100 protein-coding genes (2 of these 100 running past the window's edge) are annotated in these 115,343 nt (G+C 62.5%); 70 read left to right on the top strand and 30 right to left on the bottom strand.

Going from position 1 to position 115,343, the window contains the following annotated elements:
• The 4 genes from LOY35_RS14935 to LOY35_RS14920 all read left to right on the top strand — a co-directional run.
• On the top strand, window positions 1–139 hold the final stretch of the coding sequence (locus LOY35_RS14935) for a p-hydroxycinnamoyl CoA hydratase/lyase (protein WP_024777695.1). It extends 692 nt beyond the left edge of the window; only the last 139 of its 831 coding nucleotides appear in the window; its start codon lies off the left edge, out of view; the stop codon is at window positions 137–139.
• A 107-nt stretch (window positions 140–246) separates the two neighbouring features.
• Entirely contained in the window at window positions 247–1,695 is a 1,449-nt protein-coding gene (locus LOY35_RS14930; protein WP_258624265.1) for an aldehyde dehydrogenase, read from the top strand.
• Between the two features lie 144 nt (window positions 1,696–1,839).
• A complete protein-coding gene (locus tag LOY35_RS14925; RefSeq protein WP_258624263.1) occupies window positions 1,840–3,714 on the top strand; it encodes a feruloyl-CoA synthase in 1,875 nt (624 codons plus the stop codon).
• Between the two features lie 286 nt (window positions 3,715–4,000).
• Window positions 4,001–4,714, top strand: coding sequence for a GntR family transcriptional regulator (locus tag LOY35_RS14920; protein ID WP_258624260.1), 714 nt, complete (start codon window positions 4,001–4,003; stop codon window positions 4,712–4,714).
• Window positions 4,715–4,846: 132 nt separating this feature from the next.
• On the opposite strand, the gene LOY35_RS14915 is transcribed toward LOY35_RS14920, so the two are convergent.
• Together LOY35_RS14915 and LOY35_RS14910 are read right to left on the bottom strand one after the other, a co-directional pair.
• The gene (locus LOY35_RS14915) at window positions 4,847–5,797 is read right to left on the bottom strand and encodes a PDR/VanB family oxidoreductase (protein WP_258624259.1); all 951 of its coding nucleotides are present in this window, start codon (window positions 5,795–5,797) and stop codon (window positions 4,847–4,849) included.
• Complete coding sequence (locus LOY35_RS14910) at window positions 5,794–6,879, bottom strand: aromatic ring-hydroxylating dioxygenase subunit alpha (RefSeq protein WP_258624253.1); 1,086 nt, start codon at window positions 6,877–6,879, stop codon at window positions 5,794–5,796. The genes LOY35_RS14915 and LOY35_RS14910 overlap by 4 nt, the downstream gene beginning before the upstream one ends.
• A 217-nt stretch (window positions 6,880–7,096) precedes the next feature.
• Between LOY35_RS14910 and LOY35_RS14905 the strand changes: the two genes are divergently transcribed.
• The 4 genes from LOY35_RS14905 to LOY35_RS14890 all read left to right on the top strand — a co-directional run bounded on the left by LOY35_RS14905 (window position 7,097) and on the right by LOY35_RS14890 (window position 14,508).
• Complete coding sequence (locus LOY35_RS14905; RefSeq protein WP_047702979.1) at window positions 7,097–7,522, top strand: heme-binding protein; 426 nt, start codon at window positions 7,097–7,099, stop codon at window positions 7,520–7,522.
• Window positions 7,523–7,740: 218 nt separating this feature from the next.
• Window positions 7,741–8,577, top strand: a complete 837-nt coding sequence (locus LOY35_RS14900; protein WP_258624248.1) for an AraC family transcriptional regulator — start codon at window positions 7,741–7,743, stop codon at window positions 8,575–8,577.
• Between the two features lie 54 nt (window positions 8,578–8,631).
• Window positions 8,632–9,234, top strand: a complete 603-nt coding sequence (locus tag LOY35_RS14895) for a LysE family translocator (protein WP_258624238.1) — start codon at window positions 8,632–8,634, stop codon at window positions 9,232–9,234.
• Window positions 9,235–9,387: 153 nt separating this feature from the next.
• Complete coding sequence (locus tag LOY35_RS14890) at window positions 9,388–14,508, top strand: dermonecrotic toxin domain-containing protein (protein ID WP_258624236.1); 5,121 nt, start codon at window positions 9,388–9,390, stop codon at window positions 14,506–14,508.
• Here the strand turns inward: LOY35_RS14890 and LOY35_RS14885 are convergent.
• Window positions 14,477–15,433, bottom strand: a complete 957-nt coding sequence (locus LOY35_RS14885) for a class I SAM-dependent methyltransferase (protein WP_258624224.1) — start codon at window positions 15,431–15,433, stop codon at window positions 14,477–14,479. The two genes, LOY35_RS14890 and LOY35_RS14885, sit on opposite strands and share 32 nt — an antisense overlap.
• 203 nt (window positions 15,434–15,636) lie before the next feature.
• A complete protein-coding gene (locus LOY35_RS14880; RefSeq protein ID WP_258624222.1) occupies window positions 15,637–16,317 on the bottom strand; it encodes a murein L,D-transpeptidase catalytic domain family protein in 681 nt (226 codons plus the stop codon).
• A gap of 176 nt (window positions 16,318–16,493) precedes the next feature.
• Between LOY35_RS14880 and LOY35_RS14875 the strand changes: the two genes are divergently transcribed.
• A complete protein-coding gene (locus LOY35_RS14875) occupies window positions 16,494–18,065 on the top strand; it encodes a murein L,D-transpeptidase (RefSeq protein WP_258624219.1) in 1,572 nt (523 codons plus the stop codon).
• A 1-nt stretch (window position 18,066) separates the two neighbouring features.
• Here LOY35_RS14875 and LOY35_RS14870 read toward each other — a convergent pair whose 3' ends face one another.
• A complete protein-coding gene (locus tag LOY35_RS14870; protein WP_258624216.1) occupies window positions 18,067–18,699 on the bottom strand; it encodes an NAD(P)H-dependent oxidoreductase in 633 nt (210 codons plus the stop codon).
• An 86-nt stretch (window positions 18,700–18,785) separates the two neighbouring features.
• On the opposite strand from LOY35_RS14870, the gene LOY35_RS14865 reads away from it, so the two are divergent.
• From LOY35_RS14865 to LOY35_RS14850, 4 genes are all read left to right on the top strand, one after another.
• Complete coding sequence (locus LOY35_RS14865; RefSeq protein ID WP_258624212.1) at window positions 18,786–19,400, top strand: TetR/AcrR family transcriptional regulator; 615 nt, start codon at window positions 18,786–18,788, stop codon at window positions 19,398–19,400.
• Between the two features lie 532 nt (window positions 19,401–19,932).
• Window positions 19,933–22,494 carry a nitrite reductase large subunit NirB gene (gene nirB / locus LOY35_RS14860; RefSeq protein WP_258624202.1) on the top strand — a complete coding sequence of 854 codons (2,562 nt, stop codon included), beginning with the start codon at window positions 19,933–19,935 and terminating at the stop codon, window positions 22,492–22,494.
• On the top strand, window positions 22,494–22,871 hold the full coding sequence (nirD, locus tag LOY35_RS14855; RefSeq protein ID WP_258624199.1) for a nitrite reductase small subunit NirD: 378 nt from the start codon (window positions 22,494–22,496) through the stop codon (window positions 22,869–22,871). The genes nirB and nirD overlap by 1 nt, the downstream gene beginning before the upstream one ends.
• 213 nt (window positions 22,872–23,084) lie before the next feature.
• Window positions 23,085–23,525, top strand: a complete 441-nt coding sequence (locus LOY35_RS14850; protein ID WP_258624197.1) for a CBS domain-containing protein — start codon at window positions 23,085–23,087, stop codon at window positions 23,523–23,525.
• A gap of 180 nt (window positions 23,526–23,705) precedes the next feature.
• Here the strand turns inward: LOY35_RS14850 and LOY35_RS14845 are convergent, their stop codons facing one another.
• The 4 genes from LOY35_RS14845 to LOY35_RS14830 are packed head-to-tail and all read right to left on the bottom strand — an operon-like array spanning window position 23,706 to window position 28,322.
• Window positions 23,706–24,167 (bottom strand): response regulator, encoded by a 462-nt coding sequence (locus LOY35_RS14845; RefSeq protein ID WP_258624194.1) that lies wholly within the window; start codon window positions 24,165–24,167, stop codon window positions 23,706–23,708.
• On the bottom strand, window positions 24,164–26,476 hold the full coding sequence (locus tag LOY35_RS14840) for an ATP-binding protein (protein WP_258624186.1): 2,313 nt from the start codon (window positions 26,474–26,476) through the stop codon (window positions 24,164–24,166). Before LOY35_RS14840 ends, LOY35_RS14845 begins: the two co-directional genes overlap by 4 nt.
• On the bottom strand, window positions 26,473–27,141 hold the full coding sequence (locus LOY35_RS14835) for a response regulator transcription factor (protein ID WP_258624185.1): 669 nt from the start codon (window positions 27,139–27,141) through the stop codon (window positions 26,473–26,475). Before LOY35_RS14835 ends, LOY35_RS14840 begins: the two co-directional genes overlap by 4 nt.
• Complete coding sequence (locus LOY35_RS14830; protein WP_258624182.1) at window positions 27,138–28,322, bottom strand: sensor histidine kinase; 1,185 nt, start codon at window positions 28,320–28,322, stop codon at window positions 27,138–27,140. Before LOY35_RS14830 ends, LOY35_RS14835 begins: the two co-directional genes overlap by 4 nt.
• 184 nt (window positions 28,323–28,506) lie before the next feature.
• Between LOY35_RS14830 and LOY35_RS14825 the strand changes: the two genes are divergently transcribed.
• The 13 genes from LOY35_RS14825 to LOY35_RS14765 all read left to right on the top strand — a co-directional run bounded on the left by LOY35_RS14825 (window position 28,507) and on the right by LOY35_RS14765 (window position 45,521).
• Window positions 28,507–29,028, top strand: a complete 522-nt coding sequence (locus LOY35_RS14825) for an SgcJ/EcaC family oxidoreductase (RefSeq protein WP_258624178.1) — start codon at window positions 28,507–28,509, stop codon at window positions 29,026–29,028.
• A 334-nt stretch (window positions 29,029–29,362) separates the two neighbouring features.
• Complete coding sequence (locus LOY35_RS14820) at window positions 29,363–29,872, top strand: sigma-70 family RNA polymerase sigma factor (RefSeq protein ID WP_144930453.1); 510 nt, start codon at window positions 29,363–29,365, stop codon at window positions 29,870–29,872.
• Window positions 29,872–30,816, top strand: coding sequence for a FecR domain-containing protein (locus LOY35_RS14815; protein ID WP_258624167.1), 945 nt, complete (start codon window positions 29,872–29,874; stop codon window positions 30,814–30,816). The genes LOY35_RS14820 and LOY35_RS14815 overlap by 1 nt, the downstream gene beginning before the upstream one ends.
• A 67-nt stretch (window positions 30,817–30,883) precedes the next feature.
• Entirely contained in the window at window positions 30,884–33,307 is a 2,424-nt protein-coding gene (locus LOY35_RS14810) for a TonB-dependent receptor (RefSeq protein ID WP_258624165.1), read from the top strand.
• 315 nt (window positions 33,308–33,622) lie between these two features.
• Entirely contained in the window at window positions 33,623–34,999 is a 1,377-nt protein-coding gene (locus LOY35_RS14805) for a diaminobutyrate--2-oxoglutarate transaminase (protein WP_258624164.1), read from the top strand.
• A 171-nt stretch (window positions 35,000–35,170) separates the two neighbouring features.
• Window positions 35,171–36,955, top strand: a complete 1,785-nt coding sequence (locus tag LOY35_RS14800; RefSeq protein ID WP_258624161.1) for an IucA/IucC family siderophore biosynthesis protein — start codon at window positions 35,171–35,173, stop codon at window positions 36,953–36,955.
• On the top strand, window positions 36,948–38,159 hold the full coding sequence (locus LOY35_RS14795; RefSeq protein WP_258624149.1) for a type III PLP-dependent enzyme: 1,212 nt from the start codon (window positions 36,948–36,950) through the stop codon (window positions 38,157–38,159). Before LOY35_RS14800 ends, LOY35_RS14795 begins: the two co-directional genes overlap by 8 nt.
• Window positions 38,156–39,562 carry a DHA2 family efflux MFS transporter permease subunit gene (locus LOY35_RS14790; RefSeq protein WP_258624146.1) on the top strand — a complete coding sequence of 469 codons (1,407 nt, stop codon included), beginning with the start codon at window positions 38,156–38,158 and terminating at the stop codon, window positions 39,560–39,562. Before LOY35_RS14795 ends, LOY35_RS14790 begins: the two co-directional genes overlap by 4 nt.
• A 16-nt stretch (window positions 39,563–39,578) precedes the next feature.
• Window positions 39,579–41,435, top strand: a complete 1,857-nt coding sequence (locus LOY35_RS14785; protein WP_258624140.1) for an IucA/IucC family siderophore biosynthesis protein — start codon at window positions 39,579–39,581, stop codon at window positions 41,433–41,435.
• On the top strand, window positions 41,429–42,211 hold the full coding sequence (locus LOY35_RS14780; protein WP_258624137.1) for an HpcH/HpaI aldolase/citrate lyase family protein: 783 nt from the start codon (window positions 41,429–41,431) through the stop codon (window positions 42,209–42,211). Before LOY35_RS14785 ends, LOY35_RS14780 begins: the two co-directional genes overlap by 7 nt.
• Entirely contained in the window at window positions 42,208–44,091 is a 1,884-nt protein-coding gene (locus LOY35_RS14775) for an IucA/IucC family siderophore biosynthesis protein (protein ID WP_258624123.1), read from the top strand. The genes LOY35_RS14780 and LOY35_RS14775 overlap by 4 nt, the downstream gene beginning before the upstream one ends.
• A gap of 4 nt (window positions 44,092–44,095) precedes the next feature.
• A complete protein-coding gene (locus LOY35_RS14770) occupies window positions 44,096–44,917 on the top strand; it encodes an IucA/IucC family C-terminal-domain containing protein (protein ID WP_258624121.1) in 822 nt (273 codons plus the stop codon).
• The gene (locus tag LOY35_RS14765; RefSeq protein WP_258624120.1) at window positions 44,910–45,521 is read left to right on the top strand and encodes an RraA family protein; all 612 of its coding nucleotides are present in this window, start codon (window positions 44,910–44,912) and stop codon (window positions 45,519–45,521) included. The genes LOY35_RS14770 and LOY35_RS14765 overlap by 8 nt, the downstream gene beginning before the upstream one ends.
• A 3-nt stretch (window positions 45,522–45,524) precedes the next feature.
• Here the strand turns inward: LOY35_RS14765 and LOY35_RS14760 are convergent, their stop codons facing one another.
• Window positions 45,525–45,926 carry a hypothetical protein gene (locus tag LOY35_RS14760; protein ID WP_177329274.1) on the bottom strand — a complete coding sequence of 134 codons (402 nt, stop codon included), beginning with the start codon at window positions 45,924–45,926 and terminating at the stop codon, window positions 45,525–45,527.
• 258 nt (window positions 45,927–46,184) lie between these two features.
• On the opposite strand from LOY35_RS14760, the gene LOY35_RS14755 reads away from it, so the two are divergent.
• Window positions 46,185–47,258: a M42 family peptidase gene (locus tag LOY35_RS14755; protein ID WP_258624113.1), complete on the top strand. Its 1,074-nt coding sequence runs from the start codon at window positions 46,185–46,187 to the stop codon at window positions 47,256–47,258.
• Window positions 47,259–47,705: 447 nt separating this feature from the next.
• On the opposite strand, the gene LOY35_RS14750 is transcribed toward LOY35_RS14755, so the two are convergent.
• Window positions 47,706–48,185, bottom strand: a complete 480-nt coding sequence (locus LOY35_RS14750; RefSeq protein ID WP_144930441.1) for a nuclear transport factor 2 family protein — start codon at window positions 48,183–48,185, stop codon at window positions 47,706–47,708.
• 52 nt (window positions 48,186–48,237) lie between these two features.
• On the bottom strand, window positions 48,238–48,807 hold the full coding sequence (locus LOY35_RS14745) for a TetR/AcrR family transcriptional regulator (protein WP_258624109.1): 570 nt from the start codon (window positions 48,805–48,807) through the stop codon (window positions 48,238–48,240).
• Window positions 48,808–48,999: 192 nt separating this feature from the next.
• Between LOY35_RS14745 and pssA the strand changes: the two genes are divergently transcribed.
• The 8 genes from pssA to LOY35_RS14705 all read left to right on the top strand — a co-directional run bounded on the left by pssA (window position 49,000) and on the right by LOY35_RS14705 (window position 58,487).
• Window positions 49,000–50,343: a CDP-diacylglycerol--serine O-phosphatidyltransferase gene (gene pssA, locus LOY35_RS14740; protein WP_258624108.1), complete on the top strand. Its 1,344-nt coding sequence runs from the start codon at window positions 49,000–49,002 to the stop codon at window positions 50,341–50,343.
• Window positions 50,344–50,354: 11 nt separating this feature from the next.
• Entirely contained in the window at window positions 50,355–51,371 is a 1,017-nt protein-coding gene (locus LOY35_RS14735) for an AraC family transcriptional regulator (protein ID WP_258624094.1), read from the top strand.
• A 212-nt stretch (window positions 51,372–51,583) separates the two neighbouring features.
• On the top strand, window positions 51,584–53,248 hold the full coding sequence (locus LOY35_RS14730) for an AMP-binding protein (protein WP_258624086.1): 1,665 nt from the start codon (window positions 51,584–51,586) through the stop codon (window positions 53,246–53,248).
• Window positions 53,249–53,264: 16 nt separating this feature from the next.
• A complete protein-coding gene (locus LOY35_RS14725; protein ID WP_258624082.1) occupies window positions 53,265–54,026 on the top strand; it encodes an SDR family NAD(P)-dependent oxidoreductase in 762 nt (253 codons plus the stop codon).
• A 13-nt stretch (window positions 54,027–54,039) separates the two neighbouring features.
• On the top strand, window positions 54,040–55,227 hold the full coding sequence (locus LOY35_RS14720) for an acetyl-CoA C-acyltransferase (protein WP_258624080.1): 1,188 nt from the start codon (window positions 54,040–54,042) through the stop codon (window positions 55,225–55,227).
• A 9-nt stretch (window positions 55,228–55,236) separates the two neighbouring features.
• Window positions 55,237–56,364, top strand: coding sequence for an acyl-CoA dehydrogenase (locus LOY35_RS14715; protein WP_145130717.1), 1,128 nt, complete (start codon window positions 55,237–55,239; stop codon window positions 56,362–56,364).
• Between the two features lie 13 nt (window positions 56,365–56,377).
• The gene (locus LOY35_RS14710) at window positions 56,378–57,151 is read left to right on the top strand and encodes an enoyl-CoA hydratase (protein WP_024777310.1); all 774 of its coding nucleotides are present in this window, start codon (window positions 56,378–56,380) and stop codon (window positions 57,149–57,151) included.
• A gap of 556 nt (window positions 57,152–57,707) precedes the next feature.
• Window positions 57,708–58,487, top strand: coding sequence for a DeoR/GlpR family DNA-binding transcription regulator (locus LOY35_RS14705; protein WP_258624069.1), 780 nt, complete (start codon window positions 57,708–57,710; stop codon window positions 58,485–58,487).
• Window positions 58,488–58,662: 175 nt separating this feature from the next.
• Here LOY35_RS14705 and LOY35_RS14700 read toward each other — a convergent pair whose 3' ends face one another.
• Window positions 58,663–59,583, bottom strand: a complete 921-nt coding sequence (locus LOY35_RS14700) for a DMT family transporter (protein ID WP_258624067.1) — start codon at window positions 59,581–59,583, stop codon at window positions 58,663–58,665.
• A 74-nt stretch (window positions 59,584–59,657) separates the two neighbouring features.
• Between LOY35_RS14700 and LOY35_RS14695 the strand changes: the two genes are divergently transcribed.
• A complete protein-coding gene (locus LOY35_RS14695) occupies window positions 59,658–60,512 on the top strand; it encodes a LysR family transcriptional regulator (RefSeq protein ID WP_258624064.1) in 855 nt (284 codons plus the stop codon).
• 10 nt (window positions 60,513–60,522) lie between these two features.
• Here LOY35_RS14695 and LOY35_RS14690 read toward each other — a convergent pair whose 3' ends face one another.
• On the bottom strand, window positions 60,523–62,574 hold the full coding sequence (locus tag LOY35_RS14690; RefSeq protein ID WP_258624051.1) for a methyl-accepting chemotaxis protein: 2,052 nt from the start codon (window positions 62,572–62,574) through the stop codon (window positions 60,523–60,525).
• Between the two features lie 361 nt (window positions 62,575–62,935).
• On the opposite strand from LOY35_RS14690, the gene LOY35_RS14685 reads away from it, so the two are divergent.
• The 4 genes from LOY35_RS14685 (at window position 62,936) to LOY35_RS14670 (ending at window position 68,667) form a co-directional block, all read left to right on the top strand.
• Window positions 62,936–64,384, top strand: a complete 1,449-nt coding sequence (locus LOY35_RS14685) for an APC family permease (RefSeq protein WP_258624048.1) — start codon at window positions 62,936–62,938, stop codon at window positions 64,382–64,384.
• 89 nt (window positions 64,385–64,473) lie between these two features.
• A complete protein-coding gene (locus LOY35_RS14680) occupies window positions 64,474–65,895 on the top strand; it encodes an aldehyde dehydrogenase family protein (protein ID WP_258624045.1) in 1,422 nt (473 codons plus the stop codon).
• Window positions 65,896–65,906: 11 nt separating this feature from the next.
• Complete coding sequence (locus tag LOY35_RS14675) at window positions 65,907–67,256, top strand: aminotransferase class III-fold pyridoxal phosphate-dependent enzyme (RefSeq protein WP_258624042.1); 1,350 nt, start codon at window positions 65,907–65,909, stop codon at window positions 67,254–67,256.
• 85 nt (window positions 67,257–67,341) lie between these two features.
• The gene (locus LOY35_RS14670; RefSeq protein WP_258624038.1) at window positions 67,342–68,667 is read left to right on the top strand and encodes an alginate export family protein; all 1,326 of its coding nucleotides are present in this window, start codon (window positions 67,342–67,344) and stop codon (window positions 68,665–68,667) included.
• Between the two features lie 40 nt (window positions 68,668–68,707).
• On the opposite strand, the gene LOY35_RS14665 is transcribed toward LOY35_RS14670, so the two are convergent.
• Window positions 68,708–69,466 (bottom strand): IclR family transcriptional regulator, encoded by a 759-nt coding sequence (locus LOY35_RS14665; protein WP_258624036.1) that lies wholly within the window; start codon window positions 69,464–69,466, stop codon window positions 68,708–68,710.
• A 272-nt stretch (window positions 69,467–69,738) separates the two neighbouring features.
• Here LOY35_RS14665 and LOY35_RS14660 point away from each other — a divergent pair, with 272 nt between their 5' ends.
• The 15 genes from LOY35_RS14660 to LOY35_RS14590 all read left to right on the top strand — a co-directional run bounded on the left by LOY35_RS14660 (window position 69,739) and on the right by LOY35_RS14590 (window position 85,214).
• Entirely contained in the window at window positions 69,739–71,280 is a 1,542-nt protein-coding gene (locus LOY35_RS14660) for an acetolactate synthase large subunit (protein ID WP_258624033.1), read from the top strand.
• A 10-nt stretch (window positions 71,281–71,290) separates the two neighbouring features.
• Window positions 71,291–72,781: an aldehyde dehydrogenase family protein gene (locus LOY35_RS14655; RefSeq protein ID WP_258624023.1), complete on the top strand. Its 1,491-nt coding sequence runs from the start codon at window positions 71,291–71,293 to the stop codon at window positions 72,779–72,781.
• Window positions 72,782–72,807: 26 nt separating this feature from the next.
• A complete protein-coding gene (locus tag LOY35_RS14650) occupies window positions 72,808–73,602 on the top strand; it encodes an SDR family NAD(P)-dependent oxidoreductase (protein ID WP_258623992.1) in 795 nt (264 codons plus the stop codon).
• Window positions 73,603–73,614: 12 nt separating this feature from the next.
• The gene (locus LOY35_RS14645; protein WP_258623990.1) at window positions 73,615–74,652 is read left to right on the top strand and encodes a VPS10 domain-containing protein; all 1,038 of its coding nucleotides are present in this window, start codon (window positions 73,615–73,617) and stop codon (window positions 74,650–74,652) included.
• Window positions 74,653–74,661: 9 nt separating this feature from the next.
• Window positions 74,662–75,111: a VOC family protein gene (locus LOY35_RS14640; protein WP_041023087.1), complete on the top strand. Its 450-nt coding sequence runs from the start codon at window positions 74,662–74,664 to the stop codon at window positions 75,109–75,111.
• 14 nt (window positions 75,112–75,125) lie between these two features.
• Complete coding sequence (locus LOY35_RS14635) at window positions 75,126–75,728, top strand: amino acid synthesis family protein (protein WP_258623986.1); 603 nt, start codon at window positions 75,126–75,128, stop codon at window positions 75,726–75,728.
• 27 nt (window positions 75,729–75,755) lie between these two features.
• Window positions 75,756–76,622: an alpha/beta fold hydrolase gene (locus LOY35_RS14630; protein ID WP_258623968.1), complete on the top strand. Its 867-nt coding sequence runs from the start codon at window positions 75,756–75,758 to the stop codon at window positions 76,620–76,622.
• Window positions 76,622–78,229: a bifunctional 3-(3-hydroxy-phenyl)propionate/3-hydroxycinnamic acid hydroxylase gene (locus tag LOY35_RS14625; protein ID WP_258623962.1), complete on the top strand. Its 1,608-nt coding sequence runs from the start codon at window positions 76,622–76,624 to the stop codon at window positions 78,227–78,229. Before LOY35_RS14630 ends, LOY35_RS14625 begins: the two co-directional genes overlap by 1 nt.
• A complete protein-coding gene (locus LOY35_RS14620) occupies window positions 78,226–79,005 on the top strand; it encodes a 2-keto-4-pentenoate hydratase (protein ID WP_258623959.1) in 780 nt (259 codons plus the stop codon). Before LOY35_RS14625 ends, LOY35_RS14620 begins: the two co-directional genes overlap by 4 nt.
• Window positions 79,006–79,083: 78 nt before the next feature.
• On the top strand, window positions 79,084–80,022 hold the full coding sequence (locus tag LOY35_RS14615) for a helix-turn-helix domain-containing protein (protein ID WP_258623951.1): 939 nt from the start codon (window positions 79,084–79,086) through the stop codon (window positions 80,020–80,022).
• A 432-nt stretch (window positions 80,023–80,454) separates the two neighbouring features.
• Window positions 80,455–81,123, top strand: coding sequence for a GntR family transcriptional regulator (locus LOY35_RS14610; protein ID WP_258623944.1), 669 nt, complete (start codon window positions 80,455–80,457; stop codon window positions 81,121–81,123).
• A gap of 75 nt (window positions 81,124–81,198) precedes the next feature.
• Window positions 81,199–82,005, top strand: a complete 807-nt coding sequence (locus tag LOY35_RS14605; RefSeq protein ID WP_258623942.1) for an ABC transporter substrate-binding protein — start codon at window positions 81,199–81,201, stop codon at window positions 82,003–82,005.
• Window positions 82,006–82,016: 11 nt separating this feature from the next.
• Entirely contained in the window at window positions 82,017–82,793 is a 777-nt protein-coding gene (locus LOY35_RS14600) for an amino acid ABC transporter permease (RefSeq protein ID WP_258623939.1), read from the top strand.
• A 2-nt stretch (window positions 82,794–82,795) separates the two neighbouring features.
• Complete coding sequence (locus tag LOY35_RS14595) at window positions 82,796–83,575, top strand: amino acid ABC transporter ATP-binding protein (RefSeq protein ID WP_258623937.1); 780 nt, start codon at window positions 82,796–82,798, stop codon at window positions 83,573–83,575.
• A gap of 28 nt (window positions 83,576–83,603) precedes the next feature.
• A complete protein-coding gene (locus LOY35_RS14590; RefSeq protein WP_258623935.1) occupies window positions 83,604–85,214 on the top strand; it encodes a gamma-glutamyltransferase family protein in 1,611 nt (536 codons plus the stop codon).
• A gap of 36 nt (window positions 85,215–85,250) precedes the next feature.
• Here LOY35_RS14590 and LOY35_RS14585 read toward each other — a convergent pair whose 3' ends face one another.
• A complete protein-coding gene (locus tag LOY35_RS14585; protein ID WP_258623932.1) occupies window positions 85,251–86,639 on the bottom strand; it encodes an aldehyde dehydrogenase family protein in 1,389 nt (462 codons plus the stop codon).
• A gap of 283 nt (window positions 86,640–86,922) precedes the next feature.
• On the opposite strand from LOY35_RS14585, the gene LOY35_RS14580 reads away from it, so the two are divergent.
• Complete coding sequence (locus LOY35_RS14580) at window positions 86,923–87,717, top strand: acetoacetate decarboxylase family protein (RefSeq protein ID WP_258623924.1); 795 nt, start codon at window positions 86,923–86,925, stop codon at window positions 87,715–87,717.
• 22 nt (window positions 87,718–87,739) lie between these two features.
• Here LOY35_RS14580 and LOY35_RS14575 read toward each other — a convergent pair whose 3' ends face one another.
• Window positions 87,740–88,414, bottom strand: a complete 675-nt coding sequence (locus LOY35_RS14575) for a TetR/AcrR family transcriptional regulator (RefSeq protein WP_258623919.1) — start codon at window positions 88,412–88,414, stop codon at window positions 87,740–87,742.
• Between the two features lie 314 nt (window positions 88,415–88,728).
• Between LOY35_RS14575 and LOY35_RS14570 the strand changes: the two genes are divergently transcribed.
• From LOY35_RS14570 to LOY35_RS14525, 10 genes are all read left to right on the top strand, one after another.
• Window positions 88,729–90,282 carry a PucR family transcriptional regulator ligand-binding domain-containing protein gene (locus tag LOY35_RS14570; protein WP_258623916.1) on the top strand — a complete coding sequence of 518 codons (1,554 nt, stop codon included), beginning with the start codon at window positions 88,729–88,731 and terminating at the stop codon, window positions 90,280–90,282.
• Window positions 90,283–90,590: 308 nt separating this feature from the next.
• Window positions 90,591–91,376: an acetoacetate decarboxylase family protein gene (locus tag LOY35_RS14565; RefSeq protein ID WP_258623915.1), complete on the top strand. Its 786-nt coding sequence runs from the start codon at window positions 90,591–90,593 to the stop codon at window positions 91,374–91,376.
• Window positions 91,377–91,503: 127 nt separating this feature from the next.
• Window positions 91,504–92,751 (top strand): nitrate/nitrite transporter, encoded by a 1,248-nt coding sequence (locus LOY35_RS14560; protein ID WP_258623907.1) that lies wholly within the window; start codon window positions 91,504–91,506, stop codon window positions 92,749–92,751.
• Window positions 92,752–92,799: 48 nt separating this feature from the next.
• Complete coding sequence (locus LOY35_RS14555) at window positions 92,800–94,254, top strand: aldehyde dehydrogenase (protein ID WP_258623904.1); 1,455 nt, start codon at window positions 92,800–92,802, stop codon at window positions 94,252–94,254.
• Window positions 94,255–94,423: 169 nt separating this feature from the next.
• Window positions 94,424–95,893 (top strand): cytosine permease, encoded by a 1,470-nt coding sequence (locus tag LOY35_RS14550; protein ID WP_258623900.1) that lies wholly within the window; start codon window positions 94,424–94,426, stop codon window positions 95,891–95,893.
• A gap of 48 nt (window positions 95,894–95,941) precedes the next feature.
• On the top strand, window positions 95,942–97,342 hold the full coding sequence (locus LOY35_RS14545) for an APC family permease (protein ID WP_258623896.1): 1,401 nt from the start codon (window positions 95,942–95,944) through the stop codon (window positions 97,340–97,342).
• A 66-nt stretch (window positions 97,343–97,408) separates the two neighbouring features.
• Window positions 97,409–98,173, top strand: coding sequence for an SDR family NAD(P)-dependent oxidoreductase (locus tag LOY35_RS14540; protein ID WP_258623893.1), 765 nt, complete (start codon window positions 97,409–97,411; stop codon window positions 98,171–98,173).
• A 110-nt stretch (window positions 98,174–98,283) separates the two neighbouring features.
• Window positions 98,284–99,669, top strand: coding sequence for an FAD-binding oxidoreductase (locus LOY35_RS14535; protein ID WP_258623889.1), 1,386 nt, complete (start codon window positions 98,284–98,286; stop codon window positions 99,667–99,669).
• Between the two features lie 15 nt (window positions 99,670–99,684).
• Window positions 99,685–100,029 (top strand): cupin domain-containing protein, encoded by a 345-nt coding sequence (locus LOY35_RS14530; RefSeq protein ID WP_258623885.1) that lies wholly within the window; start codon window positions 99,685–99,687, stop codon window positions 100,027–100,029.
• Between the two features lie 209 nt (window positions 100,030–100,238).
• The gene (locus tag LOY35_RS14525) at window positions 100,239–101,276 is read left to right on the top strand and encodes an ABC transporter substrate-binding protein (protein ID WP_258623876.1); all 1,038 of its coding nucleotides are present in this window, start codon (window positions 100,239–100,241) and stop codon (window positions 101,274–101,276) included.
• A 131-nt stretch (window positions 101,277–101,407) separates the two neighbouring features.
• On the opposite strand, the gene LOY35_RS14520 is transcribed toward LOY35_RS14525, so the two are convergent.
• The 13 genes from LOY35_RS14520 to LOY35_RS14460 form a co-directional block, all read right to left on the bottom strand.
• The gene (locus LOY35_RS14520) at window positions 101,408–102,673 is read right to left on the bottom strand and encodes an MFS transporter (protein ID WP_258623875.1); all 1,266 of its coding nucleotides are present in this window, start codon (window positions 102,671–102,673) and stop codon (window positions 101,408–101,410) included.
• Window positions 102,674–102,848: 175 nt separating this feature from the next.
• Window positions 102,849–103,670 carry a DUF4198 domain-containing protein gene (locus LOY35_RS14515; RefSeq protein ID WP_258623872.1) on the bottom strand — a complete coding sequence of 274 codons (822 nt, stop codon included), beginning with the start codon at window positions 103,668–103,670 and terminating at the stop codon, window positions 102,849–102,851.
• An 8-nt stretch (window positions 103,671–103,678) separates the two neighbouring features.
• Window positions 103,679–104,002, bottom strand: a complete 324-nt coding sequence (locus tag LOY35_RS14510; protein WP_258623869.1) for a hypothetical protein — start codon at window positions 104,000–104,002, stop codon at window positions 103,679–103,681.
• A 22-nt stretch (window positions 104,003–104,024) separates the two neighbouring features.
• Complete coding sequence (locus LOY35_RS14505; protein ID WP_258623867.1) at window positions 104,025–105,014, bottom strand: metal ABC transporter substrate-binding protein; 990 nt, start codon at window positions 105,012–105,014, stop codon at window positions 104,025–104,027.
• Window positions 105,011–105,916: a metal ABC transporter permease gene (locus tag LOY35_RS14500; RefSeq protein WP_258623864.1), complete on the bottom strand. Its 906-nt coding sequence runs from the start codon at window positions 105,914–105,916 to the stop codon at window positions 105,011–105,013. The genes LOY35_RS14505 and LOY35_RS14500 overlap by 4 nt, the downstream gene beginning before the upstream one ends.
• On the bottom strand, window positions 105,913–106,593 hold the full coding sequence (locus LOY35_RS14495; protein WP_258623861.1) for a metal ABC transporter ATP-binding protein: 681 nt from the start codon (window positions 106,591–106,593) through the stop codon (window positions 105,913–105,915). The genes LOY35_RS14500 and LOY35_RS14495 overlap by 4 nt, the downstream gene beginning before the upstream one ends.
• Window positions 106,594–106,607: 14 nt before the next feature.
• Window positions 106,608–107,543 carry a metal ABC transporter solute-binding protein, Zn/Mn family gene (locus LOY35_RS14490; RefSeq protein ID WP_258623858.1) on the bottom strand — a complete coding sequence of 312 codons (936 nt, stop codon included), beginning with the start codon at window positions 107,541–107,543 and terminating at the stop codon, window positions 106,608–106,610.
• Window positions 107,540–108,301 carry a DUF6162 family protein gene (locus LOY35_RS14485; protein ID WP_258623856.1) on the bottom strand — a complete coding sequence of 254 codons (762 nt, stop codon included), beginning with the start codon at window positions 108,299–108,301 and terminating at the stop codon, window positions 107,540–107,542. Before LOY35_RS14485 ends, LOY35_RS14490 begins: the two co-directional genes overlap by 4 nt.
• Window positions 108,301–108,789: a DUF2214 family protein gene (locus LOY35_RS14480; RefSeq protein ID WP_258623844.1), complete on the bottom strand. Its 489-nt coding sequence runs from the start codon at window positions 108,787–108,789 to the stop codon at window positions 108,301–108,303. Before LOY35_RS14480 ends, LOY35_RS14485 begins: the two co-directional genes overlap by 1 nt.
• 32 nt (window positions 108,790–108,821) lie before the next feature.
• Entirely contained in the window at window positions 108,822–109,310 is a 489-nt protein-coding gene (locus tag LOY35_RS14475) for a DUF6644 family protein (RefSeq protein WP_258623842.1), read from the bottom strand.
• Between the two features lie 20 nt (window positions 109,311–109,330).
• Window positions 109,331–110,839: an alpha/beta hydrolase domain-containing protein gene (locus LOY35_RS14470; RefSeq protein ID WP_258623839.1), complete on the bottom strand. Its 1,509-nt coding sequence runs from the start codon at window positions 110,837–110,839 to the stop codon at window positions 109,331–109,333.
• A 37-nt stretch (window positions 110,840–110,876) separates the two neighbouring features.
• A complete protein-coding gene (locus tag LOY35_RS14465; RefSeq protein WP_258623836.1) occupies window positions 110,877–111,644 on the bottom strand; it encodes a hypothetical protein in 768 nt (255 codons plus the stop codon).
• A 64-nt stretch (window positions 111,645–111,708) separates the two neighbouring features.
• A complete protein-coding gene (locus tag LOY35_RS14460; RefSeq protein ID WP_258623831.1) occupies window positions 111,709–112,101 on the bottom strand; it encodes a DUF6152 family protein in 393 nt (130 codons plus the stop codon).
• Between the two features lie 232 nt (window positions 112,102–112,333).
• On the opposite strand from LOY35_RS14460, the gene LOY35_RS14455 reads away from it, so the two are divergent.
• The 4 genes in view from LOY35_RS14455 to LOY35_RS14440 are tightly spaced (at most 17 nt apart) and all read left to right on the top strand, a layout consistent with a single transcriptional unit that may run on beyond the window.
• Complete coding sequence (locus LOY35_RS14455; protein WP_258623830.1) at window positions 112,334–113,671, top strand: alginate export family protein; 1,338 nt, start codon at window positions 112,334–112,336, stop codon at window positions 113,669–113,671.
• 17 nt (window positions 113,672–113,688) lie between these two features.
• Window positions 113,689–114,543: a hypothetical protein gene (locus LOY35_RS14450; protein WP_258623829.1), complete on the top strand. Its 855-nt coding sequence runs from the start codon at window positions 113,689–113,691 to the stop codon at window positions 114,541–114,543.
• On the top strand, window positions 114,540–114,914 hold the full coding sequence (locus LOY35_RS14445; RefSeq protein WP_258623828.1) for a DUF6152 family protein: 375 nt from the start codon (window positions 114,540–114,542) through the stop codon (window positions 114,912–114,914). Before LOY35_RS14450 ends, LOY35_RS14445 begins: the two co-directional genes overlap by 4 nt.
• A gap of 5 nt (window positions 114,915–114,919) precedes the next feature.
• A protein-coding gene (locus LOY35_RS14440) for an alpha/beta hydrolase domain-containing protein (RefSeq protein WP_258623824.1) crosses the window boundary here: on the top strand, window positions 114,920–115,343 show its beginning. The gene runs 1,046 nt beyond the window's last position; only the first 424 of its 1,470 coding nucleotides appear in the window; the start codon lies at window positions 114,920–114,922; the stop codon falls past the right edge of the window.

Here is a 115,343-nt window from a genome sequence, read left to right as displayed (position 1 = left end):
GGAGCAGAACGAAGATTACCTGTACGCCAAGCTCGACCAGTCGCGCCTGCTGGACAAAGAGGGCGGTCGCGAGCAGGGGATGAAGCAGTTCCTGGATGACAAGAGCATCAAGCCGGGCCTGCAGGCCTACAAGCGCTGAGGCGAAGGCGCGGCGGGCGGCTCGAAAAGCGCCCGCAGGCTGTTCGCCCAAAGCCCCTGGCGCTACTGTGAATGTGTTCCCGATAAAGACAATAAAGAGGAATCACCATGCTGGACGTGCCCCTGTTGATCGGCGGCCAGTCGTGCCCCGCCCGTGACGGTCGGACTTTCGAGCGTTGCAATCCGGTGACTGGAGAAGTGGTGTCCCGCGTGGCCGCTGCCACGGTGGAAGACGCCGATGCGGCCGTGGCCGCCGCGCAAGCCGCGTTTCCCGCCTGGGCCGCGCTGGCCCCCAACGAACGTCGCACCCGTCTGCTGCGGGCGGCCGAGCAGTTGCAGGCCCGTAGCGCTGAATTCATTGCCGCCGCCGGCGAAACCGGCGCCATGGCCAACTGGTACGGCTTCAATGTGCACCTGGCGGCGAACATGCTGCGTGAAGCCGCCGCCATGACCACTCAGATCAACGGCGAAGTCATTCCTTCGGATGTGCCCGGCAGTTTTGCCATGGCCTTGCGTCAGCCGTGCGGCGTGGTGCTGGGGATTGCGCCGTGGAACGCCCCGGTGATTCTCGCCACCCGCGCGATCGCCATGCCTCTGGCCTGTGGCAACACGGTGGTGCTCAAGGCGTCGGAGATCAGCCCGGCGGTGCACCGGTTGATCGGCCAGGTGCTGCAGGACGCCGGGTTGGGCGATGGCGTGGTCAACGTGATCTGCAATGCGCCTGCGGACGCCCCGGTGATCGTCGAACGACTGATCGCCAACCCGGCGGTGCGCCGCGTCAACTTCACCGGCTCGACCCATGTCGGGCGCATCGTTGGCGAGTTGTCGGCCCGTCATCTCAAGCCGGCGCTGCTGGAGTTAGGCGGCAAGGCGCCGTTTCTGGTGCTAGACGACGCCGACCTGGACGCCGCGGTGGAAGCGGCTGCCTTCGGGGCGTACTTCAACCAGGGGCAGATCTGCATGTCCACCGAGCGCCTGATCGTGGACACGAGCGTAGCCGATGCTTTCGTTTCCCGGCTGAAGGCGAAGATTGCCACCTTGCGTGCCGGTGACCCAGCCAGCGGCGATTCGGTGCTGGGTTCGCTGGTCGACGTCAGTGCGGGCCAGCGCATCAAGGCCATGATCGACGATGCCCTGGCCAAAGGCGCCACGCTGGTGGCGGGCGGTCAACTGGAGGGCAGCATTCTGCAACCGACCCTGCTCGATGGGGTGACGCCGGAGATGCGCCTGTACCGCGAAGAATCCTTTGGTCCGGTGGCGGTGTTGTTGCGCGGCAGCGGTGACGAAGCCTTGCTGCGCCTGGCCAACGATTCCGAATTCGGCCTGTCAGCGGCCATTTTCAGTCGCGACACCAGCCGGGCCCTGGCCCTGGCCCAACGGATCGAGTCGGGCATCTGCCATATCAACGGGCCGACCGTGCATGACGAGGCGCAGATGCCCTTCGGCGGAGTCAAGTCCAGCGGTTACGGCAGTTTTGGCGGCAAGGCGTCCATCGAGCATTTCACCCAGTTGCGTTGGGTGACATTGCAGAACGGTCCCCGGCATTACCCGATCTGATATCCATCGCATTGTGGGCGGCTGAGTCTCGAAAATCGCCGCCCCGGTGCAGGCCAGACATAACAATAACAAGGTCGCAGCCAGACGCTGCCACACTCCACTCGCATCGCGCGACCCGAGTGTGCCTTGGTGGAGGAAATGTACGTGAGTTCCGAGTTCAGATCGTCCTCCCAACCCGGCTCCGGGCGGTATCGCCAGGTGTCGATTGGTCACCCCGCGGTTGAGGTCAGTGAGAAGCAGGGCATCTTGCACATGCGCTCCCTGGAAGCCCTGGCCCCGTTGCCGGCGCGCTTGCTCGACCGCCTGGTGCATTGGGCCCAGGTGCGCCCGCAACAGACCTTTATCGCCGCCCGGCAGAATGGCGGCGACTGGCGTAGGGTCAGCTATGCCGAGATGCTCGACAGCGTCCGCGCCATTGCCCAGGGCCTGCTGGCTTATGGATTGTCGGCCGACAAACCCCTGGCATTGCTTTCAGGCAATGACATCGAACACCTGCAGATGGCCCTCGGCGCGATGTACGCCGGGATTCCCTATTGCCCGGTGTCGCCGGCCTATTCCTTGTTGTCCCAGGATTTTGCCAAGCTGCGGCATGTCTGCGACCTGCTGCAGCCGGGGTTGGTATTCGTCAGCCAGGCGGCGCCGTTCGAGCGTGCGGTCAATGCGGTGTTGCCGGCGAATGTGCCGCTGATCACCGTGAACGGCGAGATGGCGGGGCGCTCCCGCGCAAGCTTCGCCAGCCTGTTGGCGCAACCCGGCGCTGCCGAAGCCGAGCGTGCCTTCGCCGCGACCGGCCCCGACAGCATCGCCAAGTTTCTCTTCACCTCAGGCTCAACCAAACTGCCCAAGGCCGTGGTCACCACCCAGCGCATGCTCTGTGCCAACCAGCAGATGCTGTTGCAGACCTTTCCGGTGTTCGGCGAAGCACCGCCGGTGCTGGTGGACTGGTTGCCGTGGAACCACACCTTTGGCGGCAGTCACAACGTCGGCATCGTGTTGTACAACGGCGGCACGTTCTACCTGGATGACGGCAAGCCCACCGCCCAGGGTTTCGCCGAAACCTTGCGCAACCTCAAGGAGATTTCGCCGACCGCCTACCTGACCGTGCCCAAGGGCTGGGAAGAGCTGGTCAGCGCCCTGGAGCGGGATGGCGAATTGCGCGAGCGCTTCTTCAAGCGCGTCAGCCTGTTCTTCTTCGCCGCCGCCGGCCTGTCGCAGAGCACCTGGGACCGGCTCGACAAAGTCGCCGAACAGCATTGCGGCGAACGCATCCGCATGATGGCCGGGCTGGGGATGACCGAAGCGTCTCCGTCCTGCACCTTCACCACCGGGCCGTTGTCCATGGCTGGTTACATCGGGCTGCCGGCGCCGGGTTGCGAAGTGCGACTGGTGCCGGTGGACGGCAAGTTCGAAGGCCGCTTTCGCGGGCCGCACATCATGCCTGGCTACTGGCGCTCCCCGCAGCAGACGGCCGAGGTGTTTGACGAGGACGGTTTCTATTGCTCGGGCGATGCGATCAAGTTGGCCGATCCGGCTAACCCGCAGTTGGGGTTGATGTTCGATGGGCGGATTGCCGAGGACTTCAAGCTGTCCTCCGGCGTGTTCGTCAGCGTCGGGCCGCTGCGCAACCGTGCGGTGCTGGAAGGCACGCCCTACGTCCAGGACCTGGTGGTGACCGCGCCGGATCGCGAATGCCTGGGCGCCCTGGTGTTCCCGCGGCTTCCCGAGTGCCGACGCTTGTCGGGCCTGCCAGCGGACGCCAGCGATGCCCAGGTACTCGCCAGCGCCCCGGTCCGCCAATGGTTCGCCGACTGGCTGCAACGCCTCAACCACGGCGCCAACGGCAACGCCAGCCGGGTCGAATGGATCGCGCTGCTCGATGAACCGGCGTCCATCGACCGCGGCGAAATCACCGACAAGGGCTCCATCAACCAGCGGGCGGTGTTGCAGTGGCGGGCGGCGAAAGTCGAGGCGCTGTACCGCGGCGAAGACGAGTCGATCCTGCGGGCGACACTCGCTTAAGCACACACGCAAAACCTGTGGGAGCGGGCTTGCTCGCGAAAGCGGTCTATCAGTCGATTCTTCAGTGGCTGATCCATAGCCATCGCGAGCAGGCTCGCTCCCACACTGGTTCTTCAATGCGCACACATTCTGCGTCTGGCCATCATCCCCTGTGGGAGCGAGCCTGCTCGCGAAAGCGGTCTATCAGTCGATTCTTCAGTGGCTGATCCACCGCCATCGCGAGCAAGCTCGCTCCCACGGGGTTTTGCTTTTACTATGGCGGTCTCTTTTGCCTGGAAGTATCCGGATGAGTAAGCCCGGCCAAACGGTGCTGGTTGCGTTGCGCAGAATGATTGCCTCTGGCGAGCTGGCGGCGGGTGAGCGGTTGATGGAAATTCCCACGGCGCAGCGGTTCGGCGTGTCGCGGATGCCGGTGCGCATGGCGTTCAGGACCCTGGAGCAGGAGGGCCTGCTGGTGCGCTTCGGCGGGCGTGGGTTCCAGGTGCGTTCGGTCAGTGCCGAGGACATCGCCGGCGCGGTGGAAGTGCGCGGGGTGCTGGAAGGCCTGGCGGCGCGTCAGACCGCCGAACGAGGCCTGGATGCACAGGCCCGTGCCACCCTCGAACAATGCCTGATACAGGGCGATGGACTGTTCGCCAAGGGCTACGTGACCGAGGAAGACCTGGAGGTCTACCACGACCTCAACATGCGCTTTCACCAGGTGATCGTCGAAGGCAGCCACAACCCGGCCATTGCCGATGCACTGGCCCGCAACGATCATCTGCCGTTCGCCTCAGTCACCGCCCTGGCGGTGGATCGGCAGAACATGGCCGGCGAGTTTCGGCGCTTCAACTATGCCCACATGCAGCACCACTCGGTGTTCGACGCGCTGATCCATCGCCAGGGGGCTCGGGCCGAGGCGATCATGCGCGAACATGCCAACGCCACCTTGCGCTACGCCGAGGTGTTCGGCTCGACCCTGGCGGATGAGCGGATGACGGTGATTTTGCGTTCCGAGTGAATACCCATTGTGGAAACGAGCCTGGTGGAAGCGAGCCTGCTCGCGATAGCGGTGTATCAGTGAAATACCTGTAACTGATACACCGCTATCGCGAGCAGGCTCGCTCCCACAGGGCGCTGTGTTGCCTGGAGACTAGAGGTCCAACACCAACAACGGCGTCTTCGACCTGGAACAGCACGGCGTGAACTGATCGTTGCAAGCCTGCTCGGCTTCGGTCAGGAACATGTCGCGATGTTCCGGCACGCCTTCCAGCACGCGGGTCAGGCAGGTGCCGCAGACGCCTTGTTCGCAGGAGATCGGAATCTCGATGCCGTGGCTTTCCAGCACCTGTACGACGCTGCGGTCCTTGGGGATTTCGAACACCTGGCCGCTGCTGGCCAGCTTCACGGTAAAGCTGCCGTCGGCGCGGGTGTCGGTGGGGGCGGCGGCGAAGTATTCGCGGTGCAGGCAGGTGTCCTGCCACCCTTGGGCCCTGGCGGTGTCCAGCACATGCTGCATGAACCCGCCGGGGCCGCACACATAGAGGTGCACGTCTTCGCTGGGCGCCGCCAGCACCCGGGCGGCATCCAGTGCGGTTTCGGGCGCTTCATCGAAGTGCAGGAACACCCGGTCGGCATACGGGGCCTGGCGCAGGCGCTCGACGAAGGCGGCCCGCTCCAGGGACCGGGCGCAATAATGCAATTCGAACGCCGCGCCGGTCTGCGCCAGGTGCTCGGCCATGGCCAGGATCGGCGTGATGCCGATGCCTCCGGCAAACAGCAAATGGCGTCGGGCTTGGGCGGCGAGGGGAAACAGATTGCGTGGTTCGCTGATGAACAACCGCGCGCCGGGCAGGATCTGCTCATGCAGGCTGCTTGAACCGCCCCGCGAGGCCGGATCCTTGAGCACGCCGATGAGGTAACGATGCCGTTCCTCGGGGTGGTTGCACAACGAATACTGACGAATCACGCCACCCGGCAAATGCACATCGATATGGGCACCGGCCGTGAACGCCGGCAACGGCTGGCCGTCGACAGGGGTCAGCTCGTAGCTGCAGATGTCCAGGGCTTCGTTGTGCCGCGCCGCGACCTGAACCTCGATCATGACCGTTGCTCCACGGGTTGTGGCTGATGGGTGCTGGCAATCAATCCCGCCTGGGCTTCGCGCTCACGGGCAATCCAACGCTCCAGCACCCGGCGTGACTGCACTCCACCGGCATCGATGTTCAGCTTGAGCAGGTTGCGTTGCGGATGGTCCAGCAGGTTGCGCTGCTGGCGTTCGAGCATTTCCAGGTCTTCGCTGAAAATCTTGCCCTGGCCTTCGCGAATGTTCGCGGTCAAGGCTTCGTCCTTCGGCTGGAAATGCCGGGCCATGCCCCAGAAATACCAGATGGACGTCTCGGTTTCCGGCGTAATGAAATCCACCACGATGCTCGATGCCTTGAACTGCGGCGCGGCGTGATAGCCACCGTTGCCGGCATGGGCCACGCCGACTTCGATCATGACATGGCTGGGCGGGGTGAAGCGGCAGATCTGCCAGCGGTCCACCGGCACGTCGTCGGCCAGGTTGTTGCCACGCAGGGCCATGCGCCAGAAGGGCGGGGCCATGATGTTTTCCATGTGCCGGGCGGTGACGACCTCGTCGCCTTCGACCGTGGTCACCGGCGGTGCCTCGTCGATCTCCTTCTGGCCGATGCTCGAGGCATGCACGTAGGTTTCGTGGGTCAGGTCCATCAGGTTGTCGATCATCAGGCGGTAGTCGCACTGGATATGGAACAGGCCGCCGCCATAGGCCCACTCTTCGTTTTCCGCCCATTCCAGAGGATGGATCAGTGCCGGGTCGGCCAACGCCTGGTCGCCGGGCCAGACCCAGATGAACCCATGGCGTTCCTGTACGGCAAAGGTCTTGTTGCAGGGAAAGCCGCGCACCCGTTGGCCGGGCATCTCCACCGTCTTGCCGTCACAGCCCATCACCAGGCCGTGATAGCCACACACCAGGTTGCCGTTTTCGACGTAGCCCAAGGAGAGCGGGGCGCCACGGTGGGGGCAGAAGTCCTCGACGGCAGCGACCTTGCCTTCATGCCCACGGTAGAAAACCATTTTCTCGCCGCAGATCTGGCGGCCCAGCGGCTTCTCGGCGATTTCATCGGGGGTGCAGGCAACGTACCAGGCATTTTTGGGGTACATGACGGGTTCTCCAGGCTGATTTTGTTTTTCTATGGATCCATTAAGTCTCTTAACTAGTTTTGTTGTCAACGGATTATCGATGAATTGAGTGGTATTTAATTTTTAATGGATCCATTGACGCCGTCATCCGACGAGCAGGATTTCGAGCGGGTTGGCTCGAACTGTCGTCAAGGACATACTGCGACACGGATTCTTGCGTGGCACATCGGAGTGATTCATGAAAACCAAGGCAGTCCTTACCGAACAAGACGTCGCACAGCTGCTGGTGGCAGCCAAGGAGCTGGCGCATCAGCGTCAATGGGCCGTGTCGGTCTGTGTGGTGGACGATGGCGGCCATCCGCTTGGTCTGTTGCGGCTGGACGGTGCCTCGCCGTTGTCGTCCTACATCGCCACCGAAAAAGCCCGCACCGCTGCCATGAGCCGGCGTGACAGCAAGTTTTTCGAAGACATGATCAACGAAGGTCGCTATGCCTTTCTCAGTGCGCCCCATCTGCACGGCATGCTCGAAGGCGGTGTGAGCATTCGCCACGACGGCCAGTGCATCGGTGCCATCGGCGTGTCCGGAGTCAAGTCCGAGCAGGACGCCGAACTGGCGCGATTGGCGCTGGAGGCGGTGTTGCCGGCGCTTGTTCCTGATCCTTGATCGGTTGGGGAACTCCGGTGTCCAGTGTGGGAGCGAGCCTGCTCGCGATAGCGTTCTATCCGTCACTGCGGGGTCGACTGATAGGCCGCTATCGCGAGCAGGCTCGCTCCCACAAGGATCTGTGAAGGACCTGCAGAATTTTGCTGCACAAATCTTCCAGACAGTCCTCACCCTGAGCAGTCAACCTGCCCAAGCGGATAAATCAGACAGGGCAATCCATGACCTCGCGCAACTGGATCGATCTCAAGCAGGACGCCTCGTCCGGTATCGAGACCGTGCGCGCGCATTTTGAAGGGCATGCCTACGATCCCCATTGGCATGACGCGTACCTGGTCGGCGTGACCGAGGAGGGCGTGCAACAATTTCATTGCCGCCGCCAACAGCACAACAGCACGCCGGGCAAGGTCTTCCTGCTGGAGCCCGGTGAACTCCACGATGGACATGCGCCCCAGGTCGGCGGTTTCACCTATCGCACCCTGTACCTCGAACCCCACTGGCTGGAGCGAGAGTTGCGCTCGCTGTTCGACGTGGCGCCAGACAACGCGCAGCTGGGGTTCGCTGCCACTCTGGCTGACGATGCACGCTTGGCGAACGCGACGGCCCTGGCGTTCCAGAGCCTGCACGACCAGGAAATCCGCATCGTCCGCCAGACGGCGCTCGACAGCCTGTTGGCCAACCTGACCCAGCACTTGCACTGGAGAGCTCGGATCAATCCCGATCCACGCCTGCCGTTGGTTGCGCAACGGGCCCGGGATTACCTGCATAGTCATTTGAACGAAGACATTGGTCTGGACGATCTGGCACGGGTCACTGGTGTCGATCGCTTCCGCCTGACCCGTGCGTTCAAGGCTGCCTTCGGCCTGGCGCCCCACGCTTATCTGATCCAGTTGCGACTGGCCCGGGCGCGGCGTTTGCTGGCCCGCGGCGAGAGCGCCGTGGCCGTGGCGGCACAGCTCGGGTTTGCCGACCAGAGTCACCTGGGCCGCTGGTTCCAGCGCGCCTATCGCCTGAGCCCGGCGGACTACCGCAAGCGCTGCTCAATTGTTCCAGACTGAGCATCGTTCCATGGAGGAGGATCGGGTCACGATTCTTCACCGAGAAGGTGTTCCATGGACCAGTTACTGCCGTTTGCCTTGTTCGCGTTTGTCGCCTCCATCACCCCGGGCCCGACCAATATCCTGGTGTTGAGCCACAGTTCGCGCTTCGGCCTGCCGACCACCGTCCCGATCATCCTCGGGGCGTGTGCCGCGGCGGCGTTGCTGGTGTTGCTGGTCGGCACGGGGCTGGGGGACGTACTGGCCCGCCACGCGACGATGCAAACGGCGCTGTCCTGGGCCGGCATCGCCTGGCTGAGCTGGATGGCCTGGCAGATCTTCAGCGCGCCGGCCCAGGCCATCGATCCTGACCAACCCGTTGACGGTCCGAGGCTCGGCCTGGTCGGGGCGGCCGGCCTGCAGCTGGTAAACCCGAAGACCTGGATGATGGCGCTGGCGGTGGTCAGCGTGTTTGCCGGCGCCGAAGCCGACCGCACGGTGCGGGTCCTGTGGCTGTCCCTGGCGTTCTTTGCGATCTCTATTCCCTGCATGAGCATCTGGGCTTACCTGGGCCTCGGTGCTGCCAGGTTCTGCCGCTCCGCCGTGGCCATGGGCCGGTTCAACCGGACCATGGCGCTGTTGCTGCTGGCATCGGCGTGGCTGACATTGCTGGTGTGAGGGGAGTGACCTCCATGGCTATCAAGACCCCGCAACCCCTTGCAACGGTTGTGCGGTTTTAAAAAACGGCCATTTCTTGGAGCATCGGGCTCGCGCCGGTTGGGCGCAGGTTACATCTCGATTCCCAATTGCCCCCAAGGATGGAGGTCCACCATGTCTACCCTCGATACCCATGTCGAGTTCATCCAGGCCCGGCTGCCCGCCTGGCTGAAACGGGCCACACGGCCCCAGCAGGAACGCTTCAGGGTGCTTACCCGGCAATTGCAACGCGACAGCGACGCACTGAACGCCTTGCTCGCCGACTTGCCATCGCCCTATGCCTTTACCCTCGACCTGCTCAAGGTGCAGCCGCAGGTCCAAGGCTGGAGCCGGGTGAATGGCGGCGGCAGCGTTGCCGATGCAATACGACGGGCCCGGGTCAGGCGTGGCCCTTTCGTGACCGATCCCTCGCTATCGGTGATCGAAGCGGCCATGGGCAACTATCCTCCCGCGGACGCCGTTGTCGGGGGGGACTTCGATAAGAAAGGCGAGCTGTTCATCCAGGGCAGGACGGGAGAGTTCAACCAGGGGGACACCCCAACGAACCGTGCGCCACTGGACATGACCCCGGCCGGTTTCGCCAGCCTTTGTCGGCAGGTGGACGTTGGTGGGGCATACCGCCAGAGACTCGAACAGCGGTTGCCTCGCATCGCCGGTGAGGTCCCGGTCGTGGCAAAAGCCTACATGGCGTATGCACGCAGCCTGTTGGCCCATGATGCCTACGAGGCCAAGCTGGCTGGACGCCTGGATAGCACCGGAGAGCGATTGCTGGCCCACGCCGGTGTTCAGCTGGAAACGCAGCCCGTGTCGCCCCTGGCCTGCGAGGTCAAGGCGCTGGAGCTGCTGTCCGCGCCGTTGTTCGGCGCTCGGGTGTACTGGGGGCTGGCGGGCGATGCCAAGGGCGTTCGTCCGATCGTCCTGCACATGCCCCACGATACGGTGCCACCGCTCAAGCAGTTTCCAAGTTTGCAGGCGCTGTCGGCGGAGCTGACCGAGCGGGTCCGTAAACGCAGTTATCGCCAGGATCTGTCGCAGTACTTTCCGTTGCGTCTGCAAGCCAGCCTGGGGGCGGCCCTGCACGATCAGGTGGAGTGGACGATCACTGACAACCCCAATCTGTTCCAGGAAATCCACGCACGTATCACCGGTTGGCGCGAGGGCGAGCGGGGTGAGGACGGCAATTCCCGACGCATTCGGATCCCTGTGCCCAAGGTGGCCTGGGGGCTGAATGACGTGCGCGAGAATCATTGGCACGCCGCCTACCATGAGTGGCGGGGTCATGCACTGGGCAACGCCTCGGCGCTGATGGTGTCGACCCGGGATCAGGATTGGCGGGCGCTGCTGGCACGGCTGGAGTACTGGGAGGCTATGGTCGAGCGTTCGCTGATGCTAGCGGCCACCTTCTTCCCGTTCTGCATGCCCATCGGCATGGGGGCCGCGGTGGTCGGTGGGGTGCGCCTGGTGTACGAGATCTTCGAAGGCATCCAGGCGTTCAACGAAGGCCACGCGCAAGAAGGGATCGAGCATATTTTCAATGTGCTGTTCGGGGTCGCCCAAGGTGCCTACCTGGGCTTCGTGGGCGGCGCCATCGAACCCATGCCCATGGCGGACGGCAGTACCCGGCTGTGGAACGGCGACGTCCGCCCCTTCGAAGCACGGCGCCTGCCACCGGTGGAGGCCGAGCAGGACGCCTGGGGTGTCTGGCGGACCGCCGATGAGGCTTGGATACGGATCGAGGATCGTTACTTTGAAGTACAGGGCACGCGGGACAACCTGAGCCTGCGCCTGCCCTCGGGGCACAGGGGTGTCACGCCGCCGTTGGAATGGAGCCGCGCCCGTGGCTGGCAGTGGGCCCATCGCAACCCGTTGCAGCGCGGCAATCTGGAGTTGTTGCGCACGTTCGCCGACACGCCTGCGGAACTGGACAACCCGACGATCCTGACCGTGCAACGCCAGGTCGGCATCAGCGAAGCGCATTTGCGCTACCTGCAAGTCGAGGCGCAGCCGATGCCGGCCATCCTGGCCGATGCCCTGGATGAAGCACGAAACTGGCAATGGGTACGCCACACCATCGACCGTCTGCGCCGTGGCGAAGCACCGCAGGGCGTGCATTTTCGCATCGTCCAGACCCTCGCGGAGTTGCCGGGCTGGCCCGAGGACATGACGTTGCGCTACCACGATGGTGTAAGGCTTTACCCCGTGGGCGACGCGGCCGATACGCGCTCTATCCTGTTAAGCCGGGCGGACCTCGCGCGCGACACCTGGGCCGCTCGCATTCTGGATGGGCTGAGGGTGGATGAACAGACCGCGCTGCTGGGCCAGAACAGCATCGGCTTGCCCCCGCTGGAGCGCAGTCGCTTGCTCGCCGGGCGCTGGGCCGCGCGGTTGGAGCTTGATGCCAGGCGAGTGACCCTGGCCATGGCGCAGCCAATCGCGACCGATCCGCTGGCGGTGCCCTTGATCAGGGCATTCCCGGGGTTGCCTGAGTCCATCGCCAACGAGCTTGTCCGTGACGTATCAGGTCAGGACCGGCAGCGTTTGCTTGACGGGCGGGTGGCGGGAAACCTCGGCAGCCAGGGGGCCGAAGCCTTGCGCGAGCTGCGCCTGAGCCGGGCCCTGCGCGCCCTGGCACGGGGGGAAAGCACGGTCGATCGAGACCGCATTGTCATCAATCTGCTGGCCAATACCCCTTCATTGCAGGGGCGCTTGCACCTGCGCCTGTGGCTGCGCGAGCTGCCGGATCCGATTGAAGTGGGGCAAGGTGGACCGTTCAAAGTCATCCGCCAGGAAGGGGACAGGTATCGTCCCTTCGACGAAGCCGGCGAGGAACTGGGGAGCGCCCTGGATCTGGAAGATGCACTGCTCAGGGCCATGCCGGACGATGCCCGCAGGGCACTGGGCTTGAACATCTGGGAGGCGGACATGCTTCGCCGCCAGTTGCTGGCCCAAGCCCTGGAAGACCGGCAAGCGTTGCGCCCCTACCTGGCGATGCGCAGCCTGGGCCGTCTTGGGTCGCGTCCGCAGTGGTTGAACGGGCACCTGGTCTATCCGCTCAGCGGCCGTGGCCGGCTGCCGCTGCAAGACTGGCGCGGCAGTTTGAGTCAGCGGCTTGAGCGGCTGTTTCCCGCGCACTCGGGGGATGCATTGACGCGGCTGCGGTTTGGCCTGGTCGAGCAGGCCCAGCGCGAGAGCGTTCACTTCAATGACTTGATCAACCGCCTGGAGAACGACTGGACCACCCTGGACCAAGGGTTGCGGCAATGGGAGGAACAGGAAGGATTTCACCATCCCGTCGAGCAGGCGCTGGACCGTGAGGCACTGCTGGCGCAGCGTCGGAGCATCGCCCGGATCATCCGCCGGGCCTGGCAGCGCGCGCCTGATCCGGGGAGGGAGGGCGGTGAGCTGGTGTTGCGGATCGAAAACGTCAGTATCGGTCGGCTGCCTCCGGTGACCGTTCGTTTGGATCACATCGAAACGATGATCCTGACCGACCTGGGGCTGGTGGAGGACCCTTCGGATTTCCTGCGGATGTTTCCCGGCGTCGATTCGCTGAACCTGCGGGACAACCATCTCACCGCCGTCCCTGTTGCAGTGGCGCAGCTACCGGCACTGGTGGATCTGTCGTTGAGTCGCAACCCGCTGCACCTGGACGCGCATGTATTCACGCCTCTGCTGGGGACCGATCCCTATATCCCTTTATGGACGCTGGACCTGTCGGGAATCGGCAGCGCACAGGCGGGTACCAATGCCGATGTGATTGCCGCCATCGGTAGCCTGGCGGGGTTACCGTCCCTGCGCGAAGTCATCTGGACCGACAACCTGAGTTTCACTCCGGAACAGTTGCAGGCCCTGACCACTTCGCTGCCGGACTTGCGCTCGCTGAACCTGGCGCGCTGTGGCCTGCGTCTGGACGAGGAGGGCAGTGCATTCCTGCGCACCGCCACGGCCTTGCAAGAACTGCGCTTGAACGAAAACAGCTGCCGGGACCTGCCTGATCTGCCGGAGCTGGTGAACCTGATGACGCTGGAGTTGAGCCGGACCGGGCTCGATCGGGTGCCCCAGCTCGCATTGTCGGTGTTGACCAGGCACTCCGAAGTGTTCATTTTCGATACGTTCGTTGTCGATCTCAGCGGCAATCGCATCACCAGCATTCAAGATGACCTGCTGCCCGCGCTCGCCCGCTTGAGCGACCAGGACTCCCTTGGGGTCTGGCTCGACGACAACCCGTTGCCCAGTGTCCAGGCCAATGCCCTTCGGGCGATTTTCCCCGAGTCTTTCCGGTACACCGTCGATGATTGGCTGTACATTTCGCCCTCGCTCCAGCGGGCCCTGGAGGTCGCCCGCGATGATCCGGGAATGCGCAGCTTCATCGACTGGTTCTCTACGCTCGTGCGCGATGCCGATAGCGGAACGACTGCCGGATTGTCGTTCAACGTTCGCCAGAGGGCGGCCGCGGTCTTGCAACATTACATGGGCTATCCAGGCGCCTATGACCGCCTGCCGACGTTGATCGGCGACTTCGACCAGCAACTGCGGCAACTGCGCACGCGCCTTCAGGCTCGTATTCTGGACAGGGAGCAGCCGGACCTCCCGGAGCTGGAACTGCACTTCAGAATGTTCCAGTCGGTCATGCGTGCGCGCCTTTCCCGAGACGGCGCGCCGTTTGCGGGTTTCCTCGCGGCACACTTTTCCAATTGGGAGTACGTGCTGATGGAGCGCTTTCCCAACCCCTCGCAACTCGAGGCGCAGATGACCCGGGACGCGTTTATCGGCTGGCTCAGCGATGCCCAGGACACTTACAACGCCAACGATCAAACCCCGAGCCCAGGTGAGATGTTGTGGCGGCCCTACCTGGGATTGATGTCGCCCCAATGGGCTGAAGGACTGGTGGTCTGGGAAGCCCTCGATGACGACCTGGTGGATGCCTTCGGCGGGCCGGTGAATCCATCCCGATGGCCCCAGGCGATGCTGGACAACCTGGTCCACCCGGACCCTGACCTGCCCAGCGCCCTGGAGCCGGTCACGGAAGGCGAGCGAACGGTCTGGCGCCGAATCAGGCTCGAAGCCGTCGCGGATGTGGATTGGGCCGCCGGCCGGCCGGTGACCCTCACCGAGGATCAACTGCGCCGCACCATGGCCATCTACCGTTCGGTCAAGAGCCGGGAAATCGAAGCCTTGGTACGTCGGGTGACCATGGGGCTGGTCAACGCCTGGTGGCCGGTGCTACCGCTTTGAAGACCAGGGCCTTCAGGCCACATTGACTGTCGATGTCGGGAAACTCCGGCGGGTTGGCCAGGCGTTCGCTGAAGGCCAACCCGGGGGCTTCGCGGGTGACGCCATCGATGAGAAAGTCCGGGCCGGTGGCCGGGTCATTGCTGCAGGCCAGGACGGTACCGTCGACGGCCAGCAGTTCCGGCAGCCGACGCAGTACCCGCTGGTAATCCTTGGTCAGCAGGAAACTGCCTTTCTGGAAGGTCGGCGGATCGATGATCACCAGGTCATACGGTCCACTGTTGATCACCTTGCCCCAGGATTTGAACAGGTCATGGCCGAGAAAACTCACCTGGCCCAGGTCATGGCCGTTCAAACGATGGTTGTCGCGGCCCCGGCTCAGGGCCGCGCGGGACATGTCCAGATTCACCACATGCCGGGCACCACCGGCGATCGCCGCCACCGAGAAACCGCAGGTGTAGGCGAACAGGTTAAGCACACGCTTGCCGGCGGCGTTGGCTCGGACCCAGTCACGACCGTAGCGCATGTCGAGGAACAGGCCGTTGTTCTGCTTTTTGCCCAAGTCGATCCGGTACCGCAGACCGCCTTCGGTCAGGGTCCATTCATCGATGGGCTCGCCCACCAGCCATTGGGTCAGGTTTTGCGGCAGATAACGGTGTTGCACCGCTAGGGTATGGGCCTTGCTGTGTCGCCAGGCCGGCGCGGCAGTGATGGCTAGCAGCGTCGACAGCAGGTCGTCCAACTGCGCGGGCGCAGGTTCCTTGAACAAGGACACCAGCAGCACACCCTGGAGCCAGTCGACGGTGATCTGTTCCAGCCCCGGCCAGCAGCGCCCGCGGCCGTGGAACAGGCGACGGGTTTCTTCCGGCACGGACGCCAGGGCGGTCAGTAAGTGGGTCTGCAGGGTTTGAAGGGCTTCAGGGTTCATCAGGCAATGCCGGCGATTCGAAAGGCCGGCATTTTAACCACCCGCTGATCAGGCGCAATCCCTGGGAGCGTTGGGATCTGTGGGAGCACAGCTTGCTCGCGATAGCGACAGACCCGTCAACATCGTTGCTGACTGACTTACCGCAATCGCGAGCAAGCTGTGCTCCCACAGAATCCTCATTGCAGGCTTCTATCCGGTGGGCGTCAGCCCCCACTGGTCGCCAGAATGCTCGCCACCTGCTGCGGCTGGCAGTTGAGATAGGCCGAACGCTTCAGCCAGCCCGGGTCCGGGTACCAGGAAAACATGAATTGCCCGCCCTTGAGCTTGTCGATTACCTGGCGCGCCACCTGGGGGCGCACCGCAGGGCAACCCTGGCTGCGGCCGATACGGCCCTGGCGCAGGCTCCATAACGGGTTCACGTAGTCGGCGGCATGGATCACGATGGCCCGATCACGGGCCTGGTCATTGAAGCCCGGTTCCAGGCCATCCATGCGCAGCGAATAACCATGGGTGCCCTGATAGCTTTCCTGGGTGCGGAACAGCCCCAGGCTGGACTGGTAGCTGCCCAGGCGATTGGAAAATTGCGTGGCGAAATTTTCCCCGGATTTCTGCCCGTGGGCCACCAGGTCGCGCAGCACCAGCTTCTTTTTCTGCAGGTCGAAGATCCACAGGCGCCGGGCCGTGGACGGTTGCGAGTAGTCGATCACTGCCAGGTGCCGGGCCCGGCGAGCGCCGTTGGCAACCGCGCATTGCATGGCGCTCAAGGCACTTTTGAGCGCCAGGGGATTGAGTTCCGGCGCGGCGTGGGCGAGGCTGTTGTAAAGCGTTTGAGAATTCGCCTGCTCAGCCAGCGCCGGAGCGCATACCGCGCCCAGTGCTGCCATGGCCAGGCAGAGTCGGCGAATAAGCGTCAGCGTGGCTGAAAAGAATCCACGCAGGGTTACAGGCTGATGTGTGTTTGCGGCATCCCGTCCGTAATTGTTCGTTTGCATCATGATGGCGGGTCGTACCTGTCGCAAAGTCAACCGTCACGAGACGGCCATGGATTGGAGTAAAGCAGTTGTTCAAAAAGCCCGTATGTTACTTGAGCCTTTTATTGCTCGCTTCGCCATTGGTCGCGACGGCCGGTGACGTTCCGTTTGGCGATCCACTACCTGTACAGGCCACGCTGGCCCGGTTATCGGTGGCTTGCCCGGCGCTGGCGGCGGGTGTCGACTTTCCGGCGATGCTGAGCTTGCAGGCGTTCTACCAGCAAAACGCCGGCCAGGAAGTCTGGTCGGACGACGAACGGTTGATGGCCTTGCGGGTCCAGTTGCAGCAACTGGCCGATGACGGACTGGACCCGGCCCGCTACAGCCTGCCGGCCGACGACACGTCCCTGAGTCCGGACTGTGTCGATATCGCCATCAGCCAGCGCTACTTGCAGGCCTTGTACGAACTGCGTTTCGGCTACTTGCCCCAGGACCGCCTGGAGCCGGTGTGGAGGGCCAGTCCGCTGCCCCAGGACCGCCAGGCGATGATCCTGGCCATTGCCGGGCCGGGTTTGAACAAACTGGCCGCAGCCTTTGACCAAGCCCGTCCGAGCCTGGACCTTTACCGCAACCTGCGTGTGCTCTATGCCCAGCAGCGCCAACAGCCTTTGTCCGAATGGCAAGCGGTGCCCACCGGTGCCCTGTTGCAACCGGACAAGCAGGACGCGCGGGTACCGGCCCTGGCGCGACGGCTGTTCAGCGAAGGCTACCTGAGTGCGCCGCCGGCCGAGGGCGACGAACATTACAGCCCCAGCCTGGTGGAGGCGATGAAGAGTTTCCAGCTGCGGCATTCCCTGCAGGCCGACGGGGTGGTGGGCCCGTGGACCGTCAACGAGCTGAACGTCAGCCCGGCCATGCGCCGCGAGCAGTTGCGGATCAATCTGGAGCGCATGCGCTGGCTGGCCCAGGACTTGGAGCCCGACAGCGTGCTGGTCAACGTCGCGGCGGCCCAGCTGACGGTGTACCAGGGCGGCGCACCGGTCTGGCAAACCCGCACCCAGGTGGGCCGGGCGGAGCGGGAGACGCCGTTGCTCAAATCCCGGGTGACGAGGCTGACCCTCAATCCCACCTGGACCATCCCCCCGACCATCCTCAAGGAAGACAAGCTCCCGGAGATCCGCCGCGATCCTGAGTTCCTCAGTCGCCAGAACCTGAGGATCATCGATCGCGATGGCCTGCCACTGTTGGCCGAGAATATCGACTGGGATCATCCGGGCGATCTGATGCTGCGCCAGGATGCCGGGCCGAAGAATCCGCTGGGCAAACTGGTGATCCGCTTTCCCAACCCGTTTTCCGTGTACCTGCACGACACGCCCAGCCAGGCGCTGTTCAGCAAAGGACCGAGGGCGTTCAGTTCGGGATGCGTACGGATCGAGCAAGTGATGCACCTGCGGGACCTGCTGGTGACCCCGGCCGAACGCCTGCGCACCGAGACCCTGCTGGCCGACGGACAGACCTATGAGTTCAGGCTGGCCAGGCCGATGCCGATTCTGTTGGGGTACTGGACGGTGCAAGCGGACAACCAGGGTCAGGCGATGTATATCCCGGATGTCTATGGACGGGATGTAAAGCTGTCCGCTGCCCACGGTCGAACACTCTGAGTCACGCCGGGGCGGCAGGCGTGTGGAGCGGTAGCGTCTTGTCCACTGTTGTGAACAACCGCTGGCCAATACTGACGGCGGCTTGCAAGTGCAGTTGCGGATCGAGGATCTCCGAGTCGAGCAAACGGTGCGAGCTCAGTACCTGGGCGCCACAATAATCAAAAATGCCATGATCGATTTGCGTGGTCATCGCTTTGCCATAGCCATGACGCAGGAAGGAGTCGGCATCGGCCCCGCCGACCGCCACCAGATGGACGCGCAGGTGCTGCAATTTCTGGATGAACGGCTTGTCGAGGCTGAAATCGAATGCCCAGCCGTTGGAAAAGACTCGGTCGATCCAGCCCTTGAGCAACGCTGGCATCGACCACCAATAAATGGGATAGACCAGTACCAGCGTATCGGCACGCTCGATTCGCGCCTGCTCGGCCAGTACGTCTGGCGGTGGCGAAGCTTCGCGGCGATGGACTGCGTGGTCGGCGAAACTGAAGCGCGGGTCGAAGCCTTCGGCGGCCAGATCGGCTATCTCGAAGGTATGGCTGGGATCGGCATGGGTCAGGCCTTGGCCTATTTTTTCGGCAAGGCTATGGGTCAGGGAACGTGGGTCGTGATGAGCGACAACGATGAGTGCGTGCATGGCGAAACTCCTACTGGTAACAACGGCGGGGAAGCGGCTATGCTTGGTTAAGTTACTTATAGTAAGTTACGGTTGGTAAAGTAAGCATGTCAAGCACTGGTGAAAAATCGTCTGTACCTCGTCGTCGCTTATCCCGGCAGGACCGGCAACGACAGCTGCTGGACGTCGCCTGGCGGCTGGTGCGGGAGGAGGGCAGTGACGCGCTGACCCTGGCCCGACTCGCGGACCAGGGTGGGGTGACCAAACCCATCGTCTATGACCACTTCGTCAGTCGATCCGGGCTGCTGGCGGCGCTTTACCAGGATTTCGATGTCCGCCAGACAGGGCTCATGGACGCGGCCCTTGCAGCGAGCGAACCGACGCTGCAAGGCCGGGCCCAGGTGATCGCCTCTTCCTATGTCGAATGCGTGTTGCAGCAGGGGCGGGAAATTCCCGGCGTGATAGCTGCGCTGACCAGCTCACCAGAGCTGGAAAACATCAAGCGGGAATATGAAGCGATATTTCTCGGCAAATGCCGGACCGTCCTCGAGCCGTTCGCGGGTGCGGGAACGATCACCCAGGCGAGCCTGCGAGCGATGCTGGGGGCAGCAGAGGCGCTGTCCAACGCGGCCGCCACCGGTGAGGTCAGTGCTGACGAAGCGAAGGAAGAGCTTTTTGTGAGTATCGTCGCGATGGTGCAGAGAGCCGCCCGCACTCCTTAAAACTGAGCACCGTAATCGCGAGCAGGCTCGCTCCCACATCGGACTTATGACGGACGCAGCTTCTGTGTTCGTCACCAGACCCTGTGGGAGCGAGCCTGCTCGCGATGAGGCCTGCCTGTTCAACTCTGATCCTGCAAGAAGCACTGCACTTTTATGAAGCCAGCAGCATCGGATCGCACCATGGGAAGGCAGTTGCCCCGGTGCTGCAGATTCTGGATGTCCAGGGTGAGGAGAAGGCCCTCTTCGCGGGCAAGCCCGCCCCCACAAGGGTAGAGCCGGTTGGAGCCTGTGGAATATGAGGGTTGGCACGCTCGCTGCAAGAGAGCCTCCAGGCCCACCGCGAACACAATCGAGTGGGCAGCCCCGTCGGTCAACGAAGATCGAGCGCCAGCAGGCCGGGGGTAACGGTAGATCGGGCGCAGTCGTCGGGTCGATACCGCACAGAACAGGCAAAGACGCCTGGAACCGCAAGGTTTCAGGCGTCTTTTTTTTTGCTTTCAAAATCGTGATGGGCTTTTGTCGGGTGCTTTCTATGAATTCCAACGTTGCTTCCCTGAACAAGCTGCAAACGCTGATCGTGATCGGCAATGGCATGGTCGGCCATCACTGCATCGAGCAGTTGATCGAGCGCGGTGCCCTCAACCATTACCGTCTGCATGTGTTCAGCGAAGAGCCGATGCGTGCCTATGACCGCGTGCACCTGTCCGAGTATTTCTCTGGCCGCGACGCCGAATCCCTGGCCCTTGGCGAGGCCTCGTTGTACCGGACCCCAGGCGTCACGCTGCACTTGGGCGTACCGGTGCTGGAGATCGATCGCCAGACCCGTCAGATCGTCACCGCCGGGGAGCGTATCCACTACGACAAACTGGTGCTCGCCACCGGCTCCTACCCGTTCGTGCCGCCCATCGAAGGCGCAGACGGCGATTCCCGCCTGGTCTATCGCACCCTTGAGGACCTCGACGCGATCCGCGCCGCCGCAACCAATGCCCGCCGTGGTGTGGTAGTTGGCGGCGGCCTGCTGGGCCTGGAAGCGGCCAATGCCCTCAAGACCCTGGGCCTGGAAGCCCATGTGGTGGAATTCGCTCCACGGCTGATGCCGGTGCAACTGGACGAGCAGGGCGGCCTGGCCCTCAAGGCGCGTATCGAAAAGCTCGGCGTCGGCGTGCATCTGTCCAAGGGCACCCAATCCATCAGCGCCGGTGAGCACTACCGCTATCGGATGAACTTCGGCAACGACGACTTCCTGGAAACCGACCTGATCGTGTTTTCCGCCGGTATCCGTGCCCAGGATGCCTTGGCACGCCAGAGCGACCTGCAGATCGGCCCGCGCGGTGGCGTGGTGATCGATGACCAATGCTTGAGCAGCGACCCGGACATCTATGCCATCGGCGAATGCGCAGCCTGGAACGGCAGTATCTTCGGCCTGGTCGCACCGGGCTACCAGATGGCCCGCAGCGTCGCGGCACAACTGAGCGGCGAAAGTGGCGAGCCGTTCACCGGCGCCGACATGTCGACCAAGCTCAAATTGCTCGGCGTCGACGTTGGCTCCATCGGCGATGCCCACGGGCACACGCCGGGCTCGCGCAGCTTCCAGTTCATCGACGAAACCAGCGCCAGTTACCGGCGCCTGGTGGTGGACGCCGACGGCAAGCGTGTCATCGGCGCGGTGCTGGTGGGTGACAACAGCTACTACGACACCTTGCTGCAGTACATGCAGAACGGCATCGCCTTGCCCAAGGATGCTGCCAGCCTGATCCTGCCCACCTCCGAAGGCGCACCGACCCTCGGCCCGGCCGCATTGCCCGCGGCGGCGACCATCTGTTCATGCCACAACGTCACCAAAGGCTCGATCTGCTCGGCCATCGACGGCGGCTGCACGGACCTGGGCCAACTCAAGTGCGACACCAAGGCCGGTACCGGTTGCGGGGGTTGCGCCGCGCTGGTCAAGCAGGTGTTCGAGCATGAACTGGTCGCCCGTGGCGTCAGCGTCGACAAGAGCCTTTGCGAACACTTCGCCTACACCCGCCAGGAGTTGTACGCCCTGGTGCGGGTGGAAGGAATCATCATCTTCGACGAACTGTTGGCCAAGCACGGCCGCGGGCACACCGGTTGCGATTTGTGCAAACCGGCGGTGGGCTCGATCCTGGCCTCGTGCTGGAACCAGCCGATCATGGATCCGTCGCTGGTGCCGTTGCAGGACACCAACGACACCTTCATGGCGAACATGCAGAAAAACGGCACCTATTCGGTGGTGCCGCGCATCGCCGGCGGGGAAATCACCGCCGACAAACTGATTGCTATCGGCGTGGTGGCGAAGAAATACGACCTCTACACCAAGATCACCGGCGGCCAGCGCATCGACCTGTTCGGTGCCCAACTGCACCAGTTACCGGACATCTGGGCCGAGCTGATCGAAGCCGGTTTCGAAACGGGCCATGCCTACGGCAAATCCACCCGCACGGTGAAATCCTGCGTGGGCAGCACCTGGTGCCGTTATGGCGTGCAGGACAGCGTGCAAATGGCCCTGACCCTTGAGGATCGCTACAAGGGCCTGCGCTCGCCCCACAAGCTCAAGTTCGCGGTGTCCGGCTGCACGCGCGAATGCGCCGAGGCCCAGAGCAAAGATGTCGGCGTGATTGCCACGGAAAAGGGCTGGAACCTTTATGTCGCCGGTAACGGTGGCATGCGTCCGCGGCATGCGGAGCTGTTCGCCACCGACCTGGATGACGCGACCCTGATCCGCTACATCGACCGCTTCCTGATGTTCTACATCCGCACCGCCGACAAGTTGCAACGCACGTCGGTCTGGCGGGAAAGCCTGGAGGGCGGCCTGGACTACCTCAAGGACGTGATCATCGACGACAGCCTGGGCCTGGGGGCCGAGCTCGAAGCCCAGATGCAACTGGTGGTCGACCGCTACGAGTGCGAGTGGGCCAACGCCCTCAAGGATCCGGAAAAACTCAAGCGTTTCCGCACGTTCGTCAACGACCAGCGCGGCGATCCGGATGTGCATTTCGTCCGCGAGCGCGGCCAGCGTCGCCCGGTTCACGCCGGTGAACTTCACCTGATTCCCGTCACCGAGGAGGTGCTCTGATGAGCCAGTCAAACGTCGTTCGTATTCCCACCGCCGAAGCCCAGGTGCAATGGCGCCCCCTGTGCAGCCGCGAAGACCTGGTCCCCAACTCCGGCGTGGTTGCCTGGCACGACGGCAGCCAGGTAGCGCTGCTGTACCTGCCCGAACAGCAGGACAAGCCGCTGTACGCCATCGACAACCGCGACCCCAAGTCGGGAGCGAATGTCATCGGTCGCGGGCTGTTGGGCAGCATCAAGGGTGATCTGGTGATTGCCTCGCCGATGTACAAGCAGCATTTCCGCCTGGAAGACGGCCACTGCCTGGAATACCCGGAACAGCGCCTGCGGGTATGGCCGGTGCGGCTCAATGGTGATGTGGTGGAGATTGGTGAGGATTGATCGCACGAAGCACCGCTTTTTTGTGGCGAGAGGATTTATCCCCGCTGGCTTGCGCAGCAACCCCAATAGAGACTGCCCGGGTTCATCTGGCACAAACAAGTGTCAGCTTTTGGGGCTGCTGCGCAACCCAGCGGGGATAAATCCCCTCGCCACAGGGATAGTGTCTGCATCAAATTTTGCTGTTTGCCCTTTATTTGGAGTTGGGGATCGACAATGAAAACCGCCGCTCAACTGGTGAAACTCAAGAGTCTGCAAAACCAGCAGGTCCACAGCATCGCGCCGGAGCAGACGGTGCTCGAAGCCCTGCGGATCATGGCCGAGAAGAACGTCGGCGCGTTGCCGGTGATCGAGGATGGCCAGGTGGTGGGGGTGTTCAGCGAGCGGGACTATGCGCGCAAGATGGTGCTGCACGGGCGCTCCTCGGTAGGGACTTCGGTACGCACGATCATGAGCGTACCGGTGGTCACCGCCGACAGTCAGCAGAGCATCGAACGCTGCATGGAGGTCATGACCGACAGCCACCTGCGGCACTTGCCGGTGCTCGATGGTGGGCAGTTGATCGGCCTGCTGTCGATTGGTGACCTGGTCAAGCAGGCCATTGTCGAGCAAGCGGATCTGATCCGGCAGTTGGAGCATTACATTCGCGGTCATTGATACCGGGCTCGGTATCCCAGGATTGGCCAGTTTGTGGCGAGGGGATTTATCCCCGCTGGGCTGCAACGCAGCCCTGAAACCTGGCAGCTCGGTGTAACAGATAGATCGAGGTTGCAGGTCTTGGGGCTGCGTTGCAGCCCAGCGGGGATAAATCCCCTCGCCACAAGTAATACTTATTTTTCAATCGATCGTCGGCCGATGCTGGCGCAGCAACTCGATCTGCTGCTCAGGAATCAACTCGCGCAAGGCCTTGTAGAGCGCCCGGGTTTCCAGCAGGTTCCAGATGCGCAGCATGGTTTCCAGCGCATCCAGCGGTTTGCTGATGAAATCCCGGGCACCGAGGGCCAGGGCCCGCAGGCGGGTGTCCCGGGTGGCGTCGGCGGTCAGTACCAGGATCGGCAGGTAGTCGTTGGCCGGGATGCGCCGGTTGAGTTGTTCCAGCACGGCGAAACCGTCGAACGCCGGCATGTGCAGGTCGAGGATGACCAGGTCCGGCTCGAAGCTGTTGAACAGATCCAGGGTGCGCAGGGGCTCGGTGCTGCTCAGCACGTTGTGCAGCCCTTCGCGGGCCAGCAGTTGTTCCATCAGGTCCAGGTTGGGGCGCTGGTCGTCGATGATCAGGATGCGCAAGTCACGATTCATGCAGGCTCCGGTAGATAACGTTCGAGGTGGGCCAGGAAGGCCTGGATATGGATGGGTTTGGTCAGGATCGCGGTGGCGCCCGCATCCTGAAGGGCCCGACGGGTCAGGTCGCTGGCATCGGCCGTGATCATCAACACCGGGGTGGACGCGGTGGCCGGGGACTGGCGCAAGCGACGCAAGACTTCCAGGCCAGCGAGGTCCGGCAGGGTCACATCCAGCAGGATCAGTTGTGGCGCATGCTGGCGCGCCAGGTCCAGGCCCATCTGGCCCTGCATGCTCGACAGCAGCTGGATGCCGGGACGGCGCTGCATCAGGGTTTCGATCAACGCCAGGCTCGAGAGGTTGTCCTCGATGCACAAGACCCTGCCGTGGTATTCAACGGGCGTGCGGGTGACCGTCAGGGCTGCGATAGGCGGCAAATGCGTGGTGACGACCTGAGCACCCGGCAACTGCAAGGTGAAACAGCAACCCTGGTCCGGCAGGCTGTGCACCTGGAGAGTGCCCTGCATCATCTCCAGCAGGCTCTTGCTCAGGGACAGGCCGAGGCCGGTGCCTTCGACCTGGGGATCGGCGCCCAAGCGTTCGAACGGCTTGAACAACTGGTCCAACTGCTCCGGGGCAATGCCGCGTCCGGTATCGCTCACGGCAATGGCCACCCGTTTGTCCAGGACGGTCACTTCAATGCGTACTTCACCCTCGGGCCGGTTGTATTTGATGGCGTTGGAAAGCAGGTTGAGCAGCACCTGGACCAGTCGCTGACGGTCAGCCAGCACACCGCTGCCCTCGGGCAGCGGCGGCAGTTCGACCAGGCGAATGCCGGCGTCGGCAGCCATGGGTGAAACCAGCGTCAGGGCTTCGTGCAGCACGGTCGCCAGGGCGATGGGCTCGATGTTCAGCGGCAAGCGGCCAGCCTCGATCCGGGCAATGTCCAGCACTTCGTTGATCAACGCCAGCAAGTGCTGGCCGGCGCGCAGGATGTGGCTGACCTGGGGACGCTGGCCGGCCGTGGAATCCATGTCCAGCAGCTGCGCGAAGCCGAGGATGGCATTCAATGGCGTGCGCAGTTCGTGGCTCATGCGCGAGAGAAATTCGCTCTTGGCCCGGCTGGCACTTTCCGCTTCTTCGCGGGCGGTGCTCAGGGCGATCTCGGCGGCGCGCCGGTCGGTGATATCGCGGGTGATCTTGGAGAAACCGCGCAGGGCGCCGGTACTGTCGTATTGAGCGGTGATGACCACGCTGGCCCAGAAGCGGCTGCCGTCCTTGCGACAACGCCAGCCTTCTTCCATGTAATGCCCGTCGCGGGTGGCTTCGCGCAGGGCCATCTCCGGGTGTGCCGGGCACTCTTCGGCCAGGTAGAACAGGGAAAAATGCTGGCCGATGATCTCCTGCTCGGTGTAACCCTTGATCCGTTCGGCGCCGGCGTTCCAGGTGATCACATGACCCTTGGCGTCCAGGGCGAAGATGCCGTAGTCCCTCACGCCATCGATGATCAGCCGCAGGCGCTCTTCGTTGTCGCGCAGGGCTCGCTCGCGTTCTGCCAGCAATTGTCCGGCTTCCACCAGGCGGGTGCCCAACTGGCCGATTTCATCCTGTTCCGGCGGTTGCGGCCGCAAGGGTTGGCCCAACGCCAGGCGCTGGGCATTGCCTTGTACCTGCTGCACCCGGGCGACGATGCCCTTGGACAAAAACAGCACCGCGACAATCGCACCGAACAACCCGCACACCGCGGCGAGCAGCGTGGCGAACAGCAAGCGCATGCGGGTGGCGGAGGCGGCGGCGCTGCGCTCGGCGAGCAGGGCTTCCTCGCGGATGCGCATGGCATTGATCTGTTCGCGCAACACGTCCAGCACCTGCTTGTTCTTGATCAGCAGCGCCGTGATGGCTTCGGTGTCGACGCCCCTGCCGCTACGCAGTTCCACCAACCCGCTGAGTTTCTCGTCGATCAGCGGGGTGATGGTCTGGAGGTGTTCACGGACCCTGGTGTCGCGGATGTTGCGGTCCAGCCGTTGCAATGCAGCCTCGATCAATAGCGTGGCCTGTTCATAGCTGGGCAAAAAGTCTTCGCGCCGGGTCAGCAGGTAGCCACGCACGCTGGCCGCCGCTTCTGCCAGCAGGGTATGTACCGTCTGGATATCGCCCTGCACGCGCAACACCCGGCGAACATCTTCTTCGGCCCGGGCGGTCTGGCGCTCGGTGATGTAGATCAGCACCAGTGACAGCAGCAGCACCACCAGCGGCAGGGAAATCACCACCAAAGCCTTGCCCCGCAGCGGCAAGTCGACCCAGCGGCGGGTCGTCAGGAGCCTCATGGCCATTGTCCGGCGGGTTGCGCCACCAGCCCCAAGGCAATGCCTCGCACGGCGGCCTGGGTCCGGTCGGCGGCCCCCAGCTTGCCAATGACCCGTTCCACATGGGCCTTGGCCGTACCGGAGGCGATGCCAAGCTTTTCACCGATTTCACGGTTGCTGAAGCCGCCCGCCACCAGCCCCAGCACTTGGCGTTCCCGCGCGGTCAAGGCCTGGAGCGGTGCTGCGGCACCGGCGCCACGTTCGGTCATGCGTCGCAACAGGCGGGCACTGACCGAACTGTTCAATGCTTCCTCGCCCCGGGCGACCCGTTTGAGTGCGTCCAGCACCTCATCGCGGCTGGCGTCCTTGAGCAGATAACCGACGGCGCCTGCGCCGATGGCCGCCTCCAGGTGGTCGGGGCTGTCGTCCATGGTGAAGATCACCACTTTGATGCCCGGTTGACGCTGCTGCAGGATGCGCGCCGCGCCCAGGCCGTTGAGCACCGGCATGCGGATGTCGAGAATGGCGATGTCCGGTTGCAGTCGTTCGCACAGGTCGAGGGCTTCCTGGCCATCGCGGGCCTGGCCGACGACCTCGAACCCGGTGCTACCGGCCAGCAGGGCGATGAACCCGGCGCGGGTGACTTCGTGATCGTCGGCCAACAGCAGCCTTAAAGGAGAGGTCATGGATGTGCTCCGTGGAGAGGCAGTGGCGCGCTGGCCAGCAATCGAGTGCCGCCGCCGGGCTGGCTGAGACACGTCAGGTGGCCTCCCAGTAGGATGGCCCGCTCCTGCATGGCAGCCAGACCGAGGTGGCGGGTGCCGTTGGTTTCGATGGGCTGCTCCAGGGCAAAGCCACGGCCATCGTCCTCCACCCGCAGGACGGCCTGGCCGTCGCTGATGGAGAGTCCCAGGCCCACATGGCCGGCCCGGGCGTGCTTGAGAATGTTGTTGATGCCTTCCTGGGCGATGCGGAACAGAGCGATTTCGGTATTGCCCGGCAGGCGCGCGCTGCTGTGTTCGAGCCAGTCCACCGTCAAGCCGGCTTCGCGCAGGCGATCGGCTTCCTTGTCGACGGCTTTGTACAGGCCGAAATCATCCAGCACATGGGGGCGCAGACCGCCGATCAGTTGCCGGCCTTCACCGACACAGCCCTGGGCCAACGCCAGGATGGTTTGCAATTCGTTCGCCAGGTCGGGCGGCAACGCCGGGCAGCGTCCGGCGAACCCCTGCAGGCGCTGATGCAGGCCGGCCAGGTTCTGCGCCAGGCCGTCGTGCAAGTCATACGCCACGCGCTTGCGTTCGTCTTCCTGGGCCGTGAACAACCGGTGGACCAGTTCGGACATGGTGCGCTCGCGTGCCTGGAGTGCTTCAAGCAGCCGATGGTTCTCCAGGTGCGCGGCCAGCAGGGTCGCCAGCAGTTGCAGGGATTCGATGTCTTCGTGGTCGGGCGCGCTGATGACCACGCTGTTGCCCAGCAACAACACGCCGAACGCCGTCCCGTCTGCGGCCCGCAGCGGCACCCGCAGGACCTGGGGCAGGGGGCGGTCGGGGTATTCGAGCCATTGCGGTCCGGGCAACGGCGAATCAGCGAGGCTGGCGAGCCAGTCGAGGCGCTCGCCGCTGCCATGGCAGGCGAGGGCGCTTGCCGGCTGATCAGGCGTCCATTCCAAGAGCAAGCCATGATCCATAGCGACGAACGCGCAGGCCCTTTGCACGACGCGCTGGCGCATCTGTGCCAAGGGCAGGCGGGTCAGTTCGTGGCCGGTGCCCAACAACAGGCCCAGGCGCGCGGCGCGGCTTTGCGACTGACGATACTGGCTGCGGATGGCCAGGGCGCTGCCGGGATCATGGGGTGGGCTTTGCATGGGAGCTCCAGCGTGAAGGGACCGGTCCGGTCGTGACGTTCGTATTAGAGCGTGTCATCGGTTCCGGGCCTATCTGCCGATCGGCATAGTCGATTGGCGCCGGTTGGCCGATGGCGGATGCCGGTGCGAACGGCAAAGTGGGGTCATTGAAACCGACGCTATTAATACCGAAAGGAACGCCACGATGAAAATGAAAACCCTCGCCCTCGCCACCTTTTTTGTACTGACCACGCCTTTTGTCCATGCCGCCGATGCCACGCCCTTCGTGTATCGCACCGTGGCCGAACAACCCAAGAACGTAGATGACCGGGAGATCGCTGGACTGTTCGACCACTGGAACAAGACGCTGCTGACCGGCAGTGCCGCAGCGATGACCAGCCTCTACGCGCCGGACGCGATTCTGCAACCGACCCTTTCCAACAAGGTGCGTACCACGCCGGCGCAGATCCAGGATTATTTCGAACACTTCCTGGCGGGCAAGCCGGTCGGCCAGATCAACTACCGGGAAATCCGCCACCTGGGTCCCGATGCGGCGATGGACAGTGGGGTCTACACCTTCACCCTGACCAATGCCGATGGCAGCAAGAAGGACGTGCAGGCGCGCTACACCTACCTCTATGAGCGCCTGAACGGACAGTGGAAGATCATCAACCACCACTCATCGGCCATGCCGGAAGTGCCGAAAGCCCTGCACGCCAGTCACTGATACCTCTCGTCAGCCGAGCGCCCTTGATCCCAAGGGCGCTTTTGTTTGTGCAGCAGAAGATTCCCTGTGGGAGCAACTGTCTTACCTTGCCGCCCATCACCGCCATCGCGAGCAGGCTCGCTCCCACAGGGGATTGGCGGTCAAACGCGGAAAGTGGGTTCACCGGGAACAATGTGGGAGCGAGCCTGCTCGCGATAGCGGTGGCCCAGCTTGCATCACAACCCTCGGTTTCCGCGCATTTACACATTTCGCCGCATAAAGGACTTGGATTAGCTTGTGAACATTAATTAGAATCAGTCTCATTTAAGACATTCCATGCCCAGGGCTTCTTGACATGTTTGATGCAGCTACGCCGACGGAGCACTCCCTACATGCGTTGTACCGTGATCATGGCGGCTGGCTGGAAGGCTGGCTGAGACGGCGCATGGGCAATGCCTGGGATGCGGCGGATCTGCGCCAGGATACCTTCCTGCGGGTACTCTCCAGCGCCCAACCCCTGGCGGACCTGCACGAGCCACGGGCCTATCTGCTCACGGTGGGCAAGCGGCTGCTGAGTAATTTCTATACCCGGCGCAACCTGGAACAGGCTTACCTCGATGCGCTGGCAAGCCTGCCCGAAGAGTGCGTACCGTCGCCGGAGCAACGCTGGCTGCTGCTGGAAACCCTGCACGCCCTGGACGAGTTGCTCGATGGCCTGCCGCCCCAGGTGCGACGGGCTTTTTTGTGGAGCCAGCTCGAAGGCCTGGGCTACCGGGAAATCGCCGAGCGCATGCAGGTGTCCGAACGCACCGTCAAGCGCTACATGGCCCAAGCCTATGAGCATTGCCTGCTGGTGGACTTTTGATGCGTCCGGCCCCGTCGTCCGAGGCTCGTGAGGTCGCCCGGGCGGCTGCCCGCTGGTTGACCCTGATGGAGTTCGGCGGCAACGAGTTCGACTCCGCCGGCCTGCAACGCTGGCGCGACAGCAGCGCTCACCACGAAGCGGCCTGGCAGAAAGCCCAGCGGCTGCGTCAGCGCTTCGCCGGGGTGCCGCCTTCGCTGGGCATGGCGACCCTGGATCGTCCATCCTTGCCCCGGCGTGCCGTACTCAAGCGCGCATTGGGCGTCGTCGCGCTGGTTCCGACAGCCTGGATGCTGGGTCGCACGTTGCCATTGGACGCCTGGCGCGCCGACCTGCACACCGCCACCGGCGAACAGCGGCGCTGGTCGCTGGTCGATGGCAGCCTCTTGCAATTGAACACCGACAGTGCCGTGAACCTTGACCTCAAGGCCCGGCGCCTGGTGCTGGTACAAGGCGAAATGGCCCTGAAAGTCAGCGGCGTCACGCCGTTGGCTGTCCAGGCGCCCTATGGCCTGATTACCGTGAGTCGAGGCGAAGTCTGCGTGCGCCTGGGTGAACGAGGCTGCCAGGTGTCGGTGGTCAGCGGTTCGGCGCAGTTGCAACCGTTGCACGGGCCTGTGCTATCGCTGGAGGAGGGCCAACAGGCCAGCCTTCACGCTGCAGGTGCAGGGCCGGTGACCAGGGTCGACCTGACGCAACCGGGCTGGCGCGACGGGGTGCTTGTGGCGCAGAACCAGTCGTTGGGGGACTTTCTCCGTGAGCTGGGTCGCTATCGCCCGGGTGTGCTGCGCTGGGACGAGGCCCTGGAATCGCTTCGGGTAACCGGCAGTTTCCGCCTGGAAAACACCGACAAAGTCCTTGCTTTGCTCTCGGCCAGCTTGCCGCTCGACGTGCAGATGCGCACCCGTTATTGGGTCACCTTGTCGCTTCGCAAAAATATCGCCTGATGCCTGTCCCCTTTTTTTGTCTCGCTTGTCATTCAAGGCAAGTGAACAAAAACGAGAGCGCCTTCCAATGTCCGCAGTAGTACCTTTGCATGTTCGCCCCGCCCTTGCCGGCTGGCGTCCACTGTTGAATCTGGGCCTCATGCTGAGCCTGAGCGCCAGCCCGTTCTTCATCTCATCCAGCCAGGCCGAAGAAGCGGCCCGGCGCAGCTTCCAGGTTCCGGCCGGCAGCCTCAGCGCGGCACTGACCCGCTTCGCCGGGCAGGCGGGTGTCAACCTGTCGGTGGACCCGGCCCTGGTGAGCGGTCGCAACAGCGCCGGCCTTTCGGGGGAGTATGGCGTGGAGGAGGGCTTTGCCCGGTTGTTGCAAGGCTCCGGCCTGCAGTTGCAACCGGTGGGCGAACAGGCCTACATCCTGGCCCCGGCACCGGAGGGCGGCAGCCTGCAACTGGCGCCCACCTCGATTCTCGGCGCCGCTGGCTCGGAGGAGGGCGAGGCGTATGCCGGCGGCCAGGTCGCACGTCGTGGCTCCCAGGGCTTGCTGGGCTCGCGTGACTTCATGGAAACGCCGTTCAGCATGACCACCTACACCAGCGAGGCGGTCAAGAACCAACAGGCCCGGACCCTGGGCGACCTGGTCAACAGCGACCCCTCGGTGCGTGCGACCAACCCGGCGGGTGGCCGGTATGAGCAGTTCACCATTCGCGGCTTCAGCCTGTTCAACAGCGATGTGGCCTACAACGGCCTCTACGGCATCCTGCCGACCTATACGATCGACATGGAAATGGCCGAGCGCGTCGACATCCTCAAGGGACCGAGCCAGCTCATCAACGGTATTTCACCGCGAGGCAGCGTGGGGGGCGGGATCAATGTGGTGCCCAAGCATGCCACCGACAAGCCCATCACCTCGTTCACCGGCAGCTACGCGTCCAACAACCAGCTTGGTGGTGCCGTGGATGTCGGCCGACGCTTTGGTGAGGACAACAAGTTCGGCATTCGCTTCAACGGTGTGAAGCAGTCCGGTGACACCGAATGGGACCACCAGAGCGTGGACCGCGAGATGGCCGTGGTTGGCCTGGATTTTCGCGGTGAACGGCTGCGTGTCTCCACGGACATCGGCCACACCGAGCGCGATACCGATGCGCCGCAGGAACGTGTGCAGGTTGCCGCCGCCGCGCCGGTTCCCCATGCCAGCGATGTGCGCAGCAACTATGCCCAGCCCTGGAGCAAGGCACGCACCAAGGACACCTTCGGCATGGTGAACGCCGAATACGATGTCAGCGACTCGACGATGCTGTATGGCGGTGTCGGTGCGCGTGAGAGTCATCATGATTTTCTTCGGCATAACGTTTCGATTATCAATGATGCTGGCGATTTCACTGTTTCCCCCCGTGATTTCTCTCGGGATGAAAGTGTCCGTACAGCCAATGTCGGGGTTCGCAACTGGTTCCACACAGGGCCGGTAAGTCATGAGGTCAACCTGGCCGCGAGCTATTTCTACATGGATTTCACCAACGGCGGTGCGCGCTATGCCAACGGCAGCAGCAACCTGTATGACCCGGTGAAAACCACGACGCCAAGCACCCCTACGCGCAAGGATGACAAGGTCTACACCGAAAACCACTTCAGTGGCGTAGCGCTGTCTGACACCCTGGGGTTTTTCGATGACCGTCTGCTGCTGACCCTCGGCGCCCGCTGGCAGCGGGTGGAAGTGGATGACTGGACCGCGGGCGTCAAAGGTGCAACTGCCTATGACGAGGAAAAAGTATCTCCATCAGGCGGCATCCTGTTCAAGGCCACCGACAAACTGTCGCTGTATGCCAACTACATGGAGGGCCTGAGCCAAGGCAAGATCGCGCCGTCAACCTCGATCAATGAGGACGAGATTTTCCCGCCGTTCATCAGTCGCCAGGTTGAGGTAGGAGCCAAGTACGACGCCGGTCCGTTCGCCTTGACTGCCGCTCTGTTCCGGATCAAGCAGCCGGCCTACGCGACCGACGCCACGACACGCGTGTTCGGCCCCAACGGTAAGCGTGAAAACACCGGCGTGGAATTGAGCGTATTCGGTGAACCCCTCAAAGGCACCCGACTGCTCGGTGGCGTGATGTACATCGACAGCGAGCTGACCAACACCACTGGCGGCACTTACGATGGCAACCGTGCGCCGGCCACGCCGAGATACAACGTCAACCTGGGCGCCGAATGGGATGTGCCAACTGTGCAGGGCTTGACCCTGACCAGCCGCGGCATCTATTCCAGTTCGCAGTACCTGGACCAGTCCAACACCAAGGAAATCGATTCCTGGGTACGCTTCGACGTCGGTGCACGCTACGGCTTCAAGGTCGATGAAAAGAACATCACCCTGCGTGCCAACATCGAGAACGTGGCGGACAAGCGCTATTGGAGTTCGGCCGGGGCCTCGGATGACAGTGAGCCGGGCCTGACGCTGTCGACGCCGCGCACCTACCTTCTGTCAGCTACCGTAGATTTCTGACACCGCTGTGCAGCTCCATGGAGGGAGCTGTTTTTCTATTGTTATATATCGTTTTGATATTAATATTAATCTGCAATTATCGGGGGCCTGTCATTCGATATAAAAGCTGATTAAACGGCTTTCGGTACTGATATTAAAGTGCCTTTCTCCAATATGTTTATTCCTCAATACTCCAATTCACTTCGGTGAATTACTCCTGCGCGTTATTCAAATAGCAAATCGAATCCGAAAACTTCCCAATTTATTGAAATTAAATATTGCACTCGTCAGCGAATGAGAATAATTTGCATATAGGCTTAATCAGGATTGATTCTCATGTTGAATGACAGCGTCGTACGCACCGATTCTTTGCAGAAGGACAATGCACATTATCTGCGCCGCCAGAGCCAGTTCGAATCCAATGTTCGCAGTTACCCGCGCAAGTTGCCCCTGGCCATTGCCAAGGCCCATGGCGTATGGGTGACGGACGTGGAGGGCAAGACCTACCTTGATTGTCTGGCGGGGGCCGGGACTTTGGCATTGGGCCATAACCACCCCGACATCATGGACAGCATCGATTACTTCATATCTTCGGGCATGCCGATGCACACCCTGGACCTCACCACGCCGCAGAAGGATGCCTTCAGTGAAAAGCTGTTGAGCCTGCTGCCAGGACAGGGGCGTGACTACTGCCTGCAATTCTGCGGGCCGTCCGGGGCGGATGCGGTAGAGGCGGCGCTCAAGCTGGCCAAGACGTTCACCGGGCGCAGCAACATCATCAGCTTCAGTGGCGGCTATCACGGCATGACCCATGGCGCGTTGTCGGTAACGGGCAACACCGGGCCGAAAGACGCCGTGGCATCCTTGATGCCGGGCGTGCAATTCATGCCGTATCCCCATGAATATCGCTGCCCGCTGGGCATCGGCGGCGAAGCCGGGATCGAAGCACTGGGCTATTATTTCGCCCAGTTCATCGAGGACGTGGAAAGCGGCGTGTCGCTGCCGGCGGCCGTGATCCTCGAGGCGGTGCAGGGCGAGGGCGGAGTCAACTGCGCTCCGCCGCAATGGTTGCGCCGTATCCGCGAGGTCACCCAGCGGCACGGCATCCTGCTGATCATCGATGAAGTCCAGGCGGGCTTTGGTCGCACCGGCAAGATGTTCGCGTTCGAGCACGCCGGGATCGAGCCGGACATCATCGTCATGTCCAAGGCCGTGGGCGGTGGATTGCCGTTGGCCGTGCTCGGCCTCAAGCGAGAGTTCGATGCGTGGCAGCCGGGCGCCCACACCGGGACATTCCGGGGCAACCAGATGGCCATGGCCACGGGCCTGGCAACGCTCAACGCCCTGCAGCAACAGGATTTGCCCGCCCAGGCCGAACGGCGTGGCGCCTGGCTCAAGACCCGGCTGGTAGAACTGCAGCAGCGTTATCCGGCCCTTGGCCAGGTGCGAGGTCGCGGGTTGATGCTCGGCATCGAGATCGTCGATGAGCGCCAGGCCCCTGATCGCCTGAACAGCTATCCGGGCGACCCGACCTTGGCCGTGGCCATCCAGAAACACTGTTTCGACCACGGGCTGTTGCTGGAACGGGGAGGACGGCAGGGCAACGTGATCCGCTTGTTGCCGCCGTTGATCATCGATGACGAGCAATGTGCGCTGGTAATGGAACGATTTGAACAAGCGTTGCAGGCTGCACTTTCACAAGAACGTCATTAAACAATCTTTCGATATATACGTGGCGATATAAGTCATATCGGTCACTTGATAAACAGCGCTAAACAATTTTCCCGAAGTTGGGGAAGGCGGGCACCTATTGTCCTGGCGCTGAATAAACGAACTTGCCCAGACATGAAGTCATCCGTAACCCGCAGGTTGCGAGGAGTAACTATGCAATATCCCGATCGTACTGCTTTATCCCACCGCGTCAGCGAACTGGCGAGTACTCGCGCCTTGCTCAATTGTTTGATCAAGGAATTCGCATTACCGGAAAACTGCCTGGATTATCACTGGCCCCAGGATATGCGTGGCATTGCACCCGGAAGTTACCTCGAAGGGCTGCAATCGAAGGGGATTCCCCTGGCCATCAGCCTGCCCAACGGCCAGCAGTTCTTCGTGCTGGTGGATCGTCGCGACCGTCTCGGTAGCCATCGCTACCTGTCCGATGTGTATGCGCGGCAGGGCGATACGTCGTGGAGCAACCTGCCATTCCCCGAGTTCGTCGCGCAACTGCTCGGCGCCTGTGAGCACATGACCCGCGCCAGCAACGACGAGTTGCTCGAACAGGTGTTGCAAAGCCAGTCCCTGACCGCCGCCATCGTCGCCCACAACATCGACGGTGAGGGTCCGGCGCCGCTGAGCAGCTACCTCGCCAGCGAGCAGGGGCTGTGGTTTGGTCATCCGAATCATCCGGCGCCCAAGGCGCGGCTCTGGCCGGCCCACCTGGCCCAGGAAACCTATGCCCCGGAGTTCCAGGCGCGTACGGCACTGCACCTGTTCGAGGTCCCGCGCGAAGGGCTGCGGATCTCCGCCAACGGGCTGACCGAAGAACAAGTGCTGGCTGGCTTCGCCGACCAGAGTCGTGCCCGGCCGGGACGGGCGATCATTTGCCTGCACCCGGTCCAGGCACAGCTGTTCGTGCAGGACCGACGGGTGCAGCAGCAATTGGAACTGGGCGAATTGCGGGACCTGGGTACCACCGGAGCACTGGCCAGCCCGACGGCCTCCATGCGCACCTGGTACATCGAAGGGCATGACTATTTCATCAAGGGCTCGCTAAACGTGCGCATTACCAACTGCGTGCGCAAGAACGCCTGGTATGAGCTGGAAAGCACCTTGATCATCGACCAGTTGTTCCAGCGTTTGCAGCAGACCCAGCCGCAGACCCTGGGCGGCCTGTCCTCCGTGGCCGAGCCGGGCTCCTTGAGCTGGGCGCCCGAGCACGCGAGCGAAGCCGACAGCCACTGGTTCCGTGAGCAGACCGGCGCGATCCTGCGCGAGAACTTCTGCCGTCGCGGCGGCGCGGACGTGAGCATCATGGCCGGCACGCTGTTTGCCCGGGATATCCATTCCCAGCCGCTGGTCCATGAATTCCTGCAAGGTTTCAACGGCCAGGCACTGGATGACGAACAACTGCTCGACTGGTTCGACCGCTACCAGGCGCTGCTGCTGCGTCCCGTGCTGGCGCTGTTTTTCAACCACGGCGTGGTGATGGAACCGCACCTGCAGAACAGTGTGCTGATCCACGACGACGGCCAGCCACAGCAATTGCTGCTGCGGGACTTCGAAGGGGTCAAGCTGACTGAGGAACTGGGAATGTCCGGTATTGAGGTCGGCCTGCATCCTCGCGTGCGCCAGTCGCTGGTCTACAGCCGTGAACAGGGCTGGAGTCGCATCAGTTATTGCCTGCTGATCAACAACCTCTCCGAAGCGGTGCTGGCCCTGAGCTGGGAACGTCCGCACCTGGCTCCGTTGATGTGGGAACGGGTGACGCGTCAACTGCGCAGCATTCGTCAGGAGCTGGTACGGCCGGCGCCGGAACTGGATGCGTTGATCGCCGGCGAATCGATTCCCTGCAAGACCAATCTGAAGGTGCGCCTGGCCGCCAAGGCCGATCGTCAGGCCGGTTACGTCAGCCTGCGTTCGCCTTGGGGCGAGGAGGTGCGTTATGCGTGACCTGCCCGAAACGGTGATGGCCGCCATCGAGGCGGCCCGGCGCAACAGCGAAGACCCGCTGGCGCTGTTTGTCTATGACCTTGAGGCGCTGACCCGGCATGTCAGCGAAGTCATGGCCGCGCTGCCTGCCGGTGTGGAGCTGTATTACGCGATCAAGGCCAACAGCGAGGCGCCGATGCTCGCGGCCCTGGCCCCGCTGGTCAGTGGTTTCGAGATTTCCTCCGGCGGTGAGATCGAACGGGTCGTGGCGTGTCCGACGCGCAAGCCCTACGTGTTTTCCGGCCCGGGCAAACTCGATTCGGACCTGCGGGCTGCCCTGGAGAACCGGGTCGAGGCGATCCACCTGGAAAGCCTCAATGAAATCGACCGCCTGCAACGTCTCGCGCAGCAGGCCGGTCGTGTCCAGCCGGTATTCATCCGCATCAACCCGCAGTTGCCGTCGACCCTGTCGAGCAAACTGGCGATGGCCGGCACCGCGACGCCTTTCGGTATCGATGAAGCGGAACTGCCGGAAGCCGTGCGGCGGGTGCAGGCGTTCAGTCACCTGAGCCTCAAGGGTTTCCACGTGCATGCGATGTCCCATCAGAACTCGGTGGAACGTCATGAGCAACTGTTGGACTTCTACCTGCAACGCTGGACTGAATGGAAAGCGCTGGCGACCGGGGATGAGCAACCGACCCACTTGAATGTCGGCGGCGGCATCGGGGTCGACTACCTGAGCGGACAGCGCTTCGATTGGCAGCGTCTTTGCCGGCACCTGCGCAAGTCCCTCGCACAGCATGAGCAGCCGCCGGTGGTGCGTTTCGAACCGGGTCGTTTCATCAGCGCATTCTGTGGTTACTACGTGATCGAAGTGCTGGACACCAAGACCAGCCACGGCGAGCACTTCCTGGTCTGTCGGGGTGGCACCCACCAGTTCCGCCTGCCGGCGGCGCAGAGTCACGATCACCCGGTCATCCACCTGCCACGTCGACGCAAGCCGCAGCCGGACACCGCGCAGACCTGGACCGTGGTCGGCCAGTTGTGCACGCCCAAAGATGTATTGAGCCGCGGTCGCCGGTTGCAGGGGGCCGAGGTGGGAGACCTGTTGGTGCTGCCCATGGCCGGCGCCTATGGCTACAACATTTCCCACGCGGACTTCCTGTGCCATCCGCGTCCGCAGCAACAGTTCGTCAGTGCCACGACGCCTGGAGCACGGTTGTGACAGTGCCGCGTCACTGGGTGGTGATCAACGTCATGTTGGGCACGCTCACGGTCAGCCTCAACAACAGCTCGCTGAACCCGGCGTTGCCGGCGTTCATGGAGGCGTTTGCCATCGGGCCGCTGATGGCGACCTGGATCGTCGCGGGCTTCATGACCGCCATGGGCATGACCATGCCGTTGACCAGCTTCCTGAGCCAGCGCCTCGGCCGCAAGCGCTTGTACCTGTGGGGCGTGGCGTTGTTCATCGGTGGTTCGCTGATGGGCGCGATGGCTGACTCGATAGTGCTGGTGATTGCGGCGCGGGTGGTCCAGGGGATCGCCAGCGGGCTGATGATCCCGTTGTCCCTGGCGATCATTTTCTCGGTGTATGCCAAGGACGAGCGGGGGCGGGTGACGGGGCTGTGGAGCGCCGTGGTCATGCTCGCCCCGGCGGTGGGACCGTTGTGCGGAAGCCTGCTGCTGGAGTGGTTCAGCTGGCGCTCGCTGTTCCTGATGAACGTGCCCATCGGGCTGGTGGCGCTGATCCTGGGGTTGGGCGTATTGCCGGCTTCCGAACCGCCGGAGCGCAAACCGTTCGATTTCGCCGGGTATCTGCTGATCGCCTCGGGCATCGGCTTGCTGATGGTCGCCACCAGTCGCCTGCACCACGCCGACGGCCTGCTGGATCCGCTCAACCTGGCCATGCTGACGGCGGGCGTGCTGTGCCTGATCGCCTTCGTGCGCGTCGAGTTGAGCTGTCCGGAGCCGCTGCTCAACCTGCGGATATTCAACCTGCGCGGCTACCGCCTGAGCGTGATCATCGCCGTGGTGCAGTCGGTGGGCATGTTCGAGTGCCTGGTGCTGGTGCCGCTGCTGGTGCAGATGGTGCTGGGCCACAGCGCGATCTGGACCGGCCTGGCCCTGCTGTGCACTGCCGGGTTCGCCAGCCTGTTCGGCCAGATGGGCGGCAAGCTGCTCGACCGGTACGGACCACGGGCGGTGGTGTCGGCGGGCATGTTGCTGACCGGTGCGTCGACCCTGGCCCTGGGCATGCTCGGTCCCCAGGCCAGCCTCGCCACGGTGTTCGTCTTGATGATGGTACGCGGCGCCGGGCTGGGGCTTTCCTACATGCCGGTGACCACCGCCGGGCTCAACGCCTTGCCGGAACCGATGGTCACTCAGGGCGCCGCCATGAACAACATCTCCCGGCGCCTCGTGTCGTCGCTGGCCATCGTGATCGCCTCGCTCTGGCTGGAAATGCGCCTGGGCGCCGAGGCGGGGTCGGCGCTGCGAGCCTCGGGCGCTGTCAGCGAAGTGTTCATCGCCACCGGCGCGCTGATCCTGTTGGCCTTGCCCTGCGCCTGGCGCTTCCCCATGCCGGAACGGGCGGCCCCGGCGCCGTCCGTGGCCCTCGAACAACGTTAATCGATAAGGAATTCCCATGACGATTTTTGAACAAGCCCCGCAATCCACCGCCCCAGGCGCCTGGCTGGCGGGCACCGATACCGATGTCCGGGTAAAAGTCCAACAGCGGGTGGTCGGCCAACTGCTGCAAACCCTGTTGTATGAAGACGTGCTGGCGTACCAGTGTGAGCCGCTTGCGAACGGCCGGTATCGTTTCATCGTGCAAGGTACCGATGCCGCGCAACAACCGGTGCAATACCACTGCAACGGCCTGCGCAGCAGCAGTTTCGAGCTGATCCGCCTGGATCACGCCAGCCTTGAGCGCGTCGATGCCGCAGGCCACTCCCAGGCACCTGACCTGCACCAGGCGCTGGCCGAACTGCTCGGCGAGTTCGAGGGCAGCGCCCACCTGCCACGTTTCATCCAGGAACTGGAACAGACCCAGCTCAAGGACCTGCAATCGCGCAGCCAAGGCTACCGTGCGCCGCGTGCCGCCCATCGACTGGATGTGGATGCGCTGGAACAGCACTTCATGGACGCCCACAGCTACCACCCATGCTACAAGTCGCGGATCGGCTTCACCCTGCATGACAACACCCGCTACGGGCCGGAGTTCGCCAGCCCCATCGCCATCGTCTGGCTGGCCGTAGCCAAGTCCTGCGGGGCGATGAACCATTCCAGCAAAATGGATTTCGACGCATTCATTCGCCAGGAAGCCGGGGAGAAGCGCCTGCAACAGCTGGCCGCGATTCTCGAAAGCCGCGCTCAGGCGCCGGACGATTACTGGGTGATTCCCGTCCATCCGTGGCAGTGGGAAAACACCATCGTCCCGACGTTCTACCCCGAGCTGCTCAGCGGCGAACTGATCTACCTGGGAACCTCGCAGGATCGGTACAAGGCCCAGCAATCGATCCGCACCCTGGCCAACGCCAGCTCGCCCGAACGCCCTTATGTAAAGCTGGCGATGAGCATGACCAACACCTCCAGCACGCGCATCCTGGCGCGGCATACGGTGATGAACGGCCCGATCATCACCGACTGGCTGCAACAGCTGATCGCCACCGACAGCACCGCCCGCGCCCTGGACTTCGTCATCCTCGGCGAGGTGGCCGGGGTCAGCTTCAGCTACGATCACCTGCCGGCCACCCGTGCGCCTCAAGCCTATGGCACCCTCGGCGCGATCTGGCGGGAAAGCATCCACGGCTATCTCAAGGCCGATGAGCAAGCGGTGCCGTTCAACGGCCTGAGCCACGTGGAAAACCGCTACGGCCAGGGCGAGCAGCTGCCGTTCATCGATGCCTGGATCGCCCAGTACGGTTTGCAGGCCTGGACTCAGCGATTGCTGGAAGTCACGGTGCCGCCGATCATCCACATGCTCTACGCCGAAGGCATCGGCATGGAATCCCACGGCCAGAACATCGTGCTGATCACCCGGGACGGTTGGCCGCAACGCATCGCCCTCAAGGATTTCCACGACGGCGTGCGCTACTCCCCGGCGCACCTGGCCCGGCCTAAATTGTGCCCGACCCTGGTGCCGTTGCCCGCCAGCCACGCAAAGCTGAACCGCAACTCGTTCATCATTACCGATGACGTGAATGCGGTGCGGGATTTCTCCTGCGACTGTTTCTTCTTCATTTGCCTGGCGGAAATGGCGATTTTCCTCCGCCAGCACTATCAGCTGGATGAAACCCGCTTCTGGCAGATGACCGCCGACGTCATCACTGCTTACCAGGCTGCGCACCCGCAGCACCGCGAGCGCTTCGGGCTGTTCGACGTATTCGCGCCTTCCTATGAAGTGGAAGAACTGACCAAGCGTCGCCTGCTGGGCGACGGGGAGCGGCGCTTCAAGTCGGTGCCCAATCCGCTGCACGCCTTCAGGCCGCAGTCATGCTGAGGACCAATCAGCTGAAGCTCAAGATCGGTGCGGGGCAGGCCGCCTACGGGCTGATCAGTTCGATTCCGTCGGCCATGGCGATCGAGCTGATCGCCGAGGCGGGCTACGACTTCGTGATCATCGACATGGAGCATGTGCTGATCAACCCGGAAACCGTCGAGCACATGATCCGCATGGCCGAAGCCTACGCCATCACGCCCTTGGTGCGGGTGTCGGACCTGAATCCGAAAACCCTGTTGCGCCTGCTCGACGGCGGCGCCCAGGGCATCGTGCTGCCGATGATCGAGAGCCCGGAGCAACTGACCGATGCGATTGCCGCGTGCAAGTACCACCCGTTGGGGCGGCGCAGCCTGAATGCCGGGCGCCCCGGTTCGTTTGGCAAACACAGCCTGGCCGAATACGTGGGGCTGGCCAACGAGCAAATCATGGTGGTGGCGATGATCGAAAGCGCCGAAGGCGCACGGCGTGCGGCGGACATCGCGACGGTGCCCGGCCTGGACATGATCCTCGAAGGCGCGGCGGACCTGTCCCAGTCCCTCGGCACGCCCTGGCGGATCGACACGCCGGCGGTGCAACAGGCCTTGCTGGACACCTGGCAGGCGGCCCGCGAAGCCGGCGTTCCCTATTGCGCCATTCCCCGTCAACCCGACGACCATGCCCGCTGGCGTGCCCGAGGGGTGAACACCTTTGTACTGGGCGACGAACGCGGTATCGCGTTCCGCGCTCTCCAGGGCCGTTTGGCCACACTTTCTTCAGAAGGACATGAATCAAGATGACTCGCCTGACCTTACACGCCCTGGCCCACGCCGCCGATATCGTCATGCAGGATCTGGTGGATTGCCTGTTGGCCGAACAGTTCTTCGGCAGCGAGCCGTTGCCCCTGGTCGACGTCGGTGTCTGGCGGCAGGCTCATCCGAAGGCGCCGGCGCTCGCCGGGCTGACCCCGCAACAGCGTATCTGGGATTGGTGCTACGACCCGACCGAACAGCGCTCCATCAGCATTGCCCTGCGTGCGGGCATCACCCAACAGTGGGAAAAAGTGCCGGGCACCCCGGTGCTGGCGCGCCAGGAAGAGCAGTGGACGGTGCTTTCGCCGGACGACTTCATGAAGCGGGTGTTCGGCTCGATGGCCGAGCGTTTCAAGGACAACGATAAAGGCCTGTCGCTGTTTCTCGATGTGCTGCACACCAGCGTCAAGCAGACGGCGTTGTCCCTGTCACATGCAGTGGATGACCGTGAGTTGATGACCCAGGATCCGGCGACGTTTTTCCGCACCATGGAACAGTGGGCCTCGCTGCGCGACCGTCCCTATCACCCGTTGGCCAAGGCCAAGCAAGGGCTCGACGACGAGGAATACCTGCGTTACCAGGCCGAGTTCGCCCGCCCGGTGGCCTTGAACTGGGTGGCGGTGGACCGCACGCTGTTGCAATGCGGCGATGGCGTCGGGGATCTCGCGCAGTGCTATCCGGCACGTTATCTGTTGCCTGAGCCTCTGCAGGCCCGGCTCGCCGGGGAAATGCAGGCTCGCGGCCTGGCGGACAGCCATATCGCGCTGCCGGTCCACCCGTGGCAGTGGGAACATGTGCTCGACAAACAGTTGGGGGAGGTTTTCGCCAAAGGCGATTGCCGGCGCTTGAGCTTCAATGAGGGCGATTTCTTCGCCACCTCGTCGCTGCGTTCCATGACGCCGTGCTTCGACAGTGCCGACTACCTCAAGCTGCCGATGGCCATCCACTCCCTGGGCGCATCGCGCTATTTGCCAGCGGTGAAGATGATCAACGGCGGCCTGAGCGAAGCCTTGCTCCACGAGGTATTGGACAAGGACGCGACCCTGCGCCAGTCGCTGCACCTTTGCGACGAGAGCAAGTGGTGGGCGTTCATGCCACCCGAGGCCACGTTGTTCGACGAGGCACCACGGCACCTGTCGGCCATGGTCCGGGGCTACCCGAGCGCGTTACTCAATGACGCCGACACCCGCCTGCTACCCATGGCCGCTCTGGGCACGCCGCTGCCGGGCAGCAACCGTCACTTCTTCGATGACTGGATGCAGTATCGCAACCTGCCGGCGGACGCCGAGTCGGTCATGACCCTGTTCCGTGAACTGGCCCGCAGCTTCTTCGACATCAACCTGCGCATGTTCCGCCTCGGCATGCTGGGGGAAGTCCACGGTCAGAACGCGGTACTGGTATGGAAGGACGGCCATGCCGAAGGCCTGCTGTTGCGCGACCACGATTCGCTGCGGATCTTCGTGCCGTGGCTGGAGCGCAATGGTATGGCGGACCCGGTGTACCGCATCAAGAAAGGCCACGCCAACACGCTGTACCACGAGCGTCCTGAAGATCTGCTGTTCTGGCTGCAGACCCTGGGCATCCAGGTCAACATGCGGGCGATCATGGACACCCTGGCGCAGGTCTACTCGATGCCGGTGACTGGCTTGTGGCAGGCCCTGCGGGACGTGCTGGACGAACTGATCGAGACCATCGACTTCGACGCCGAGGCCCGGGCGATGCTCAAGGCGCAACTGTTCGACGCGCCCAACTGGCCGCAGAAACTATTGCTCACGCCCATGATCGAGCGGGCCGGCGGCCCGGGCAGCATGCCGTTCGGCAAGGGCGAGGTGGTCAACCCGTTCCGCCGGCTGTCGCTGGAGGCCTGAGGGCATGGCGATCAGTCGCGTGCTCAGGATTGAACCGGTGTCCGCCGACGGAGCCTGCCGGTTTACGGCCGACGAGTGGGCCGTGCTCAGCGGCCCATTGCGGCTGAAACCGGCAGGGGAGCGCGATTCGTCGCGTTCCCTGGCGGCCCATGAGCTGTTGAATGGCGGTGTGTGCCTGCGGCTGCTGGACGAGTTGACGCCGATCCTCGGTTCGCCGTCCCGTGCAATCACCGCCTCGCTGTTGAGCAAGCGAATTTCGTTCCTCGCCACCAACCCCTGTCTGTATGCGCTCTCGGCCTGCGACAAGGGGCTGCGGATGTCCCTGGACAACAGCGTCATCGAATACGGTCACGACGCGGGGCGCTGGACCTCGTCGATGCCGCTGCTGGACCCGCAGCCGCAGGCCTATGCCACCGGCGACCGGGAGGCCTGGCGCGAAGCGTTGGTCGGCAACCTGTTTGCCGGGCTGCTCAAGCCGTTGTGGGATCTGTTCGCCCAGGTCAGCGGCATCTCCCGACGCATCCTCTGGGAAAACACGGCGGTGCGGGTCTATTCGCTGTATGAAAAACGCATGGACAGCCTGCAGGAGCCGTCCGCGCGCCGGCGCATCGACGCCGATTTCGATTGGCTGCTGAACCAGGCCGATCCTGGGCTATTCGGCCTGGATTACAACCCGTTGCAGCATTTTCGCCGAGCCCCCATGCCCCTGGCCGATGGCGGCTGTCGACGGTTGCGGCGCACCTGCTGTTTCTATTACCGGGCGAGCAACCCGGTCGAATACTGTTCGGCCTGCCCGTTGCTGCGAAAGAGAACAAGACATGAATGATTCAATCGCGTCAGCGGCGGTCACCGACTCGCTGTTGGCACAGTACCGGGGGATCGCTTCGTCCACCCTTGGGCATTTCACCGACAGCGGATACCTGCGGGGCATCCGCCCGTTGTTCGATAACCTGCGCATGCTCGGCAAGGTGGTCACGGTCAGGCTGTTCACGCCTGACGGCAGTGTCTTGCGCGAAGCCTTGTTGCTTAGCGAGCCGGGGGATGTGCTGGTGGTGGAATGCGTGGGGGACGCCGACTGTGCCTGCTGGGGAGAGCTGCGCACCCTGGCCGGGCTGATCAAAGGCCTGGCCGGCGTGGTGGTGTGCGGCGCGGTGACCGACGTGGCCGCCTTGCGGGAGCATCGCCTGCCGGTGTTCAGTCGCGGTGTCAGCGCTTTCACCACCCGTAGCCTTGGGCTTGGCGGCGAGGTCAATCAGCCGATCCGGGTGTCAGGGGTCGCCGTACATCCAGGCGACATTGCCATCGGTGATGACGATGGTGTGTTCATCCTCGGGGTGCAACAGGCCATCGATCTGCTGCCCAAGCTGCTGGCGAAAGAGCAGGCGGATCGGCTGAAGAGAACCGAGTTCCTGCAACGGATCCGGCGCTGAGCGTCAGGCGTCGCGGAACAAGTCGTGGGCGTCCAGCAGGCGCCAGGCGATTTCCGGGCGTTTTTCCAGGCCGCGGCGAATGGCAGCCGGGATCGATTGGCGAATTTTGCGACACAGGCCCGGTTGCTCCTGAAACTCGATGGCGATGCCGCGCATGGTCCGGACTTCGTTGTAGCCCGGCTCGATGGTCAGGCGGATGCCGAGGTTTTCGTACAGCCGCTGCTGCAACCGTTCGAGTTCGGCCAGGTCCTGGATGTTTTCCAGTCGTTCGAGCAGGCGCTTTTCTTCCTGGCGATTCAGGCAAAGGATGCGCAGGTCGCTGCCCGCGGTTTCCAGCAAGGCCTCGCGCCCGCAGTCGCAGACGCCGGGCGGGCAGGGGGGACGGATCGGAATCGACGCGGTCATGGGCTCCACAAGTCTGGGGTACGACGAAGCCACCGTTGAGTCCATCGGCGGCCCAGGCAATGTGATGCCTGGCGATAGTGCGGTCAACCCTGTCATATGGCCGCCGGTCTGTCACCCGGCATGGTCCGCTCGTCTGTTTATCCGCCGATCCGATCAAATTTTCCAGGGCGAGCACCCTCAAGACAGACAGGACGTTGCGGTCCGCTCCGTCATCGTATCGCGACGGTCCTCATGGCAAGCATAAGGAGAGTCCGATCGATGCAAGCGAACCTGTCTACATTACCGTTGCTGGAAGAGTTACTGATGGCCCGCGGACCGGGCGGGCAGGAAGACGAAGTCCGGCAAGTCTGCCTGCGAGAGCTGGAGCCCCATTGCGACAAGACCTGGGTCGACCCGGCCGGCAACGTCATCGGGCTGATCAAGGGCGCGGCCGGCGGAAGCGGCACCGAAACTCCGGTCAGGGTCATGGCTCATCTGGACGAAATCGCCATGCTGGTCAAACGCGTGGAACCCGATGGCACGTTGCGGGTGGTGGCTTTGGGGGGCGCCAACCCGATCAACTTCGGTGTATGCCCGGTGGACATATTGGGCGATCGGGATTTCATCCCTGGCGTGTTGTCGTTCGGCTCCATGCACAGCACGGCGCAAACCCATCAGGGGGCGGATGTCCTGTCCGGGAATGTGCATTGGGAAGACGTCCATGTGATCACCCGTTGTTCACGGGAACAACTGCACAGGCACGGTGTACGCCCGGGCACGCGGGTGGTGTTGAGCCAGCACTGGCGTCGGCCGTTTCGGGTGGGCGATGCGATTGCCGCGCATTTCCTTGATGACCGTGCGCCAATGGTTGCGACCCTCCAGGCCGCCGCGCTGTTGGCCGAGCGCCGGGCGGAACTGGTCGGTGAGGTGTATTTCGTCTTCACCACCCAGGAAGAGGAATCCAACGCCGGAGCGCTGTACGCCGCCGCCCACCTGCCGGGCGAGGTGACCGTTGCCGTCGAGATCGGGCCGGTGGTGCCGGAATACGGAACCCGGTTGAGCGTCAACCCGATCATCAATACGGGAGACGAAAAAGGCTGCTACAGCCGCAAGGTCGTCGACCAGCTCTACCGCGCCGGCAAAAGCATCGACCTGGAGCCGCAATTTGCGCTGCTTGTGGACTTTGCCAGCGATGCCAGTGCGGTCATGGGCAGCGGGGTGTCGGCCATGGGAGGTTGTATCGCCATACCCACCGAGAATACCCATGGGTATGAGCTGATCCTGGAAGGCAGCATCGAAGCCTGCGCGGGGACATTGCTGGAATTCCTGCTCAATCGGGCTGAAGGTGAGTAACGCTAAAGCCCTGTGATCGCTGAACCCTGTGGGAGCGAGCCTGCTCGCGATGACGGCGGCACATCGACACTGAAGCAAGCAGGCCCACCGCTATCGCGAGCAGGCTCGCTCCCACATGGGGCCAGGGTACCAGCGGGATTTGAGTTTGATCGGTAGAACTCCTGTGGGAGCGAGCCTGCTCGCGATGACGGCGGCACATTCGACACTGAAGCAAGCAGGCCCACCGCTATCGCGAGCAGGCTCGCTCCCACATGGGGGGCTAGGGTGTTGGCGGAAGTTGTGTCTACCATCGATCCTCTGTGGGAGCGAGCCTGCTCGCGATGGCGGCGGCACATTCGACACTGAAGCAAGCAGGCCCACCGCTATCGCGAGCAGGCTCGCTCCCACATGAGGCCAAGGTGCCGGCAGGGTTCGAGTTCCACCGCCGGTCCCTCAAGAGTGTTGTGTCTACAACCCCAGCTCAGACAACCCAGGATGATCGTCCGGCCGACGCCCCAGGGGCCAATGGTATTTGCGTTCACTTTCCTTGATCGGCAGGTCGTTGATGCAGGCGTAGCGGTTGGACATCAGGCCCTGTTCGTCGAACTCCCAGTTCTCATTGCCATAGGAACGGAACCAGTTGCCCGAATCGTCGTGCCATTCGTAGGCATAACGCACGGCGATGCGGTTGTCGGTGAACGCCCAGAGTTCCTTGATCAGCCGGTAATCCAGCTCCTTGGCCCATTTGCGGGTCAGGAAGGCCTTGGCTTCTTCGCGGTTATGGACGAATTCGGCGCGGTTGCGCCATTGGGTGTCCAGGGTATAGGCCAGGGACACTCGCTGTGGGTCGCGAGAGTTCCAGCCATCCTCGGCCAGGCGAACTTTCTCGATGGCCGATTCACGGGTGAAAGGCGGCAGGGGCGGACGAACTTCAGCAGGGGACGACATGGCAAATCTCCAGTGATGAATCAAGTTTCACGATGTTCAGCGGATGAGCTTTTTATTTCTTTTCAACCAACAACACGTTCAACATGGCCTGGGCGTGATCGGCGGCAGTGTGGTCGCCCATGATCAGTGCAACAGTAATGGCGCCATCGATCAGAATAAGTAACTGTCGGGCCAGGGCCTCGGGATCTTCGACGCCTTGTTCAATACATAAACGGGTGACGTAATCGAGCAACTTCTGTTTATGCAGCTTCGCCAATTGGCGGACCGGGTCCTGTGGGTCCCCGGTTTCACCACTGGTATTGATGAACGCACAGCCGCGGAAGCCGTCGCTGTCAAACCAGCCCTTGAGCACGGCGAACAGGTTGTATAGCCGTGCGGTCGGGGTAGGGGCCTTGTCGACCTCGGTGCTGAACCAGTGCATCCAGCGCTCGTCCCGCCGCTTGAGGGCAGCCAGGATCAGGTCGTCCTTGTTGGCGAAATAGCGGTAGACACTTTTCCTGGAGACGCCGGCGGTTTTCACCAGAAGATCCATGCCGGTGGCCGCAATGCCACTTTTATAGATCAGTTTTTCGGCGACATCGAGGATGATGTCTCGTGTGTCGTTGCTGATGATTTCGTTCATGGCGCAAACAGTAGAACGATCGTTCTCCTTGGTCAAATGTTTTTTCTGCGACTGCACTTTTGAAATCCTGGCTCGCTGGCGATGGGCTTCGCCATCGCAATCGCGAGCAAGCTGTGCTCCCACTAGAGTCCCAAACCCATCCGCCATGGTGTAAGCTCAGCGGCTCTTCGGAATCGACCTTTTGCGAGCCCTATGCCGTCGCTTTTCAAACGCTCCCTGCTGCCCAAGCTGCGCAGCTTTGCACTGACCGCCGATGCCGTGACCATCCTCGATGGCGCAGCCGAGTTCCGCCGTTGCCTGCTGGAGAAAATCGCCCAGGCCACCCAGCGCATCTACATCGTCGCCCTGTATCTGCAACAAGACGAAGCCGGCCAGGAAATCCTCGATGCCCTGCATGCCGCCAAAGCGGCGCGTCCGGAACTGGACGTGGTCGTGGTGGTGGACTGGTTGCGGGCCCAACGCGGGCTGATCGGCGCCAAGAAGCAGCCGGGCAACTCGGCGTGGTACCAGGAGCAAACGCGCAGCCATGCCAGCGAGGTGCCGATCTACGGCGTGCCGGTGCAAACCCGCGAACTGTTCGGCGTGCTGCACTTGAAAGGTTTCGTGATCGACGATTGCGTGCTTTACAGCGGCGCCAGCCTGAACAACGTCTACCTGCACAAGTTCGACAAGTACCGCTACGACCGCTATCACTTGCTGCAGAACACAGCGCTGGCCGACTCGATGCACCACCTGGTGCAGCATGGCCTGATCACCTCCAAGGCCGTGCATCGCCTGGACCTGCCGAACCTGCCCAGCACCCGCAGTTTGCGCAAGGACATTGGCGACCTGCGCAGCCGGCTCAAGTACGCCGCCTATGACACCACGGCCGGCAGCCTCGACAAGAGCGGCCTGTCGGTGAGCCCGTTGCTGGGCGTCGGCAAGAACAACCCGCTGAGCCGGGCGATCGGCGAACTGATCGCCAGCAGTCGCCAGCAACTGACCATTTGTACGCCGTACTTCAACCTGCCCCTGGCGGTGACCCGGGAGCTCAACCGCGCCCTGGCCCGTGGGGTCAGGATCGACATCATTGTCGGCGACAAAACCGCCAACGACTTCTTCATCCCGCCGAGCGAACCGTTCAAGATCATCGCGGCGCTGCCTTACCTGTATGAAATCAGCCTGCGTCGCTTCGCCAAGCGGCATCAGCGCTACATCGACAGCGGCCAGTTGAACCTGCACTTGTGGCGTGACGGCGACAACAGCTATCACCTCAAGGGCATGTGGGTCGACGAGCGCTACACCTTGCTGACCGGCAACAATCTCAACCCGCGGGCGTTCCGCCTGGACCTGGAGAACGCCCTGTTGCTGGACGACCCCAAGGGTGAGTTGCTGGAACCGCGTAAGGCCGAGCTCGAGCAGATCTACCGGCATACCCGCCGAATCGAACGCTACCTGGACCTGGAAGCGTTGCCGGACTACCCGGCGGCGGTGGCCAAGTTCCTGAAAAGGGTCAGCCGGGTGCGGATCGAGCGGCTGCTTTACCGGATCCTGTGAACACCGGCGCCATGGCCGAAAAAGACACCATCTCCATCCAGTTGGTGCGTGAGGCGCTGCTGCAAAGCTGCGCCCCAGGCCCGGCAACCGATGAAGTGCTGAGCAAGGTCGGCATCGCTCCCGCATGGCTCGACAATCCCCAGGCACGGGTACCGGCCGCTGCCTATGCGCGGCTCTGGCGCTTGCTCGCAAGGCGCCTTGACGATGAGTTCTTCGGCATGGACCCGCGCAAGCTCAAGTCCGGCAGCCTGGCCTTCCTTTGCCAGTGCGCCATGGCGCAGCCGACACTGGCGGCCGGCCTGACGGCGGGGCTGGGGTTCCTGTCGCTGATGCTCGAACAGTTGCCGGCCCAGTGGGTGCGCCAGCAGAGCCTGGCGGAAATCGTCCTGCTGGAAGACGATCAGGAGCCACGGCGGGCCTTTACCTACTTCACCTACTGGATGATCGTCCATGGCGTGGCCTGCTGGCTGGCAGGACGGCGGATCCCCATCCTGTCCGTCGAGCTGCGCTGCCCGGCGCCGGATTTCTGCGACGACTACCGGGTGATGTTTTCCCAGAATCTGCGCTTCGAGCGCCCCCGTACCCGGATGATCTTCGCCGCCGAGTACCTGGACCTGCCCATCCGCCGCAGCGCCGAGGAGTTCAAGCGGTTCCTGGCCCGGGCTCCGGCCAACATCCTGGTCAAATACCGCGACCCGCAAAGCCTCGCCAGCCGGATCCGGCACGACCTGCGTCAACTGCCTGCCGAGCAATGGCCGGAAACCGAAGCCCTGGCCCAACAGTTGTGTGTGTCGGCATCGACCCTGCGCCGGCGCCTGGCGGAAGAAGGGCAGACCTACCAGGGGCTCAAGGACAGCGTGCGCAAGGAGTTGGCGATCACCTGGCTCGCCGAACCTTCCATCAGTTTCGTCGAGATTGCTTCGCGCCTGGGATTTGCCGATGCCAGCTCGTTCTACAAGGCGTTCCGCAAGTGGTCCGGTTCCAATCCGGGGCATTACCGCAGCCTGATTCTCAACGACCCCGGCTGAGCACAACCGCGACGATAGATCGCAGGCTTCGCCAGCGCCTACAGGAAGCGCCGTTAGCGGTTTGCTTCCACACCACAATCTTCGCTCCAAACCATGGCCAAACCAGTCAGCCAACTTGATAGCTTTGACCATTGCCGCCCAAGCTCTTCGGCGCGAGTATTCCCCTGTTCACGGTTCCCCCAACCAATAAAAAGTACAGAGGGATTCTGGTCATGCGCGATTATCTGTCCGCCACGTCGCAGTTCGATTACCTGCACACCGTCAATACCGCACTGCACGGTTCGCTCGAGGCGCTGAACGCCTGTGTCGAGTGTTGCGACCGGCATGCGTTGCCGGGGCGTATCGCGTTGTTCTGGGAAGGCCGTGACGGCAGCGACGCGACCTGGACCTACCGTGACCTGCAAGACGACGCCGCGCGCTTCGCCAATTTCCTGCTGGCCCAGGGCGTGGGCAAGGGCGACAAGGTCGCCGGCCTGCTGCCCCGCACCGCGGGGCTGCTGATCGTGGTGCTTGCCACCTGGCGCATCGGCGCCGTGTATCAGCCATTGTTCACCGCGTTCGGGCCCAAGGCCATCGAGCACCGTCTCGGCAGCTCCGGCGCCCGCATCGTCGTCACCGACAGCGTCAACCGGCCGAAGCTCAACGAAGTGAGCGGTTGTCCCACCGTGGTCACCGTCGGCGGCGAACAAGGCCGGGGAATCGTGCGGGGCGACTTCAGTTTCTGGGCTGAAGTGGCAAACCACTCCAATCAATGCGAGCCGGTCATGCTCACCGGCGAAGACCCGTTCCTGCTGATGTTCACGTCCGGCACCACCGGGCCGGCCAAGGCGTTGGCCGTACCGCTCAAGGCCATCGTCGCGTTCCAGAGTTACACCCGTGACGCGGTGGATTTGCGTCCCGAAGATGCCTTCTGGAACCTCGCCGATCCAGGCTGGGCCTACGGTATTTACTTCGGCGTGACCGGACCCTTGGCGATGGGCCATCCCATCACCTTCTACGATGGTCCCTTCACCCTGGAAAGCACCTGCCGGGTCATCAACAAATATGGCATCACCAACCTCACGGGTTCGCCCACCGCCTATCGGCTGCTGATTGCCGGAGGCGAGCAGTTCGCCTGTTCGATCAAGGGCCGGCTGCGCATCGTCAGCAGTGCCGGCGAGCCGCTGAACCCGGAAGTGATCCGCTGGTTCGCCGATAACCTGGGCGTGGTGATCCACGACCATTACGGCCAGACCGAACTGGGCATGGTGCTGTGCAACCACCACGGGCTTGAGCATCCGGTGCACCTGGGGGCGGCCGGTTTTGCCTCGCCGGGCCACCGCATCGTGGTGCTGGATGAGAACCACCAGGAACTGGGCGTCGGCCAGCCGGGCATTCTTGCCGTCGACCGCAGCCAGTCGCCAATGTGCTGGTTCGCCGGTTACGCGGGTGGGCCGACCAAGGCGTTCGTTGGCAATTATTACCTGAGCGGTGACACCGTCGAACTGAACCCGGACGGCAGCATCAGTTTCGTCGGTCGCAGTGACGACGTGATCACCACCTCGGGCTACCGCGTCGGTCCCTTCGACGTGGAAAGCGCCTTGATCGAACACCCGGCCGTGGTGGAAGCCGCCGTGGTCGGCAAACCCGACCCGGAGCGTACCGAGCTGGTGAAGGCCTTCGTCGTGCTCAGTGCCCAGTACCGTGCCGCGCCGGAGCTGGCCGAAGAACTGCGCCAGCACGTGCGCAAGCGCCTGGCGGCCCATGCGTATCCCCGTGAAATCGAATTTGTCAGCGACTTGCCGAAAACCCCAAGCGGTAAGTTGCAGCGCTTTATCTTGCGCAACCAGGAAATCGCCAAAGCCCAAGAAGCGGTGGCGCAGAACGTTTCAGCTTGAATCCAAGGAAACCATGATGCAGATCGACAACAAGATATTCCTCGTCAGCGGCGGTGCGTCCGGCCTCGGTGCGGCCACCGGTGAGCTGCTGGTCAAGGCCGGCGCCAAGGTGATGCTGGTGGACCTCAATGCTGAAGCCGTGGCCACCCAGGCGCAGAAGCTCGGCTGCCGGAGCGTGGTCGCGGACATCAGCAACGAGGCGGCGGCCGAAGCGGCGGTCAAGGCCACCGTCGAGGCATTCGGCGGGCTGAATGGCCTGGTGAACTGTGCCGGCATCGTGCGTGGCGAAAAGATCCTCGGCAAGAACGGCCCTCATGGGCTCGCCAGCTTCAGCCAGGTGATCAACGTCAACCTGATCGGCAGCTTCAACCTGCTGCGCCTGGCCGCTGCGGCCATCGCTGAAACCGAGGCCGATGCCGACGGCGAGCGCGGTGTGATCATCAACACCGCGTCGGTGGCAGCTTTCGATGGCCAGATCGGCCAGGCAGCCTATGCGGCGTCCAAGGGCGCGATTGCCAGCCTGACCTTGCCGGCCGCCCGGGAACTGGCGCGTTTCGGCATCCGCGTGATGACCATTGCCCCGGGGATTTTCGAAACGCCGATGATGGCCGGCATGACCCCGGAAGTCCGCGATTCCCTGGCCGCCGGTGTGCCGTTCCCGCCGCGCCTGGGCAAACCGGCCGAGTACGCGGCGCTGGTCAGGCATATCATTGAAAACAGCATGCTCAATGGCGAGGTGATCCGTCTCGACGGTGCCTTGCGCATGGCAGCGAAGTAAGGAGGATTTTGTCATGACCCACGATCCGATTGTCATCGTCAGCGCCGTCCGCACCCCCATGGGCGGTTTCCAGGGCGAACTCAAGAGCCTCAGCGCCTCGCAACTGGGGGCGGCCGCCATCAAGGCAGCGGTCGAACGCGCCGGTATCGCACCGGGTGCGGTGGAGGAAGTGCTGTTCGGTTGCGTGCTCGCCGCCGGCCAGGGCCAGGCCCCGGCGCGGCAGGCGGCGCTGGGTGCCGGGCTCGACAAATCGACCCGTTGCACCACCCTGAACAAAATGTGCGGTTCGGGCATGGAGGCGACGATGCTCGCCCATGACATGCTCGTGGCCGGCAGTGCCGAGGTAGTGGTGGCCGGTGGCATGGAAAGCATGTCCAACGCCCCGTATCTGCTCGATCGCGCCCGCAGCGGCTTGCGCATGGGCCACGGCAAGGTCCTGGACCACATGTTCCTCGACGGCCTGGAAGATGCCTACGACAAGGGCCGTCTGATGGGCACTTTTGCCGAAGATTGCGCCGAAGCCAATGGTTTCAGCCGTGAAGCCCAGGACGCCTTCGCCATTGCGTCCACCACCCGCGCCCAGCAGGCGATCAAGGACGGCAGCTTCGATGCCGAGATCGTGCCGCTGCAGGTCATGGTCGGCAAGGAACAGGTCACGGTGAGCCACGACGAACAGCCGCCCAAGGCGCGGATCGACAAGATCGCATCCCTCAAGCCGGCGTTCCGCGAAGGCGGTACGGTGACGGCGGCCAACGCCAGCTCGATCTCCGACGGTGCCGCGGCGCTGGTACTGATGCGCCAGAGCCAGGCGACGCAGCGCGGCCTGAAGCCCCTGGCGGTGATTCACGGTCACGCGGCGTTTGCCGATACCCCGAGCCTTTTCCCGACTGCACCGATTGGCGCAGTGAAGAAACTGATGCAAAAGACCGGCTGGTCGCTGGACGAAGTCGATCTGTTCGAGGTCAACGAAGCGTTTGCCGTGGTCGGGCTGGTGACCATGGGCAAGCTGGAGATTCCCCACGACAAGGTCAACATCCACGGCGGCGCTTGCGCGCTGGGCCACCCGATTGGTGCTTCCGGGGCGCGGATCCTGGTGACGCTGCTCTCGGCCCTGCGCCAGAAAGGCCTCAAGCGCGGTGTCGCAGCGATTTGTATCGGCGGCGGTGAAGCCACGGCCATGGCCGTTGAATGCCTGTATTAAGGAATCACCATGCTCCCGACTGAAGAACAGACACAAATCAGCGACGTGGCCCGGCAGTTCGCCCAGGAACGCTTGAAGCCGTTCGCCGCCGAGTGGGACCGCGAGCACCGCTTTCCCAGGGAAGCCATCGGCGAAATGGCCGAGCTGGGTTTCTTCGGCATGCTCGTGCCGGAGCAATGGGGCGGTTGCGACACCGGCTACCTGACCTACGCCATGGCCCTGGAAGAAATCGCCGCCGGCGACGGGGCGTGCTCGACCATCATGAGTGTGCACAATTCGGTGGGCTGCGTGCCGATCCTCAAGTTCGGCAGCGACGAACAGAAGGCCCGGTTTCTCACGCCCCTGGCCAGCGGCGCGATGCTCGGCGCCTTTGCCCTGACTGAGCCCCAGGCCGGCTCGGACGCTAGCAGCCTCAAGACCCGGGCGCGACTGGACGGCGATCACTACGTGCTCAACGGTAGCAAGCAGTTCATCACCTCCGGGCAGAACGCTGGGGTGGTGATCGTGTTCGCGGTGACCGACCCGAGTGCGGGCAAGCGTGGCATCAGCGCGTTCATCGTGCCCACCGACTCACCGGGCTACAGCGTGGCGCGGGTCGAGGACAAACTCGGCCAGCATGCTTCCGATACCTGCCAGATCCTGTTCGAAGATGTGAAGGTGCCGGTTGCCAATCGGCTGGGGGAGGAGGGTGAAGGCTACAGGATCGCCCTGGCGAACCTGGAAGGCGGGCGGGTCGGCATCGCGGCGCAATCGGTCGGCATGGCACGGGCGGCATTCGAGGCGGCCCGGGACTATGCCCGCGAACGCCAGAGCTTCGGCAAGCCGATCATCGAGCACCAGGCCGTGGCGTTCCGCCTGGCGGACATGGCGACCCAGATCGCCGTGGCGCGGCAGATGGTGCATTACGCCGCCGCACTGCGGGATAACGGCCAGCCTGCTTTGGTAGAGGCCTCCATGGCCAAGCTGTTCGCCTCGGAAATGGCCGAAAAAGTCTGCTCCATGGCGTTGCAAACCCTGGGCGGATACGGTTATCTCAACGACTTCCCGCTGGAACGCATCTACCGCGACGTGCGGGTCTGCCAGATCTACGAAGGCACCAGCGACATTCAGCGCATGGTCATTTCGCGCAATCTTTGAACAGGAGTCCCGCATGAGCTACGAAACGATTTTGTTGGAAATCAAGGACCGCGTCGGCCTGATCACCCTCAACCGTCCCCAGGCGCTGAACGCCTTGAACGCGCAGATCGTCAGCGAGTTGAACCACGCGCTGGACAGCCTGGAAGCGGATCCGAAGATCGGCTGCATCGTGCTGACCGGCTCGAAGAAAGCCTTCGCCGCCGGGGCCGACATCAAGGAAATGGCCGAGCTGACCTATCCGCAGATCTACCTCGACGACCTGTTCAGCGACAGCGACCGCGTGGCCAACCGCCGCAAGCCGATCATCGCGGCGGTGAACGGCTTCGCCCTGGGTGGCGGCTGTGAACTGGCCCTGATGTGCGATTTCATCCTGGCGGGCGACAACGCCAAGTTCGGCCAGCCGGAAATCAACCTCGGCGTCCTGCCGGGCATGGGCGGTACCCAGCGCCTGACCCGTGCGGTGGGCAAGGCCAAGGCCATGGAAATGTGCCTGACCGGGCGTTTTATCGACGCCGTGGAGGCGGAACGTTGCGGCATCGTGGCGCGGATCGTACCGGCCGATGAGTTGCTGGATGACGCCCTGAAAACCGCTGCACTGATCGCCTCCAAGTCGGTGCCGATCAGCATGATGGTCAAGGAAAGCGTCAACCGTGCGTTTGAAGTGAGCCTGTCCGAAGGCGTGCGTTTCGAACGACGGGTGTTCCATGCGGCATTCGCGACCCAGGATCAGAAAGAAGGCATGGCAGCCTTCGTGGCCAAGCGGCCCGCGGAGTTCCAGGATAAGTAGGCGGCGCCCTCCCTGACGCTATCGCGAGCAGGCTCGCTCCCACCTTGGATTTGCGGTGTACGCCACAAAACCTGTGGGAGCGAGCCTGCTCGCGATGGCGGCGGAACATTCAACATCCCTGTGACAGACACACCGCTTTCGCGAGCAAGCCCGCTCCCACACTGGATTTGCGCTGTACGCCACAGAACCCTGTGGGAGCGAGCCTGCTCGCGATGGCGGCGGCACATTCAACATCCCTGTGACAGACACACCGCTTTCGCGAGCAAGCCCGCGCCCACAACGGCAGCTCTGGGTCAGAAGATAAATTTGAGTAACGCGATGACCACGATCAGGCCGATCAGGAAAATGATGCCAACGGTACTGCCAAGAAATTTCAACATGGGAAGTGCTCTCATCGGATGGACTTAATGGTCTAGACCCCTGGTGCGAGAGCTCGTTTCGATTATTTTTCGGCGACGTCCGCCCATCCCGAATCATCGGTTTGACGATCCTGCGCATACGCGGCATGCTTGCTCGATCATGAGCATTGATGCTCGTTTATGCAGGTTATAAACCCATGGGTTCATCGAACGACGTATTCCCCGGCGAACGCCAACAATTGATCAGTGAACGCCTTGCACGCTATGGCCGTGTGATTGCGGCCGATCTGGCCAGTGAACTGAATGTCTCCGAGCACTCGATCCGACGCGACCTGGGCGCGTTGGCGGCGGCAGGCTTATGCAAACGCGTCTACGGCGGCGCGATCCTGCTACCCGCGGCTGAACGGCCGATAGATGTTCGCGTCAGGCAGGACGCTACGCGCAAGAACAGTCTCGGCCAGACCGCCGCCGCGTTGCTGAGTACCGGGCAGCACGTCTTCATCGATGCCGGATCCACCAATCTGGCGATTGCCTGCGCCATTGATCCCCAACTCCAGTTCACCGTCACGACCAACTCGCCGCTGATTGCCGTGCAACTGATGAAGTTGCCTCGCGCCGAGGTCATTGTGTTGGGCGGACGCTTGAACCCTGTTGCGGGTGGCGCAATCGGGCTGGCCGCGGCACAGCAGCTACGGCAGTTCAGTTTCGATCTGTGCTTTCTCGGCGCTTGCGCCATCGACCCGGATAACGGCATCACGGCCTTCGGCCTGGACGACGCCGAGTTCAAGCGCGCGGTGGTGGCGGCGAGCGGCCAGGTGGTCGTGGCGGTGACCAACGAAAAACTCTCCAGCGTCGCGCATTATCAGGTGGCCGGCTGTGACGAAGTTGCCGCCCTGGTGGTGGAACACGACGCGCCGCGGGAGCGCCTGGAGCCGTTTTTCAACCGGATCTCCAACGTCGTCACGGCCGCTCGTTAAGTCGCCGGCTGCCGGGCTTGCCCCAATGCCAGTCAGTTGAGGCGCAAACGGCGCAAAACCTGTGGGAGCAAAGCTTGCTCGCGATAGCGACAGACCCGTCAACATTGTTGCTGACTGACTTACCGCAATCGCGAGCAAGCTTTACTCCCACAGGTTGTGGCTTAACTGACTGGCATTAGGCTTGCCGGGCCTCGACGCGAACGACCATCCAGATACCCGCTCCAGACACCAGCATCCCCAATGCCATCGGCCATGACAGCGGTTCGTTGAACATGGCCCAGGCCCAAAGCATCGTGACTGGCGGACTGAGGTAAAGGATGCTGGCGACGCGGGTGGCGGTTGCGCGGCGCAGACAGAGCCAGTAAAGCCCGTAGCCGCCCATCGTGGACAAGGCCACCGTCCAGAGCACGCTAAGGACGAAGCCGGTGCTGGGTATTGGAGCCAGGCTACCCGATAGGCCTTCAAGAAGAGCGAATACCACCCCCGAAACGCAGCATTGCAGCCAAAGATTGGGCATCAGGCCCAGGGATTCGGACGCCGGCAGATACTTTTGCCACAGGGTCGCGACAGCCAGAGAAAGCATGCCCAACAAGGGCAGGGCGTAGGCCCACCCTGGCGCGTGTCCCCAGGTGAGCGCGCCATGAGTGGCCAGCGCCGCGCCGGACAGGCCGATGATCAGGCCTGCCCAGACCTGCCAGGCCAGTCGCTGTCCGAGCACGCAGGCAGCCAGCAGCGCCAGACCCATCGGCAGCAGGTCGGCGAACAGCGCGGCGAGGCCAGCCGGCACGCCCAGGGCAATACCTTGGGTGATACCGGCGAGATAGCCCCCCATGGCCAGCAGCCCGATGCCGGCGTTCTTCAGCAGCACTGCCGCCGGTGCCCGTCGTAACTGCTGAGCAACGAAGGGAAACAGTACCAGGGTGATCACGACGCAGCGCCAGAACACCACCAGCAACGCAGGAGCGTAATCGATGGAAAAGCGCGCCCCGACAAAACCGGAACTCCACGTCACGATCAACGCGGCTTCCAGTAAGGGCAGCGGAATCATCCAGTACCAGGCTGAACGGGGTGAGGCAGGGCATGGGATTGCTTTCATGACGCCACGCTACAAAAACGGCGTAATCTGATAAATCAAAATGTATTGCAGCAGTCCTTCATAAAAGGTGAATCATGGCGGCCGTACTCGATATCGAGCTGATTCGTACATTCCACGCCGTCGCGCGTATCGGCAAATTCAGCGCCGCGGCCGAACACCTGCATAAGAGCCCGGCGGCGGTGAGTGTGCACATACAGCGGCTGGAAGCGGTCGCCGGGGGGCGCCTGCTCAACCGCGACAATCAATCGGTTTCGTTGACGGCGCTGGGCAAGCGCCTGCTCACGTCGACCACGGAACTGCTGAGCGCCCATGACCGGGTGCTGGCCGATCTGCAGGGCAACCGTCTGGCGGGGCGCATCAGCCTGGGGGTGCCGGACGAGTACGCCAACCATGTCATCCGCGACATTCTGCCGACGTTCGTCGCGGCTTGGCCGAACGTGGTGCTGGAGCTCAAGACCGCCCCCAGTTATGCGCTACGGGACTTGGTGGAGCGTGGAAAACTCCAGGCGGCAGTCGTCACCTTGCCAAAGGGACCGCCCGACGCGCAGGGGCAAATTCTGGTACCGACCGCGCCCGTCTGGGTCGGGCCGATCAACAGGATGCTGGCTTCATCGCAACCGCTCCCCCTGGCCGTGCACGCGGCGCAATGCCCTTATCGACAAGCCATGCTCGAATCGCTCCGGCACAGCGGCCACAAGGTGCGCATCGTGTTGGAAAGTCCGTCCAACCAGGCCGTCAAGGCGTGCGTCGAGGCCGGGTTGGCGATCAGCCTGATCGATCGCGCCCGTGTGACGGAGAAGATGCAGATACTCGCGGGCCTGCCGGTCATTCCCGAGCACGAGGTGGTGTTCATGCGCTCGCGCAGCGGCGAAGCCGATGAAGCGGTGGCCCTGCTGGGCCAGGCCATGGGGCAGCTGTTTCGGCTCTAGCGATTACCGCTCAGGTGCGGAAGTGCCCCACCCGTTGCTGCTGATGGTTCGCCATCTCATAGAGCTGGAGGCTGGCTTGCGACGCGTCCTGCATCCGGCTGGTCAATGTTTCGCTGATCGTGCGGATATCGCTGACGCGATGGCTGATGTCTTCGACCACGGAGCTTTGTTCCAGGGCCGCGCTGGCGATCTGCTGGTTCATTTGTTCGATCACTTCCACGGCATCGCTGATATGTTGCAGCGCCACCTGGGTCTGTTCGACCTGAACCACGCTGCCCCTGGCCAGTTCACGGCTGAGCTGAGTGTTGTGCACCACCTCCTGGCTAAGCTGTTGCAACGCTTCGATCACCCTGCGGATGTGTTCGACGGAGTTCTGGGTATTGCTGGCCAAATGTCGGACTTCGTCCGCCACCACTGCAAAGCCGCGTCCCTGTTCGCCGGCCCTGGCCGCTTCAATCGCCGCATTGAGAGCCAGCAGGTTGGTCTGCTGGGCGATGGCGCAGATCACGTCCAGCACCTGATTGATCTGCTGGCTGTTGTCGGCCAGGGTCTGTACTTGGCCGAGGGTGGTTTCGAGGCTTTGGTCAAGGGTGCCGATGCTGCTCACGGCATTGGCAAACAATGCCTGGCCTGACCGGCTGGCACTTTCGGCGCGAGTGGCGGCATCCGCTGCCTGATGGGAGTGACGGGCGACTTCCTGGGCGCTGGCGCTCATCTCATGCAGGGCGGTCGCCGCCAGTTCGACATCCCGGTACTGCTTGGACATGCCCGTGCTCACTTCCTGGGCCACTTGCGAGGACGTGTCGGCGGTGTTGCGGGTGTCTTGGGAGGCTTGCTGGATATCGCGAATGATGGGTTGCAGCTTGGCGAGGAAGCGGTTGAACCCATTGGCCAGTTGGCCCAGCTCGTCGCTGCGGTCGTCGGGCAGGCGCCGGGTGAGGTCGCCGTCGCCTTCGACGATGGCGTTGAGCATCTCGGCGACGCTCAGCAGCGGGCGGGTCACGCCGTAGGCGGTCAGCCAGATGAGTGACAAGCCCAGCCCGCCGGCCAGCAGGCCCAGGCCGAGATTGACCCAGTTGGCGTATTGCTGCCTTTCATCCAACTGGGCTTGCATCTGCAACGCTGGCGCCTGCACCAGCGCCTCGGGAACGCGTATCTGCAACTGCCAGGGGGCGCCGTTCGCGACGGTCTGCACGCTCTGGTGCACGTCGACGGAGGTGTCCGACACGCTGCCGCTGTGGCCGGCAAGCTGGCCCGATGGGGACAGGATGCTGATTTCGCTATGGCCTGGATACAAGTCATCGGCCAAGGTGGCGGCGAGTTTCTGCAGGGTGTCGAGGCTGATGTCCATGCCCACGACGCCGATGGCCTGTCCCTTGTCCATCAGCGGCACCGAAATACTGCTCATGAGGGTTTTCCGGCCCTCGACTTCGACCTCGTAGGGTTCCGTCACGCAGGTGCGCCGCTCGGTCTGTGGGCAGAAGTACCAGGCGTTCCCCGGTTCGCTGCCCGGCGGGGCATTGTTGGCAACGATCTGGGCTTCGCTGAGCACTTCCTGGACCAGTTGCCCCGGCTGGCTTTGCGACCAATACAAGGCAAAGCGACCTCTTTCGTTTCCGGCCAGGTTTCGCTGGCCGGAGAAACCGGCATCGTCCCCGGCCAGTGCGTCGGGCAACAACACGACGTACAGCCCGAGGATTTTTTCACGCTTGAGCAGGGCCTGGCGGGTGGCGCCGATCAACGCCTGGCGCAATTGTGTGGCGGTCAATCGTCCATCCAGGGTCTGGGCCCGCAGTTGAAGAACCTCTTGGCTGAATCCTTCCCCATACAACGCTGTTTCGTTGAAAAAACGCTCAACCCGCTGGCCGTGGGCGAGGGCCTGGGCCTGCAGGCGTTCCAGGGCTGACTGGCCCAGCAGCAGACTGCTCTGGTGCTTCAACAACTTTGCACTTTGCTGGTTCTGGTAAAGGGAAGCGCCGGTCAATGCGCCGACGACGGCCAGGAGAGACAGCCCACTCAAGAGTGTGATCCGCCACTGAATACTGAGACGCGCGAAGAACATGCCGGGACTTCCTGCTGGAGGCTTCAGACCGCACGCAGCCAAGGCCTGGGTTGGCGTTGGAAAGGCGCGTCCCACCTGATTGTTATTGTGGGGTGCCCGGACTTGGTTCAAGGGCGGGCGAGGTCATCTTGCCGGACGCAATGTCCGCGCCGTTAGCCCGAATCGGCAGCCACTGCCGGGTGCCGGACATCGCGGGCGCCCCACTTTGGGGCGTGGCTCCCGATGCTGCCGATTTGGGATAGCGAACGGTTTTGGCGAGGGCATAGGATCGAATCCGGCAACACACAACAAGCCTGTGCGCAGCGGTGAGTCTGGCGTGCCCCGATCTGCAACAGCGGCCTCATACAATAAGGTTAAAAAAATGAGCGTATCTTTTCCGGTCAGCAACTCGACAGAGTTGAAGCGAGGCGCCCTGGGCGTCGGCTTCATCATTTTCTTCGTGATATCGGCGGCAAGCCCACTGAGCGTCATCGCCGGAGGCTTCCCCATCGGCATCATGCTGGGAAACGGTGCCGGTACGCCGGCCCTGTTGATCCTGGCCCTGCTGGTATTGCTGGCGTTCTCGGCGGGATACACCGCCATGTCCCGACATATGACCAACGCGGGCGGCTTCTACGCCTTTACTTCCCGTGGCCTGGGCGGCCTGGCGGGCGGCGCGGCGGGGGTGTTGGCAATGTTCGCCTACAACATCCTTCAGGTCGGTCTGTACGGCATGTTCGGCGGCGTCGTCAGCGGCACGATGGCCAGCGTCTTCAACCTCGACTTGCCGTGGTGGTGCTATTCGCTGCTGGCCATGGCGAGCGTGGCGATTCTCGGCTATCGCAAGATTGACCTCTCTGCGCGGGTGCTCTCGGTGGTGGTCATCGCCGAGTACCTGGCCATCCTGATCCTGGATTTCGCCATCCTCAGGACCGGCGGTGACAGCGGCATCAATCTCGATTCGTTCGACCGCAGCCATGTGTTCAGCGGCACGCCGTCCATTGGCCTGCTGTTCTGTTTCGCCGCTTTCATCGGCTTCGAAGCCACCACCATTTATGGTGAAGAAGCCCGCGATCCGCACCGCACCATTCCGATTGCCACCTACAGCTCGGTGCTGTTGATCGGCGGGTTCTATGCCTTGTCGGTGTGGGCCATGGTAGTGGGCGTGGGGGCGGACAAGATCGTCCCGACGTTGCAGGCATTGCAGGACCCGACCACGTTCATCTATGGCATGTCCGATCATTTTGTCGGTCCGCACCTGACCCAGGTCATCCGCATCCTGTTCATGGTCAGCATCTACGCCGGGCTGTTGGCGTTCCACAACGCCGCGGCCCGCTATTTCTACGCCATCGGCCGTGACGGGCTGCTGCATCGCCAATTGGGCACGACTCACCGCGTCCACCAGAGCCCGCACATGGGCTCGGCGCTGCAAAGCCTGATTGCCGCCGTGGTGGTGCTGATTTTCGCCGCGCTGGATGCCGACCCGATCCTTCAGTTGTTCGCTTGGTTCTCCAACCTGGCGACGTTGTGCGTGATCCTGCTGATGGCGCTGACCTCGGCGGCGGTGGTGGTCTACTTCCGGCGCCACCCGGAACTGAAGCTCGGCGTCTGGCGCGGGCGGATCCTGCCGGTGTTTTCCTGCCTGGCTTTACTGATGGTCCTGGCGCTCGCCGTGATTCATTTCGATGTGCTGACCGGGGCCAGCACGCTGCTGTCCTACACCCTCTGCGCCATCATCCCGGTCGCGCTGATCGTCGGTGTGTGCCTGGCGGCCCGGCTGCGCAGGATTTCCCCCGAGCGGTTCATGGCGCTGGGTAGCCACAAGCTTTAGTGGCCTCACGCGGCACTGTTCAATTCTCACGAAAAATACCGGTCCGCGTGGTACGGGACGGCCCGTCCGCGCGTGAAAGGGAGGTACTGATGCACGATTATCAAATGCTCATCAACGGGGTTGCGGTCAGCGGTGAAAAGGGTGACTTCGATGTCATCAACCCGGCCACCGGCAGCGCCTTCGCCCGATGCCCCGCCGGCTCCCTGGCCCAGTTGGACCTGGCGGTCGACGCGGCGCAGGCGGCTTTCAGCGAGTGGCGCCACAGCACCCACGAAGACCGACGGGAACGCTTGCTGGGCATCGCCGCGGACATCGAAGCGCAAGCCGAGGCGTTGGCCCGGTTGATTGTTCAGGAGCAGGGCAAGCCGCTGGCTCTGGCGTTTTTCGAAGTCATGGGGGCGGTTGCCTGGACGCGATACACCGCCGAACAGCAGATCCCGGTGGAACAGGTGGAAGAAACCCCGACCCAGCGTATCGAGCTGCACCGCAAGCCGTTGGGGGTGGTGGCGTCGATCACGCCTTGGAACTGGCCGTTCATGATCGCCATCTGGCACATCATGCCGGCGCTGCGGGCCGGCAATTGCGTGATCAGCAAACCGTCCAGCCTCACGCCCTTGAGCACCCTGAGCCTGGTGCACATCATCGCCCGCCATGTGCCCAAGGGGGTGATCAACGTCGTGACCGGAGAGCAGGGTTTCGGCAGCGCGATCACCTCCCATGCCGGCATCCACAAGATCGTCTTCACCGGCTCGACCGCCACCGGCCAGAGCGTGATGCGTGGCGCCGCGAGCAACCTCAAGCGCCTGACGCTGGAGTTGGGGGGCAATGACGCCGCCATCGTGTTGCCCGGCACCTCGGTGGAAGCCGTGGCCGAGGACATTTTCCAGGCGGCCTTCCTGAACATGGGCCAGACCTGTGCCGCCCTCAAGCGCCTGTACATCCACGAATCCCAGTACGAGGCCTTGGCCGACGCGCTGGTGCGGATCGCTGCGCGTCAGGTGGTGGGTGACGGCCTGGAGCCCGGGGTCACCTTCGGACCGGTACAGAACCTCGAACAACTGGAGCTGGTCGAGGCGCTGGTGGCCGATGCCCGTGCCCATGGCGGCCGGGTGTTGTGCGGCGGTGCGCGGCTGGACCGGCCGGGTTTTTTCTATCCGCCGACCCTGGTGGCCGATGTCACGGACGGGCACCGCCTGGTCGACGAAGAACAGTTCGGTCCGGTGCTGCCGCTGATTGCCTATCAGGACGTCGAGGACGTGCTGCGCCGCGCCAATGCCAGCGACATGGGCTTGGGGGGCTCGGTGTGGGGCAGCGATCTCGCCCAGGCCCAAGCCTTGGGCAGTCGCCTGGAAAGCGGTGTGGCCTGGGTCAACTGCCACGCGCAGATCCAGCCGAATACGCCTTTTGGTGGCAGCAAGATGTCCGGATTCGGCGTCGAGTTCGGCCTTGAAGGGTTGCTGGAGTTCACCGGCCAGCAACTGCTGTTTGTACGCACCCGTGAAACTGAGTGAGGACTTGAATCATGTACGAGAAATACAAGACAGCGCAGAAGAAGTTCTGGCACCCGATGAGTTCCGCGGCACCGGCCCAGCGTTCGAAAACCCTGATCATCGCCAAGGGTGACGGCAACTACATCACCGACATCGACGGCCAGCGCATGCTCGACGGCGTCGGCGGTTTGTGGAACGTCAACGTGGGCCACAATCGGGCGTCGGTGAAAGCGGCCATTGCCGCGCAGCTGGACGAACTGGCGTATTACCAGACGTTCGACGGTATCGCCCATCCACGGGTGTTCGACCTGGCCGAGCGGCTGATCTCGATGTTTGCCCAGGAAAACATGGCCCGCGTGCTGTTCAGCGCTGGCGGTTCGGACGCGGTGGAGACCGCATTGAAAATGGCCCGCCAGTACTGGATCGCCAGCGGCGAGCCGGGGCGTACCCGCTTCCTGTCATTGCGCAACGGCTACCACGGCGTGCACATGGGCGGTACCTCGGTGGGCGGTAACGGTGTCTATCACTACAACCACGGGCAATTGCTCGCGGGCTGCCATTTGCTCGATACGCCATGGCTGTATCGCAACCCCTGGGATTGCCGCGATCCGGAAGAACTGACCGCCCACTGCATCCGTCAGTTGGAAGACCAGATCGCACTGTTGGGGGCGCAAACCATCGCTGCGCTGATCGCCGAACCGGTGCAGGGGGCGGGTGGCGTCATCGTACCGCCGGCGAACTACTGGAAGAGATTGCGCGAGGTCTGCGACCGCCACGGCATCCTGTTGATCGCCGATGAAGTGGTGACGGGGTTCGGCCGCACGGGCTGCATGTTGGGCAGTCGTGGCTGGGACGTCGCGCCGGACGTCCTGTGCCTGGCCAAGGGCATCACCGCCGGTTACATCCCGATGGGCGCCACGGTGTTCAACCAGCGGATCGCCGATGCCATCGAGAACGGGCCGGGGTTCAGCAGTGTGATCATGCACGGCTACACCTACAGCGGGCACCCGACCGCGTGTGCCGCAGCCCTGGCGGTGCTGGATATTGTCGAGGCCGAGGATCTGCCGGGCAACGCCGGGAAAATCGGTACCCGGTTGCTGGAGCACTTGCAGCCGCTGGCCGAACGCTACGCGGTGGTCGGCGAAGTGCGTGGCAAGGGCCTGATGATCGCCCTGGACCTGGTGACGGACAAGGCCACTCGCGAGCCCCTCGATCCGGCGACCGGCCTCGCCACGCGGATTGCCGATGAAGCCCGCCGTGGCGGCGTGCTGGTGCGCCCGATCGGCAACAAGATCGTCCTGTCACCGCCCCTGACCCTCACGTCCGAAGAGGCCGGGGTGATCGTCCAGGCCCTCGATAACGCCCTGGCCACCTGCCGCTGACCGCGTAAGCCGGCGCAGCCTGCTGCGCCGGCTTCACGAATAATCAAGACAGCCTTTGAAAGGCGCACCACAAGGAGCTTCAGCCATGCGGTATCCATCGCGTATCGAGTTTTTCAGCAGCGGCCTCGCCTGCACGTTGGCGTTCTGCACCGTGGGCCCGGCCCAGGCCTATGAGTTGTACGCCGACGCAGACAGTCACCTCAACGCCGACGTGCTGGCGGTGTTCGGCCATTTCAACAGCCGCAAGAACTACGACGGCACGTCGGGCGGGTCTACCTGGCGGGAAGGTTTCATCAAGTATGGCGTGAGTGGCGACCAGGCCTTGGCCGGCCGTGGCACCGCCTACGGCGCATTCAGCCTGGTCAGTTCCGCGACCTGGGGCGACGGTGACGCGGCGGGGAACAGCCTGGGAACCGAACGGACCACGAAAATCGAAGACGCTTACCTGGGCTGGCGTTCCGCCGATCTGTTCCCGCTGTTGGGCCAGGACGGCGTCGACATCTCCGGCGGACGCCAGGTGGTCAAGCTGGGCAGGGGCTTCCTGATCAACGACGACGGGCCGAACCTGGGCAAGGGACCCGCCGATGGCCGCCTGAACCGTGGTGGCGCCTATTACCTGGCGGCCCGGCACGCTTTCGACCAAACCGCCGTGGTGCGCCTGGGCGGGCAGGACGGTGTGCATGGCAGTGTGGCGTGGCTCAAGTCCGACAACCGCGCCCAGGCCGAAACCGAACTGGCCGCCGGTACCCTGGACTACACCGCCAAGGCCGGAACCTTGGGGCTGACCTGGGTCCATGGCATTGACGTGAGTGACCGCTGGGCCAGTGATTTCCAGAAGCAACGCAAAGGCATGAATGTCTACAGCATCCGTGGCGAGGGTGACGCAGGGATCGAGAACGCCAGCCTGGCGTTTGAATACGCCTGGCAAGACAAGGACGCCGGTCCCGAGAAAGCCTGGTACGCCGAGGCCGGATACACCTTTGCCGACGTGACCTGGTCACCGAAACTGACGTACCGCTACTCGCGCTACTCGCAAAAATGGGACTCGCTGTTTACCGGTCAGAGCACCGGCTACGGGACCTGGTTCCAGGGCGAGGTGGCCGGCAACTACGCCGGGCCATTCAACAGCAACACCGCCATCCATCACATCGGCCTGAAGGCCACGCCATTGGAAAACCTGACCCTCGGCGCGTTGTTCTTCGATTTCAACACGGTGCGCAAAAGCAATGCGTTGAACCTCGATGCCCGGGAGCTGGACTTCTATGCCGAGTGGGCCGTCAACCCGCACCTGATCATCACCCCGCTCGTAGGTCTCTACAAACCGGACCGGGACTCGACCACAGGCGGCAATCAAGCCACAGGCAATGGCACCAACCTGTACAGCCAGGTGAGCGTGGCCGTTCCGTTCTGAGCATGGGCTGCGGCCATGGAGTGCGCCGCAGCGTCAGGCTCTAGTCCTGGAGGGGGGCGGGTGGGTTGTGCATTTTTTCAGCAATGCGCCGGGTGGTCTCCATCACCATCTCAACCACCGTTTCCTGGCGCAGCAGCTTGAAGCTCTGGGTGCTGCCGACCGCGGAAAGGCTGCCCACCACCTCGTCGATCCCCGGATTGAAGATCGGCGCCGCGATACCGGTCAGTCCCTCGTTGAGTTCGTCGTGGGTCAGGCAGTAACCGTCCTTGCGGATCTTTTTTGCCGCCTTGGAAAAGCTCGCCCAGTCGTAGGGGTTGTCCGGGTCGTTGGCCATGTGCTCGTCGTACAGGCGTTGCAGGCGCCGGCTCTTCTGGAAGGCGATCAGGACCTTGGACTGCGCACCGCGGAAAAACGGCAGCGGTTGCCCGCGGCCGAATGCAAATTGGTAAGTGTCGGTGGGCTCGGCGATGTAGGTGTTGATGATGTGTCCGTCGTAGAAAACGCTGGCGAACACCGCCAGGCCGGTTTCTTCCGACAGCTCGTGCATCAGCTCGCGACCGGCCACGAGGATCGGGTCGTACTGCCGCATCATCCAGTCCAGCTCGATGATCCGTGGCCCGAGGCCGTAGCTGCCGGCATCCACCCGGCTCAGCAGACCGGCGTCGCACAGGTCCTTGACGTAGCGGTACACGGTCGCCCGCGAGAGGCCCATGTGCTCGGCGATGGTGTCGGGATCGATCTTCAACCGTTGCGGGCCGAACAGGTCCAGGACACTCAACATTTTACTCAGACTGCTCATTTGGCTCCTAAGGGGAAAGGGCGCGTGGCTGGCCGTTCGGTGAGCACTATAGGTAGACGCGCCTGGGATGGAAAGCCTGCTCACCGGCTGACGGATGCGCTGCCACGTTACTCCAGGGCTTGAGAAATGCAAGCGGATTTATCAGTTTGCAGGGCTTATAAGCCGTCACAAATCTCAATATACGAGCTTTATGAAAATAAAATGCTTGTTATGTTGGTTTTGATGTGTGATAAATCTCAGCCATTGCAAACGCTCGAACAAGAGGGCTGGAAATGAATGGCGCGCAATTGATAGTGAAGGCGGCGGTGGCGAGCGGTATCGAGTACTGCTTCGCCAACCCCGGAACGACCGAAATTCCCCTGGTGGCCGCCATGGCCAGCGCGCCGGCCCTCAAGCCGGTCCTGTCCCTGTTCGAAGGTGTGTGCACCGGCGCCGCGGACGGTTACGGCCGGATTGCCGGCAAGCCGGCGATGACCCTGACGCACCTGGGGCCTGGCTTTGCCAACGGCATTGCCAACCTGCACAACGCCCGTCGCGCCAACACTCCGATCGTCAATGTCATCGGCGATCACGCTTCATGGCACGTCAACTACGATCCACCGCTGGCGAGCGATATCCAGGCATTGGCCGGGAGCGTCTCCGGCTGGGTGCGTACATCGCGCACGGCCTCTGGCATCGGCGAGGATCTGCAGGAGGCCGTGCGGTCCGCCTGGCAAGCCAAGGGCCAGATCGCCAGCCTGATCCTGCCGATGGATCTGCAAGCCAACGAAGTGGCACGGGAAACTGCCTTCACCACCTTGCACGCGCCGGTTCGGCGGTTTGCCGGTGACCGGATCGAAGCCATCGCCCAGGCACTGCGCAATGGCCAGCGCCTGGTGTTCATCGTCGGCGACCAGGGCTTGTCGGTCGCCGGTCTTGAAGCGGCGGGGCGCCTGGCACAGCTGCCCGGTGTGCACTTGTTCGCCGAAACCTTCCCGCGTTTGAGCTATCGCGGCGGTGGCCTGCCGGACCTGGACCGCTTGCCCTATTTCCCCGAAGTGGCCATTGGCGTCCTGGACCAGTACGACGCGGTGGTGTGTGCCGGCATTCCAGAGCCGATCAGTTACTTCGGCTACGAAGGTATTCCTTCTCGCCTGGCAGAACGCGATCGCCTGCTCTACCTGGCAGACGTCGGGGATGACGTGGCCGGTGCGCTTACCGCGTTGGCCGACGCTCTGGAAGCACCGGCTTTCGTGCCGACGCCGATGGGTGTCGAGTTGCCGCCCGCCAACGCCGAATTGACCCCACAGTCGATAGGCCAGGTGTTGGCCGCTTCGCTGCCGGACGACTGCATTGTCTCGGTAGAGGGTGGCACCTGCGGCTACCCGTTTTTCACCGCGTCGGCCCGTGCCGCGCGACATCGGGTGTTGACCAATACGGGCGGCGCCATCGGCCAGGGCATTCCGGTGGGGTTCGGCGCGGCGCTGGCCGAGCGGGGCAACCGGGTGTTCTGCCTGCAATCGGACGGCAGTGCCCAGTACACCATTCAAACCTTGTGGAGCATCGCCCGGGAACAATTGCCGGTGGTGATCCTGATCGCCGCCAACCATCGCTACGCGATCCTGCAGAACGAATTGCGCCGGTTTGGCGTGACCGACCTCGGCCCCGAAGCGCTGAGCCTGACCGTGCTCGACCGTCCTCGTATCGATTGGAAGGCCCTGGCCAAGGGCTACGGCCTGGCGGCGAGCACAGTGCACACCAATGCCGAATTGCAACGCGCCTTGGCCAACGCTGCCGCCGATGGCGGTCCTTGCCTGATTGAAATGGCGCTGTGAAGGAGGGGATATGAGCCAGATCCAATTGTTGCCTGCCGTCGAGAAGTTCCTGTCGCAACCCGGCCGCCTGTTCATTGGCGGCACCTGGCAGGACGCCGCCAGCGGTCGCCGGTTTGCCGTGGAGAACCCGGCGAGCGAAAGCAGCGTGGCTGAAGTCGCGGAAGGGGGCGAGCGGGATGTCGACGCAGCCGTCGCGGCGGCCCGCGCAGCCTTCACCGGGCCGTGGGCGCAGCATTCGCCGGCCCAGCGCGGCCTGTTGCTGTTCCGCCTGGCGGAATTGCTGGATCAGCACCGCGAGGAGCTGGCCCAGTTGATCACGCTGGAGAACGGCAAGCCGATTGCCAATGCCCGCGGTGAAGCGGCCAGCGCCGCCAACATCATTCGCTATTTTGCCGGTTGGCCGACCAAGATCGAGGGCAGTACGCATCCGGTGTCGCCCGCCAGCGGCGCACCGATGCTCAATTACACCGTGCGTGAGCCCGTGGGCGTCTGCGCACTGATTGTGCCGTGGAACTTCCCGTTGACCATGTGCGTGTGGAAGCTCGGCCCGGTGCTGGCGACCGGTTGCGTCGCGGTGCTGAAACCGGCTGAACAGACGCCCCTGGTTGCGATTCGCCTGGTGCAGTTGATCGAAGCCGCAGGCTTCCCGGCCGGAGTGGTCAACCTGATCACCGGGCTTGGCGCCCATACCGGCGCGCCGTTGGCCGGGCACCCGGACGTGGACAAGATCGCCTTTACCGGTTCGACCCAGGTCGGCCGGCTGATCGCTCAAGCAGCCACCGGAAACATGAAAAAAGTCTCCCTGGAACTGGGGGGCAAGTCGCCGAATATTATCTTGCCGGACGCCGATATCGTGCGTGCCGCCAAGGGCGCCGCCGATGGGATTTTCTACAACCAGGGACAGGTCTGCACCGCCGGTTCGCGTCTGTATGTGCACGCCAGCGTCCTCGACCAGGTCCTGGAAGAACTCCAGCGCCACGCCGCCGCCCATGTATTGGGCCCTGGGCTGGATCCGGCCAGCAGCATGGGGCCGCTGGTGTCGGCCCGCCAATTGGGCTCGGTCCGTGGTTATCTGCAACGGGGCCAGGAAGAAGGCGCTGAGCTGATCTGCGGCGGCGACCGTCCGGCCCACTTGGAGCGCGGCCACTTCATCCAGCCCAGCGTGTTCCTTGACCGCGCCGAGCGGGCCTGCGTCGCCCGTGAGGAAATCTTCGGCCCAGTGCTGACCGTCATGAGCTGGACCGAGATCGATGAGCTGGTCCTGCGGGCCAACGACTCACCCTACGGCCTGGCGGCCGGTCTCTGGACCCGGGACTTGCGCTCCGCCCACCGCGTCGCCGCGCAACTGAAGGCCGGTTCGGTGTGGATCAACTGCTGGAACGTCGTCGACCCGGCCTCGCCATTCGGTGGCTACAAACAGTCCGGATGGGGACGGGAAATGAGTAAGAACGTGATCGATGCCTACACCGAAACCAAAAGTGTCTTCGTCGATCTCGCCTGAGCCGAACAATCACAAGAGGAACTGCTATGGATCTGGAATTACAAGGCCGCGTGGCCATCGTCACCGGTGGTGGCATGGGCATCGGCAAGGAAGTCGCACGCTTTCTGTCCCAGGAAGGTTGCAAGGTGGTGATCTGCGCGCGGCGCATGGAATACCTCGAACAAGCTGCCGAGGAAATCACCGCTGAGACCGGCAACGAAGTGCTGCCGCTGTTCTGTGACACCAACCAGATGTCGGCCGTGTCCGACATGGTGAACGCCGCCCACAAGCACTTCGGCCGTATCGACATCCTGGTCAACGGTGCCGCGGCGCCGTCCGGCGTGGTGCGCAATGACATCGAACATGCGGGCGACGACGAGCTGCTTTCGGACCTCAACACCAAGGTCATCGGCTATTTCCGGTGCGCCAAGGCCGTGACCCCGCACATGAAGGCGGGCGGCTTCGGTCGCATCATCAACATCGGCGGCCTGACCGGTCGTGGCAGCAAGGTCCTCTCGGGGATGCGCAACCTGGCCATCGCCCACATGACCAAGACGCTCTCCGACCAACTCGGCCCAGCCGGCATCACCGTCAACCTGATCCACCCCGGTGTGGTGGACACCCCGCACATCCAGGAGCTGTACGAGCGCGAAGGGATCAAGCAGGGCAAGACGCCGGGGCAGGTCGAGCAGGGCTACATCGACGCAACGCCGATCCGACGCACCCTGGCGCCCATAGAAATGGGCTGGCTGATCGGCTTCCTGGCATCGCCCAAGGCCGGCGCCGTGACGGGCGAGTCCATCGGCATCGATGGCGGCCTGACACGTGGCATCTTCATTTGAGGAGCAGCAGCAATGAGTAACGGAACCCTTTTGGTCGCTACCGTCGGGCAGGCGGTGATCCGCAGCGCCGACGACGGCCGCACCTGGCACCGCCTGGGCCTGGGGCAGGACCTTGAGTTCGATGCAATCACCCGATCCCTGAGCGTCCATCCCGGTACGCCTGAGGTGATTTATGCCGGCACCGACGTCGGCCTGTGCGTCAGCCACGACACCGGCGGTCACTGGCAACGGGTGGACTCGCCGTTCAACGGCGAGACCGTGTGGAAGGTCGCCGTGGATCCGGCGGATGCCCAGCGTATTTTCGTCGGTACGGGCGCGCCTTCCCGCGCCGTGCTCTGGCGCACCCTTGACGGTGGCCAGAGCTGGGACCGCGCCCCGGTGGAGATCCCGGAGTTCTGCGAGGGTGTCAGCCGGCCGCGCTTGCTGGCGTTCGCCTATGACCCTACGGATCGCAACCAGCTCTGGTTCGGCCTGGAAGAGGGCGGTCTGTTCCACAGCCGCGATGGCGGCGATAGCTGGACCCGCCTCGACGACCGGCTGTTGTGGGATTTCAACTCGGACGTCCACAACATCCTGGTGCTGCCCAACCACGGCCAGAAAGTCATCGTGGTGGTGTGCGTCAACGCGGTCTATCGCAGCCTCGATGAAGGACAGACCTGGACCGGCATCGTTGCCCGCGAAACCTTCGGCTTGTACTACGTTCGCGCCATGAACGCACCGCTGGGTAGCGAGAACACGCTCTACCTGAGCATTTCCGACGGCACGCCCGGCACCACCAGCAAGGTGCTGGTCTCCCGCGATGCGGCGGTCAGTTGGGAGGTGTTGCCCCTGCCGCAGCAACCCAATTCGTGCGTCTGGGCGATTGCCTGCAACCCGGCTGACCCGCGCCAGATCGTCGCCGGCACCAAGTACGGGCACCTGTTCACTTCCGAGAACGGCGGTGACGGCTGGCAGAAGCAGTGGCGTGAGTTCAGTGAAATCGCTGATGTGCTCTGGACACCGGCGGTGGCGCAGATCAAGTCCGGGCACCAATCCATCATCAAGAACTGAGGTATCGCGATGAAAGTCGAGGTCGTTCGTACCCACCTGTCGCTGTTCGTACGCGACCCGGAAACGTCGGCACGCTGGTACGCCGATGTCCTGGGCATGCACGAAAGCGCCCGGGGGGACAGCTGGATCATGATGGCGTTCGGTGCCAAGCACCACGACATCGCGTTACTCCGTGCCGAGCCGGGTGCCCATCAGGGCGGCCTGGGATTACAGCACTACGGGCTGGAGATCGCCGGTGACATGACCACGCTGCGACAGCTATACGGCATGTTGCTCGGCAAGGGGATCGAAGTGGTGAAAATCACCGATCACGAAATCGGCCATGGCGTGTACTTCAACGATCCCGACGGCAACCGCATGGAATTCTTCCTCGAGACCGAACACGACGACGCGCGCGGCAAGGCCCGTTTCAGGGCCGCCGGAGCGCCCAGCCGCAAGTTTGATCTCGACCCACTTTGAAAGAGCATCGATCCATGAAAACCGCGAATTTTGCTACTTACCACATCCGCAAATGGTACAGCTTCGTCGAAGAAACCCTGGCCAATGAAAGCGGCCAGTTGGCCGATGGCGAACCGTTGTTCAAATATGCCATCGGCGCCGTGATCGCCAACCCCTACGCCGGGCGCTACAGCGAAAGCCTGGCCGAGTTGATAGAGCCGTCGCCCTTGCTGGGCCAGGAGTTCGGTCGGCGCATCCAGGCACTGGCGGGCGAGCATGAGATCGTCAGCTACGGCAAGGCCTGCCTGGTCGGCAGCCAGGGCGAGTATGAGCATGGCAATGCACTGCTGACCAATCCGGCGGCGGATCCGATTCGTGTCGCCCTGGGCGGCGGCAAGTCCTGGGTACCGTCCACCGGCAAGCGTGGCGGCCCAGGCGTGACCATCGACGTGCCGCTGGCCCACAAGGATGCGCTGTACGTGCGTTCGCATTACGACAGCATTTCGCTTTCGTTTGGCGACGGCCCTTCGGCTGACGAACTGGTCATCATCTGGGCCTTCGCCACCCGTGGGCGTTTGCATGCGCGTCTGGGCGGTCTCCAGGCCGCGGACGTCAAGGGTAACGACGGCTTGTATTAAGGGGCGTTGACCGTGGGAACCGAACGAATGTCCGCAAACAGCCATTTCTTCAGCAATCGAACGAGGTTGCGCCTGCACTGTCTGTCCTGGGGTAGCCCGGCAGGCATCCCGGTGGTGTTGCTCCATGGGTTGCGATCCTACGCCCAGACCTGGCAGTCCCTGGCCGATGCCCTGGGTGAACCCTATTGTTGCTATGCCCTGGACCAGCGCGGCCGCGGGCACAGCGACTGGGCGCCTGCCGACAGCTACCGGACCGAGGCCTATGTCAGCGATCTGGAGGACCTGGTGGCGCACCTGGGCTTGCAGCGGTTCGTCCTGGTGGGCCATTCCCTCGGTGGCACCAACGCGCTGGAGTATGCCCGGCTCAACCCCGGGCGGCTCCAGGCACTGGTGATCGAGGACATCGGTCCCGGGTCTTCCATCAGCGGCGACGGTGCCGAGCGCATTCGCCGGGAAATGAGCGAAACGCCCCTGTGTTTTCCCGACTGGGAAAGTGCCGCTCAATTCTGGCAGAAGGCGCGTCCGGGGTTGTCCCAGGAGGCGCTGGCATCCAGATTGGCGTATTCCATGAAGGAAACCCTCGACGGCATCAAATGGCGCCACGACCAGCAAGGCATTGCCCAGGCACGCCTGAGTATCACGCCGACGGACCTGTGGCCGGCGGTGCGGGCGCTGGATTGCCCGACGCTGTTCATCCGGGGCGGGCGTTCCGACTTTCTTCCGGCGGCGACCCTGGAAGCCATGAAAGCCGCCAATCCGCTGGTGCACACCACGGAGATCGCCGACGCGAGTCATTACGTCCATGATGACCAGGGTAAAACCTTCAACCGTGTCGTCAGGGACTACTTGCACGGCCAACACCTACAACCACAACAACGAAGCGGTGAAGCGTGATGAAGCAGGACAAAACCCAGGTGGTCATCGTGGGCGGTGGCCCGAACGGGATCACCGCCGCGCATTACATGGGCCTGTACGGTATCGATTGTGTCGTCCTCGAACTGGCGGACGGCATCCTGCCGTACCCCCGTGCGGTGGGCATGGATGATGAAGCGCTGCGTGTGTTGCAGGGCATCGACATCGCCGAGCTGGCCAGCCGGGACATGATCTGCAACGTCCCCCTGCGTTACTACAACGCCCGGGGCGTGTGCTTTGCCGAAGTCAAACCGAGCACCGCCCACTATGGCTGGCCGATGCGCAACATTTTCATGCAGCAGTTGCTGGAAGGAACGTTGCGCGAGCACCTGGGCCGACACCCCGGTGTCGAGCTGCGCCAGGGGCATGAAATGCTCGACCTGGAGCAAGACGCTCAAGGGGTGACGTTGCAAGTGCGCGACGCCCAGGGCGAGCTGTACCAGCTGCACGCGCAATATGTGATTGGCGCGGATGGCGGGCGTTCCAGCGTGCGCAAGAAACTCGGCATCGAATTGCTGGGCCTGACCCATCCGCGCAAATGGGTGGTGGTCGATACCGCCAACGACACCCTGGACGCCCCGTATACGGCCTTGCATGCCGATCCTCAACGGCCCTTCGTCTGCATCTACTTGCCGTACCAGCAACGCCGCTGGGAGTTCATGCTGCTGGAGGGCGAAGATGAAAACACGATGTGCGAGGAAGCAACCATCCGTGGCTTGATCCGCGGGCACATCGGCAATGCCGCCGATGACCTGGAGATCATCCGCATACGCGCCTACACCCATAACTCCCGGGTCGCGGCGCGGTTTGTCGAAGGGCGCGTGGCCCTGGTGGGCGATGCGGCGCACATTTCCCCGCCGTGGGCCGGGCAGGGGCTCAACTCGGGCCTGCGGGACGTGGTGAACATCGCCTGGAAAATCGCCGCCATCATCCAGGGACGCGCCTCGGCCTCGATACTTGCCAGCTACGACCAGGAGCGCCGCGGGCATGCCACCGACCTCATCGCCCTGGCTGACAACATGGGCGCCGTATTGGGGCTGACCAATCCGCTGATGGCGGGTGTGCGGGACTGGTTGTTCCAGGCCGTCAACAGCGTCGACAACCTGCGTTCGCATTTGCTGGAATTCAAGTTCAAACCCAAGGCCACCATTACCAAGGGTCTGGTGCATCACGAACGCGCGGAACTGCACGAGGATGACCTCGTAGGGCAGTTGTTCATCCAGCCGACCGTCGAAGATGAGCAAGGCCAGCGCCGCCGTCTGGACGAAGTGCTGGGCCATTCCTATGCGGTGCTGGGCTATCGGGTCAATCCGAACGAGCCGCTCAGCGAAGAAACCCGTGCCTACTGGGCGCGCTGGAATACCCGTTTCATTCAGGTCAACCGTTCCCGCAGCGGCAAGGGGCGTAACCAGCCGTTGTCCGCGAGCCAGGCGATCTGCGTCGAAGACGTCGACAACCGCTTGGGAGAATGGTTTGCCAAGGTGCGGGATTGCGTCGTGGTGGTGCGGCCGGACCGCTTTGTCGCCGCGATTACCACGCCGGAGCGACTGGAAGGCGTACTGCGCAAACTGGCGGAGCAACTTTCATGAAGCCATGGGATGAACTGCTGGGCCAGCTCCACCAGGCCACGTTGACGGCACGGGCGCTGCCACCGCTGGACCCACAGGCGTTCGACTTGCCGACAGGCTACGCCCTGCAGCGCGAAGCGTTGCGCCAGCGTCAAGCCCGCGGCGAGCAGCTGAACGGATGGAAGGTGGCCTTTGCCGGTAGCGCCGCGCAGAAGCGGATGGGTATCGAGGAACCTCTGCTGGGTGCGCTGACCGACGCCATGGTCGTCGAACCCGGCAGTTCGGTGGACCTGACGAGCCTGATCCAGCCCAAACTGGAAATTGAGCTGGCGTGCTTCCTGGGGCGCACCCTGGAGCCCGGTGATCACAGCGATGAGGCAATCCTGGCCTGTGTCTGCGCGGTTGCCCCGGCCTTCGAGATCGCCGATTGTCGATGGCAGGGCTGGAACTTCGGCGTCGGGGCATTCCTGGCCGATAACGCGGCGGCGGCGTTGTACTGCGTCGGCCCGCGTATTGAACTCGAGTCGGGTCGGATGCCCCCCGTGAGCTATTGCCTGGAGCGAGACGGGGTGGCCTGCGGTAACGGTGACACCCAAGCGCGGGAGGATACGCCACAGGTCAATCTCTGCTGGCTGATCCGGCGATTGCTGGCGGACGGGCAGCGCCTTGAAGCGGGGCAGGTCGTACTGTCGGGCGCGTTGCTGCCGCCCATGGACATCCAGCCCGCCGAGTACCGCTTGCATATGCTTGGCACGGAACTGGCTTTGGTTTTCCGCGCCGACGCAGGCGCCCCGTAGAACCTGTCGCTGTCATGGATGATCGAGCACCTTATGAACGGCCGGTAGAACAATGCCGGCCACCGAGGAACACTGATCATGCTCGCCGAAGTCCGTACCTTCAATGATCCTCAACAGCACGCCGGTTCGATCCTGGGCTGGCAGCAGGTCTATGACCAACTCGGCCGTGGATGCCTGTCCAGCGAACTGCAGCACATTTGCGCCGAGCGTTTCCAGATCTTCCAGGAAGTGCTGGATAAACGTGTGGTGCAGCGCGGCTGCGCGCCAAAGGGACGGCTGTGCATTGCCATGTCGCTGGGCAATGCACCGGTGGTCCAGGGGCATCAGGTCGACGCGCACAACGTCGTGCTGCTGCGCGATGGGGAAGACTTTGTCCTGCATGCTCCGGAAGGGACGCGGTTCTTCGCGATCAACGTCGACATGGTGCGTTTCGCCAAGCTGGCGGCCTATGAGCTGCCGGACGACCAGCTCAAACGCTTGAAAAGCGTGTCCCAGGTCAGCGTGGATGAGACGGTTCTGCTGCGTGTACAACAAAGGATCCATCCGCTGTTTCGCCGTCTACTGGAGCAGCCCGACGCGATCACTCCAGCCTCGGAAAAAATGCTCGAGGACGTCCTGCTCAATGCCTTCCTCGACCTGTTCAGCCACGCCTCGGACGAAGTACGGGGGCGGCGCGGCAATTTTGCCGTCAGTGCCTATCTGGTCAAGCGTTGCCAGGAGCTGGTAGGGGACAGCGGCGATACCTCCCTGAGCATCCTCGATCTTTGCGAGCAACTGCGGGTCAGTCGCAGGACCCTGCAGAACAGTTTCCAGGCTGTGACCGGGATGCGTCCGGTCGAGTACCTGCGCAATCTGCGGCTCAATGCGGTGCGACGGCGCTTGATCACGACCCGGGCAACCGCGCAGAACGTCGGCGAGATCGCCGTGGCCATGGGCTTCTTTCACCTGAGCCACTTCGCGACGCATTACCGGGAACTGTTCGGCGAATCGCCTTCGGAAACACCCAGGGCCAAATAATGCTGTTCACTTAAGAAAAGCGATGAACCTGTGGCGAGGGGATTCATCCCCGCTGGGCTGCAAAGCAGCCCTAACATAGGCGACTCAATCCGCCTGACACACCGAGTAGCAGTGCTTTGGGGCTGCTTTGCAGCCCAGCGGGGATGAATCCCCTCGCCACAGGTTCATCGCTTGAACAGCGTTACAGGAGCCACAGGTTGATAGCCCGGCGATGTTACCGGGCTACTGCTTTGCACATTAATGGGCGCCTCCTGGGCCAATAAGTAGCACATCCGCACCGGCCAGCCGTGAGACTGGATTAACTGTCGGGCCAACCTCGCAATTCTTTCCCCTTCACATCAATCACTTGCATATCCGTCAACTGTATTGGCACGCATTCTGCTATTTTTGAATCCATGGATAATTGGATACAAAAATACAAGGGGTGCGACCATGCAGTTTGCTCCGTCTTACACTGAACGTCCCCCGGTCACCGCCGAGGAAGAGGCCTACAACTTCCTGCTGGAAGCCATTTGTGGTGGACGATTTCATAAAGGCGATCGGCTGATCGCCGAGGACATCGCCAGTGAGATCGGCATGAGCCGGATGCCGGTGCGCGAGGCGTTCCGTCGCCTGGATGCCCAGGGCCTGGTCACGCTGCGGCCCAATCGCGGAGCCGTTGTCAGCGGCCTGGACATCGACGAACTGCAAGAAGTGTTCGAGATGCGCAGCGCCCTCGAAGGCCTGGCGGTCCGGGTCGCGGTGGGGCGCATTGGCGATCGTCAGTTGGCTGCCCTGGAACGTCTGCTGGACGCGATGGACGACTACCGCGACGAAAGCGCCGAGTGGGTCAGCCGTCATCGGGCCTTTCACGAATACCTGTGCAGCCTCAGCGGTCGTCCCCGGCTGTTGAAGCAGATCAGTGCCCTTTATTCCCTGGTGGAGGCGCCCATGCGCCTGTGGTTGCAGCACGTGGAAAAACCCATGAGCGCGCGCCAGGAACACGTGGTGATCCTCGAAGCGATCCGCGCCGGTGACGCCGACAAGGCCGAGGCGGTGGTCCGCGCGCACATCGAAGGCACCATCCCTGAATTGATCGAGTTCCTGCAAGCGAAAAAATAAACAGAACAGGCATGAGCCTGCCCGTGTTTTGACGTTGAGTACTGCCCGTTACCCACTGAACTGGAGTGTCTGGTCATGTATAAGCCTCGCGTGTTGATAGCCGCAATATCCTTGGGATTCTGTGCACAGTGGGCATCTGCCGCCCCCGTGGTGCCGGAGCGCTTGATGAAGGTCGACAAACTCGTCTATTGCTCGGGCATGGATTCCCCGCCGTTGGTGTCCTTCGATGAGGCACAGAAACCCAAGGGACTGACCATCGACCTCGGCCTGGAAATCGCCAAGCGCCTGGACAACAAGAAAGTGGAATGGCGGGTCGTGCCGTTCTCCGGGTTGCTCCCCGCATTATTGGCCAAACAGTGCGACATGATCGTCGACCAGCTGTTCGACAAACCCGAACGCCGGGAAGTGATCGACATCGTCAACTACATGTACTCCAGCCAGGCGGTCGTGGTGCCCAAGGGCAATCCCAAGGCCATCAAGACGCTGCCGGATCTTTCCGCGCACAAGGTGGCGGTGCTCAACGGCTCCACCATCAAGACCCTGCTCGACGCCGAGAATGAAAAGCTGGCCAAGGCCGGCAAACCGCCGATGAAGCTAGTGGTCTACAACACCGATACCGATGCGTTCCAGGCGCTGCGCATCAGCCAGGTCGATGCCTATGGCACCACTGTGGAAACCGCCGGCTATTACGCCGCGATGGCCCCCGACCTGTTCGAGGAAGGGGTGCCGGCCTTCAGCCGGATTCTCACCGGCATCGGCATTCGCAAGGACGATCCGCAACTGAGCGCGGCGGTGCAGCAGGTGATCAGCGACATGCGCGGCGACGGCAGCTACAGCCAGTTGCTCAATAAATGGCATGTCGCCGGCGACACTCTCGATTGAGGTAAGCGTTGATGAATTTCAATTGGGATGTGTTCTGGCAGTACCTGCTGCAGCCCAGTGGGGTCTACCTCACCGGGCTTTGGCTGACCTGCCTGATCAGCGTGCTGGCGATGTTGCTGGGCTGCGCCCTGGGCCTGGCGGCGGCGCTCTTGCGGCTGTCGAAGAATCCGTTGCTGCACATGCCGGTGCGCTTCTATGTGTGGCTGATGCGCGGCACGCCATTGCTGGTGCAGATTGTCTTTCTCTACACCGCGCTGGCCGCCGGCGGGATCTTCCGCTTCGAGGACATCGACCTGTTCGGCCTGGTGATTCCCGGCAATATCCAGGCGGCGATCATTGCCCTGGGCCTCAACGAAGGCGCCTACATGGCGGAGATCATCCGCGCCGGCATCGGTGCGGTCGACAAGGGCCAGTATGAGGCCGGGCGGTCTTTGGGCATGACGTTCGCAAGGCTGATGCGTCGCATCATTCTGCCCCAGGCGTTCCGGGTGATCGTGCCGCCGCTGGGCAACGAGTTCAACGTGATGCTCAAGAACACCACGCTGGTCAGCGTGATCGGCGTACAGGAACTGCTGCTCAGCACTCAGATGGTGACGTCGGCGACGTTCCGGGTGTTCGAGCTGTACCTGGTGGTGGCGATCTACTTCCTGCTGCTGACGACCCTCTGGGGCTTCTTCCAGCGCTGGCTGGAAGCCCGCTTCGGTCAATCGGATCGCCCGTCTTCGCCGCCTCCCGCGGCCACGCGGATGTTCGGCCGCAGCACCCTGAAATTGCTGAGGGAACGTTAACCATGGCGCACAAAAGTGAAGAACTGATCATCGAAGCGCTGGACGTTCACAAGTCCTTCGGCGACCTGCAGATCCTCAAGGGCATTTCCCTGCAGGTTCGCCGTGGCGAGGTGGTGGTGCTGATCGGCGCCTCAGGGTCCGGCAAGACGACGTTCATCCGTTGCATCAACCTGCTGGAAGACATCCAGGGCGGGCGCATCCGCGTCAATGGCCAGGCCATGGGTTACCGGGAACGGGCCGATGGCAGCCTGGTGCGCGATTCGGAGCGCAACATCGCTCGCCAGCGGCGGGACATCGGCATGGTGTTCCAACGCTTCAACCTGTTCCCCCACATGACCGCCCTGGAGAACATCATCGAGGCGCCGATCCAGGTCCTCGGGATACCGCGTGCCGCCGCGCTGGAACAGGCCCGCAGCCTGCTCGCACGGGTCGGCCTGGCGGACAAGGCCAGCCATTATCCCTCCATGCTCTCCGGCGGACAGCAACAGCGCGTGGCGATAGCCCGGGCGTTGGCGATGAAGCCTCAGGCGATGCTGTTCGACGAGCCCACCAGCGCCCTCGACCCGGAAACCGTGGGTGAGGTGCTGGAGGTGATGAAGGAACTGGCGGAAGAGGGCATGACCATGGTGGTGGTGACCCACGAAATGGGTTTTGCCCGGGAAGTGGCCGACCGTGTGGTGGTCCTGGACCAGGGCGAGCTCATCGAGCAAGGCCCGCCGGAGCAGATTTTCAGCCACCCCAGCCACCCACGTACCCGGGCCTTCCTCAGTCGCGTGCTCTGACTCATTTTGTCTGTGAAGAGAGTTTGTCATGTTGAAATTTTCTGCTCACGAGTACCCGTATCCGTCGCAACGCCAGAGCGTCTTTGCCCGGCGCGGCATGGTCGCTGCCTCTCAACCCCTGGCCGCACAGGCGGGTATCGAGATCATGCAAAAGGGCGGCAACGCCATCGATGCCGCCATCGCCACGGCGGCGGCGCTGACCGTGGTGGAGCCTACCGGCTGCGGTATCGGCGGTGATGCCTTCGCCTTGGTCTGGTGCAAGGGCCAGTTGCACGGCCTCAATGGCAACGGGCATGCCCCGGCGGCCCTGAGCGTCGAAGCGGTGCAGGCTGCCGGCCATGAACGGATGCCGATCTACGGCTGGACGCCGGTGACGGTGCCCGGTTGTCCATCGGCCTGGGCCGAGCTGTCACAACGCTTCGGCAAGCTGCCTTTTGCCGACCTGCTGCAACCGGCGATCAGCCTGGCGCGGGGTGGTTTTGCCGTGTCGCCGGTGGTTGCCCATCAATGGCAGATCGCCTTGAAGGAGTTCACGCCCCAACGCGACCCGGTGCTGGAGGCCTGGTTCGATACCTTCCTGATCGAAGGGCGTGCGCCGCGGGCAGGGGAGATCTTCCGCAACCCGGCCCAGGCCCGCACCCTCGAAGAACTCGCCGCTACCCGCTGCGAAAGTCTCTATCGCGGCGCCCTGGCCGAGCGCCTGGATGCCCATTCCCGCGCCACCGGCGGCTACCTGCGCAGCACCGACCTCAAGGATTATCGCGCCCAGTGGGTGGAGCCGATCCACGTCAACTACCGAGGCGTTGATGTCTGGGAAATCCCGCCGAGCGGGCAAGGCCTGGTGGCCTTGATGGCCCTGAACATCCTCGAGGGCTTCAGCTTCGATCACCGCGACAGCCAACAGACCTGGCATCACCAACTGGAAGCGATGAAGCTGGCCTACAGCGACGGCCTGCACTACATCACCGATCCACGGCACATGCGCGTGGCAGTGGCCGACCTGCTGAGCGACGCATACAGTGCCCGGCGCCGTGAACAGATCGGCGAACAGGCCCTGCCGCCCGCGCCCGGCGACCCCCACGCCAGCGGCACGGTGTACCTGGCGACCGCCGACGAAGAAGGCAACATGGTTTCGTTCATCCAGAGCAACTACCACGGTTTCGGCTCAGGTGTGGTATTGCCCCACAGCGGGATTGCCCTGCAGAACCGCGGGCAGGAATTCAGCCTCGACCCGACGCACGCCAACTGCCTCGCGCCGGGCAAAAAGACCTTCCACACCATCATCCCCGGCTTCCTCACCCAGAACGGCCAGGCCCTCGGTCCCTTCGGCGTCATGGGCGGCTACATGCAGCCCCAGGGACACGTGCAGATGGTCATGAACCTGGTGGACTTCGGCCTGAACCCCCAGGCGGCCCTGGATGCGCCGCGCTGGCAATGGCTGGGCGGGATGAAGGTCGGCATCGAGCACGGCGCGTCACCGGACCTGGTCAACGCCCTGGCGCGCCGCGGCCATGAGGTACAGGTCAGCAGCGACCTGACCGACTATGGTCGCGGGCAGATCATCCTCCGCGATCCGCTCAGTGGCGTGCTGTGCGGCGGGACCGAACCCCGGGCGGATTCGCATATTGCGGTCTGGTGATCGCCTCCGTTCCTTGGCGGCGGACCTGGAAGCGTATCAGCGGCGATCCAGCCAGACCGTTTGGGCGTTACAGAACTCTCTGAGCCCAAAGTGAGAGAGCTCCCGTCCGAAGCCGCTTTTCTTGACGCCGCCGATGGGGACGCGGGGATCGGTGGCGACGTATCCATTGATAAAGACGCCGCCCGTGATCATGCGTGCGGCAAACTGCCTGGCCTTTTCGACGTCAGCGGTCCAGATGCTACCCGCCAGGCCGAACTCACTGTCGTTTGCCAGTTCAAGCGCGTGTTCCGCGTTCCTGGCAACGATCAGTGAGGCGACCGGGCCAAACAGTTCCTCCACGAACGAGGTCATCCCGGGGCGGACGTCCGCCAGAATCGTCGGCTCGTAGTAATTGCCGATCCCTTCTGTTTTTTTACCACCCAACAGCAGCTTCGCGCCTTGGGCGACGGTTGCCTTGACCTGCTCGTCCAGCTCGTCCCGCAGATCGGCACGGGCCATAGGGCCAATGTAAGTGCTGCTTTCAAGCGGATCCCCGAGCTTGAGCGCAGCGACTGCATCAACGAACTTGCTCTCGAATGCTTCAGCCACGCTTTGTTCTACGATGATGCGTTTGGCGGCAATGCACACCTGACCGCTGTTTTGAAAGCGTCCGACCACGGCGGCTTTCACGGCCTCATCAATATCCGCATCAGCCAGGACCACGAACGGGTCGGACCCGCCCAGTTCCAGGACGCATTTTTTCAGCGCCGCGCCGGCTTGCGCAGCAATGGCCGAACCTGCACGGACGCTGCCAGTGACAGCCACCGTAGCGATGCGTGGGTCTTCGATGGCCCTGGATACCGTCGACGGCGTCACGTTGATGACTTCAAAGACTCCGTCGGGCAACCCGGCATCCCGCCAGGCTTGTTGCAGCCTGTAAGCGCAGCCCATGACATTGGGCGCATGCTTGAGGACATACGGGTTGCCGGACAGGATGATCGGCACCGCGCCCCTCATCACCTGCCAGAACGGGAAGTTCCAGGGCATGACCGCAAGGACGGCCCCGAGGGGTCGGTAAGCGACATAGGCTTTATTGTCCTCGACCAATGTAGGCTCAGGCTCCAACATTCGTGGCCCATGCAGGGCGTACCATTCACATAACGCGGCGCATTTTTCTACCTCTGCACGCCCTTGAACAACAGGTTTGCCCATTTCGTTCGCAGCCAGCTGAGCCATCCCTTCAGCCTGGGTGCGGAGCTGCGAGGCGAGGTTGAGCAAGACTCCGGCCCTGACCTCTACCTCAACGTTCCGCCATTTCTCAAAGCCAGCTTGTACGCGAACCAGGGTCGCCTCCATTTCGCTGACAGACTCATAGGGAAAACGACCGATCTGTTCGCCGTTGGCCGGGTTGATGGAGAGGGCAGCGTCAGAGCTATCGAAGGTCATCGTGAGGTCTCGGAAAGAAATTGTGGAGGCGCATGAGCAGGCTCTTTTATGGCAATCGCCAGTATCGATGGATTCATGTTGTTTTCAATCAGACCCATGTACGGATGTACCAGAGGGGGTTGTTCGAAGTTATGAATGACGTCGGTGCGTGTCGCATCGTACAAAAGCCTATTGGCATTGTTTTCGATCGTACAATTGCTGCTAGTACAGCATGCAGCTCATTTTCGGAGCAGCCTGATATATGCATTGCGGCTCACCGTACGGTAAAAACAAGGGGAATGTGATGAGTTATGTTTGGACTCGACAGCAGTTGGACGAATACCGGAGCTATTACGATAATATCCGTACGCACCACAGTTACAGTTATGTCAATTATTCCATCACCGCTGAGTTCGTGCGGAGCGTGCTTCCTCCGTGCCTGGATGTTTGCGAGAAACCGATAGTCTCGGTCGGGTTCCTGTCGTTCATGGAGTGGGTGAATGGCGTACCGAATCGCATGGGTCGCGACCGTGCCGCCATTATTGGCGTCAATGCCGAATATAAAGGCGTCGAAGGCAGTTACTATTTGACCGTTCTCGAAACAGAGGAAGTCAACATCGTCACCGGGCGTGAGTTCTGGGGGATGCCAAAAAAGCAGGGGACGATTGATTACTTTGAAGACGGCGACAACTTTCATGGCATCGCCGGCAGGAAGAATCATGACTTGATCCAGCTCAACGCATGCTTGGGAGAAGAGCAGGGCGGCATGAGTGAAATGCCCGAGTATTATTTTGACCTGCGCTGCGGTTATGAAGTGAATGCACGCTCAATCCGCAACCCCGAACTGGTGATCTTCAAGAATTCCACGTTGATCAAGCGCTTCCGTCCGATCACTCGCTCGCAACTGCAGCTCACCGGCTCGCCATTTGACACCGGCGTAGGTACGGTGCCGGTTGGAGATTTTATAGAGGGTGGCCATCTCGGCGGGGAGACGTCCTACATTGTCGAGCAGGTGGTGGATCTGTCGAAGGATGGCGTTGATTATGCGCCCTATCTGATGGGGCGACTGTACGACGACTGGCCGGATGTCCGTCGATAAGGGCAGCGATAACACCCGGCATCTACACCTCGTCTGTGAGTAGCATCGGGCGAGGTGGATTCATCAGCGTGTTGCTCCAGAGTGCTATCGAGGTATCGAGCATCTGTGCCCGGATCTCAGGGGTGAGGCTGGGTTGCCATTGGTAAAAGAAGTTACCCTCAATCATCGTTGCGATGAGCCCGCTGTAGGTTTCGATAGCCTCCGAATTCAGTTGGGGATTGATCTCACGGACGAGGTACCTCAGGCCTGTCAGAAAATACTCATACTGCTCGATCATGACCTCCTTGATGCGTTCATCCTGGGTCGCCAGTGCGCCCATCTGGAAAAACAACCTGCCCGTGTAATGATCCAGGGTCGCCGCCACATTTTCCCGAATCGCCAGGGCCAGCTTTTCCATAGGTGGCGTATGGCTGTCGGTGTAGATCTCCTGGAAGCGGAACACAAAAGACTCAAGTTTGGCCTTGATCATCTGCAAGCAAAGATTTTCGGTATTCCCGCAGTAATGCTGCAGGGTGCTCAGGCTGATGCCCATTTCCTTCGCCACCTTGCGGGCGGAAAATTCCGCGTAGCCGTCACGGATGAACACTTGCGCCGCTGCATCATTTATTTCTTCGATCTTTCTCGACCTTTTCTGTGTGCGGCCATATTTGACCTGGCCCCCTATCTCTTGGTCTTCGGTGGCAGTAGGCGAGGGCATATCTGATCCTATCCAGTCATCCATTTATCCCCGCTAGCCTACCTAGCCCACGGGGTGAGGCAAGCACATTCATGGTATGAATCTAAAATTAGGTCATACGACCTATATTGATGCTTTTCTACACAGCAATGGTCTATGATCTGGGTACATCTGACTCATCAAGGAAGTGCTCGCCAGCCTCTGCGGCTCACGATTGCCGCTGGCCGTGCGTCCATCAGCGCCATCGTTATTCATGGCAAGGTTATTGCCTTGGAAGACTTTCACCGGACCCGGCCGCCGGGCCGAGCCCTATCATTCATTTCGATGTACTGACCATGCCCCTGACCTTGAACGATCTGATCCTGACGCCTGAACTGCGCACCCGTGTCATATGCGGTGCGCAGCGGTGTGACGAAGCAGTGAGCTGGGCACACGTCTGCGAGCTCGCCGACCCATCCGAATGGCTGGGGAAGGGGGATTTGCTGATGACCACGGGCATTGGTATTCCGGCGGATCCAGGCGAGCAGCGGCTGTATGTCGAGCGCCTGCACGTCGGTGGGCTGGCAGGGCTGATGATTGGTGACAACATGCAGGCCCCAGCGGATATTGACGAACTGTTCGCGGCGGCCAAGGCGTTGGGTTTTCCGGTGTTGATGACCGAGTATGGTGTTCCGTTTTCAGCCGTTACCAAGGCGGTGGTGAATGCCTACAAACAGCTGGAGAACGATCGGCGCAACGCCATCACCCACGTGTATGAGACCGCCCGCATCAGCATCCAGGGCTTGGGGCTGCCGGGACTGCTGAAGCGCCTGGAGGTCGACGTAGGAGCGGTGCTGCATCTGGTCGACCCACGCTCCTTGGACCCGTGGATGGCCGGATTGGCTGAGCTTCCTGCGCTCCATCGCGAGGCCATACTTCAACGTCCGAGAGCCGCCCACGGCACACCCATTGTCCAGCGGTGCGCGGTGGCGGACGGAGAGACCGTGCTGGTGTCCGTGCCTTCTCACCGCGGTTGCCTGCTGGCTGCCCACAGTGCGCAAGCGCTGGACTACGGTCTGCTGCATCACATCGTTGCCGTTATCGGAATTGAACTCGAACGACTCCGGGTCGACCGGGAAACCAAGTTGCGCCAAGGGAGCGAACTGATCGACGACCTCCTGCACAAGCGTGTGTTGCCTCGACAGGCAGAGGAACGGTTAGCAGCGTGTGGCGCGGATGTTTCACACTTGAGGCTCGCAGTCGCCCGTTTGGGCGCGCTGTCGATCGAGGAGATTGACGAGGCGCTGGTGCGGCATGGCATCGACCTCATATTAAGGGTGCAGGGCGAGGAGGTTCTTGCGCTGTTCTGGACTGATGAAACCGTCCGCGATTTTCAGTCCAATCTGTTGATCAAAGTGGGCGTGAGCGATTTCCTTGAACATGTGGACGATTGTGCGAATGCGCTGCGCGAAGCGCGCCTGGCGTTGGCCCATACCACCAAGAATAGCCCGCTCAGTTTCTACTCGGACACTGGGGTGAATTCTCCTTGGCTGCCACAAAGCCTGCATGATGCAACCGAGGCGTTTCGCCGGGTCCTGGGGCCGTTGACGGATTATGACGCCGCTCAAGGCGCCCAACTGTTGCACACCCTGCGTACGTTTCTGGAAAACAACCGATCCTGGATAAATACCGCTAACAAGCTGCATATACATAAACAAACATTGGTCTATCGAGTGCGCAGGATCGAGGAGATTACCGCCAGGTCTTTGGATTCGACCGATGACGTCGCCATATTATGGTTTGCGCTCAAGTCGGCGGATATCGCTGGCATTTCAAATCCATGCGCCGCGAGTACCGAGAAGGAAGCCCATGTCCGCAAGTTACCCTCGGAAGTGACTGGCCCAAGATGAGTGAGTGTTTGTCTTGCAGATATCTTTATGCCGGCAGCGGGTAGGCTGTCGCGTACTTGTTGTAATGCCAGTCCCTGAATAATAATTCCTGCGCTTTAATCGGCGGATATATCGCTGTTCGTAACAAATGACATGGGTGCGCTCGCGCCAACGTTGAAGCCTATACGATCATACAGCTGCTTTTTGCATTTTATTATGTTCGCACCATTGTTGGCGCGCTGATCGCTGAGCAATTCTAGTTACAGGGTTCGGGCTTGGGTCGTGAGTCCCGGACGCTATAACCAGACCATTGCACAAGGATAATAATCATGGGCTTTGTTAAAACTCCTGAAGAAGTAAAGGAAATCCAGGCTTTGCTGTCCAAGGGCCGCTTTACAGTAGAATCCGTTTCTATCGAATTCGAAACCACGTTTGAATTCTTGCGCTCAGTGCTCCCGCCATGCTTCGAACTCCCGGAAAAACCGATTGCAATTGCCAACGTCTCTCGCTGGCAGAGCGCCCTGTGCGGCGAGTTCGATTGTGGCGTCATCTACCTGAATTGCCGTTACAAGGAATTCACCGGCACCACCATGCTGACCCTCTTCGTCAGCGGTGACATGCCGGTCACGATCGGGCGCGAGATGTGGGGCGAGGGTAAAAAGCTGGCCTCGTCGCAATTGTATTTCGATGGCAAGGATGCCTACGGTTATACCGAGCGCAACGGTGTGCGGCTGATTGAAATCAGTGCTGAGTTCGGCCCGGACCTGGGGCCACTCGATACCAGCAACTACGACTTTGAAATCAAGGCTCAACCTCACGTCACCGGTATCGGCTTGCAGAACGACGTCGTTCTCAACTGCATGAAGACCGAAGAATCCTATCGGGTTACCCGTGTCGGCAAAGGCACGCTCAAACTGACAGGCTCCACCATGGACCCTCTGGACACCATCCCGGTGATTTCCGTCGGTGAAGCATTCTATGCCGAAGGCGCCTCTTCCTGGACCGTGCCCTGGTTTGATGAATTGCCAAACCGTGATGCGTACGTGCCGTACATCTACGGCCAGAAGTACGACGATTTCCGTTTCTTTGCAAAGCCAAAACGGTTCGCTGAGTAAGACGTTATTCAGCGCTTCTCATAATAAAAAGCGAAGGACAGCAAGACGCTCAAGTGATCCTTTGGGGCTGTGTCCCAAGGGATTGGAGTTTGAGTGCCTGCAGCCCCTTCAGATAATGGAGAAAACCATGTCCCGCTACAGTCCCGTTAATGATCAGGGAAAATGGCTGGCACTGTGCTTGTGCTTCCTGGCCACCGTTGCCATTTTCATACCTTATGTCGGTTATTCAACCCAGATCGTCACCATGATGACCGATCTGAACATGACTTATACGATGGTGGGGACGCTGGCTTCGGCTTCTGCAGTGGCCGGCGGGATCATCCTTCCATTTGCCGGCATTCTGGTCGACCGCTGGGGTGCCAAGAAGATCACCGTTCTGGGTCTGTTCATTTCCGCAATCGGGCAAGTCGCCTTCGCCTACGTTCCTTCATTCGAAGCGATGTTGATGTCCCGCATCTTTCTCGGTGCCGGCATTCCACTCTTGTTCATCGGGCCTTACACCCTCGCGCTGCGCTGGTTCGAGCAGTCCGGCAAAACCGGCGTGGCCATGGGCGCCATGCTGGCAACGGACGGGATAGGCACACTGCTCGCTCTCTATGCCTATTCCCATGTGCTGAATGCCTATGGATGGCGTGACGGTTCTGCCCTGGGGGCCATTGCGCTGGTGGTGACAATGCTCGTCAGCCTGTTCTTCCTGAAAGAACCCAGGCATTTCGCGACACCTGCGACTCAGGCCGAGGTCGGCAAGTCATCTGTCATCCGAGACTTCATGGCGGCCCTGACTCACCGCAACGTGCTGGTTGCCGCGGTATTTCTGGTGGGCGTCTGGGGTTCCTACGCGGTGGCCATCTATTGGGTCCCCACCATCCTCATGGAAGAAAACGGCTGGAGCGAGAGCGATGCCGGCCTGATCGGTGCCCTGTATCCACTGGTGGGCATGATTTGCGCGGTGACGTTCGGCTTGATGTCCGACCGGCTGGGTCGGCGCAAACCCCTGATGCTGATTTCCGGCGTGGGCATGACCGTAGCCTTCTTCGGCTGCGCTGCGGCGCTGTCGATGAAAAATTACCCCTTGCTCGCCGCCATGCTGCCCATCTCCGGCTTGTTCGCTTATGGCGGTATCCCGTTGGCCTACTGCCTTGCCGCCGACTCGGTGGGCATCAAGCTGGCTGCCACCGCCAACGGCATCATCATGAGCCTGGGCTTTTTGCTCGGTGGCGTCGTGTACCCGATGGCCCTGGGGGTGATCAAGGACGTAACGGGGCAATACACCGACGGCTTCATCGCCGCATCCGTGTCGCTGGTCGTATTGAACATCATGACCATCCTGTTCGCCCGTGAACATGTGGCCACTGCGCGCCCCGCGTATTCGTAAATCGACATTCAAGTGCAATAAAACTTAGAAAAGAAGCAGGAGTTGAAGATGAACATTTATTACGATGGCAAATTTGTAAAAAGCCAAGGCGCCGCCATTCAAGTAGAGAATCCGGCGACGGAGGAGATATTTGCCGAAGTCGCCGAGGCAACCACCGGCGAACTGGATGCCGTCGTTGCTTCTGCCAAGTCTGCACAACGCAAATGGGCTCGCATAGGGGCGGGCGAACGCGCCGAACTGCTGCACACCTGCGCGATTCGCCTCAGGGAACATGCACCGGAGCTGGCGCGCCTGCTCACCCAGGAAAGTGGCAAGCCCTTGCGTGAAAGCCTCGATGAGGTCGAGTGGAGTGTCGATGCCTACCGTCATCTGGCCGAGGTTGCCCGTACCCAAGGTGGGCAGGTTGTCCAGCCGAACATGGCGGGCCAGATGAACCTGGTATTGCGTGAGCCGCTGGGCGTCATCGTCAGCATCCTGCCATTCAACTTCCCGGTTCTGCTGATGACGTGGCAGGTGGCGGCGGCGTTGGCGGCAGGCAACACCTGCATTATCAAGCCTTCCGAAGTCACGCCGATGACTGCGTTGCTGTTGGCGAAGATCTTCGACCATTTGCCACCCGGCATTTTCAACGTCGTGACCTGCGGCGCCAAGGGCTCTGCCTACCTGGTTTCCCACCCTGACACGCACATGATCGCATTCACCGGTTCGGTGCCAACCGGTCAGAAAATCATGCAGGGCGCTACCGAGCGGATGAAGCCACTGCTGCTGGAGTTGGGCAGCTCCGATCCGTTCATCGTCCTGGATGATGCCGATTTCGATATGGCCGTGCAGGCCGCTACGTTTGCGGCGTTCCTGAACTGCGGCCAGGTGTGCACGGGCTCCGAGCGCTTCTTCATCCATGAAAAAATCTACGATGACTTCATGGAGGCACTCGTCCAGTCGGTTTCCAGGCTGCGCATTGGTGATCCACTGGGTGATGTGGACATTGGTCCGCTGATCAACAAGGCCGCGCTCAATGGCGTCGAAGGCGGTCTGGCTCATCTCCAGAGTCTGGGCGCGAGAATTCGCCATGGCGGCAAGCGCGTCGATTTCCCACGGGGCCATTTCTTCCAGCCAACGATTGTTGAAATCACCGACCCGAACAAGCAGCAGCCGCGCCATGAACTGTTCGGGCCGCAGGCGACGTTCTGCAGGATCCGTTCGCTGGATGACGCCATCGAGCACGCCAACAACAGCGATTTTGGTCTGGGTTCGAGCATCTTCACGTCCAGCCTGGAGTCGGCGATGCGTGCTGCCACCGAAATCGACAGCGGCCACGTATGGATCAACGATCCGTTGAAGGACAACGTTGCCGCGCCATTCGGCGGCAAGAAAATGTCGGGGTTGGGCCGAGAGCTTGGCCTGGATGGCATCAATGCCTTCACGGACGTGAAACACGTGCATATGCAGTTCAAGCCAAGCGTGCAGGGTTGGTGGTTTCCGTACACCCGCCCGGACATCTGAGTCAGCCACGTTTCATTAGTGCTGTGCGGTGAGAGGAGGGTATCGAAGCCTTCCTTCCCTGCGCACGGGAGCTGCGCTGTTCCTGACGTCTAGCGCAACTCCCTTCCCGCGTGAACTCACACGAACAACAAGAACTTTATGCGCAAGCAAATCGTGGAGCGTTGGCATCATGAACAAGAATATCGGGACTGAGCGTGCGACCGGCCTTGAAAGCCGCGCGACGCTGGTGGAGTCAAGATCCATCGATTATGTACCCTTGAGTGAGCGGCACGGTCGCCTGGGAGATCAGGCCACCATCTGGTTCGCCGGCAGTGCCCAGCTACTCAGCCTGGCAACCGGCGCCATCGGAATTGCCCTTGGACTCAACCTGGCCTGGACCTTGATCGGCCTGGCCCTGGGGACCTTCCTTGGCACGCTGCCTGTCGCCGCGCATGCGAGCCAGGGTCCGCACCTGGGGCTGCCGCAGATGGTGCAGACCCGACCTCAATTCGGTCGCTATGGCGCATTGTTCATATGGCTCGTGGCGGTGTTGGTCTATTGGGGCTACATCGTCTTGAACGTGAACCTGATGGGCGCCACGGCGGAACAATTGAGTTTGAGCTCAGCGACTACCGGCGGCGTTGTATTGGGTCTGGTATCGATTGCAGTAGCGATCTTCGGCTACAACCTGCTGCACGTGGGGCAACGCTACACGACCTTTGTCCTGGTCGTGGTGTTGCTGATCTACGTTGCGGGGCTTTTGTACGGTGGTCATCTTCCAGATGGCTTGTTCAGCCTGGCCGGCAGCTTCCAGTTCACTCCCTTTCTGATGGTCACCTCTGCCGCGTTGGCCTATCAACTGTCATGGGCGTTCTTTGTCTCTGACTATTCGCGCTACATGCCGCCCACCACCAGTCATCGATCCATTATTGCCTACACCGGCCTGGGCGCCGGGCTGGGTGTGTTCGGCATGGAAGCGGTCGGTGCCATGAGCGCCGCGTTGTATCCGAAAGAAGCCATTACCTTGGGTTTGCAGCTATCGGGCGATCTGGTCTATCCCGGCTTTGGTGCCGTCGTGCTGACGGTCGGTGGTATTGCACTGCTGATCTTCAATGGCATGTGCGCCTACGGAGGGGCGCTGACGTTGATCACTGCATTGGACAGTGTGCTGCCGACGTCTCCCAGCAGAGCGCTGAGAATCAAGGCCATTGCGCTGATCGGGGTGACTGCGACATTAGTCGGGGTCCTGCTGCCCGCAGACTTCCTGAATACCACCTTCTATACGGTCCTGGCGGTGTTGGCCTATCTGATGGCGCCCTGGACGGCGATCAACCTGGTGGACTATTTCATCGTCCGGAAAGGCCGCTACTCGGTCAGGGAAATCTTCAACGTGCGGGGCATCTACGGAAAGTGGAACTGGCGGGGCATCGCCGCTTATGTCCTGTCCTTCCTGGCGATGATTCCGTTCATGTATCTGTCGTTCTACCAAGGCCCCATCGCCCGATATTTCGGTGGTGTCGACTACGCCTTTTTCGTCGGCATTCCTGTCGGCGCGATGCTCTATTGGCTGTTCTGTTTGAACCTAGACCTGAAGACAGAGTTTGAAGTGATCAGCACCGCCGACGACAACCTTGACCGCGATGCCGCTCCGATCGTTTAGCCACACAGCGGGCATCAGCCCAGGCGTTCACCTGACGGGACAATAATAATGACTCAGGCAGATACTTCATTCGGCACTGGCGACCCCGTCATCGGGGAGAGCCTGCCCGGCGCTGAACAGAAGGTATCGTTAACCCGCGTGACCCTCCTGGGACTCTCCGGACAACAGCTGGGACCAAGCGCCGCTATCGCGGCGGGATCGATGCCGTTGTATGCGGGCAACGCCTCATGGCTGGCGATGGCGCTCGCGTTGCTGGCCGCACTTTGCATGACGGCAGCGGTGAACGTGTTCGCCCGCAAATACGTAGTGACCGGCTCGCTGTTGTCTTATGTGGGGATCTCTCTGGGACGGTTACCCCAACGCGTGGTTGCGGCATCCTATCTGGTGGGATTCCTGATGGTCTGTGCGGCGCTGTCCGCTTGCTTCGTGACGTTCAGCAGCAGTTTCCTGCATAGCGTCGGCGTGACGTTTGCGCTGTCAGGCTGGTTCCAGGCCGCGACGGCCATCCTCATTTCCATCCTGGCCGGCATCTTGACCTGGCGGGGGCTGGACGCTTCGATTTCGATCACGGCCTGGTTGTCGTTTCTCCCGGTGCCGCTGCTCGCCATCGTGACCGTCATGGCTGCGTCGAAAACCGGAATAGACCTGCAAGCGCAGCTGACTTTGCAGGGAACATCCCTGTCGAGCCTGGCCGAGGGAACCATTGTTGCATTGGCCTATTTCGTGGGCTGCGATGCGCTGTCAGCGCTCGCGGCCGAAACGGACAACCCGAAAAAGAATGTACCGCTGCTGCTGCGCAACGTGTTGCTGATCACCGGGCTGGCATTCGTCGCCATCCTGGTTCTGAGTGCGCCCTTGATGGGGCAAAACCTTGAAGCGTTGGGTAACGGTCAGTCACCCACGCAGATCCTGGCCACGGCCGCCGGCATAGAGTTCCTGCAACTGCCCATCGATTTCCTGTTGGGCGCCGCTACGTTCGCAAGCCTCGTGGCCTTCATGAACTACGGCAGCCGGGTGTTCGCGACGGCATCGGTCGACCGCTTCATCCCGCAGATTTTCTCCAGGATCCATCCCCGGTTCGGTTCACCTACCGGTTCAACGGTGCTGATGACGCTGGCAGCTGCCTGCATTCCTGTCGCCTTGCAGCTTCTGGCTGCAACGCCGCCGCTGCAATCGACCGCCTATTTGTCGACCCTCTATTCGCTGTTCTGGATTGCGCCCTACGTGCTGCTCGGCTTTGGCGCCATCAGGGAAATCAGGATCGACGGTCAATCCAGGCCAGGTACGGTCGTTGCCATCGGGCTGGGTGTCGCGGTGTTCATCGCATTGCTGATCTACAACTTCGCGGCCAATCCCGGCGGCGTGTTTGGCGCACTGCCTTACATCATGGTGCTGTTGACCGTCATGGCCTTTCTCGGCTTCACCGTGGTGGACGCCGTCAGAAAGTAGGTCTGCAGCGCCGGTGAGGTCTCTCACGTAACGCCTGGAGCCGCTGTTGGTTTCGAGGAGATGACGATGAACAATTTTATTGCAGCTGTTCTGGTCACCGGCGCTGGTTCAGGAATCGGCCAAGCCACCGCTGCCGAGTTCGCGCGCCAAGGTTATTACGTGGTGGGTTGTGATATTTCCGAGGCAGGTCTGGCTGGCACGGCAGCGCTGATAGGGGCTGAAAAAATCCAGGGCCAGGTTGTGGATGTACGCGATGAAGCGCAGGTACGCAGCGCGTTCGAACTCGTCGCAAAGCACGGCATTCCCTTGCATGCAGTCGCCGCCTGCGCAGGTGTTGCGCGCACGGGGTTGGTGCATGACCTGGAGCAGGAAGGATGGGACTTCACCCTTGGCATCAATCTCACTGGAGTCTGGCTGACGGCGAAGTACGCGATGCCGATTTTCCTTGAACAGCGAAAGGGCGCCTTTGTTGCGGTCGGCTCGGATGCTTCGGTGCGGGGGGCTTCCGGGTATGCGGCTTACTGTGCCTCCAAACATGGCGTGCTGGGCCTGGTGCGGTGTCTGGCCCTGGACTACGGCTCATACGGCATTCGTTCGAACCTGGTGTGCCCGGGGTTCGTCCAGACACCGATGATGGGCAGTTTATTTGCCGAGGCTGAAGACCCGGTGGCCGAGATGCAGGCTTATGCGAAAGAGGTGCCGTTGGGCCGCTTTGCGCTGCCGTCGGAAGTGGCAAAGGCAATTTTCCACTTGGCTTCGGACGAGGCGTCGTACACCAATGGTGCGCTTTACGCCATTGATGGTGGCGCCACAGCGGGGCATTTGGGGTGAGTCATATCTTTGTATGAGCCAGCTCATACATTTGAATTGAATAGACGATTGTTTCCGCCTGTTCGAGGGCTGAATGTAGTTGTATCAATCGCTGTTAATGGAATTCGTAAATGAAACGTTCCTTATGGTTGGAGGAAATTGCCTCCGAGCTGACTCCGCTGACTGCCTTGGAGGGCAATCTGTCCGTGGATGTAGCCATCGTCGGCGGTGGCTTCGTTGGACTATGGACAGCCTTGCAGTTGCTGGAAAAAGATTCGGCCTGCCGGATTGCGATCATCGAACAGGATATCTGTGGTGGTGGCGCTTCTGGTCGCAATGGCGGTTTCGTCATGTCCTGGTGGCCAAAGATCAGTTCGCTGTCGGCCCAGTGTGGCAAGGATGAGGCGGTGCGCCTGGCGCGCGCCTCGGCGGCGGCCATCGGTGAGATCGAGGCGTTCTGCGCGGCCCATGGGATCGACGCTCATTTTCGTCGCGCCGGTTGGTTGTGGACGGCCACCAGCGATGCTCAGCGGGGGGCGTGGAACGATGTCCTGCAGACCTGCCAACGACTTGGCGAAGCGGTGTACATGCCGTTGTCCAATCGCGAAGTCGCCCGTCGAACCGGCTCACCGATGCATCTGGAAGGTGTGCTGGAGATCAGCAACGCCACCGTGCAACCGGCGCGCTTGGTGCGCGGCCTGCGCCGTGTGGCGTTGGAGAAGGGCATCAAGATCTTCGAGAACACCCCCATGATTGGCCTGGAGCGTGGCAAGCCTGCCGTGTTGCAGGTGCCGAAGGGGCGGATTGCTGCGCAGAGTGTCGTGCTGGCCAACAACGCGTGGGCGGCGGCGATCCCGGAGCTGCGGCGCACGGTCTTGCCGGTGACCAGCACAATTGTCGCTACCGCGCCGATTCCCGATCGCCTGGAGTCGATTGGCTGGACAGGCGGCGAGGCCATCACCGATTCGCAACTGATGGTCGACTACTACCGCACCACCCAGGACGGGCGAATCGCGTTCGGCAAGGGCACCGGGATGATCAGCTATGGGAGCCGGGTGGATGCCAGTTACGACGACAATCCGCAACTCAGCCAGGACACCGAGCAGGATTTCCGGCGCACTTATCCGCACCTCAGTGACGTACCGGTTACGCATGCGTGGTGCGGTCCCATCGACCGGACGTTCGATAGCCTTCCGGTGTTTGGTCACTTGGAGGGCGCACCGAACATCGTGTACGGCATTGGCTGGAGCGGCAATGGCGTTGGGCCGAGCCGTCTGGGCGGCCGTATTCTCGCCAGCCTGGCGCTGGGGCTGGATGACGAATGGAGCCATTGCGGGTTGGTCGGGCGCAAGCCGAAGCTGTTTCCGCCGGAGCCATTTCGATATGTCGGTGGGTTGATGGTGCGCGGTGCGGTGCAGCGCAAGGAAGCGGCCGAAGCGGACAATCGCAGCCCTGCCTGGCTGGACCGTGCACTCGCCGGCCTGGCGCCGGCGGGATTGGAAGACAAGAACCTATAAACCAAGGAGACCGTTATGCCGCAACCGATTGTGTTGGCGAGTATCGCCGATCTTGCCCTGCCTGCCGCTGTCCCGGTACGCGAACCCATCGACAGCCCCGTGGCGAGCACCGCCACCCATGCCGTGGAGGGACCGGACGCCCTGCTGACCGGTGTCTGGGAGTGTTCACCGGGACGCTGGCGCCGCCAGGTGCTGGCGCGTGAGTTCAGTCATTTCGTTGCCGGTCACTGTGTTTTCATTCCGGACGAAGGCGAGCCCATCGAGCTGCGGGCCGGCGATGCGGTGTTGTTTCCGGCGAACTGTCACGGCGTATGGGACATCCGCGAAACCGTGCGCAAGAGTTTCCTGATCATGCCGTGAGGCCGGCAACTGGGATGCCTTCATCCGTTTGGTGGAGGCTCTTGTACGGACGTATGAGCGTTGGCGTTCAAATCATTGTTCAGCCTAATTGTCGGGCACTGCCCAGGTCTTCAAAACTGGACATCGGCGTACCGGGTCAGCGACCAGGCTCGCACCCGGCGCTGCCTCCTTGCGTGGGAGGCTTTCCAGGCTCATCGGAGACAATAACAATGCAGAAAATCCTGAGTACCACACTCATACTTGCCCTGGGCTGTGCTGCCGCCATACAAGCGCATGCCGACCTGACCGTTGTGTCCCACGGTGGTGCCAACAAGGTCGCGCAGGTCAAGGCGTTCTACGAGCCTTACATGCAGAAGACCGGCAGCCGTATCGTCGTCGATGAATTCAACGGTGAAATGGCGAAAATAAAGGTGCAGGTCGATACCGGCAGCGTCTCCTGGGATGTTGTCGAGATGGAAATGCCCGAGCTGGCTCGCGCTTGTGACCAGGGCATGCTGGAGGAAATCGGCACTCAGCCGGAGATCGCCAAACTCGTCCCCGACCTTCTGGAAGGTGCTGTGCAACCGTGTGGGGTGGGCTTCTTCGTGTGGTCGACAGTGCTCGCCTATAACGCCGACAAGCTCAAGACAGCACCGACCGGCTGGGTGGATTTCTGGGATACCGAAAAATTTCCCGGCAAGCGTGGCTTGCGCAAGGGCGCCATGTACACCCTGGAGTTCGCCTTGATGGCTGACGGTGTCGCCCCCCAGGATGTCTACAAAGTGCTCGGCACCCGAGAAGGGCAGGATCGCGCCTTCCATAAACTCGACCAGTTGAAGCCGAACATTCAATGGTGGGAAGCAGGCGCTCAGCCGCCGCAATACCTGGCATCCGGCGATGTCGTGATGAGCTCGGCCTACAATGGTCGCATCGCAGCGGTGCAGAACGAGAGCAGTCTGCGCGTGGTCTGGAATGGCGGTATCTACGACATGGATGCCTTTGCCATTCCCAAAGGCGCGACCAACGCCCAGGAGGGCCTGCGCTTTATCCAGTTCATCTTGCAGACCGACGCGCAAAAAGCCTACGCCCAACAGATCGCCTACGGGCCGGTGAACCGCGCCGCCGTGCCGCTGGTGGATGCCGCCCGCCGTAGCAACATGCCCACCGACGAGACCAACCTGGCCAGGCAAGTGGCAATGGATGCGACGTTCTGGGCCGACCATGGCGATCAGCTGGAGCAACGTTTCAACGCCTGGGCGGCCAAGTAGCAAGGGCCGCTCCAGTTCTTCACCGAACGGTGCTGCCCTGTGTATCAACGGAGGAGGGGAGCGCTGGTTTCTTGAGCCGCCTCCCCGATTCATCCCTGTCACCGAAGAGCGCGCAACGATACCACCTGGATTCAGTTGGCGGCAGCAGGAGAGGTTTTTGTCGCCGGAAAACCCTTCATGACCGTCGAGTAATGCCGGGTCTCCGGCATCGCCAGCAACAGCAGCAAGAACGCCGCCCCGGCGACCGCCGCCAGGGTTACGAAGGCCGCATCGTAACCGGCGCTGTGGACCACCAGTCCCGCCAGGCCAGGGCTGAGTGCCGCACCCAAGCCGAATACGGCGGACAAGGCCCCCAAGCTGACATTGAAACGCCCGGTGCCTTGGGTCAGGTCCTTGACCACCACCGGAAACAGCGCGCCGAAGATACCCGCGCCGACGCCGTCGAGTAACTGCACTGCCACCAGCCAGTAGGGGTCGTTGGAGACCACGTACAGGAGCCCGCGCAGGGGCAGGATCAGGAAGCCGGCCAGCAGCAGCGGCTTGCGTCCCCATTGGTCGGCCTTGGCGCCGACCAGGATCGCCATCGGTACCATCACCAACTGGGCGGCGACGATACAAGCGGAGGTAAGCGGCGTGGCCATCTGCAAATTGACCAGCGCCAGCTTCTGGCTGACCAGCGGCAGCATGGCGGCGTTTGCCAGGTGAAACAGTGCGCAGCACACCGCGAACAAGCGCAGGGGCCGGTTGCTCAACAACACGCTTAGCCCGGATGGATGCCCATGGCCGCCGGCCGACGCCGGGGTAAAGCCGCGGGCCACGTCATGATCGATGGCGTTGGCCGAGACCAAGCTGGCGGCAACAATGCTGCCCACCGTCATCACCGCCATCAGAAAGAACACCGCCACCGGCCCGAACAGATAAGCGAAACCGCCGGCCAGCAACGCCGAGCAAGCATTGCCGGCGTGGTTGAAGGTCTCGTTGCGCCCGGTGCGGCGGGTGAAGGCTTGTGGACCGGTGATGCCCAGGGAAATGGCGGCGATGGCCGGGGCGAACACGGAGCCGGCGATGGCGCCGACGGTCTGGGTCAGAGCGACCAGGGTGAAAGAGCTCAGCCATGGCAGCAGCAGGCAACTGCCGGTCACCAGCAATGCCGCGACAATGACCAGTGTCCGTTTCGCCTGTGTGCGGTCGATCAGCGCGCCCGCCGGGGCCTGGGCCAGCAGCGCAGCGACACCGGCCAGGGTCATCACCAGGCCGATACTGGCCGGGTCCCACTTGTGCACCGCCAGCAGATAGATCGCCAGATAGGGACCCAGGCCGTCACGCACGTCGGCGAGGAAGAAATTAAGGCTATCCAGCGACAGCTCGTTGCGACGGTTCTTGACGGAAGTATCCAAGTGCGCAGTCTCGATAGGGCAGGAAGACCTGGGGCATTGTGTCAGCTCCCAGCCCTTTCGCGATGAATTCCTGCCCGCTCTTTGCCCGGGATTACAGGGACGTGAGAAGCCTTCAGCCGTCAGGGGCGACTTTTTTCCGGTCGAACTAAGATCGATGCCATGAAACCGGCTGTCGTCATTTCATGTCCCTGGCCTGCACCCACAACACGGCGTCCTGGGACAGGGGTTTACCCTTGTGGGTTTTCGTTGCGCCGATGTCGAGTGCCGCGATGCCCCACCAGCCGGCGCGGGGCAGGCCGATGGTCACGACACCTTCGGCATCGGCGTAGGTGCTCAGCACGTTGAAGGACGGTTGCGGGGCGGTGACATAGGCTTGTTGGCCAAAGGCGTTGTTCTCGAAGTCGATGGCGTGGTTGAGGTATTCGATTTCGACCCTGGCTTGCGGGACGGGCTTGCCATCGGCCAGCACTCGGGCGCGGAACACGCCGCCCGTCCAGTTCGCATAAGGCTTGCTCAAGGGCTGGATCTCCACCGACAAGCCCTGGGGCTCTGCCCATTGGCCGGGCACGCCGCCGACGTTGACGATCAGCTTGGTGAACTGCTGGATGTACAGGTCTTCCTCGGCTTCCAGGTAGGGCTCGGGTTCGAGCACGAAGACATGGTCGCCCATCGAACGCATCAGCTCCCGTGGAATCGTCGCGCGGTAGGCGGCCGCGCGGTTATCGCGGGTGTGCCATTCGATGGGGCGCAGGTACTTGAGCAGGTCGGCTTTCTCCCCGCCCAGCGAACTGGTGTGGCTGAAAATGCGCGGCTCACCCATGGCCATGGTGGGGCCGCCGGCGAAGGGGTGGGTGAAGACGACCGCGAACTCCAGTTGTTCCCCGCGCTGCAATGCCGCTTCCTCGACATAGAGCATCTGGAAATGCGCCTGTGCAACGCCGGTCATGCAGATGGAAGCAGCAGCAAGGGTCTGGAGCAGTGTTTTCTTATTCGTCATGGTCGGTTTCACTTTGAAATGTCGGAGGACTGGATCGTGACGTCATGGCCGTCGCCGCCGAGGAACAGCACCGAGTAGCTTCCGCTCGGAGGTTGGAACCGGTAGGTGTTGTCCTGGCCTACGGTGCCTTCTAGTAGCACCTTGTCGCTCATGTCCCGGACATGGATTTTCCGGCCGGCGGCCGTGCTGCCGTCGGTGAATCCCGCCTCGCACTTCACCCAGTCGTCGCTGTCGATGTAACAGTCGAAAACGGGCGCATGGGCGAAGGCCGCCTGACAGAACAGAACGGCAGCGGCCATCGATAGCCGAAGCACTGAACAGGGCAGTTTCATAAGGTCTCCACGGTCGGCTTGATCATTGGGGAGGCGAACGCTCGTCGCCGTGCTTGTTGTCGTTGCCGGCCCCGGTGAAGGCCGCCAGCAGTGCATCCAGGTTCGAGCGCAGGAGCGCCTCGTACCCGTTGGCCGCGTCGGCGAACAGGCCCGGGTTGCCCGCGTCCAGTATCAGCAACCGAGCGCCGCCGTCTTCGATGGCCTTGGCGATCCTGGCGTCCGGTGCCCATTTGTGGACGACCACGTGGATGTCACGCTCGCGCAGGTATCGGGTCAGCGCGGCACGGTCGGCGTCGCTCCAGTCGACGTCCTGCCGGACAAACCAGCCATCGACAAAGATGTCGAACTCGCCGAACAGGTAGATGAATTCGTTGGCCAGCGACAGCACCCGCGGATCCGGCAGCTCCATCAGCCGGGCACCGTATGCCGCCTTGAGCTGGCGCAATCGGCCCTCCAGCGCGGCGAGGTTGCGGGTGATCCGAGGCGCATCGGCGGGGGCCAGGCGCACCAGGTCGGCGGTGATCAGCGCTGACATGCGCATGGCGTTGATGGGACCGAGCCAGGCATAGGGCGACGGGCCGACACCGACATCACGCGGGCCGACCCAGGGCACGTCGTTCGCTGGCGCACGGACCACCGCCACGCCGGGTTTGATCGGGTCCCAGGAGCGCGAGGCATCGATCTCGATAATCCGCAGGTTGTGGCGACGGGCCGCCGCAAACAGTGGATCTGCATGCCAGAGGCTGCTCAGGGTGACCACCGCGTCGGCTTGCTGGAACACCTTGGCGTCCAGGCGCGACAGCGCATTGGCCTGGCTTTCCATGGGCACGGCAGCGTCTGGTGGAATACGCACCACCTCGATGCTCGTACCCTCGCTGAGCGCCGCGGTGAGCGCATGCACACCCGGCAGCGCGACCAGCACCCGAGGGCCGGCGAGGGCATTGAGCTGGCTGCCCAGCAGCAGTGCCAGCACCCCAAGCCAGGATCGACGTGACAGGCTGAGCCGCTTCATACGCTGGCACCCCTGAATCGGGACGTGGAGGCGCGGATGACGGCGGTCGCGACGAACACCAGGGCGGCGACGATCACGATGGCGCCGCCGGTGGGCACGGGGATCTGGTATTGCATCGGTGCCAGGATGCCAACCACGCAGGCAAACGTTGCAATCAGGATGGCAAGGGTGACCAGCCCCGGGAGAGAACGACTGACATTGCGCGCGGCGGCCGCCGGTATCAGCAAAAGGGCTTCGACCAGCACGGCGCCGATGATCTTCAGGCACGCGACCGTCACCAGAGTAACCAGCACGACGAACAGGTATTCGACGACACGCACCGGCACGCCGCGGGCATGCGCCAGGCTCGGATTGAGGCTGGCCAGTAGAATGCTGTTGTACAGCGGCAACCCGACCAGGGCACAGGTCGCCGTCACGACCAGCAGCACGTTCATGTCGGTGTGGTCCACCGCCAGGATGGAGCCGAACAACACGCTTTCCATCACATGGGTGTTGATTTTCGCCGACACGAACAACAGCAACGAGGCGCCGACCGCCAGCGAGATCGACAGGAACACGCCGATCAGCGTGTCGTTGGACAGGGTGGTGCGGTGCTGGGTGTACTTCAGCGTCAGGGCGAACAACACGCAGAAGCCGAACATCGACAGGTAGGGGGAGGTGTAGGATTCACCGATCAGCACGCCAATGGCCACGCCGGTCATCGCTGCATTGCCCACCGCCTGGCTGAAGAAGGCCATGCGCTTGATCATCACCATGGAACCCAACACACCCAGCAACGGCCCGATAAGTAGCGCGCAGAGCAGCGCATTGATCACGAACTCGTATTCGAACGGCTGCGGCAGCAGGTGACTCGCGGCGAGCGCCTGGAGTTGGTCGCGGATGAACGTGTAGAAGGTGTTCATCGGCTGCTCTCCAGATGCTGGGCGACCTGATGGGGCGGGCCATCGAATATCACCCGCTGGTTGATGCCGGTGACCGATTGCGCAATGCGCCTGACTTGGCCCAGGTCATGGTTGATCCAGAGGATGGTGACGCCGCTCTTGTGCAGCTCGGCCACCAGCGCTTCCACCAGCAGAATGCCCGCTTCGTCGATGCCGGCGGTCGGTTCGTCGAGGATCAGCAGCCACGGCACCGGGGTGATCGCCTGGGCCAGCAGCACACGCTGGCGTTCGCCACCGGACAGGCTGCCAAAGGGCTTGTCGCCCATTCCGGCGACGCCGGTACGCTCCAGGGCTCCGGCAGTGGCCGCCCGGGTGGAGCGGGCCGAACCCAGGAACGCCGGTCGGCGTTGACCGAGCAGGGCCATGACATCGTTGACGGTCATCGGCACGTTGCGGTCGAAATCCAGCAACTGCGGGACATACCCCAACGGTTTGGTGAGCCCGCCTTCAAAGCGGATGGCCCCCGAGTGCGGCATTTGTCCCAGCAGTGCGCGCACCAGGGAGGTCTTGCCACCGCCGTTCGGACCGACCAGGCAATGGAGGGCGCCGGCCTCGATCCGGAAGCTCACGGCGTCGAGCACTCGCGTACCGCCCAGTTGCAGTGAAACGTTATCGAACACCACGGCGGGTCCGCGCATCGCTGGTTCCTCCTTCATTGTTGTTGTGTGAACTCAACGGCTTCGGCCAGGGTTTCGAGGTTCTCGCTCATCGCCACCTCGAATTCGTCGGCGCTGTAGCTGCTGCCGGTGATATGGGACAGGGCGAAGACCCTGACGCCGGTCGCCGCCTCGATAGGTTTGGCCAGGTCGATGGAAAAGTACTTCTCGGCAAACAACACACGCACGTTGGCTTTCTTGATCGCGTCGATGGTATTGGCCAGCTGCCGCGCAGTCGGCGCAACGCCGTGACGCGGCTCGATGACGGCACTCACGAACAGGCCGAACTCCTGCATCAGGTAGTCGTAGCCGGCGTGTGTGCTGGCGCACCGGAACGAAGACAAGTCGAGGTTGGCAAAGCGCGTCATGAAGCGTGCCCGCAGCGCACGGATACGCCCGGCGTACGCCAGGGCGTTGTGTCGATAGATCGCCGCGTTGTCCGGGTCCAGTTCGCCCAAGCGGCGGGCGATCTCGAACACCTGTTGTATCGCCGCGGTGGTGGAGACGAAGGTATGCGGGTTGACCACCTTGGCACCGCCCTGGTCGCCGCCGATGGGAATGAGGGCAACCGTGGCATTGGCCTGGATGATCGGCAGGTTCTCGCCGCGTCCGGCGGCCTTGACGATCTGGAAGGCCCATTGATCGTGGCCGATGCCGTTGACGACCAGGGCATCGAGGCTCATCGCGCGGGTGATGTCGGCGGGTTGCGGCTGGTAGTTGTGCGGGTTCGCCTCCGCCGGAATGAGCGCAACGACCTCCGCCCGATCGCCGACGATGTTTGCCACGAAGCTGTAGTAGGGATGCAGGGTGACGCCGACCTTGAGCTTCTTGCCCTCGGCGTGTGCCTGGCCGAGGAGCAGGAGGGCGGGTATCAGCATCAGCAGCGCGATCCAGCGGCGCAGCGGTGTGCGGTGTCTTGCAGAGGCGGTCATGGCTGGGTTCCTTTTACGCGTTCGACTTCGCGGGTACCGTCATAGGGGATGACCTGGCGCCAACCTTTGCTGACCAGCGATTCGGGCTTGACGATGCCGGGGTAGGGGGCGTTCGGGTCCCGGTGGACCCAGATCGTCGCCTGGTTGGCCCACATGACCCCGGCATGGGCGTGCCCGATCACCAGCAGGTAGGCGCTCTGGCCCGGCACGCTGCCGCCGGAGCCGTAGTAGACCGTGGCGCCTTGGCCCAGGGTGGCTTGCGAGACTTCGCTGGCGCTCTTGTCTGCGGGGGGCGCATCGTCAACGTGCTGGTCGCCGGAGCGGGCGTGGGGTTGGTGGGTGCCAGGCAGAATCAATTGCCAGTGCACCTGGCCGTTGGTCTTCCAGAATGCGTCGCGGTAGAACGGCGGCAGCACCAGTTCCTGGGCATGCTCCAGGGTGATCCAGCCGCCGGTATCGTTGTTGAACCAGATGATCTCTTCGCCGGCAGGTAACAGCGCGCTATGAATGGCCTGATCGACCGCACCCAGGCCATCGAAGGAACGCACCTGCCAGCTCAATGCGGTGGGCGGGCCGATTGCCTGGGCGCGCAACAGCACATAACCGGCCACGCCGGCGATGACCGCCAGGGTCGCAAGCAGCATCGCCAGGGACTCCCACCGACCGGACACCGGGCGTACCACGTTGATTGCGTGGCTTGAGTCGTCGCCGGGCAGGCCTGTGGCGGGCCGACGCCAACGTGGCAGTAGGCGAGCCATCAGAAAAACGCGATCCAGCGGCCAAGAAAGATCACGCCTGCCCACAGCACCATCGAACCAAAGCCGGCGACACGGGCACGGCCAGGAGGCGGCAGCGTCGCGTCCCATTCACCGATCCGCCGAAAGACCCCCAGGTGGAAAATCCCCATGTTGAGGCCCGCCAACAGCAACAGCCCCATCTTTCCCCAGAAAAGCGGGTTCTGGGCATAGGTGGAGGCGTTGGAGATGAACATGAGCAGGCCGGTGATCACGCATGCCGCGAAGGCGACCCAGGTGTACGGCAGTAATTCCTGGATCAGCCGTAGCGCGCTGCGGCGATGGGAGGCAATGCCCAGCAGTCGCAAGTCCACCACGGCGATGGTCCCGAACACGAGAGCGATGCCGACCACGTGTACCGATTCCAGGGTTGGAAAAGCGAAGCCCGACTCCCTGATCAGGGAGGCGATAGGGGTGGCCTCGAGGGCTTGCAGGTTTGATTGAATATCCATGGCGAGTACCTGAGCGCTTTGATTGAAAGTCACTAGATCGTGTAGGCGATCCAGCGGCCGCAGAAGATCACGACGCACCACAAGGCGATCGACAGCCAGGCCAGCGTCTTGACGAAGCTGTCCACGCCTTCGCTGCGTGCCGGATCGGCAGGGCGCAGCAAGGGCCGCCGGACCCACCAGGCCAGGGTGAACGCACTGACCACCAAGGCCATCTTCAGCCAGAACGTCGAGTTGACGAGGACCCGGTCCGGCTCGCCGATGGTCATGACCAACCCCGTCAGGAGCAGGACAATGAGCGCATTGCGCATCCACGGGTAATAGCGACGGACAACGCCGCGCACGGGCTCGTCGGTGGCGAACACACCGGCCAGCCGAAGGTCGGAGATGACGGCGGAGCCGAAGATCACCGCAATGGCCACGATATGAATGGACTGGACCGTGGGCACGACCCAGAGCATGTCCCTGATGGCGGTGCTCACCGGTGTGGCGTAGAGCCAGTCAATGATCGGTGCTGATGACATGTGCTTTCTCCCACTGTGGGTTAGAAGTCTTGGGGGTTGGCGATCGGACGCAGGCCCGGCGCATCTTCGGGGAGGAGATAACCTTCCTTGATCGAAAGAGCCTTGGCGTCTTCGAACTGCCGTTCGTAGTTGCTGAAGCTGCCATAGCGCTGCCCGAGCCGGTCCTTGGCGTAGGGCACCTTGGTGTCGTAGATCAGGCCGCAGTGGGTTTCCTGGTCAGTGAGGTAGGTCGCGCCGGGTACCTGGATCCATGGCGGACGCACGCCTCCTTGCAGGTTGCCGGTAGCGGGGTCGCGCACGACGGTCTTGCCCTCGCGCAGCACGCGGGGGGCCTTGGGCATCGGCTTGCCCTCGCGCACCCATCGGTCCATGCCATCGAGCAGTGCCGAGACCACCAATTCTGCCGGCTCGTCGTACAGCGTCCGGCACTGTGGGTCGTCGCCCTTGCCAATGTCCGCCGCGACGTGTTCGGTATGCTCCGTGCCGAGGTCGGCCAGGCGCAGGTGCGGCATGCCGGTCACTTCGTAATAACGCAGTTGCGGGCTGTCGGTGTCGGGCGGCAGGTCGATGCCTTCGAGCACGTCGTGCATCAGTTCGGACTGGCTGTAGACGGTCACGAACGGCACGCCCGCAGGCATCTGCCGCGGCACGCGAATAACATCGCCGCCAACCTCGCCATAGGCCATGCGGCCGGTCATATAGCCGTCGATCAGCGGCGTCGCGTCGGGCATGCGCCATTGCTGGTGCCGGCCCTGGTCGAGGTAGTCCATCCAGACTTGCGCCGTCACGGCCCAGCTGTTGACGTAGACCCGGCGTACGTCGAGGTTCGCCAGCGGGCTTTGCGCCGAATGGGTTTTCAGCAGCAACGCCAGCTGTGCCCCGATGCCCTGGGACTGTGGCACGAACGGATCAGGCCCGTTGCCACGGGTGAAGCGTTCCGGATCGTAATAGCTGCCCAATGGCGCATAGCGCGCGTAGTCGAAGCGGCGCATGAATTCGAAATTGACGATCCGTCCGTACTGGGCGATCTGCTCGGCCTCGTCGGCCGGGGTTTCCGAGATGAACTTGGGATCCACCTGCGGCTTGTTGATGTTCAGCGTGTAGCCGACGTAGGCATAGCCGCGACGCAACAGGTAATCGCGGGTCAGGATCCAGCCGGCGCCGCGCTCGCCGAACCAACTGAAGGGCTCGATCACTACCGTGCCATTGAAGCGCGCCGGGTCCGCCGGTCTACGGACCAGAATGCGCGTGGTGTAGGGCGCCTCGAAGAGGCTTTTACCCGCAGCGGTAATGGCCGGCGCCACGCCTTGCAGGTAAAACTCCTCCTCGACGTAGCCATACCGGTCGAGGTCGCTGTATTCGGTACCCCGGGCGTTGGCCGACGAGAGCGGTGACTTGCCTGAAGGCGGCACCGGCACCACCGTGGGCATCCGGGGCACCTCCGCGAACGCGCTCGACAGCAGGAGCAGCGACACAAGGGCGCCCTGCAACGTTGGTCGCAGGATGTCGAAGGGCATCAGTCGTTCCATCCGGTGACTCCAAAGGGTTGTCGAAGGGGAGGTGGTGTCAGTCACGGCGCAGGCTCGTCTTGCCCTCGCTGTCGATCACGATCTGGTTGTTTTCACAGACGTACTCTTGGATGCGGTAGTCGGACCGCTTGTATTCGAACGTGAAGCGATAAGGCGTGTTGAGCACCTGCGGATCCTCGATCAGCACCTGGTCCTCCAAGTGATTCGGCGCGGTCAGCCGCAAACGTTCGGTGATCTTCATGTCCTTGCTGTGGGGAACGCCGTAGAACGCCACGTCGTCGGTGCGCACGCCCAAGGTTTCCACGACGAGGGTGTCGCCTTCCCAGTGGCCGCGCGAATGGCCTTGATAGGTCGGGTCCAGCTTCTCCTTCGGCGGCATCGCTTCGTTCAGAAGAATCCGGCGCACCTGCTGGAGATACTCGCCCAAGACCACCACTTGCTTATCGTCGTAGATGATCTGGATCGGGAAGAGCGCCGCCATCAGCACCGGCATGCCTTCCGGCAGGCATCTGGCACTGGTGGTGGCCAGCGGCGTGCCGGCTTCGTTTGCCGCGGCTTCCTTCTTCTTCAGCTCGGCGTACTCACTGGCGTAAGGCTCCTTCAGGTCCATTGGTCCGCCCGGATGCACCGGATCGTCCGGGTTCTCACCGAACCAGTCGTCCGGGGTTCTTTCCCAGGTGCCGCTGATGTCGGGAGCCCTGGCTGCGCCTTGCTTGGGCGTTGTCGCCATGCTCGTTCCGGCGAATGTCACAAGGGCGATGCCCAGGAAAATCATTGCCGGATTCAAGGTTCGTGTCGGTTTCATTCAAGCGTCTCCACCCTGTTGGTTTGTGCCATCGAGTACCCATGAAGCAGGGGCGCGAGCGGACTCATCCGCCGCCCGTGAGCACGACGTCACCGATCTTGATTTCCACCAGCAACCCACCGGGATCACCGTTTTTCAGCGGCTTGTAGGTGATCTCGGCGCTCTCGCCGGCCTTGATCGAGTCCGCCGTCCAGCCCGTGCGGCTCAATGCGTTGACGCTGCCGGTCTCGATCTTGATTTTCTGCGGTGGCGGACCGGGCGTATCGAGGTAGATCGCGATGTGAGGGTTGGTCCAGGCGAAGCGCTCGACGACACCCTTGACCGTGATCGTCTTGGTCTGGTCGAAAATCGCGAACGAATGGTGGGCTGTGGCGATGGCGGGAAGCACACCGCAGGCGACGATGGTCAGCAGGCGTAGCCCCTGACGGAATGACGGAAAGGGTGGCGTGGGGGTCATGACGGGGCCTCGTTCTTATGCGTTCTTATGGGGCCAGCATAAGGGCGGCACAGATCGAGGGCGTAACCCAAAACGGCAACCTCTCGAAGCTCGAAAGCTGTTTCTACCCAACAACGTGGCTGACGTTGAGGACGAGCGAAGCGTGGCACTTGCTGATTTGGGTTACCGCTTGCGCACCCCAAGCCGAAACACTCCCGGCTCGCCTCATAAATATAAAAACAGGAGAGACGTCATGCGCACCCCCCTCTACGCCCCCATGCTTTCACTGGTTGCACTCTGTACGTTCGAGCCACAGGCCCATGGCTACGAGCTCTATAACGAAGGCGATGGCACCACCGTGCTGAACGCCGATCTGTGGGCCGGCTTTGGCTGGTTCGGCAGCCAGAAGAATTACATCGCAGACCCGGAGAAGGAGCCCGGCAGGATGCGCTGGCAGGAAGGCTTCGCCAAATATGGCCTGAGCGGCACGACGGACAAGATCACTGCCGGCTCGGTGTATGGCGGTTTAAGCATGATCAGTACCGGATCATGGGGCGATGGGGACGCGGGAGCGCTCACCGACGGCACCGAACGAAGAACCGCCGTGGAAGACGCCTACCTGGGCTGGAAGTCAGGCGATCTGATTCCGGCGTTGGGCCAGGATGGCGTTGATTTCTCTTTCGGCCGCCAGCTCGTCACGGTGGACGGGTTCCTGATTACCGATGATGGTTTCGCCCCCGGCAAGGCCTTCAACCCCATCGAGGGCGTTGCGGATGGCCGGTTCAATCGCGGCGGTGCCTACTACCTTGGTCCGCGGTTGGCGTTCGGCAATACCGCTGTCTTGAAGCTGGGCGGCACCGAGGGGCTTCACGGCAGCCTGCTGTGGTTGAAGTCGGATAACCCCGGACAGTCCAAGACTGAAGTGGCCGCCGCCACCATCGACTACACCACGCCCATCGGCTCCATCGGCTCGACTTACGTGCACGGCCTGGACGTCGAAAAGCGCTATGCCTTCGCTGACCGGCTTGAGCGCAAGGGCATGGACATCTACAGCATTCGTGGCCAGGGCAACGCCGGCATCGAGAACGCCGATTTCGCCTTCGAAGTGGCCCGTCAGGAAAAGCGTTCGGGGTCGCAGCGGGCGATGTTCTTCGACGCCGGCTACACCTTCGCCGACGTCAAGTGGCAGCCGGCGGTGAGCTACCGCTATGCGCGCTATTCAGAAGGCTGGGACTTCCTGTTCCAGGGCGGCTATCGCAAACGTTATCAAGGTGAGGTGGCGGTGAATTACGCCGGCTCGGTCACCTCGAACATGCAGACCCACGACGTGCTGCTGTCCGTCAAACCGACCGACAGGTTGACCCTCAACGCGATGGTCTTCGACTTCCACCAGCTCTCCGATCGACAGGAGCGGGACTACAGCGCTCGCGAGGTCGATCTGTTCCTGGACTGGATGGTGACGGACAACCTCACACTGTCGCCGCTCATTGGTTTCTACAAGCCGGACAAATGGCTTGGAAACGGTGGCCTGCAGAGTGGCAGCGCATCGACCAACACCTACTTCCAGTTCATTGCCTGGGTCACTTTCTGAAACGTCAGGATATACACATGAAAACGATCATTCTTTCCCGCGCTGGCATTGCACTGCTGGCCGCCCTGGCTGCATCCGCTTGCCCGTTGTTCGCCATCGCTGCAACGCCTGCACCGAAGGTGCCCGATCTCAGCGGGCTGTGGATGCCGGTGGGAAGCTCCGTGGACCCGCTCGTCAACAGCACCGGTGCCGACAACCCGGATACCAATATCGGCCCTCCGTTCGGCAGCCTGCCGGAACTGAAGGGCGTCTACCTCGAAAGCTTCAAGAAGCGGACTGAAGCCCTCGCCGCGGTCGGCAGCGAGTTCAAGACTTCGTGCAAGGTATTGGGCATGCCGACAAATATGGTCGGGCCCTACGCCGTCGAGATCATGCAGACCCCGACGCAGCTCAACTGGGCGCAGGAATTTCTGCGCGAGACCCGCCGCATCTACCTCGATGGACGTGCCCATCCGGATCCCGAGGCCGCGCCGCCGACATTCGAAGGTCACTCGACCGCACGCTGGGAAGGCAAGGTGTTGGTGGTCGAAACCACCCACATCCGCCAGGAGACCACCTTGGGCGAGTATGGACATGCCGAGGATGCGCTCGGTCATGGCCCGCGCATGGTCATCAGGGAGCGGATCTTCATCAACGACGAAGGCCTGCTCCAAGTGGACGGCATGGTCGAAGACCCGGATGCCCTGGTCAAGCCATGGCGTTGGTCACCGCTGACTTTCCGCCGTGCGCCCAAGGGCGTCGAGTTCATGGAGTTCGTCTGCGAAGACAGCAATAACGAATCGATAGACCCCGCGACAGGGGCGGAAATCACCACCATTCCCGAACGACGCAACCCGAACCGGGCCGACAACCATCAAGGAGATGCAAAGTGAATCTCAACCCTATGCTGTTTTGCCTGGCGTTCCTGGGCCTGCAGGCGCCCGCTGCTTTTGCTCACCACTCCTACTCGGCCTTCGACATGACTAAGCTGGTGGAAATCAACGGTACGGTGAGCGAGGTGCAGTACAAGAACCCTCATGTCTGGTTGTTCGTCGATGTGCAGACCGGCGACAAGACCCAGACCTGGGCCATCGAGGCCGGTGGCCCGAACATCCTGATGCGTCAGGGCTGGATGGCCAACACCCTGCAGCCGGGCGACAAGATCGATCTGCAGCTCGCACCGATGAAGGACGACAGGAAGACGGGCGGGGCCCTCCAGGCGCTGCGGTTGCCTGGCGGTAAAACCATCGGTGCCTGGAAGTGACGCGCATGGGTGAGTTACCGCTGACCTCATTGTCCCTGGCGGTTTTCCTTGCGCTGACGACGGTCGGGACCGTCGCGGCGCAAACGCCCGCCATGCCGCAAATCGCGCCGGTGCCTCCCAGCGGCCGGCTGCCCCTCGGGTCCGCGTTGAGGCACGGCACCGAATATGTTGACCTCGATAGGTTCGGCTACGTCGAGGAGGAGTACTACATGGTGGGGCTCGCGCCAGCGATTACCGCGGCTGGCGAGCAGTTGTTCGACGCTCCCTACGTGACGCGCTTGCTCATTCGCAAACCAAGGGACCCTGGACGGTTCAACGGCACGGTGGTGATGGAGCCGTTCAGTTGGATGGGCGAACGTGGCGCGGGCTGGATTCTCAGCCGCGACTACCTGATGCGCAGGGGGTATGCCTTCGTCGGCTACACCCTCA

Source organism: Pseudomonas sp. B21-028 (assembly GCF_024749045.1).
Taxonomy (GTDB): domain Bacteria; phylum Pseudomonadota; class Gammaproteobacteria; order Pseudomonadales; family Pseudomonadaceae; genus Aquipseudomonas.
Note: the sequence above shows the minus strand (reverse complement) of the source record. Positions and strands in the feature narration are given on the sequence as shown.

Coding starts and splice junctions, on each gene's coding strand:
- LOY35_RS14930 (WP_258624265.1), top strand. CDS start 247: ATGCTGGACGTGCCCCTGTTGATCGGCGGCCAGTCGTGCCCCGCCCGT.
- LOY35_RS14920 (WP_258624260.1), top strand. CDS start 4,001: ATGAGTAAGCCCGGCCAAACGGTGCTGGTTGCGTTGCGCAGAATGATT.
- LOY35_RS14915 (WP_258624259.1), bottom strand. CDS start 5,797: ATGATCGAGGTTCAGGTCGCGGCGCGGCACAACGAAGCCCTGGACATC.
- LOY35_RS14910 (WP_258624253.1), bottom strand. CDS start 6,879: ATGTACCCCAAAAATGCCTGGTACGTTGCCTGCACCCCCGATGAAATC.
- LOY35_RS14905 (WP_047702979.1), top strand. CDS start 7,097: ATGAAAACCAAGGCAGTCCTTACCGAACAAGACGTCGCACAGCTGCTG.
- LOY35_RS14900 (WP_258624248.1), top strand. CDS start 7,741: ATGACCTCGCGCAACTGGATCGATCTCAAGCAGGACGCCTCGTCCGGT.
- LOY35_RS14895 (WP_258624238.1), top strand. CDS start 8,632: ATGGACCAGTTACTGCCGTTTGCCTTGTTCGCGTTTGTCGCCTCCATC.
- LOY35_RS14890 (WP_258624236.1), top strand. CDS start 9,388: ATGTCTACCCTCGATACCCATGTCGAGTTCATCCAGGCCCGGCTGCCC.
- LOY35_RS14885 (WP_258624224.1), bottom strand. CDS start 15,433: ATGAACCCTGAAGCCCTTCAAACCCTGCAGACCCACTTACTGACCGCC.
- LOY35_RS14880 (WP_258624222.1), bottom strand. CDS start 16,317: ATGGCAGCACTGGGCGCGGTATGCGCTCCGGCGCTGGCTGAGCAGGCG.
- LOY35_RS14870 (WP_258624216.1), bottom strand. CDS start 18,699: ATGCACGCACTCATCGTTGTCGCTCATCACGACCCACGTTCCCTGACC.
- LOY35_RS14865 (WP_258624212.1), top strand. CDS start 18,786: ATGTCAAGCACTGGTGAAAAATCGTCTGTACCTCGTCGTCGCTTATCC.
- nirB (WP_258624202.1), top strand. CDS start 19,933: ATGAATTCCAACGTTGCTTCCCTGAACAAGCTGCAAACGCTGATCGTG.
- nirD (WP_258624199.1), top strand. CDS start 22,494: ATGAGCCAGTCAAACGTCGTTCGTATTCCCACCGCCGAAGCCCAGGTG.
- LOY35_RS14850 (WP_258624197.1), top strand. CDS start 23,085: ATGAAAACCGCCGCTCAACTGGTGAAACTCAAGAGTCTGCAAAACCAG.
- LOY35_RS14845 (WP_258624194.1), bottom strand. CDS start 24,167: ATGAATCGTGACTTGCGCATCCTGATCATCGACGACCAGCGCCCCAAC.
- LOY35_RS14840 (WP_258624186.1), bottom strand. CDS start 26,476: ATGAGGCTCCTGACGACCCGCCGCTGGGTCGACTTGCCGCTGCGGGGC.
- LOY35_RS14835 (WP_258624185.1), bottom strand. CDS start 27,141: ATGACCTCTCCTTTAAGGCTGCTGTTGGCCGACGATCACGAAGTCACC.
- LOY35_RS14830 (WP_258624182.1), bottom strand. CDS start 28,322: ATGCAAAGCCCACCCCATGATCCCGGCAGCGCCCTGGCCATCCGCAGC.
- LOY35_RS14825 (WP_258624178.1), top strand. CDS start 28,507: ATGAAAATGAAAACCCTCGCCCTCGCCACCTTTTTTGTACTGACCACG.
- LOY35_RS14820 (WP_144930453.1), top strand. CDS start 29,363: ATGTTTGATGCAGCTACGCCGACGGAGCACTCCCTACATGCGTTGTAC.
- LOY35_RS14815 (WP_258624167.1), top strand. CDS start 29,872: ATGCGTCCGGCCCCGTCGTCCGAGGCTCGTGAGGTCGCCCGGGCGGCT.
- LOY35_RS14810 (WP_258624165.1), top strand. CDS start 30,884: ATGTCCGCAGTAGTACCTTTGCATGTTCGCCCCGCCCTTGCCGGCTGG.
- LOY35_RS14805 (WP_258624164.1), top strand. CDS start 33,623: ATGTTGAATGACAGCGTCGTACGCACCGATTCTTTGCAGAAGGACAAT.
- LOY35_RS14800 (WP_258624161.1), top strand. CDS start 35,171: ATGCAATATCCCGATCGTACTGCTTTATCCCACCGCGTCAGCGAACTG.
- LOY35_RS14795 (WP_258624149.1), top strand. CDS start 36,948: ATGCGTGACCTGCCCGAAACGGTGATGGCCGCCATCGAGGCGGCCCGG.
- LOY35_RS14785 (WP_258624140.1), top strand. CDS start 39,579: ATGACGATTTTTGAACAAGCCCCGCAATCCACCGCCCCAGGCGCCTGG.
- LOY35_RS14780 (WP_258624137.1), top strand. CDS start 41,429: ATGCTGAGGACCAATCAGCTGAAGCTCAAGATCGGTGCGGGGCAGGCC.
- LOY35_RS14775 (WP_258624123.1), top strand. CDS start 42,208: ATGACTCGCCTGACCTTACACGCCCTGGCCCACGCCGCCGATATCGTC.
- LOY35_RS14770 (WP_258624121.1), top strand. CDS start 44,096: ATGGCGATCAGTCGCGTGCTCAGGATTGAACCGGTGTCCGCCGACGGA.
- LOY35_RS14765 (WP_258624120.1), top strand. CDS start 44,910: ATGAATGATTCAATCGCGTCAGCGGCGGTCACCGACTCGCTGTTGGCA.
- LOY35_RS14760 (WP_177329274.1), bottom strand. CDS start 45,926: ATGACCGCGTCGATTCCGATCCGTCCCCCCTGCCCGCCCGGCGTCTGC.
- LOY35_RS14755 (WP_258624113.1), top strand. CDS start 46,185: ATGCAAGCGAACCTGTCTACATTACCGTTGCTGGAAGAGTTACTGATG.
- LOY35_RS14750 (WP_144930441.1), bottom strand. CDS start 48,185: ATGTCGTCCCCTGCTGAAGTTCGTCCGCCCCTGCCGCCTTTCACCCGT.
- LOY35_RS14745 (WP_258624109.1), bottom strand. CDS start 48,807: ATGAACGAAATCATCAGCAACGACACACGAGACATCATCCTCGATGTC.
- pssA (WP_258624108.1), top strand. CDS start 49,000: ATGCCGTCGCTTTTCAAACGCTCCCTGCTGCCCAAGCTGCGCAGCTTT.
- LOY35_RS14735 (WP_258624094.1), top strand. CDS start 50,355: ATGGCCGAAAAAGACACCATCTCCATCCAGTTGGTGCGTGAGGCGCTG.
- LOY35_RS14730 (WP_258624086.1), top strand. CDS start 51,584: ATGCGCGATTATCTGTCCGCCACGTCGCAGTTCGATTACCTGCACACC.
- LOY35_RS14725 (WP_258624082.1), top strand. CDS start 53,265: ATGCAGATCGACAACAAGATATTCCTCGTCAGCGGCGGTGCGTCCGGC.
- LOY35_RS14720 (WP_258624080.1), top strand. CDS start 54,040: ATGACCCACGATCCGATTGTCATCGTCAGCGCCGTCCGCACCCCCATG.
- LOY35_RS14715 (WP_145130717.1), top strand. CDS start 55,237: ATGCTCCCGACTGAAGAACAGACACAAATCAGCGACGTGGCCCGGCAG.
- LOY35_RS14710 (WP_024777310.1), top strand. CDS start 56,378: ATGAGCTACGAAACGATTTTGTTGGAAATCAAGGACCGCGTCGGCCTG.
- LOY35_RS14705 (WP_258624069.1), top strand. CDS start 57,708: ATGGGTTCATCGAACGACGTATTCCCCGGCGAACGCCAACAATTGATC.
- LOY35_RS14700 (WP_258624067.1), bottom strand. CDS start 59,583: ATGAAAGCAATCCCATGCCCTGCCTCACCCCGTTCAGCCTGGTACTGG.
- LOY35_RS14695 (WP_258624064.1), top strand. CDS start 59,658: ATGGCGGCCGTACTCGATATCGAGCTGATTCGTACATTCCACGCCGTC.
- LOY35_RS14690 (WP_258624051.1), bottom strand. CDS start 62,574: ATGTTCTTCGCGCGTCTCAGTATTCAGTGGCGGATCACACTCTTGAGT.
- LOY35_RS14685 (WP_258624048.1), top strand. CDS start 62,936: ATGAGCGTATCTTTTCCGGTCAGCAACTCGACAGAGTTGAAGCGAGGC.
- LOY35_RS14680 (WP_258624045.1), top strand. CDS start 64,474: ATGCACGATTATCAAATGCTCATCAACGGGGTTGCGGTCAGCGGTGAA.
- LOY35_RS14675 (WP_258624042.1), top strand. CDS start 65,907: ATGTACGAGAAATACAAGACAGCGCAGAAGAAGTTCTGGCACCCGATG.
- LOY35_RS14670 (WP_258624038.1), top strand. CDS start 67,342: ATGCGGTATCCATCGCGTATCGAGTTTTTCAGCAGCGGCCTCGCCTGC.
- LOY35_RS14665 (WP_258624036.1), bottom strand. CDS start 69,466: ATGAGCAGTCTGAGTAAAATGTTGAGTGTCCTGGACCTGTTCGGCCCG.
- LOY35_RS14660 (WP_258624033.1), top strand. CDS start 69,739: ATGAATGGCGCGCAATTGATAGTGAAGGCGGCGGTGGCGAGCGGTATC.
- LOY35_RS14655 (WP_258624023.1), top strand. CDS start 71,291: ATGAGCCAGATCCAATTGTTGCCTGCCGTCGAGAAGTTCCTGTCGCAA.
- LOY35_RS14650 (WP_258623992.1), top strand. CDS start 72,808: ATGGATCTGGAATTACAAGGCCGCGTGGCCATCGTCACCGGTGGTGGC.
- LOY35_RS14645 (WP_258623990.1), top strand. CDS start 73,615: ATGAGTAACGGAACCCTTTTGGTCGCTACCGTCGGGCAGGCGGTGATC.
- LOY35_RS14640 (WP_041023087.1), top strand. CDS start 74,662: ATGAAAGTCGAGGTCGTTCGTACCCACCTGTCGCTGTTCGTACGCGAC.
- LOY35_RS14635 (WP_258623986.1), top strand. CDS start 75,126: ATGAAAACCGCGAATTTTGCTACTTACCACATCCGCAAATGGTACAGC.
- LOY35_RS14630 (WP_258623968.1), top strand. CDS start 75,756: ATGTCCGCAAACAGCCATTTCTTCAGCAATCGAACGAGGTTGCGCCTG.
- LOY35_RS14625 (WP_258623962.1), top strand. CDS start 76,622: ATGAAGCAGGACAAAACCCAGGTGGTCATCGTGGGCGGTGGCCCGAAC.
- LOY35_RS14620 (WP_258623959.1), top strand. CDS start 78,226: ATGAAGCCATGGGATGAACTGCTGGGCCAGCTCCACCAGGCCACGTTG.
- LOY35_RS14615 (WP_258623951.1), top strand. CDS start 79,084: ATGCTCGCCGAAGTCCGTACCTTCAATGATCCTCAACAGCACGCCGGT.
- LOY35_RS14610 (WP_258623944.1), top strand. CDS start 80,455: ATGCAGTTTGCTCCGTCTTACACTGAACGTCCCCCGGTCACCGCCGAG.
- LOY35_RS14605 (WP_258623942.1), top strand. CDS start 81,199: ATGTATAAGCCTCGCGTGTTGATAGCCGCAATATCCTTGGGATTCTGT.
- LOY35_RS14600 (WP_258623939.1), top strand. CDS start 82,017: ATGAATTTCAATTGGGATGTGTTCTGGCAGTACCTGCTGCAGCCCAGT.
- LOY35_RS14595 (WP_258623937.1), top strand. CDS start 82,796: ATGGCGCACAAAAGTGAAGAACTGATCATCGAAGCGCTGGACGTTCAC.
- LOY35_RS14590 (WP_258623935.1), top strand. CDS start 83,604: ATGTTGAAATTTTCTGCTCACGAGTACCCGTATCCGTCGCAACGCCAG.
- LOY35_RS14585 (WP_258623932.1), bottom strand. CDS start 86,639: ATGACCTTCGATAGCTCTGACGCTGCCCTCTCCATCAACCCGGCCAAC.
- LOY35_RS14580 (WP_258623924.1), top strand. CDS start 86,923: ATGAGTTATGTTTGGACTCGACAGCAGTTGGACGAATACCGGAGCTAT.
- LOY35_RS14575 (WP_258623919.1), bottom strand. CDS start 88,414: ATGCCCTCGCCTACTGCCACCGAAGACCAAGAGATAGGGGGCCAGGTC.
- LOY35_RS14570 (WP_258623916.1), top strand. CDS start 88,729: ATGCCCCTGACCTTGAACGATCTGATCCTGACGCCTGAACTGCGCACC.
- LOY35_RS14565 (WP_258623915.1), top strand. CDS start 90,591: ATGGGCTTTGTTAAAACTCCTGAAGAAGTAAAGGAAATCCAGGCTTTG.
- LOY35_RS14560 (WP_258623907.1), top strand. CDS start 91,504: ATGTCCCGCTACAGTCCCGTTAATGATCAGGGAAAATGGCTGGCACTG.
- LOY35_RS14555 (WP_258623904.1), top strand. CDS start 92,800: ATGAACATTTATTACGATGGCAAATTTGTAAAAAGCCAAGGCGCCGCC.
- LOY35_RS14550 (WP_258623900.1), top strand. CDS start 94,424: ATGAACAAGAATATCGGGACTGAGCGTGCGACCGGCCTTGAAAGCCGC.
- LOY35_RS14545 (WP_258623896.1), top strand. CDS start 95,942: ATGACTCAGGCAGATACTTCATTCGGCACTGGCGACCCCGTCATCGGG.
- LOY35_RS14540 (WP_258623893.1), top strand. CDS start 97,409: ATGAACAATTTTATTGCAGCTGTTCTGGTCACCGGCGCTGGTTCAGGA.
- LOY35_RS14535 (WP_258623889.1), top strand. CDS start 98,284: ATGAAACGTTCCTTATGGTTGGAGGAAATTGCCTCCGAGCTGACTCCG.
- LOY35_RS14530 (WP_258623885.1), top strand. CDS start 99,685: ATGCCGCAACCGATTGTGTTGGCGAGTATCGCCGATCTTGCCCTGCCT.
- LOY35_RS14525 (WP_258623876.1), top strand. CDS start 100,239: ATGCAGAAAATCCTGAGTACCACACTCATACTTGCCCTGGGCTGTGCT.
- LOY35_RS14515 (WP_258623872.1), bottom strand. CDS start 103,670: ATGACGAATAAGAAAACACTGCTCCAGACCCTTGCTGCTGCTTCCATC.
- LOY35_RS14510 (WP_258623869.1), bottom strand. CDS start 104,002: ATGAAACTGCCCTGTTCAGTGCTTCGGCTATCGATGGCCGCTGCCGTT.
- LOY35_RS14505 (WP_258623867.1), bottom strand. CDS start 105,014: ATGAAGCGGCTCAGCCTGTCACGTCGATCCTGGCTTGGGGTGCTGGCA.
- LOY35_RS14500 (WP_258623864.1), bottom strand. CDS start 105,916: ATGAACACCTTCTACACGTTCATCCGCGACCAACTCCAGGCGCTCGCC.
- LOY35_RS14495 (WP_258623861.1), bottom strand. CDS start 106,593: ATGCGCGGACCCGCCGTGGTGTTCGATAACGTTTCACTGCAACTGGGC.
- LOY35_RS14490 (WP_258623858.1), bottom strand. CDS start 107,543: ATGACCGCCTCTGCAAGACACCGCACACCGCTGCGCCGCTGGATCGCG.
- LOY35_RS14485 (WP_258623856.1), bottom strand. CDS start 108,301: ATGGCTCGCCTACTGCCACGTTGGCGTCGGCCCGCCACAGGCCTGCCC.
- LOY35_RS14480 (WP_258623844.1), bottom strand. CDS start 108,789: ATGGATATTCAATCAAACCTGCAAGCCCTCGAGGCCACCCCTATCGCC.
- LOY35_RS14475 (WP_258623842.1), bottom strand. CDS start 109,310: ATGTCATCAGCACCGATCATTGACTGGCTCTACGCCACACCGGTGAGC.
- LOY35_RS14470 (WP_258623839.1), bottom strand. CDS start 110,839: ATGGAACGACTGATGCCCTTCGACATCCTGCGACCAACGTTGCAGGGC.
- LOY35_RS14465 (WP_258623836.1), bottom strand. CDS start 111,644: ATGAAACCGACACGAACCTTGAATCCGGCAATGATTTTCCTGGGCATC.
- LOY35_RS14460 (WP_258623831.1), bottom strand. CDS start 112,101: ATGACCCCCACGCCACCCTTTCCGTCATTCCGTCAGGGGCTACGCCTG.
- LOY35_RS14455 (WP_258623830.1), top strand. CDS start 112,334: ATGCGCACCCCCCTCTACGCCCCCATGCTTTCACTGGTTGCACTCTGT.
- LOY35_RS14450 (WP_258623829.1), top strand. CDS start 113,689: ATGAAAACGATCATTCTTTCCCGCGCTGGCATTGCACTGCTGGCCGCC.